The sequence below is a fragment of the Pseudomonas sp. lyk4-R2A-10 genome, from assembly GCF_030209075.1.
In the GTDB taxonomy this organism is placed as follows: Bacteria; Pseudomonadota; Gammaproteobacteria; order Pseudomonadales; family Pseudomonadaceae; genus Aquipseudomonas; species Aquipseudomonas glycinae.
On sequence record NZ_JARVSR010000004.1, the window covers coordinates 1 to 115,343 of the forward strand.

Below are 115,343 nucleotides of genomic sequence, written 5' to 3' on the forward strand. Positions count from 1 at the left end.
TGCATCGGGCGTTTTGAGGCTGAAACAGGTGTAAACCTATTTCAGGACTAGACAGTTCGCTGAATGCCGTTACGATTCAGGCCCCGACATGGAATAACCCGGCTTACTTGTTTTATTTCACCTGGCAAACCCCACAGGATGTACGGCATGGCAGAAGAGCTCGAAGACTTCGCCGGGGGCATCAGCAACAAATACCAGCAACCTCTTGCCTTTTAAGGTCAACCACCAAGAAAGCGAACCAGAGGTGCCAGGAAGCTCACCTTCGCTAGAGCACTTACAAGGCGCGCAAAGGCTTCTTCGCTGAGGATAAACGCGGGTATGAAGAAAACGCTCGAGACCAGGAGTATCAAAGATGCACTCATCCAGTCAGCCGTGAAAATAGCCACAACCGCTACTACCAGCATCAGAATCCACAGGGAAAAAGACAGCCTCCTACCCAGCTTTTGATTTGGATATTTGCTGAACATGATTCGTTGGCTCCGGCAGCTTTCAATCACGGTAGTTCCTGAATGGACGGCTGTCGATACAGATCCAACCAGGGCTTCTTCCTCCCTTGAATTTGATAGCCGCTATAGCGGTAAGGACCCCATATGCTCGATGCAAAAATTCACCATTCACTGAACACGCTCATGGCCAAGTTGCTGGTGATGCATCACGAAATCGATGCTTTCAGCTATAAGTACGAAAGCCTACGCACGCGCCAAATGGGTAATTGGTGAGCTGAAAGTTTTGTATGTTCGAATCATGGCCCGGAAGGCTGGGCACAAGGTCCGTTCGAAACGGCTGATCGTGTCGGAAGGTGGCACTCCGAGATGGAGGCGATTTTACGGAGGAGCTTTGATGTGGCCCGCGATGCCGCTGGAGTCGAAAAGGTCGAGTTCCAAATGCGTGACCTGCGCGCCAAGGCTGGCACTGACAAGGCGGAATCGAGTGGCGATATCATGCAGACCAAAGATCAATTTGGACAAACCACCGTTGTGGTGACCCGAGTAGTACATCCGGAATCGCAAGGGCAAGAAGTGATGCCAACGAAGCGAATTGCGGACCGCTGTCAAAATTGCGACCCGGAAACAAACAAGGGTTTGCATCAGCTTTCGCTCGCAAACCCTTGATTTTAGATGGTGCCCGAAGCCGGAATCGAACCGGCACGCCCTTACGAGCGGGGGATTTTAAGTCCCATGCGTCTACCAGTTTCGCCATTCGGGCGGTAGCGCGGTGTTGCTTGGCTCTGATGACGATTCGCAGTCCTGACAGGAACTGCATGTCGGCGGCAGAGGGGGAAATATATACATCACTTCCCGGTGAAGCAAGTTTGCAGTTGCCGTTTCAAAGACTAAATCTTTCCGTGCAACGCAAATAAAAAAGCTCCGTAAATCATGGATCTACGGAGCTTGTTTATAGTGGAGGCCGAGGTCGGAATCGAACCGGCGTAGGCGGATTTGCAATCCGCTGCATAACCATTTTGCTACTCGGCCTCAAAACATTTGCTGTCAGTAGCGCAACAACAAACGTTATACAAACTTGGAGCGGGAAACGAGACTCGAACTCGCGACCCCGACCTTGGCAAGGTCGTGCTCTACCAACTGAGCTATTCCCGCTTGGTGTGGCGCATTCTATAGATTCCAGATGCCCCGTCAACCCTTTGATTCAAAAAAGTTTTATTTCTTTTCAACATCGGTCTTCAGATGTGGCCAGGCAGCGCGGAGGTATTGAACCATCGACCACAGGGTCAGGCCTGCAGAGACCATCAGCAACGCATAACCGACCAGAACCCAAAAGCTGAAATCTTTTGGATTGGCCAGCAGGATCACCAGCGCGAGCATCTGTGCAGCAGTTTTCCACTTGCCCAGATTCGACACGGCCACATGGGCCCGTGCACCAAGCTCGGCCATCCACTCACGCAATGCCGAAACTACGATCTCGCGACCGATGATGACAGCCGCCGGAAGTGTGAGCCAAAGATTGCCGTGTTCTTGCACCAGTAGCACCAGGGCAACGGCAACCATCAGTTTGTCAGCGACGGGATCCAGAAACGCACCAAACGGCGTGCTTTGCTCCAGGCGTCGCGCGAGATAGCCGTCGAGCCAGTCCGTTGCCGCCGCAAAGGCGAATACCGAACTTGAGGCCAGATAGCTCCATTGGTAAGGCAGATAGAACAACAGAATGAAAATCGGGATGAGCAGGACGCGGAGAACGGTTATCAGATTAGGGATATTCATCGGCACAACTGGCTACGAGGTGAATGGGCATTCTACTCACTATGCAGGTTTGCATAAATCGACTCTGCTAGCTTTTTGCTGATCCCCGGTGCTTTGGCGATCTCTTCGATGCTTGCACGAGACAGCTCCTGCAATCCACCAAAATGTTTCAACAAGTCCCGACGCCGGGTCGGCCCGACGCCTGCCACACCTTCCAGCGTTGACGTGCGGCGGGTCTTGCCGCGTCGTGCACGGTGGCCTGTAATTGCAAAGCGGTGGGCTTCGTCACGAATCTGCTGGATCAGGTGCAGCGCCGGCGAATCCCCCCGCAAGGTGAACTCGTTTGCCGCATCATTTAGATACAAAGTCTCGAATCCCGCCTTGCGCGTGGCGCCTTTCGCGACCCCCAGCAAGATCAGATCCGGAACCGCCAGTTCGTTGAGCACATCACGCGCCATCGACAGCTGCCCCTTGCCGCCGTCCACCAACAGGATGTCCGGCAGTTTGCCCTCGCCTTCTTTCAGCTTGCTGAAGCGTCGGGTCAGGGCCTGATGCATGGCGGCGTAATCGTCGCCGGCGGTCACACCTTCGATGTTGTAACGACGGTAATCCGACTTGATCGCCCCTTCCGGGCCGAACACCACACAGGACGCAACCGTGGCTTCACCGCTGGAGTGACTGATGTCGTAACACTCCAGCCTTTGTGGCGGCTCATCGAGATTCAACACTTCAGCCAGTGCCTCGAAACGTGCTGCAACGTGTTGACGATTGGCCAACCTGGCGCCGAGTGCCTGTTCGGCATTGGTCACGGCCAGTTGCTGCCAGCGCGCCCGTGTTCCGCGCACCCGATGACTGATGCTCAATTCACGCCCGCGCAGCGCCTGAATGGCCTCGATCAGTGCAGGGAAGTCTTCGTGCACGACGTTGACGATCAGTTCGCTCGGCAAATCGCGCTCCGGGCTACTGATGAAATATTGCCCGAGGAAAGCGGCCATGACCTCGGCCACTTCCTCTTCAATCCCGACTTGCGGGAAGAAATTCTTGCTGCCAAGCACCCGCCCTCCCCGCACGCTGATCAGGTGGACACAGGCACCGCCCGGATTGACGAACGCAGCGATCACATCGATGTCGCCGGTACCGCCCTCCATGCTCTGTTGATCCTGCACCCGACGCAGCAAGGCAATCTGGTCGCGCAGTTCGGCGGCGCGTTCGAATTCGAGGTTGATTGCTGCCTCTTCCATCGCCGTCGACAGCTCATTGGTCAACGCATGACTGCGCCCTTCGAGGAACATCACCGAGTGACGCACGTCCTCGGCGTAAACCTCAGGCTCGACCAATCCGACGCAGGGCGCCTTGCAACGCTTGATCTGATATTGCAGGCACGGCCGGGTCCGGTTCTTGTAGTAACTGTCCTCGCACTGACGCACGAAGAACGTCTTCTGCAAAAGGCTGAGGCTTTCGCGGATCGCCCCGGCACTCGGGTAGGGACCGAAATACTTGCCCTTGCCCTTTTTAGCCCCGCGATGAATGCTCAGGCGCGGAAATTGCCCGTCAGACAAAAAGACATAGGGATAGGATTTATCGTCGCGCAACAGGATGTTGTACGGCGGCCGCCACTCCTTGATGAGAGTTTGCTCGAGCAGCAACGCCTCTGTCTCGTTGGACGTGATGGTGGTTTCGACCTGGGCGATACGCCCGACCAGTGCTGCGGTTTTCGGCGCAAGGCCGGTCTTGCGGAAGTAGCTGGCCAGACGTTTTTTGAGGTTCTTCGCCTTGCCGACGTACAGCAGACGCGCATCGCTATCGAACATGCGATACACGCCGGGACGCCCGCTGACGGTTGACAGAAAGGCGCCTGAATCGAAGGTTTCAGTCATGATCAGAGGCTGGCATCAACCATGCCGTGACGAACCGCAAGAAGCGTCAGTTCGACATCGCTGCTGATCGAGAGCTTCTCGAATATGCGGTAGCGGTAGGTGTTAACGGTTTTCGGCGACAGGCACAATTTGTCGGAAATGATCTGAACCTTCTGACAGCCGACAATCATCAGCGCAATCTGGATTTCCCGCTCGGACAACGCATCGAATGGTGAATCGTTGGTCGGCTGAAAGGATTTTATGGCGAGTTGCTGGGCAATTTGCGGACTGATATAGCGCTGGCCGGCAAACACCAGGCGTATGGCCTGAACCATTTCCGGCAGTCCGGCGCCCTTGGTCAGATAGCCCGCCGCACCGGCCTGCAGCAACCGTGTAGGAAACGGGTCTTCCTCACACACGGTGACCGCGACCACTTTGATGTCGGGATGGCTGCGCAACAGTTTGCGCGTGGCTTCCAGGCCGCCGATGCCCGGCATCTTGACGTCCATCAGCACCACGTCGGGCTTCAACTCACGAGCCTTGATGAGGGATTCTTCCCCGGACTCGGCCTGGCCCACTACCTGCAGGCCATCGATGTCGGCCAGCATACGTGTAATGCCTGTACGAACGAGATCATGGTCGTCGACCACTAGCACCCTAATCAAGCAGACACCTCGCGATATGGTCTTATTGGGATGCCGGACACCTTAGCAAAAAGTGCCGGGCAGACCTAGCGGCAAGCGACATATAAAAAGTTTCAATTCTTCATCGGGGGCTTGCCGGCCGTGGGTTTCAGAGCACAGGTGTACTCAAATCGAGCTGCATTCGCAGGAAACACTCGTCCTCGCCCTGCACCAACATTCCTTTTCTTCGATAAAGGTTTTGCGCCGGATTGTTTTTGAATACCGTCAGGCGCAGCGCCGGCCTGCGCTCCAGCCGGGCCATCGCACTAACCTGATCGATCGCCCAGGATCCCGCGCCCTGGCCTTGAGCGCTTTCGACGATCTGCAATTCGCGGATATACACGGCCCGAGCATCACGACTGAGACTGAAATACCCCGTCAATTCGCCTTCCTGAAGGATCAACCAGTTGTCGCGCCCGGCCCAGGCGACATCGAACGCCTCATCCTGCCACAGCAAGTCATAGTGAATGTAGTAGCGGAGCATGTTTCGGCAAGTCAGCTCTCGCACAAACGACAGGTCGGCGGCCGTTGCCTGGCGCAATTCAAAACTCATTCCCGCCTCGATACGCGTCAAAAGCAGAGTGTGGCACAACCAGGCGAGCGCTCAACCCATAAAGTCCTTCTTACTACTCCGATAGCATTTTCTGATTGCTGATGCGCAGCAGCCTCTAGTAAGCTCGGCGCATTCATCGGAGACAGCTCATGTTCAACGCCCTTTCACAGCCCCATACCAGCAGCGCCTCGCGCTCGGTTGCGGCTGCCCGGGTGAACGGTGCCTCGGCTCCAGCAAGCTTTTATTTTGGGTATTGGTTTAGCCACTGGCGCGCCTGATACCCAACCGGCGCCCATTTGAACGGGTCGCCTACCAGAGATTTCTCAACCCCCGGTCGGCCTCCCGACCGGGGGTTTTGTTTTTTCAGGCCCGAACTTTTTTCAGCAACACACCAGACACTTTGAGGATTCAACCAATGAACTACGCCACTTATTACCGTTACGACAGTTTTACCGCCTGGCGATTTACCAGCCTCCGCTCGGGACAGCCTGCCGCCTCCGATCGGTCACCCACAGGTGGCAAGCCAACACACGTAGCCAATCCGGCCAATTGTCGAACACCCCAGTAGGGCCGATTGAGCGGGAAGACCCCGCCCTCCGCCCTGGAAGACCGAATATGAACTCGTCCGTTTCTGCTCTGCCACTGTCCACCCTGAACCCTGCCAACGAAGCATTGACCCTGCGTCTGCCGAGTTCGCTGCAACTCAAACAGCAATTGCCCCTGAGCAATGCGCTGAACCAGCAAGTCGTTGCACACCGCCAGGCGGTCCGCGCGATTCTCGATGGCCATGACCCGCGTTTGCTGGTGATCGTCGGCCCCTGCTCGATACACGACCCTGAGTCCGCGCTTGAATACGCCAGCAAACTTTCGCATCTGGCCGAAGAAGTCCGTGATGACATGCTGCTGGTGATGCGTGCCTACGTCGAAAAACCTCGCACCACCGTCGGTTGGAAAGGCCTTGCCTATGACCCTCATCTGAATGGCAGCGACGACATGGCTGCAGGCCTCACCCTGTCGCGCGAACTGATGCTCGAAATGATCCGCGTCGGACTTCCGATTGCCACCGAACTGCTGCAGCCCATGGCCGCCGGGTACTTCGATGACTTGCTGAGCTGGGTCGCCATTGGCGCCCGTACTACCGAGTCCCAGATCCACCGGGAAATGGCCAGTGGACTGAGCATGCCGGTCGGCTTCAAGAACGGCACCGATGGCGGCGTGACCGTCGCCGTTGACGCGATGCGTTCGGCAGCACATCCCCATCGTCACTTCGGCGTCGACAGCCAGGGCCACCCGGCAATCATCCAGACCCCGGGCAACCAAGACACACATCTGGTGCTGCGCGGTGGCCACAAAGGGCCGAACTACGACCGCGAAAGCGTTTCCAGAATCAACGCCGAGTTGAACCGCCTGAAGATCCCGAAGCGGATGATGGTTGATTGCAGTCATGCCAACAGTGGCAAGGACCCACTCCGGCAGCCAGGCGTGTTCAACGATGTGCTGGAGCAACGCTTGAAGGGCGACCGCTCGCTGGTCGGCATGATGCTTGAGTCACACCTGTTTGAAGGATGCCAACCGTTGAGCGAGTCGCTTCGGTACGGAGTTTCGATTACCGATGCCTGCCTCGGGTTCGATTCCACCAGGCAGTTGCTGCTGGACGCAGCGCATCGCATGCGAAAACAGGCCTCAGCCTGACAGTGAACACCGCCCTCCGCTGCGCGTTCTCACGGAGGGCGGTGCAGTGTTCACAACAGATGATCACGCCTGCACTTGCAGCAACATCACCTCGGACTGCTGACTGACGTCGTCCAGCCGCTCGACCGAGTAGGATAGCCGCACGACGGTATTGACGTGCTCGCGCCAGAACCGATAAGGCACGATGAACACCAAAGACTGCATGGCCATCCCGCTGATGATTTCTCGGTCGTCACGGTGAAAAAACGACTCGCCATCGCACTTGAGATAAACCAGCTCGCCCTCCTCGACTCGCGCATCACTTATCAGCACGCTGACACCATCGATGGCATCCGTCACATTGAGCACTCCATCATCCGCTTCAAGCACCTGAGGAGCCGGCAGCTCACCTCGTACCAATGGAGCAATGCTGACTCGCGTAACACCTGACTCGTGTACGGCTCCGCTCTTCTGCTCGATACGGTAGCGAATCACCACCTCGCCCCCAAAATGCGGGGCGATGAATTCAGGAGCGATCCCGAACACCAGAGGCTGACCAACAGCAAAGAACTCAACGATAAGCGCGTCTCGAAACGATGCCTCCGGTGAAGGCCCCTGCCAGATCAACTGCACCCGATCGCCTGCACTCATGCCTGCATAAGGTTGAAGAATGGCAGTCGTTCCGTAGGGTACGCGAGCCGGATCGAGACTGCCTCCGACGGCATCCTCGACGATGGCTGGCAACAGACTGTAACGGATGTCCCCAACGTCCAGCTGTGTACGCAATGAAGTGACAGGCTCCGATCTCGTGACGCTGGTCAACGTCCAGTAGACTTCCAGAGTCCCCCCGTCCAGCGCAGCGATGTGAGCGTCCCGTACGATCAGAACGATATCCTTGCCCAATTGCCCTTCACTGACGGATCGCGAAATGTCGTGCCGATATGGCAAACCTTGTATATCGAGACCATGCCAACTCAAAACCACCCGGTCCCCGCACGCCATTCCAGGCCAGGGCGCAATCCTGACGACAACCCTGCTCAATGACGGATCAATGACCGCCCCTGTAATGGAATCCAGTGCGGGAGCCGGCAACGGCAGAGCCCGACCACCCTCCCGACACAACCCGGGCGACCGAATACCCTCACCGTCCATCCCTGTGTCCTTTTCTTGCAAAACCGTAGTTTCTGCATCTTTCATCAGTTGCCTCTCCACTCCCTGGAAATGACACGTCGCCTGAGCGCTGTGTCGAAGAGTCTCTATTTAAAGCGTGTCATCATTGACCCGATGTCAGCTCATCACGCTTCAAGCCAGAGCCGAATGCACCAAAGGAAGTAGGCAAAGAAAGGAAAAATACTTTCAACGAGGCGAAAGCTTTCTAAATGTTCCGAAGTGGATTTCATACAGAAGTGAAAATTCACACACACATTGATCGAGTTTCCGATGCATGACGGCGAATCTTCAGGCATCCCAAGCCTCACGACTGTTTTAGAGTGGCACGCAGAAAACATCGACGATCTTCTGCGATCAAGGACGAAAAATGCTACTAAATGCGACAACCAATCATCCCGTTCTACTGGTGCATGGCCTGTTCGGATTCGAGCGCATTGGCCCTTTCGAGCTGTTCCATGACGTCAGGCAGGCGCTCAAGGCGGTCGGCGTCCAGGTATTTGTGCCTCATCTGTCAGCAATCCATGACAATGAAGTTCGCGGGGAACAGCTGCTTTCGCAAATCGGCTCCGTGCTCAGGGGCACAGGCGCGAGCAAAGTCAACCTGATTGGTCACAGTCAGGGCGCACTCACAGCACGCTACGCTGCAGCGCTTGCCCCAGGCAGGGTTGCTTCTGTGACGTCGGTCAGCGGGCCCAACCACGGTTCGGAACTGGCCGACTTCCTGATCAAGGCGCTGAAACCAGGAAGACTGCCGGAAATCGTGGCCCAGAACGTGGCGACACGGTTTGCAGACTTCCTGTCCTTGCTCAGCGGGCGCACGCCGTTGCCACACAGCGCATTGGCGGCGCTGGGTGCGCTGACAACGGAAGGAGTCTGCAACTTTAATGACAAGTACCCGCAGGGCCTGCCACACGTCTGGGGCGGTCAAGGTGCCGAGTGTGTCAATGGCGTTCGCTATTACTCGTGGAGCGGGGTCGTGCCGGAGTTTGACGGGCCGACACTCGACCCCGTACAGGATATCTGCAGCGCCCTGTCCGAATACTTCATTACAGAACCCGCGCAGAACGACGGTTTTGTCGGTCGCTTCAGCTCTCACTTGGGTACGGTGATCCGTTCAGATTACCCACTCGACCATTTGCGCACTCTGCGACGAGCAGCCGGACAGCGCGCCGTGGCGAACGACTCGATCGAACTTTACGTGGAGCATGCTCTGCGTTTGCAAGCCGCTAATCTCTAGCGACCGGCATCAGACGAGCGAATGGAACTTTGCCGAGAAATCGGCCACTGAATCCGGTAGGCTCACCCCTTTACTGATTTGATTGGAGAGTTTCACCATGGCTAAAGCCACTGCCCGCCACATCCTGGTTTCCAGCGAAGCCAAGTGCAACGAACTCAAGGCCCAGATCGAAGGTGGCGCCGATTTCGCCGAAGTGGCCAAGGCCAACTCCACCTGCCCGTCCAGCCGTCAGGGTGGCGACCTGGGTTCGTTCGGTCCTGGCCAGATGGTCAAGGAATTCGACACCGTAGTGTTCAGCGCGCCGATCAACGTCGTACAAGGCCCGGTGAAGACCCAGTTCGGCTACCACCTGCTGGAAGTCACCAGCCGTCAGGACTGATTTTCAGCCCGACCTGCTGTGCAACGGCCCGCCTGATGGCGGGCCGTTTTGTTTTGGTTACACCACACCGCTGGCGAACGGCGCGCCGCTCGCGTACAAATTGCGCTTATCGATTACCCGGCTTTAAGGCTGACAATGCGACTGGCTTTCCCGACATTGATGTTCACTGCCGTAACCCTGCTGCTGGGGATCACCGGTGTGGACGCCGCACCGCAGCATGCAATGACCGTCTATGGCGAACCGGCAAAGTACCCGCCCGGGTTCAGTCACTTCGATTACACCAACGCCCGGGCGCCCAAGGGTGGGACGATGCGCCGCTCGGCCATCGAGATCGGCCACTTCGACCACGTCCTGCCGTATATCGACAAAGGTATCGGCGTCAGCCAGATCGACGGTCTGCTGTATTCCCCGCTGGCCCAGCGTTCGCTCGACGAGCCCTACACCGTATACGGCCTCGTGGCGCAGAAAATGGAACGCTCGGATGACGGCCTGTCGTTGCGTTTCTTTATCAATCCCAAGGCCCGCTTCGCCGATGGCAAGCCGATCACCGCCGAAGACGTGCGCTACACCTATGATTTGCTGATGACCCAGGGCAGCCTGCGTTATCGCACCCAGTTCGCCGACGTCAAAGGCGTCGAAGTCGAAGCCCCGCTCACCGTACGTTTCGATTTCAAGAGCAACGAAAACCGCACCCTGCCGCTGGACATCGCGACCCTGCCGGTATTTCCCGAGCATTGGTGGAAGACCCGTGATTTCGCCGGCGGTGGCGGCTATGAACCGCCGCTGGGCAGCGGCCCGTATCGGGTCGGCAAGGTCGACTCCGGGCGTAGCATCACCTTTGAACGCAATCCCGACTGGTGGGGCAAGGACCTGCCGGTCAGCCGTGGCCTGTACAACTTCGACCACTTCAGCATCGAGTACTTCGGCGACACCGACGTCGCCCGCCAGGTCTTGCGCGGTGGCGCCTATGACTACAACCGAGAATTCTCCGCCACCGGCTACTCCATCGGCTACGACAGCCCCGCTCTGAGCGACGGTCGCCTGCAAAAGGCTCATCTGGCCACCGAGGCGCCGCAGTCGGCCCAGGGTTTCGTGTTCAACCTGCAAAAGCCGATGTTCCAGGATCGTCGGGTACGCCAGGCGCTGGCCATGCTCTGGGATTTCGAATGGAGCAACCGGCAGATGATGCGCAATATGTACATCCGCCAGCAGAGTTACTTTTCCAACACAGATCTGGCCGCCCGGCAGTTGCCGGATGCCGCCGAGCTGAAGATTCTCGAACCCTTGCGCGGCCAGATTCCCGACGAGGTGTTTACCCGGGTCTTCGAAGCACCGAAGACCGATGGCAGCGGCATTATCCGCGACAAACAACTGCAAGCGCTGGAGCTGCTGGAACAGGCCGGCTGGAAACCCGATGGCGACCAGTTGGTCAACGAACGCGGCGAGCCGCTGAGTTTCACCTTTCTGGTCAGCCAGAACGGCATGGATCGCCTGCTGCTGCCCTACAAGCGCACGCTGAAACAGATCGGCATCAACCTCGACATCCGTCGCATCGATTCCTCGCAGTACGTCAACCGCCTGATGAGCCGCGACTACGACATGATCGTCACCGGCTACCCGGTCACCACCTCCCCCGGCGGCGAACTGTTGAACTACTTCGGTTCGGCATCGGCCAACGATCCCGGCGCCAACAACTACATGGTGCTGAAGAACCCGGCGGTCGACACCTTGATCAACGGCCTGATCCGCGCCTCGACCCAGCCTGAAATGCTGCGCTATGCCCATGCGCTGGATCGGGTGCTGCAATGGAACTACTACTGGATTCCCAACTATTACCCGCCGGGCACGTCCACCGTGTGGTGGAACCGTTTCGGCATTCCCACCGTGCAGGCGAGCAATGACGAAGCGATCGAGAGCTGGTGGGAAATCAGCAGCACGCCGCTGACCAATCAGCAGATGACGGCCGAGAAGATCAGCCGTGGCAGACCCGGAGGGCCGCACTGATGTGGGCTTACATACTGCGGCGCCTGCTGCTGATCATCCCGACGCTGGTGATCATTCTGCTGGTCAACTTCGTGATCATTCAGGCCGCACCGGGTGGTCCGGTGGAACAGGCCATCGCCCACCTGCAAGGCATCGGCGGCGCCAGCGTCGGCGGCGGTGCGAGCGAGACCATGAGCGGCACGTCCCGCGCCAGCCGCGGCCTCGATCCGCAGCTGATCAAGGACATCGAAAAACAGTACGGCTTCGACAAACCCGCCCATGAACGCCTGTGGCTGATGCTCAAGAATTACGCGCAACTGGATTTCGGCAAAAGCTTTTTCCGCGGCGCCACGGTCACCGACCTGATCCTGCAGAAAATGCCGGTGACCATTTCCCTTGGCCTGTGGGCGACGCTGATCACTTATCTGGTGTCGATCCCGCTGGGCATCCGCAAAGCCGTGCACCACGGCAGCCATTTCGATATCTGGAGCAGCACGGCGATCATCATCGGCTACGCCATGCCGGCATTCCTGTTCGCGATGTTCCTGATCGTGGTGTTCGCCGGCGGCACCTCGCTGAACTGGTTTCCGGTGCGCGGGCTGGTGTCCGACAACTTCGAATCCCTGTCGACGCTGGGCAAGATCACCGACTACTTCTGGCACTTGGTGTTGCCGGTCACGGCCTTGGTGATCGGCGGTTTCGCCACCCTGACCATCCTCACCAAGAACTCGTTCCTCAATGAAATCACCCGTCAATACGTGGTCACCGCGCGCGCCAAAGGCCTGAGCGAAAACCGGGTGCTCTACGGACACGTGTTCCGCAACGCGATGCTGCTGGTGGTGTCGGGCATTCCCCAGGCGTTCATCAGCGTATTCTTCGCCGGTTCGTTGCTGATCGAAGTGATCTTCTCTCTCGACGGTCTGGGGCGCATGAGTTACGAAGCGGCCGTGTCCCGTGATTATCCGGTGGTGTTCGGCTCGCTGTTCATCTTCACCCTGTTCGGCCTCCTGATAAAACTGATCGGCGACCTGTGCTACACGCTGGTCGACCCGCGCATCGACTTCGCCGCGAGGAACGCCTGATGTTCAAGCTCTCGCCTTTGGGCCGTCGCCGCTTCGAACGCTTCAAGAAAAACCGCCGGGGCTGGTGGTCGCTGTGGCTGTTTATCGGTCTGTTCCTGCTCAGCCTTGGCGGCGAACTGATTGCCAACGACAAGCCATTGGTCGTCAGTTATCAGGGCCAATGGTATTTCCCGGTATTCAAGCGCCACACCGAACAGGAGTTTGGCGGGCAACTGCCGTTCCAGGCCGACTACCGCAGCGATTACGTACAGAAGCTGATCCGCAAGGACGGTGGCTGGCTGTTGTTTCCGCCGATTCCGTTCAGTGACGACACCCCGAACTACGACCTCAACAAACCGGCACCGAGCCCGCCGACTTCTGTCAACTGGCTGGGCACCGACGACCAGGCGCGCGACGTACTGGCTCGGGTGATCTTCGGCGCTCGGGTATCGATCCTGTTCGCCTTGATGCTGACCTTCGTCAGCGCCCTGATCGGCATCGCGGCCGGCGCTCTGCAGGGGTATTACGGGGGCTGGGTAGATCTGCTCGGTCAGCGATTGCTGGAGGTCTGGTCGGGGTTACCGGTGCTTTACCTGCTGATCATCCTCTCGGGATTCGTCGAGCCGAACTTCTGGTGGCTGCTGGGGATCATGGCACTGTTTTCCTGGCTGGCGTTGGTGGACGTGGTACGCGCCGAGTTCCTGCGCGGTCGTAATCTGGAGTACGTCAAGGCTGCCCGGGCCTTGGGCTTGAGCGATCGCAAGGTGATTGTCCGGCATATCCTGCCCAACGCGATGAACGCGACCCTGAGCTACTTGCCCTTCATTCTGACCGGGGCGATTTCGACCCTGACCGCGCTGGATTTCCTCGGCTTCGGCATGCCCGCCGGCAGCGCTTCATTGGGTGAGCTGATCGGTCAGGGCAAGCAGAACCTGCAAGCGCCGTGGCTCGGCTTGACCGCGTTTTTCACCCTGGCGCTGATTCTTTCCCTGTTGGTATTCATCGGCGAAGCGCTGCGCGATGCCTTCGATCCGCGCTCATGAACGGACCCTTGATATGACTGACAACCTGATCGAAATCCGTGACCTCAGCGTCGCCTTCCATGGCCAGACCGTGGTGCGCAACCTGTGCCTGGACATTCGCCCCGGCGAGTGCCTGGCACTGGTCGGCGAATCGGGCTCGGGCAAATCGGTGACCGCCCATTCGATCCTGCAACTGCTCCCCGAATGCGATGCCCGGACCACCGGCAGCATCCGTTATCGTGGCCAGGAACTGGTCGGCGCTGATCCCAAGACCCTGCGCGACCTGCGAGGCAACCGCATCGCCATGATTTTCCAGGAGCCGATGACCTCGCTCAATCCGTTACACACGATTGAAAAGCAGATCGGCGAAACCCTGTTGCTGCACCGCGGCCTCGGCGGCAAAGAGGCTCAGGCGCGGATCCTCGAACTGCTGGAACTGGTGGGCATCCAGAAACCGAAAGAGCGACTGAAGGCCTATCCGCACCAGCTGTCCGGCGGGCAGCGCCAGCGGGTGATGATTGCGATGGCCCTGGCCTGCGAGCCGGAATTGCTGATCGCCGACGAACCAACCACCGCACTCGATGTGACCGTACAGCGCAAGATTCTGTTGCTGCTCAAATCCTTGCAACGGCGCCTGGGCATGTCGCTTCTGCTGATCAGTCACGACCTCAATCTGGTGCGCAGCATCGCCCAACGGGTGTGCGTGATGAAGGCCGGCGAGATCGTCGAGCAGGCGCCGTGCGAAACCCTGTTCACCGAGCCGAAACACCCTTACAGCTGCGTGTTGCTCAATGCCGAACCGGAAGGCGAAGCGCTCCCGCGGGACGAACGCGAAAACGTGCTCGAAGTCGATGACCTGCGGGTTGATTTCACGGTCGGCGGCGGGCTGTTCCAGCGCAAGCAATACCTGCGCGCGGTGGACGGCATCAGCCTGAACATCCAGCGCGGCAAGACGCTGGGCATCGTCGGCGAGTCCGGTTCGGGCAAGTCTACCCTCGGTCAGGCGATCCTGCGGCTGCTCGAATCCAAGGGCAGCATTCGCTTCCAGGGCACGGCACTCGACGGCCTCGACCAGAAGCAGATGCGCCCGTGGCGCCGACAAATGCAGGTGGTGTTCCAGGACCCGTTCGGCAGCCTCAGCCCGCGCATGTCGGTGGCGCAGATCATCAGCGAAGGGTTGGAGGTGCATTGCCAGTCCACCGCCGAGGAGTGCGACGATCAGGTGATCCGCGTGCTCAAGGAAGTGGGCCTCGACCCTGAAAGCCGTCACCGCTACCCCCATGAGTTTTCCGGCGGGCAGCGTCAGCGCATTGCCATTGCCCGGGCACTGGTGCTCAAACCGGCGCTGATCCTGCTCGATGAGCCGACTTCGGCGCTGGATCGCACCGTGCAGAAACAGGTGGTCGCCCTGCTCCGCCAGCTACAGGAAAAACACGGCCTGACGTATCTGTTCATCAGTCATGACCTGGCCGTAGTGCGGGCGCTGGCCCACGACATGATCGTGATCAAGGATGGCAAGGTGGTCGAAAGCGGCGCCAGCCATGACGTGTTCGATTCACCGCAGCATCCCTATACCAAAGAGCTGTTGGCCGCGGCGCATCCGGGATAGGCATAATCGCGCCACCTGACTTCCGCCAATGGACGCCGCCATGAACACCACCGAAAGCCTCAAGGATTACCAACGGGTTCGCACCCTGGCGATCCGTTCGTTGTTCGAGATCATCGAGCAATCCAGTGAAGGCACGGTGATTGTCGACCGCGACGCGAACATCGTCTGGATGAACGAGCGCTACGCTCGGCGCTTCGGGCTCGACTCCGCCGCCGGGGCCATCGGCAAGCCTTGCGAAAGCGTGATCCCCGGCAGCCTGTTGCGTGAAGTGGTGCGCACCGGGCGGCCGATTCTGCTGGACATGCAGGACACCCCGAAAGAACCGCTGGTGGTGATGCGCCTGCCGATCCATGACGACGCCGGAGCGGTGATCGGCGCCATCGGTTTTGCCCTGTTCGACGAACTGCGCACGCTGTCGCCGATGCTCAAGCGCTACCTGAGCATGCAGGAAGAACTGGCCTCGACCCGTTCGCTGCTGCGTGCAAGGCAGACCAAATACAACTTCGCCCACTTCATCGGCACCAGTGCTGCGAGCCTGGAAGTCAAACGCCGTGCCCGTCGCAGCGCCAGTGCCGAGTCGCCGGTGCTGTTGCTGGGCGAAACCGGCAGCGGCAAGGAGTTGCTGGCTCAAGCGATCCACGGCGCTTCACCTCGGGCACACAAGGCGTTCGTCAGCATCAACAGCGCGGCGATTCCTGAAGCACTGCTTGAAGCCGAGTTCTTCGGCACCGCGCCCGGCGCCTTCACCGGCGCCGACCGCAAGGGCCGCACCGGCAAGTTGCAGATTGCTCAGGGCGGGACGCTGTTTCTCGACGAGATCGGCGACATGCCGTTGCCGCTGCAAAGCAAATTGCTGCGGGTGCTGCAGGAAAAGGAATTCGAGCCTGTAGGCTCCAACGATGTGATCCAGAGCGATGTGCGGGTGATTGCGGCGACCTCGACGGATCTGGAGGCGGCGATCAAGCGTGGCGAATTCCGCGCCGACTTGTATTACCGCCTCAACGTATTGCCAATTCAGGTGCCGCCACTGCGTGAACGACTGGACGATCTGCCGGCCCTCAGTGAGGCGATTCTTGAAGAACTGCGCAGTCAACATGAACTGAACCGCGAAGCGCTGGAGCTGCTGGGTCAGCATGCCTGGCCAGGCAATATCCGCGAGCTGCGCAATGTACTGGAGCGGGCAGCGTTGCTCAGCGATGACTTGATGCTGACGGCGGATGACATTCGCTCTGCAATTGGAACGTTTACACCGGTTGAGCGAACGCTGGCACCCTTGCCTGAACCGGCAATCAACGAGACCTTCAGTCAAGCCCGGGAGCGTTTTGACCGGCAGTTGATTCAATCCACCCTCGCGCAATGCGGGGGCAAGGTGATTGAGGCGGCTGAGCGGTTGGGACTGGGCCGTTCGACGCTTTACAAGAAAATGATTGCGCTGGGGATCGCAGAGTCTCAATAAGGAGACAAAGTTCTCCAAATCAAGACAACATCAAAAGCATCGCGGGCAAGCCCGCCCCACAGGGGAATGCGTTCAACTGTGGGAGCGGACTTGCCCGCGAAAGCGTCCTCACAGCCATAGAAGTCTCCAAAAAGAGACAGAACTTCGAAAGCCATCACCAAAAATCAAACTAATACCTTTTATTTCAACAAGTTAACCATCTGGCACAGATCTCGCTATAGCCCTCCCCACACCCGTTCCACCCACAAAAATAACAATCGAAGGAGCACACCATGAGTGTGATCATCGCCTTGGCAGCCCTCGCGCTGCTGATGCTCGCGGCCTATCGTGGCTACAGCGTTATCCTTTTTGCCCCGATCGCCGCCCTCGGCGCCGTCCTGCTCACCGACCCGTCTGCCGTCGCCCCTGCTTTCACCGGGGTGTTCATGGAGAAAATGGTCGGCTTCATCAAACTCTACTTTCCCGTGTTCCTGCTCGGCGCCGTGTTCGGCAAGCTGATCGAGTTGTCGGGTTTCTCCCGCTCGATCGTCGCGGCAGCGATTCGCTTGCTCGGCACCCGCCAGGCGATGCTGGTGATCGTGCTGGTCTGCGCCCTGCTCACCTACGGCGGCGTTTCGCTGTTCGTCGTGGTGTTCGCGGTCTACCCGTTCGCAGCGGAAATGTTCCGCCAGAGCAACATCCCCAAGCGCCTGATCCCGGCGACCATCGCCCTCGGCGCGTTCTCGTTCACCATGGACGCCCTGCCCGGCACGCCGCAGATCCAGAACATCATCCCCAGCACCTTCTTCAACACCACCGCCTGGGCGGCGCCATGGCTGGGTGTGATCGGCACGATTTTCGTGTTCTGCGCCGGCATGCTGTTCCTGCAGCGCCAGCGCAACAAGGCGCAGCGTGCCGGTGAAGGCTACGGCACCGAACTGCGCAACGAACCGGAAACCGCCGAAGACCTGAAACTGCCCAACCCGTGGATTGCCCTGTCGCCGCTGCTGGCGGTGGGCATCATGAACCTGTTGTTCACCCAGTGGATTCCGCAGTGGTATGGCAAGACCCACAGCCTCGCGCTGCCGGGCATGGCCGCACCGGTCACCACCGAGATCGCCAAACTCACGGCGATCTGGGCGGTGCAGGCGGCCCTGTTGGTCGGCATCCTGATGGTGCTGGCATTCGGCTTTAAAGCGATCAAAAGCAAGCTTGCCGAGGGCAGCAAAAGCGCAGTCAGCGGTGCACTGCTGGCGGCGATGAATACCGCGTCGGAATACGGTTTCGGTGCGGTTATCGCCTCGCTGCCAGGTTTCCTGGTGCTGGCCGACTGGCTCAAGAGCATTCCCAATCCGCTGGTCAACGAAGCGATCACCGTGACCCTTCTGGCCGGTATCACCGGTTCCGCTTCGGGCGGCATGAGTATCGCGCTGGCAGCGATGTCCGAACAATTCATCAGCGCCGCCCACGCCGCCAACATTCCGCTGGAAGTGCTGCATCGGGTGGCCGCGATGGCCAGCGGCGGCATGGACACCCTGCCGCACAACGGCGCGGTGATCACCCTGCTCGCCGTCACTGGCCTGACTCACCGTGAGGCCTACAAGGACATTTTCTGTATTACGCTGATCAAGACCCTGGCGGTTTTCGTGGTGATCGGCACTTTCTACGCTACTGGCATTGTGTGAGGTATTGATGACGACTCTTTCTGGCAAGACCGCACTGGTTACCGGCTCCACCAGCGGAATCGGGCTGGGCATCGCCCTGACGCTGGCCAAGGCTGGCGCCAACCTGATCCTAAACGGCTTTGGCGACGCCTCCAAGGTGATCGCCGAAGTCGAGCAGTTCGGCGGCAAGGTCGGCCATCACCCGGCGGACGTCAGCGATCCCGCCCAGATCGCCGACATGATTGCCTACGCCGAACGCGAGTTCGGCGGCGTGGACATTCTGGTCAACAACGCCGGCATCCAGCACGTCGCGGCGGTGGAAGAATTTCCGGTGGAGCGCTGGGATTCGATCATCGCGATCAACCTGTCGTCGGTGTTTCACAGCACTCGCCTGAGTTTGCCGGGCATGCGCGCCAAGGGCTGGGGGCGAATCGTCAACATCGCCTCGGTGCATGGTCTGGTCGGTTCCACCGGCAAAGCCGCGTACGTGGCAGCCAAGCATGGGGTGATCGGCCTGACCAAAGTGGTCGGCCTGGAAACCGCCGCCAGCAACGTCACCTGCAACGCCATCTGCCCGGGCTGGGTGCTGACGCCGCTGGTGCAGAAGCAGATCGATGATCGCGCAGCCAAGGGCGTCGACCCGCAGCAGGCGCAACACGATCTGCTGGCCGAAAAGCAGCCGTCGTTGGAGTTCGTCACGCCGGCGCATCTGGGTGAACTGGTGCTGTTCCTGTGCAGCGAGGCCGGCAGTCAGGTGCGTGGCGCCGCGTGGAATATCGATGGCGGGTGGCTGGCGCAGTAAGCTTGCAAATGATCGCTCCCACGCTGTCGTGGGAGCCTTCTGACCAACAATAAGAGGCAAACCATGTCCGACATTCTCTGGCAGCCCGATGCGAAACGCATTGCCCGGTCCCGCATGGACGGCTTTCGGCGCTTCATCAATCAGCGCCACCACCTGAAGCTCGACGACTACCCGGCCCTGCATCAATGGTCCATCGACCAGCGCGAAGCGTTCTGGCAAGCGATCGTGGATTTCTTCGACATCAGTTTTCACACCCAACCGGACGCCGTTCTGCGCGGAGGTCTGAAAATGCCGGGTGCCGAGTGGTTTCCCGGCGCCACCCTGAACTTCGCCGAGCATCTGTTGAGCCGACGCGACGATGCCATCGCTGTCATCGCTATCGGGGAAAACGGCCAGCGTGAACTGCTGACCTGGGCCGAACTGGCCCAGCAGGTCGCCGGGTTCCAGGCCAGCCTGCAAGCGGCCGGCGTGGTGGTTGGCGACCGGGTTGCGGCCTGCATGCCCAATACCTGGCAAACCCTGGTGGCGATGCTCGCGACCACCAGTCTCGGGGCAATCTGGTCATGCTCCTCGCCGGACTTCGGCACCCACGGCGTGATCGACCGCTTCGGCCAGATCGAACCGAAGGTGCTGATCACCTGCGCCGGCTACCGTTACGCTGGCAAGGAGATCGACCAGACCGTCAAGGTCAATGAAATCCTCGAACAGCTGCCGTCACTGCAACAGCTGATCATCGTGCCCTACGCGCGACCTCAAGCCCATGCCACGGATTACCGGACACCCGCCAACGTCACGCTGTGGGACGACTTCTACGAACCGGGCGATGAGCCGCAATTCGTCCCGGTGCCGTTCGATCATCCGCTGTACGTGCTGTATTCCAGCGGCACCACCGGCGTGCCGAAGTGCATCGTGCACAGCACCGGCGGCGTGCTGCTGCAACACGTCAAGGAGCACGGGCTGCATGTTGACCTCGGACCCGGCGACCGTTTGTTCTACTACACCACCTGCGGCTGGATGATGTGGAACTGGCTGGTCTCGGCACTGGCGGTCGGCAGCGCGGTGGTGCTGTATGACGGTTCACCGTTTTATCCGGACAACGAGCGCTTGCTGGAGCTGCTGGACGACGAACAGGTCAGCGTGTTCGGCACCAGCCCGAAATTCCTCGCGACCCTGGAAAGCAGCGGCATCAAACCGCGCGAAAGCTACGACCTGAGCCACCTGAGAACCCTGCTTTGCACCGGCTCCGCACTGTCACCGCAGAGTTATGACTTCGTCTATCGCGACTTCAAACCGGATGTGTGCTTGTCCTCGATGTCCGGCGGTACGGACATCGTGTCCTGCTTCGTCAACGGCAACCCGATGTCAGCAGTCCGCCGGGGCGAAATCATGGGCAAGAGCCTGGCCATGGCGGTGGAAGTGTGGAACGACGCCGGGCAACCGGTCGTTGGCGAAAAAGGCGAACTGGTGTGTACCCGGTCATTTCCGGCGGTGCCTATCGGACTCTGGAACGATCCCGATGGCGAGAAACTGCGCAAATCCTATTTCAGCCAGTTCCCCGGCGTCTGGGCCCAGGGTGACTACGCCGAACAACTGCCCCACGGCGGGATGCTGATTCACGGCCGCTCCGACGCCGTGCTCAACCCCGGCGGCGTGCGCATCGGCACGGCGGAAATCTACCGTCAGGTGGAGAAAGTCCCGCAAGTGCTGGACAGCGTCGCCATCGGCCAACAGTGGCAGGACGATGTGCGCGTGGTGCTGTTCGTGCACCTCAAGGACGGCGTAACGCTGGATGACACGCTGCAACAGCAGATCCGCCAGGTGATCCGTGCCAACACCACACCGCGCCATGTGCCGGCGAAGATCGTCGCGGTCACCGACATTCCGCGCACCATCAGCGGCAAAGTGGTGGAGCTGGCCGTGCGCAATGTGGTGCACGGTGAACCGGTGAAAAACACCGATGCGCTGGCCAATCCGCAAGCGCTCGAGCAGTTTCGCGATCGACCGGAATTGAACAGCTGACAACAGCGCTCCTGTGCCAGGAGCGCCGTTCTGTAATGCAGACGGATTATTCAGGTCGGTTCAGGGTCAGCACCACCGGGTCGGCAATCGCACCGGTGCGACGGGTCGCGAGACAGGCTTCAAGCGTGTGGAAGTTGCGCTCGAATTCCGGTTTGTCGGTGTAGTACTGACCAAGCAACGAGATGACCAGGGCCAGTGAGTCGGCGTTTTCAACGGCCTTGGCTGCCGAGTGGTATTGCGTCGTGGCGCCGTCCTCATCCGTGGCAAGTCTGCCGCTGGCAAGATTGAGCAGCGACGCAACGTTCAGCATCTGGTCAGTGCCGCCACTCTTTGCAGTATCGCTGGCGTAGCTGACATCTTCAGTCTGCGCTGCACCGTGCAGCATCTCGTGAATCAGGTCATCCGCCACTACAGCGTGGTTGTAAGCGTGCCCGATGAAATGAGCGTTCAGATTGCGCGTATAGATTTCCATGAACATCACCTTGGGTCGCTCGTTGGCGCTGGCGGCGATCCATTGCCGGTACAACTGCGGATTGAAGGAGGCGATATTGCCGTTGTCCTTGTACGGGTCAAGGATCAGATTGCTCAGGGAAAAACCGGCGAAGTCCGTGCGGATCAGCTTCAGGTATTTCAACAACCGGTCCTTGGCATCCGAGGTATTGCTGCCTAGAAAGGCCTTGATGATGAAATCCCGTTCCTTGGTGAAATCATGATCGCCAAGGGCCTTGATCGCCTGTTCGATCTTCGCCTTGGCCTTCGGCAAGCTGTTCTCGATGACGGCCCGGGTGTAACTGATCGGCAGTGTTTTATGGAATTGGCTCACCCTGAAAGGGGAATCGATCGCGAAATGGCTCAGCTTTGGCCCCCAGGCCTTGCCCGTGCGATCAAGTGCGTACCAATGGAAGTCTTCGCGTGCAGCCAGGACGGTCAGGGTGTCGGCACTGACCGCTTTCGGGCGCCAGGTGCCTTGTCCGACGATCGCGTTGTGACGGGTACCGAGCAGTCGCCCGGATTTGTGAGTGCCTTTGATATGACTCATCTGTGATTTGGCCAGTGCAATGATTTCCTGAGTCTGCCGACTCAAACGCATCCCGCCCTTATAGACCAGCTTGCCCGTGCCGCGCACGACTGAAGGCAGGTCATCCAGCGGGTTGAAAATGGCAATCCCGGTGGCAATTGCCAGCTTGGCGAGGTGCCCCAGTCTGGTGGTCAGCGAGGAAGCCTTTGACACGATCGAAGCTGTTTTGCTGGCAACACCCGCAACGGTGCCCACTAGTGCAATGGCATCCATGGCGCAACCGTAGAGGCCGTCGACCACCAGATTGTGTTCGCCGGAACTGAGGTCCTGAATGCAGCGTTTGAATGGCACGGCGAGATCCACGATGTAGGTCGCCACCACTTCACCCTTTGCCCGCTCACGTTCGAGTTCCGTGGGCACAGTAGCGGCCGCCCGCAGTTGCTCAAAGGTCATCAACGGATGCCGCGACACGACAAGAGCCGAAATCTGCTCGATCCGCGGGTCAGAGAAATTCTGGTACTCGCTGTTTTTCGGTTTCGAAGGCGTTGTCGGTGCAGACAACACAATCAACTTGTCGATAATCGCTTCGCTGCGCGTGACTTTGAAATCATTCGCCACGCCTTCGATGTAGCACTTGATATTGATCGGCAACCGCTGTTTGGGAGTCGGTGCTACATGGGTCTTCAGATCGCCCTTGAAATCCACCCGGGCCGGGGCCTGGAGCTTGCCACTGCTGACGATCAGCCTGGCCAGTTCATCGTTACGGTGGATTTCACCTCGCAGGGTGAACACTTCGTAGCAACTCGTTTTGCCGCCATGGGTGGCACACATGACAACACCGAACCGTCCCGTCGCGGCATCCTTTCCGGCCTGGCTCTCGACGGGCTCTTCTCGGGTCAACGGCCCGCCTATTGGAGTGGTACGAGTGATGACGGCAGAGTCACGTACGGTCAGAAACGTCAATTCACCGCGCAGCACATCCTGCAGGTCGAAATAGGACATCCGCGACAGCGCCAGCTTGAGGGTTGTGGCCAGGGCTTCGTTCAACTGGTCCAGATGACTGCGCAGCTGACGGATGAATTCGACATTGTTATCTACCAACCGCAACAGTTGTGGATAGCGACGGTAAATGCTCACGACCGATGGATCGTGAAGTGCAGGTCTGCTGCCGGTGATCTGGGATAGCAGATCAGGCGCCTTGCTGTCTGGAAAGACAGGGCGAAAGTTCCACTGCTGTGTTGTGAGGTCGCCGGACATGTGCAGGTCGATCATCGACATGGTGGTCGGAGACGCCCCAAGTCCAGGACGCTGATTGAGCCGCGGCTTTTCCAGAAAGTCGCAACCCGGGGTGGCAGGCTCCAGCGCTGCCCTGGCGATGGCCCTGCGGTCAGGCAGTGGCGTGGAATAGGCAATGCTGACCTGAGAGAAATTCGCCACGTATTGCTGATAGGCGACGATGGCCCGCTGCGTTGTCGCCTGCTCGTCCTGCTTCAGCTCGGTTTCAGTGACGACTGCGTTGATCAACGCCCAGTCCACGATCGGATCGATCAATGCCAGCGTATGCACATCGGCCAGCGCCTGACTGACTGGCTCCAGCTGCGCATACGCCATGATCTGCGCATAAGTCATCACGCGCGCAGCGCCTTGAACGACTGCTTCGACCAAAGCGACACCCCGACAGAAAGCCACCCACTCGAGCGATCCGATCGTGATGGAGGTCGGAACCTGCCTGACAATGAATTCAGGGGCAACCTGTGCCAGACACAAATGAATCGCCAGCGGTGCCGAATCGTGCCTGACCCATTGATTGTTCACCATATGATCACGCAATCCCTCCAGGACAACCGATGCCGGCCTGCCGAGATAACGTGACGAGTACATCTCGTAACTGCCGATAGACTTTCTGTTCTGCGGCTTGCCGATAAATGGATTGATATCCAGCAACAGCGCGGTCACCAACAACTGGTCAAGTTGCGACTCGGACATCGTCTGCCCCGCCTGCGAGCCATACCAGCCCAACCGCTGCAGGCATGAGCGCGCCCAGTCCTGCGATATCGAATGGCCAATGACTTGTTTTAACAACACCGCGGCATTGTCATGCACTGCGACCCCGATCCGGGAACCCGACATCAAACTGTCCAGCAACCTGGATTGACTGGGTAATTGCTGAGACGTGACGTTTTTGATCGCCAGGCATTGTTCGGAAGACAACGTAATGAATGATTTATCGTCCACGACGAGTTGTCCGCTATAGTTCCCAAGTTCATCAACTTCCGGAAAATCGAACTCGAAGTAAGCAATCAGATTATTCAGCTGAGCGGCCGTAGTGGGCACATCATAGCCATGAAACCCCAGCCATTGTTCCACGGTAATTTCGTTGTCTGTCCATACATACCCACCCGATTCCTTGGCGATATCCGTTATCAGCGACAACACCGACTGATCAAATCCCAACCCTTCGCGATTCTTGTGATCCTTGAAATCAATCCAGCCATCTGGAGCGAATACTTCCATTTTTCCCGACTGAGCAACGCAAATCGGCGGCCGGTCCTGCTGCGTCAGGCCCAGCAACAGACTTTGCATGGCAACTGTTTGGGTCAAGCTACTCAAGAGCGCCTTGCCAGGCGCATGAATCAAATCCAGAGAAGAGTTCTTTTGCAATTCGATCTGGTAGTCCCATCCCAGAATTTTCTGGTCTGTCGCACTGTTCGCCAGACTCAACTTAAGTTCCGCCAATACCAGATTGCGCTCTAATGCATCAGCATCGAGGCGCTGTTGCGTGTCTATACCGGCTGCATACTTGAAAAATTTCTCGTTCGCTTTATAGCTCATAGTTCCCTCATGAATAACAATGTATGCCTGCTTGGCGGAGGCGATCCTACTTCCACCCAACAAACTTTCCAGTCGTTATTCATGAGACAACATTTCAATCAAACAAACCGAGGCTGAAATCAACCCCTTCAATCAGCCAGCCCCCATTCACCCGAACTTGAAGTGGGCGTCTCGCCTTGGCGCTCCAACTTCCACTTCAACTTCAACTTCAAATTATTGATTGAGTCCGCATGTTTAAGTGCCTCCTGCACACTTAAAACACCTTCAGCCACCAACTTGTAAAGTGCGTCATCGAAAGTCTGCATGCCCAGCTCTGTGGATTTTTCCATGATGACTTTCAACTCGCCCAGTTCATTGCGACGAATGAGGTCGGCAATGGTGGGCGACCCCAACATGACTTCCACTGCCGCCCGTCGCTGGCCATCAAGCGTGCGTACCAGACGTTGGGAAACGAAGGCCTTCAAATGATTGCCTAAACTGTGCAGCAATTGCGGGCGACGCTCTTCGGGAAAGAAATTGATGATCCGGTCCAGCGCCTGATTGGCGTTGTTGGCGTGCAATGTCGACAGCACCAGATGCCCGGTTTCGGCGAAGGCCAGCGCATGCTCCATGGTCTCGCGGTCACGGATCTCGCCGATCAGCACCACGTCCGGAGCCTGGCGCAGGGTGTTTTTCAGTGCAGCGTGAAAGCTGCGGGTATCGACCCCGACTTCGCGCTGGTTGATGATCGATTTCTTGTGGCGATGGATGTATTCCACCGGGTCTTCAATGGTGATGATGTGCCCGCTGCTATGGCGATTGCGATGATCGATCAATGCCGCCAGCGAGGTCGACTTGCCCGAGTCCGTAGCACCGACAAACAGGATCAGCCCCTGTTTGAGCATCACCGTTTCCAGCAATACCGCTGGCAATTTGAGGTCTTCGAATCGCGGAATGTCGAGTTTGACGTTACGGATCACGATTGACACATCGTTGCGCTGTTTGAATATATTGACCCGGAAGCGGCCGATGCCGGTGCGGGAAATCGCCAGGTCCATTTCCAGATCCCGGTCGAACTCCCGGCGCTGCTCGGCGTCCATCAGGGAGGTGGCGACAGTCGCCACTTCGCCGGGCTTGAAGGGCTGATCGTTCAAGGGCGTGAGCACCCCGTCGAACCGCGCACTCGGCGGTGCGCCCGTGGACAGGAACAGATCCGAACCGTGGCGGCTCGCCAGTTGTTTGAGCAATGCGTCGATTTCCATGGCCAAAAGCACCTGCGAAGCTTTCAATGGACTTAAGACCGTGCGTCGTGACGCGACGGGCCTTACAGCGTCTACCGCTCTAGCATAATAGACGCCGCCTCACCGACCGACGCCCAGGATTGATGTGATGAACGCTGTACCGAACACCAACGACGCCCAGACATTGATCGCCCGAACCGACTGGAGCCGCAGCCCGCTGGGCGCCGCCGGCACCTGGCCTCAGAGCCTGCGCACCGCGGTGGACATCGTGCTTCACTCGCCGATGCCGATGCTGCTGTTGTGGGGCCCGCAATTGACCCAGATCTACAACGACGGCTTCGCGCTGCTGGCCGGCAACAAGCATCCGCACGCTTTCGGACAACCAGCGCACCAGATATGGCCGGAACTTCGAGACTTTACCGACCCTATTTACAGCGCCGTCCTACAGGGCCAGGTGCGAACCTACAGCGAACGACGCTTCACCCTGCAACGGGACGGCCAGGAGTCCGACTTCTGGCTTGACCTGACCTACAGCCCGATCCGTGACGAAAGCGCGCAGGTGGCCGGAATTTTGGTCACCGCCATCGAAACCAACGAACGCCGACGCATTGCCCTGGAACTGCAACAGCGCTCCGAAAACAGCCTCAAGGCCCAGCGCGAAAGCGAAGAGCGCCTGCAACTGGCGCTGGCAGCCACCGATGCGGTCGGCACCTGGGATTGGGACATCGGCGAAGACCGCTTCATTGCCGACGCGCATTTCGCCCAGTTGCACGGTGTCGATCCGGCGCTGGCCGGTCAGTTGCCGATCAGCGAGTATCTGCACGGCGTGCACCCCGAAGACCGCGCAATGATCGCCCGCAGTATCAAGCATTGCATTACCCACGGCACCGAATACGCCGAGGAATACCGCCTGCTGCAGGCCAACGGCGAACTGCGCTGGGTGTTCGCCCGCGGGCGTTGCTACAAGGATCATCATGGTCGGCCGACGCGCTTTCTCGGCGCTGCGCTGGATCTGACCGAACGCAAGCACACCGAACAGGCATTGCGGCAAAGTCAGACCGAGCTGCAACTGATCATCAACGCCATGCCGATCCTGATCAGTTATGTCGACCACGAGGAACGCTTTCGCCTGAACAACGCCGCGTACCTCGACTGGTACGGGCTCACGCCGCAGGAGCTGTACGGTCGCACGATCCGCGAGGTGATCGGCGAAGAGGCCTATTTCCTGCGGGCACCTTACATCGCCGAAGCACTCGCCGGTCGCCCCTGCTCGTTCAGCCTGTACACGCCGCACCGCGACGGCAGCCAGCGGCATGCCTTGATGAATTACCTGCCGCGCCACGGTGCGGACGGTGCAGTGAACGGTTTCTACATCTTCGTGATCGACGAAACCGAACGCAAAAAGACCGAAGAAGCCCTGCGCAACCTCAATGAAACCCTTGAGGAGCGTGTGAGTGCGCGCACCGAACAACTGGCCCAGGCCAACCAGCGTTTGCAGAACGAAATGTTCGAACGCGAGCGCGCCGAAGACGCTCTGCGTCACGCACAGAAAATGGAAGCGGTCGGCCAGCTCACCGGCGGCATCGCCCACGACTTCAACAACATGCTGACCGGCATCATCGGCAGCCTCGACCTGATGCAACGCTACATCGCCAGTGGCCGCGCCGATGAGATCGGCCGTTTCACCGACGCGGCGGTGTCTTCGGCCAACCGCGCGGCGGCATTGACCCACCGTCTGCTGGCGTTCTCCCGGCGTCAGTCGCTGGATCGCAAGACTATCGACGTCAATGAACTGATCCACTCGCTGGAAGACCTGATCCGCCGCACTAAAGGTGATCCGATCGAGCTCAAGTTGCGCCTGGCCGACAATGTATGGCCGGTCAGCACCGATGTCAGCCAACTGGAAAACGCCCTGCTCAACCTGGTGATCAACGCCCGCGATGCCATGCCGGACGGCGGTGAACTACTGATCGAAACGGCCAACGTCTACCTCGACGGCAACGACATCACTACCCTCGAACCGGTCAAGGCCGGTGATTACCTGATGCTGGCGGTGAGCGACAACGGCACCGGCATGACGCCTTCAGTACGTTCCAAAGCGTTCGATCCGTTCTTTACGACCAAACCCATCGGGCAAGGCACCGGGCTCGGCTTGTCGATGATTTATGGCTTTGCCCAGCAATCGGGAGGGCACGTCAGCCTCGACAGCCTGCCGGGCCAGGGCACCTGCGTGCGCCTGTACTTGCCGCGTTTGTATGCACTGGAAGCGGAGCAGCCGGCAATCGAAGCGGTTGCCGAGGCTCCGGCTGTCGCCACTGGCGAAACCGTGGTGGTGGTCGAGGACGATCCGGCAGTGCGCATGCTGGTCATGGACCTGCTCAAGGAGCTGGGTTATCGCGCCCATGAGGCCGAAGACGCCAAGGGTGCCTTGCCGCTACTGGAATCCGACCTGCGGGTGGACTTGCTGGTGACCGACGTCGGCCTGCCGGGCATGAACGGCCGGCAAATGGCGGAGATCGCCCGCCAACATCGTCCGGGGCTCAAAGTGTTGTTCATGACCGGGTACGCGCAGAAAGCCGCCGAACGTCAGGGCTTCCTCGAGGACGGGATGGACATGGTCGCCAAGCCGTTTTCCATCGAACAACTGGCCGGCAAGATCCGCACGATGATCAGCCAAAACCCGTGACTTGAGGCATAATCCGCGCCCGCCGTCACCCCGCTACAGGTATTGCACGATGAAAGCCCAAGCCCGCCACATTCTGGTGAAAACCGCCGAAGAGGCTGAAAAACTCAAGCAACGCATCGCCAACGGTGAAGCGTTCGATGTGCTGGCGAAGAAATTTTCGACCTGCCCGTCCGGCAAGCGCGGCGGCGATCTGGGTGAAGTGCGGCCGGGGCAGATGGTCGGTGCGATCGATGCGGTGATCTTCAAAAAACCGCTGCGCACCGTGCATGGGCCGATCAAGAGCAAGTTCGGGTATCACCTGGTGCAGGTGTTTTACCGCGACTGATCCAGTGCCCTGAAGGCGCGGCTTTCGGCAGCGCCTTCAGGGATCGGCATCAATCCTTGGGGATCAACGCCCCAGGCACTTGAATGACCTGACTGGCCAAGCGATGCCCCGCCTCCGCCGCCCGCACAGGGCTTGCGCCGGACAAGCGACTCGCCAGATACGCCGCACTGAACGAATCCCCCGCCGCCGTGGTGTCCACCACTGTCTCGACCTTCTGCGCCGGGACTTCAAACGCTTCCCCGTCACAACGGATCAAGCACGCTTCGGCGCCACGCTTGAGCACCACTTCCGGCGTGCCGATCTGCGCGTACGCTGCAAACACCGCGTCACAGTCTTCGAAATGGAACAGCGCCTGTTCGTCGTCCACCGTCAGCAATGCCAGATCGACGTGAGGCAACACGCTGCGATACGCCGCTCGCGCCTCCTCCACTGAAGCCCACAGGCGTGGGCGGTAGTTGTTGTCGAAGACGATTCGCGCGTCACGCTGACGGGCTTCGATCAAGGTCTCGATCAGTTTTTCCCGACCCAGGGCTCCGAGTACCGCCAGCGTGATACCGCTGAAATACAGCACGTCGTAATCCGCCAGCGCCGCCAGAATCGGCGCGGACGCCGGCGTGGTGAAGCAGTCGCGCACAGCGGCTTCGTTGCGCCAGTAAAGGAAACGACGTTCGCCGGCAGCGTCCGTTTGAATGCAATACAGGCCCGGCAAACGACCGGGCAAGCGCTGGACCAGATCCAGACCAATGCCTTCGTCGGCCCAAATGCGGCACATCGCATCGCTGAAGCTGTCGTCGCCCAGCGCCGTGACGTAATCGACCTGCGCCTTGCCGCCCATCGCGCGGGACAGATAGACCGCCGTGTTCAGCGTGTCACCGCCAAAACTCTGTTGCAGGCTGCCGTCGGCACGTTGCTGGAGTTCGATCATGCATTCGCCGATCAGGGCGATGCGCGGGGTGTTCGGACTCAAAGGACTGAGCGCGCTCATCAGAAACAGGTTTCCATGGTTTCGATCACCGACAGTTGCTCGTCCACCAGCAGCCCCACGCGCCACTTGTCGAAGGTCAGGCATGGGTGCGAAGTGCCGAAGGAAATGATGTCGCCCACGCGCAACTCCACGCCCGGCGCCACGGTCATGAACGCGTGCTGGTCCATCACCGCCGTCACCTTGCAGGCGCCGACATCGTCGCCCACCGCCGGCAGCACGCCGGCCTTGTAACGCAGCAGCGGCACCGGCATCCCGGCATCGAACGCCACGTCACGCTTGCCCAGGGCAATCACCGCGAAGCCCGGCTCCGGCAGCGACTGCACGTGGGCCCAGACCTCCAGCGCCGGACGCAGCCCTTCGTGCAGGTCACTGCGACGATCGAGCACGCAGCACTGCGCCTCCTTATAGATGCCATGGTCGTGAGCCACGTAACTGCCGGGACGCAGCACGCTGAGGAAACGCCCGCCAGCGTTCTGCGCTTCGAACGATTCGGCAATCAGGTCGTACCACGCCGAACCCGACGCAGTGATGATCGGCTTGGCAATGGCGAATGCGCCGCTGTCCTGCAACTGCACGGCCAGGCGTACCAGCGAAGCCGCGAATTCACGGATGCCGCTGACGGCGTGATCGCCATGGATCACGCCTTCGTAACCTTCGATACCGGTCAAGGCCAGCGCCGGTTGCGTACCGATAGCCTTGGCCAGTTCAATGACTTCCTGCTCGCTGCGGCAACCGCAACGGCCGCCGACCACGCCGTATTCGATCATCACGTTCAGACGCACACCGCGCGATGCGAAATAAGCGCCCAGATCGGCGACGTTGTCCGGGTGATCGACCATGCAATAGAAATCGAAGCCGGAATCGGCCGCCAGCAGATCGGCAATCAGCGCCATGTTCGGCGTACCGACCAGTTGGTTGGCCATCAACACCCGGCGCACGCCGTGGGCGTAAGCAGCTCGGGTCTGGGTGGCGCTGGCCAGGGTGATGCCCCACGCGCCGGCGTCGAGCTGACGACGAAACAGCGCCGGGGTCATGCTGGTCTTGCCGTGGGGCGCGAGTTCGGCGCCGCTGTCGCTGACGAACTTCTGCATCCAGCGGATGTTGTGTTCCAGCGCTTCACGGTGCAGCACCAGCGCCGGCAGGCTGATGTCACGCACCAGTTGCGCGCCGAGGGCAGCATCGCCCTTTTCCACGGCAGCAGTGTTGTTGGCAGTCGTCATGGTCGAACTCCTCACAGTCGCGCCCGCAGGCAGGCGCGGTTATTCGTTGATTCGCCGGGCGAGGCTGTTGGCGCTCTCGATCAAGACCCGGCGATAGTCGTTGTAATTGTTCTTGGCATCGGCACGCGGGGCGACGATGCACAGGGTGCAGATGGCAACGCCTTGAGGGTCTTTCACCGGGGCGGCGAAGCAGTGGGTAAAGGTGTCGGCGACACTGTCGAAGGAGAAGAAACCGTCGATGCCGGCCTGACGGATTTCCGCCAGAAACGTCTCCATCGGCAGACGTTCGCCATCCGGCAGGATGAAGTCGTCGGGGTCGATCAAGTCGCTGATCTGCTGGTCACTCAAGTGCGCCAGCAGCAGGCGTCCCGAGGCGGTCCACGGGATCGGCGCGTTTTCGCCGATATCGGAAGAAATGCGGAAATGCCGCTCGCCCTCCTTCATCAGCGCCACCGTGTATTTGCGCCCGTTGAGCAGGCACATCTGCGCGGTTTCCCGGGTCTGGCTGACGATCTCCTGCAAGGCGTGATCGGCCTCGCGACTGAGGTCGAAATGCCGCAAGTGCGCCTGGCCGAGGAAGTACAGCTGACGACCGAGATAGACGTGACCGTCCTTGCCCACCGGCTCCAGAATCCGACGTTCGAGCAATGACGCCACCAGTTCGTAGACCGTGGATTTCGGGCTGCCGATACCGTTGGCGATATCGTTCGGGCGCAGTGGCTGGCCGATTTCCTTGAGGAAATCGAGGATATCGAACGCCCGGTCCAGACCGCGTGCCCGGCGCTTGATGGTGTCTTCGGTCATTTCAGTGGTTCCCTTAAAAGATGCCGGGATGGTAACTGCCCCTTGGCGTTGTGTCAGTTGGATCGCAGCCCTCACCCCCCGCCCTCCCGAAACGTCGGACCGCCCGGAGGGAGAGGGAGCCTGATCGCATCGATGCAAATGCCGTCGTCTGACACAACAATCTGCATCGATGGAAATCAGTCCCCTCTCCTGGGGGAGAGGGCCAGGGTGAGGGGGCTATGGGCTCAGCAACGCCACACCTCTCAAGCCTTCTTCTTGTACGCAATGCAGTCGATCTCGACCTTGCAGTCGACCATCATGCTCGCCTGTACGCAGGCTCGGGCCGGTGCGTGTTCAGGCTTGAAGTATTCGCCGAAGACCTTGTTGAAACTGCTGAAATCCCGCGGATCGTCCAGCCACACGCCGGCGCGCACTACATCTTCCAGGCCATAACCGGCCTCTTCGAGAATCGCGATCAGGTTCTTCATGGTCTGGTGCGTCTGCTCGACGATGCCGCCCACGATGATCTCGCCATCCACCGCCGGCACCTGCCCGGAAACGTGCAGCCAGCCATCGGCTTCAACGGCGCGGGCGAATGGACGAGGCTGGCCGCCAGCGGCGGTGCTGCCGGTGCCGTAACGAGTAATGCTCATGGGTATTTCTCCTGATTGAAAAAGTGAAAAGTCAGAACCGCGTGCTTTTGAGAAATTCCGCCAGCCGCGGCGATTGCGGACGCTCGAACAGTTCCTTGGGAGGCCCCTGCTCTTCGATGCGCCCCTGATTCATGAAAACGATCTTGTCCGAGACCTCGAAGGCAAAACGCATTTCGTGGGTCACCAGCAACATGGTCATGCCGTCCTCGGCCAGGCCTTTGATCACGTTCAGCACTTCGCCGACCAGTTCCGGATCGAGGGCCGAAGTGACTTCGTCGAACAGCATCAGGCTAGGGTTCATCGCAATCGCCCGGGCAATCGCCACGCGCTGTTGCTGACCGCCGGACAACTGACCGGGAAAGTGATTGCGCCGCTCCAGCAGGCCGACCCGTTCCAGCCATTTTTCGGCCAGGGCCACGGCTTCGTCCTTGTGCATCTTTTTGACTTTCAGCAGGCCGAGCGTGACGTTTTGCAACGCGGTGAGATGCGGGAACAGGTTGAATTGCTGAAACGCCATGCCGGTCATCGCGCGATGACGGGCGATGACTTTTTCCGGGTGACGCACGCGCTTGCCGTTGAGTTCGTCATAACCGATGGATTCACCATCGAGCAGGATCTGCCCGCCCTGGAATTCCTCGAGCATGTTCACGCAGCGCAGCAGCGTGGTCTTGCCCGAACCGCTGGAGCCGATCAGCGTCACCACGTTGCCGCGCTGCATGCTCAGGTCGACGCCTTTGAGCACTTCGACCGCGCCGTATTGCTTGTGCAGGCCACGGATGTCCAGCAAGGGCTGACCGTTCTGGACGTTGGAAACTTGAGCTTGAGTCATGGCAGGGCCACCCGCTTTTCAATGTGCCGGCCGAGTAATTCGATGCCGTAGTTGATGACGAAGAACAGAAAACCGGCGAACAGGTAAAACTCCAGGGTCATGAACGTCCGGGCGATGATTTGCTGGGTGCTGAGCAACAGCTCGGCCACGCCGATCACCGACAGCAAGGTCGAGGCCTTGACGATTTCCGTGGACGAGTTGACCCAGGTCGGCAGGATCTGCCGCAGCGCCTGAGGCAACAGCACGTAGCCGAGGGACTGATAGAACGTCAGGCCGATGGCCTTGCCGGCTTCCATCTGCCCGCGTGGCAACGCCTGCAACGCGCCGCGCACGATTTCGGCCACGTGGGAGCCGCAAAACAGCGTCAGACCCAATGCGCCGGCCTGAAATGCGCTGATCTGCCAACCAAGCGCCGGAGCCATGTAGAAGCACGCCAACACCAGCACGAACACCGGCGTACCGCGAATCAGGTCGACATAAAAGCGGAACGGTGCGCGCATCCAGAACTTGCCGTAGGTCAGCACCAGCCCGGCAAATACGCCGATGACCGTCCCGAACAAAATGGCCAGCGCCGACACCTGCACACTGGTCAGAAACCCTTGCCACAAGGCTTCGCGGGCAATCCACAACTCATGCAACCAACTGGGGGATTGGTACATCGCAGCCTCCTATCGGCGGATCGCCAGACGCTGCTCGAGGTAACGCAGCAGCATGGCAATGAGGTAACAGGCCGCGACATACAACGCCGTGGTCACCAGCCAGGTTTCGATCACCCGGTAGCTCTCGACGTTGATCTTGCGCGCGTAATAGGTCAGCTCCGGCACCGCGATTGCGGCGGCCAGCGAGGTGTCCTTGAACAGCGAAATGAAGTTGTTCGACAGCGCCGGCAGCACGTTGCGCAGCATCACCGGCACGGTGACATAAGCCTTCACCTGCCACTCGCCCAGACCAATGGCCAGCCCCGCTTCGCGCTGGCCCTTGGGGATGCTCAACAAGCCACCGCGGAACACTTCGGTCAGGTACGCCCCGGCATACAGCGACAGGGTGATGATGAACGACGGGATCTTGTCCAGCCGGATCCCCAGGCTCGGCAACGCAAAGTAGATCAACAGGATCAACACCAGAATCGGCGTGTTACGGATCACCGTCACATACACCGATGCCAGCACCCGCAAGGCGCGATGCCTGGACAGCAAGGCAAACGCCATCAGCAGGCCGATCACGCAGCCGATGGCGATCGACACCAGCGCCAGTTCGAGGCCCAGACCGAGCCCCGCCAGCAAGGTGTCGAAATCGCGCCACACGGCGGCAAAGTTCAACTGATAGTTCATGGTCGGCAGTACCTTGAGCGGGGCGCATCAGGGCGCCCCACTCTCACGGGATCATTTGAATTCGACAGGGAAACCGATGGCAGGCGATGGCAGATCCACGCCGAACCATTGCTTGAACGACGCGGCATAAGTCGGGAACTCGACGCCGGTCATGGCTTCATGCAGGGCGGTGTTGACGAAGTTCAGCCAGTCCTGATCGCCGCGTTTGACGGCGCAGGCGTAGGTCTGCGGGCTCCAGGCATACGTCGGGCTGCGATAGCGGCCAGGGTTCTGCACCATCAGGTATTTGACCGAAGACTGATCGGTCGCAGCGGCATCGGCGCGACCGGAGTTAACGGCCTGGTACATCAGATCGACGCTGTCGTACTGATCGACCTTGGCCTTGGGCAGCGCCTGATGCACCAGCTCTTCGGCGTACACGTTCTGCAGCACGGCTACGGTCACGCCGTCACCACCGGCCTGCAGGTCTTCGATTTCCTTGTACTTGCTGTTGTTCGGCAGCAACAGGCCGACGCCTTCGCGGTAGTACGGCAGGGTGAACGCCACTTGCTGCGCACGGCTGGCGGTGACGGTGATGAACTGACAGCTCATGTCGACTTTGTCAGTCAACAGATTGGGAATCCGCGCATCGGACGACTGCACTACGAACTCGACTTTGCTCGGGTCATTGAACAGACCTTTGGCCACCATCCGGGCAATGTCGATATCAAAGCCCTGCAACTTGCCGTCCGCGCCCTGGAAGTGCCACGGCGCATTGGTGCTGCCGGTCCCCACAATCAGTTTTCCACGGGCCAGGACGCTGTCGAGCTTGCTGTCAGCCGCCTGGGCGATACCCATGACAGCGGACGAAGCCGCGAGAACAAAAACACACGCTTTGAACAAGGAAGGTCGGCGATGCATGGCAAGCACTCCTGGAAGTTGTTTATTCCGCTATACCGGAATACGGTTTGTTACTACGGAATAGACAGCAGAAAGTGTGCCACAGGATTCATGGGGAATCTGCAAAGGATTGAATTTTGTTTTGAATCAAAGGGATGGAAGAAACCTGCGAAACGCTGCAACCAACATTGATTAATCACTTCGCTACTTTGCGCCACACAGGGCGGGTATCCAGGCCACATCCTGGTGCGCGATGCACGATTGGGCGCGGGCTGCACCTGTCAACTCTGACAGTTGCGGCAACGGCCGCGCGCGCCCTAACGTCGTACCACCCAGCACATCGAATAAAGGAGGCTCCGATGACGACGCCGACTCGATATTCAGCGTTGCCCCCCACATATCGGAAGGTCTTGAAAGCCAGGCGCCTTGTCGTCCTGTATTTTTTCAACAGGCGCTGCGGGGCCTGCGAATTTTCCGGCCCGGTCTTTCTTGAGATCGCCAAGCCCTTTCGGCCCTGGATGGATATCTTCATGCTCGATACCGCACAGTCGATTCGCCATCCGGATGTCAAGGGCACACCGACCGTGTTGTTCTACAAGGAAGGCGTTCTGGTCAAAAAACTGAAAGGCATTGGTTCGGAAGAATCCCTCCTGCAAGACTTCACCCAACTCCTCGGCAAAACCCGTCACCCCGCTGTACCGCGCAAATCGGCCCATGACCTGAACTGGCTGCGTGACACCCTCCGCACCCTTTGCACCGTCCACCGCGCAAAACGGCGGAACCTTTCCTGAAAGTGCCATCCAAGCACCATCAGGCAGTTGCACCTTCGCTCCTATTGATCTGTAACAACTAGCCTCGAAACCAGATTGGACAAGCTCCAATCCGGCTGCTTTTCTTTATTTCTCAGAAAGAGAAGAGTGCTGCCGGCCCTCGGGTCGCAGCCTTGCTACGTCCCAGGAGGGGTCAATGTCCTTTAAAGTCATGATGGTTTTCGGCACTCGCCCGGAGGCCATCAAAATGGCTCCGCTGGCCCGGATTCTGCGTCAGTGGCCCGACATCAAACTCAATATCTGCTCCACCGGCCAGCATCGCGAGATGCTCACTCAGGTGCTGGATGCGTTCGAACTGACGGTCGATGAAGACCTGCAAGTCATGACCCAGGGCCAGACCCTGAATGGTCTGTCGCAGCATCTGCTCACCCAGCTCGATCAGGCCTACGAGCGGGTCAAACCGGACATCGTGCTGGTCCACGGCGATACCACCACCAGCTTCATCGCCGCCCTCGCCGCCTTCAACCGCCAGTTGCCCATCGGTCACGTCGAGGCAGGCCTGCGTACCGGCAATCTGCGCGCGCCCTGGCCCGAGGAAGCGAATCGACGCCTGACCGGCGTGATTACCGACCTGCATTTCCCGCCGACCTCCAAGTCCGCCGCCAATCTGCTGCGCGAAGGCGTACCCGAAGACAACATTGAAATCACCGGCAACACCGTGATCGATGCCTTGCTGTGGATGCGCAAGCACCAGCAGGATATCGAATGGCATCCGCCTGCCGATTCACCTCTGGCGGCGCTGGATGACCAGCGCCGGATGATTCTGGTCACCAGCCATCGACGGGAAAATCTCGGCGACGGTTTCCGCAATATCTGCCAGGCGCTGGCCGAACTGGCAGAACAATACCCGGACGTGCAATTCGTCTATCCGGTGCACCTCAACCCGCTGGTGCAGGAGGTGGTGTACGGCATGCTGGCCGACAAACCGAACATCTATCTGGTGCCACCGCAGGACTATCCGAACTTCGTCTGGCTGATGGGCCGCGCGCACTTCATCCTGACCGACTCCGGCGGCGTCCAGGAGGAAGCCCCGGCAATTGGCAAACCGCTGTTGGTGCTGCGCGACGTCACCGAACGGCCTTCAGTGCTCGAGAGCGGCACCATGCTGCTGGTCGGCACCGACAAGGCGCGCATCGTCAAGGAAGCCCGCCAACTGCTGGACGACCCGTACACCTACGCCCGCATGAGCCGCGTGCACTTCCCCTATGGCGACGGTCACGCCAGCGAACTGATCGCCACCCGCCTCCACGCCTGGCTGAGCGCACGCTCGGCGGCGGGTAAAGGGGTATGAGTCTGGGTTGGGTCGATTTCTTCGCGTATGTGCTGTTCGGTCTCAAATATGTGGCGATTGCCCTCGCTCTGTTGATGTTCATCCTCGGCCTCGATGACCTGTTCATCGACCTCGTCTACTGGAGCCGCAAGTTCATCCGGCGCTGGCGGATCTACGAGAAATTCAAGCGTGCCGACGAGGAACGCCTGTATTCGATTCCCGAAAAGCCGTTGGCAATCATGGTGCCGGCGTGGAACGAGGTCGGCGTGGTCGGTGAAATGGCACGTCTGGCCGCCTCGACCATCGACTACGAGAACTATCAGATTTTCGTCGGCACCTACCCCAACGACGCCGAAACCCAGGCCGATGTCGATGCGGTCTGCCAGCACTACCCCAACGTGCACAAAGTGGTCTGCGCCCGACCCGGCCCGACCAGCAAGGCCGACTGCCTGAACAACATCATCGACGCCATCCTGCGCTTCGAGAGCGAGGCGAAAATCCAGTTCGCCGGGTTCATCCTGCACGACGCCGAAGACGTGATTTCGCCGATGGAATTGCGCCTCTACAACTATTTGTTGCCGAACAAGGATCTGATCCAGATTCCGGTCTACCCTTACGCGCCGGAGTGGAAAGGCTTCACCGCCGGTCATTACGTCGATGAATTCGCCGAGAACCACGGCAAGGACGTCATCGTCCGCGAAGCGCTCACCGGTCAGGTGCCCAGCGCCGGCGTCGGCACCTGCTTCAGCCGCAAGGCCATCAGCGCCCTGCTGGAAGACGGCGACGGTATTGCCTTCGATGTGCAGAGTCTTACCGAGGACTACGACATCGGTTTCCGACTCAAGCAGAAAGGCATGAAATGCATCTTCGCCCGTTATTCGGTCAGCGATCCGAAACTGGCGCTGGAGCAACCCTGGGTGTTCGGGATGAACCGCGAGTTCTCCCAGGTGATCTGCGTGCGCGAGCACTTTCCCCGCGACCTGCAACACGCGATCCGGCAGAAATCGCGATGGATTGTCGGCATCGTGTTCCAGGGCACCAAGAACCTCGGCTGGAGCCGCAAGGGTCTGCTCAACTACTTCCTGTGGCGCGACCGTCGCGGGCTGATCGCCTATTTGCTGAGCTTCCTGGTGAACCTGCTGTTTCTGGTGCTGCTGGCGATGTGGGCGGTGACGATCATCTCCCCGGACTCGTGGCGCTACCCCTCGATCCTCGCCGACAGTTCGCTGCTCTCGGTGCTGCTGTGGCTCAACGGCCTGATGCTGCTCAATCGCCTGTTCCAGCGCGGCTGGTTTGTCACTCGTTATTACGGTTTGGTTGAGGGTCTGCTGTCTGCGCCGCGCATGATGTGGAGCAACTTCGTCAACTTTTTCGCCAACCTGCGCGCCCTGCGTCAGGTCATGGAAATGGGCGATTCACGTCGCGTGGCCTGGGACAAGACCACCCACGAATTCCCGGCGCTGACCAAGGCGCAGCGCACGCCGCTCGGCCATCGCCTGGTGGAAAAAGGCCTGCTTACCGAGGAACAACTGGAGGCCGCGATCACCAGCCCCGTACGCCGTCGACTAGGCCGCGAACTGTTGCTGCGGGAGTACATCGACAGCACTCAACTGGTTCAAACACTCTCCGAGCAGCTGGATCTGGAATGGGCGCCACTCAATCCGTTCAAGCTCGACAAACACCTGATCGATGCCGTACCGCGCCGGGTCGCCTCTCACTACGGCATTTTGCCAGTGGCCGAAGAAGGCGACACGCTGATTCTGGCCTCTGAAGGCCCGGTCAGCCAAGTCTCGCTGGGCGCTATCAGCCGTCAATTGAAACGCCCGGTGCGCAGCCGTCTCGCACCTCAGGGCCGCGTCACATTGGGAATTCGTTACTGGTACGCCAGCCCCCGCCAGAGTGAGGAAGTGCGTCATATGCTCGAAGTGCTTGAGCGCCATCAGGACGATGAAGCCCTGCTTGAACGGGTCAGCCGCCATCAGGTGCTGCTCGGCAATCTGTTGCAGGTGCGCGGGATGGTGCCACCCACCCTGTTCAATCAGGCGCTGATCGACTTCGATGCCGAGAAGATGTCACTCGGCGAACATCTGATTTCCCGGGGCATAATTACCCAGGAAGTATTGGAACAGGCCCTGGCCGATCAGGCCAGCGAACAGCAAGCCGCCTACCGCATTGTCCGGGAGGTCGCATGAAGCCTGTGCATCGTCAAACCTTGCTGATGGGCAGCCTGTTGCTGGGCCTGAGCACCGCATATCCGTTACAGGCCGCGCCACTGAGCGATTTCGAACAGTTCCGCAGCTATCCCTACATGGACCGCAGCTATCGCGAGGCGAAAAAGGCCAACTGGAAAGAAGTCGAACGACTGATGCGCCACTTGCTGGAAAAGGTCCCGAAAAACGACGAGGCCCGGGCACTGTTGGTGGAATCCCTGGCCAAGCAACGCCGTTACAAGGAAGCGCTGCAAGCCTTGCCGGACGACAGCGATGCCCTGCTCGACCTGCGCCTGACCTGGATCGAACAGGACCCGCCGACCAGCACACAAGTTGAACGCTGGATGGCCACCAGCAATCTGAATGATCGCGTACGCCTCTGGCAGGCCTACAGCCTCAGCCTGGCCAAGTTCGGCGGCGCGGCCAAGGCCCATGACTGGCTGGCACAACTGGCGCCCAAGGGTGACGACAACATCTTGCGCCTGGCCCGCGCCAACTGGTCGGAGCAATTGCGCGACTGGAGCGGCACCATTGACCAACTGGCGCCACTGGCCGCGCGCAGACAACTGGACGCCGAAGGCTGGCAACGGCTGGCCAACGCCTACGTGCAGCGCCTTGATGAAAAGCCGCTGCAGCAACTGTTGCAACAGGCGCCAAGTCCCGAGGCCGCACGCAACATTCGCCTGGCAATGGTCGACCGCGCCATCGCCATGGGTCACGAGCAACAGGCCCAGCGCTGGATGCAGTCGCTGTCGGCCAGCGACCTCGCCGATCCGGCGCAACGTCAGCGACTGTGGGAACTGGCGCGCAAGACCGAAGACGTGCCCACCGTGCAGCGCCTGAGCAACGATCTGCAACGGCCTTGCCTGGAAACCGCCGAATGGCTGTCGCGCCAGGATCCGGAAGCCGCACTCAAGCAACTGCGCAGCTGTACGCCGACGGACGATCCGCAGACCTGGCTGGTACTCGCCCAGCGCCTGCAAGCCACGGATCTGCTGCAACGCACGCGTCTGCCGGAGCCTTGGGACAGCCGGCGGCAAACGCAGGTGCTCGACATCTGGCAGGAGCAAGGTCGCAGCGCCGAGGTCAATGCCTGGCTGGCCGGGCAGAAACAGACGCCCGATATCGTCAAGCGCCGAGCCGAACTGACGCAGCGCATGGGACGAATGATCGAAGCGGAGACGCTGTGGGAACTGCATTACCGGCAGACCGACAACCTGTCCTCGCTGAATCAGGCCACCTATCTGGCAGTGAATGCGGGTGATCGCGCGCATGCCCAACAGTTGCTGGAATCCGCGTTCGATCGTCATGGCGGGCGTCTGCCGGCGACGGCGTTGCAGCGTCTGGCCGGTTTGTATGCCGCAGCGCCATCCACGACACCCGAACAACAGCGGCGTATGGCGCTGCTGCTTAACCGGGTGGACGGCGCCACGCGCGGCCAACTGCTCGCGCAACTCGCGGAGACCGGCCAGTGCGACGCCGTGCAGCAAGCCATCGGCAGCCACCCGCAAGCGACTGGCGATTACCGCGCGCTCGGTCGCTGCGCCATGCCCGATCGCCCGGGCGAAGCCGTCGTTTATTACCAGCAGGCTGAAAAGCTCGGCAATCGAGACAGCCGCCTGCCGCTGGCCTATGCCCTGGAAGCGGCCGGTGATTCTGCCGGCGCGCTGGCCATCTGGCGCAGCTTCTCGACCGCCGAACTCAGCGACAACGCGCGTCTGACAGCCAGCCGCAGCGCACTGAATGTCGGCGACAGCCAGACCGCAGAAACCTACTGGCAACAAAGCACCACTCGCGGCGCCAATGAATGGGCCCTCGGCGCAGCCATCGCCGACGCACGGGGTGACCACGCTCAGGCACTGCAACGTCAGCGCCAGGCCCTGCAACAGGCACCGGATGCCGGGCACTTCTACGCCGCATCGGTCTCTGCGCAAAAGGCAGGCGATTTGCCGCAAAGCACCGCGTGGCTGGCCGAAGCGGTACACCGCGAGCCGAACAACCCGCGTTATCGCGCCGACTACGGCATGCGCTTGGCCGGTGCCGAAACCCGCGAAGAGCGCGCCACGGCGATTCCGTATCTGCAACAGGCCACCCGCGATTTCCCCGAGGATTACCGCCTCGGCGAAACCCTGGCCTGGCGCTACGACGAAGTCGAAGACAGCGCCTCCGCGCGCAAGGAACTGCACCGGGTGATCGATCTGGAGCAGAACCCGGTGGCGGCCGATGACGAAGACGGCAGCATGGAAGCCCGGCGTTACCGCCAGCGCCGTGCCCATGAAACCCTGTCTCGTCGCGACAGCCGAACGATTGCCAGCACCTGGTCGCCGGCCGGAATCTCGACTAACGACTTCGTGCGCCCGGACGACAGTAAAGGCTCGCGCCGTCGCTCGAATTCGCAAAATGTGCAACTGGCGATGTGGGACCACGCCCTGGGCGAAGAACCAAGCCGCGCCGGCAGCACGCTGTCGGTGTACGGACGCGTCTTGCTGGGCGGACAAGGTCGCTCAAGTTACGCCGAGTCCCTCGCCGCCGGGGTCGGCCTGCGCTACAAACCGTGGGGCACACAGAACATCAACTTCTATGGCGAGATCTACAAGCAAAGCCAGTTCGACGATAACGACAGCCACAGCCTGAGCCTCGGCCAGATGCTGGTGCCGGAAAAACTGTTCGATCAGGTCAACGATCACCGCAAGGACGGCCACACCACCACCGACTACCTGCTGCGCGCCACCGCCTCATTCCTCGATCAGGGCAAGTACCGCAACGACTGGCGGGTCGACGAAAACGACTGGGACGAGCGTTTCCTGTACCTCGACGCCGCGTGGTGGACGAAGACCGGCGATCACCAGTGGCTGTCGCGCTTCCAGCAAGGTCATGCATGGAAACTGCCGTTCAACGGAGCCCAGACGATCATGCCTTACGGCTTCCTCGAATTTGCCAGCCAGGACCCAAGCAACGACTGGCGCCAAGACCTGCGCACCGGTGTCGGCTTGCGTTGGCAATGGTGGTATGACGAGGATCGCTACAACGCCTACCGTTCGAAACTGACGGTTCGCACCGAATACCAACAATCGCTGGGCGGCAATCTGTATGAAGGCGGCAATGGTGTGCTGCTGGGCGTGGAGTGGAATTTCTGATGGCTCGATGGATGTTGTATTTGTGCCTGCTGATGAGCACCACTGTCGCCAAGGCCGATGAGCGGGTGTTCTATCAGCCGCTGAATGTCGATGCCGGGCTGACCCAGGCGCAGTGGCAGAAAGTCTGGCAAGACACCGCAAAGCAAGGCACGCGAACCGTGATCGTGCAGTGGACGGCTTATGGCGACTCGGACTTCGGCGGCGCCAATGGCTGGCTCGCCAACAGCCTGAAACTCGCTCAGCGACAAGGTCTGCAACTGGTGCTCGGCCTGGCGATGGACCCGGCTTACTACAAACGGATCGATGAACTGGATAGCGCCGGTCTCGGTGCCTACTGGCAGGCACAACTGGGCCAGTCGCTGGCCCAGCAGCAGAAACTGCGCCAGGACTGGAAACTGCCGGTCAGTGGCTGGTATCTGCCGCTGGAACTGGACGACTTGCACTTTCTGCCGGCAGATCGACGGGCCACGCTTGCGCGTCAGTTGAAGGACTTCGCCGCGAAACTCAATGCACCGCTACATGTCAGCGCCTTCAGTGCCGGCAAACTGGCCCCGGCGGTCAACGCTCAATGGCTGGGTGAGTTGACGGTGGCCGGGGCGCAGGTCTGGTGGCAGGACGGCGCGGGAACCGGTCGTTTGTCACCACTGGTGCGCAACAGTTACGCCAGTGCGCTGCCCTGCTCCGTGGGTATCGTGCGCGAAGCCTTCCGCCAGGTCAGCCGCGAGGGCGAGCCCTTCCGTGCCGAACCGGCCAGCCCGGATGCGACCTCGACCGGCTGTCATCATAACGCGGTGTTTTCCCTGCGCTATCGACCGTGGGGCTCGGTAATCCTCGACAACCAACGCAAGCATCCGGGCAGCAATGTACAAAACCATTGAAGACGAAGTCCTGAAGAAGAGCGCGCCCGCCGAACTGTGGAGCGAGTTTATACAGCATGAGTTCGAGCGGCTGCATTCGTTCTGCCTGTTGATCTACTTGGCGAGCATCGGCATCTGGCTGGCCTTCGACCTGATCGTCAGCTTCATCGGCAATCAGGGATTCACCTGGCGTTCGATGGTGTTCATTGCAGCCTTTGCGATTCTTGCTGTGGTGTTGATGTTCACCCGCAAGGCCCGACACTTCGACTGGCTGAACCTGACATTCGTGGTGATCATCACACTCGGCATCCGAATGGTGATCGACGGCCTGCCGCCAACCTTTCATGGCATCTGGCTGGTGCTCGCCGCAGCCACTACGTTGTACAGCGCCTCAGTACTGCCGCTCAGCCGCTGGTCGTTCTTCGGTGCCCAGGTCATCACCTGGCTGGTGCTCAATCCGTTCATGAACACCGGCATCGACCTGCTGGAACTCAAAGGCGTGATGACCATCGCCTACAGTGTTTTTCTCTGTGCATTGACGATCTATACGTTTCTGAAGCTGCGCGAGGCCAAGCTCTACAACTACATCATGTCCAAGCTGTTGCTGGACCAGGCCTACAACGACACGCTTACCGAAATCCCCAACCGCCGCTCGTTCATGACCCGCGCCGGAAAAACCCTGCAAGCCGTGCCGCGCGAGCATGACCATTACCTGGCGATGATCGACATCGACAACTTCAAGAAAGTGAATGATGTGTACGGCCACGACATCGGCGATGAGGTGCTCAAGCGCATCGCGGCGGACATCAAAACCGTGATGTCACGCTTCGAATATGCCCGACTGGGCGGTGAGGAGTTTGCGATCTATCTGGCCGGTGTGCGCCGCGAAGATGTCGAGGCGCTGGCCGGGGAATTGTGCCGGGTGGTGCGTGAGCAACCGACCCGGCACCCGGTGACCATCAGCATCGGTCTGGCCCGGGTCGAGGACAGCGACACCCTCAACCAGGCCCTGATCAAGGCTGACGAAGCGTTGTACGAGTCAAAGCATACCGGCAAGGACCGGTACACTTTTCATCAGTGAGGCCGTCAGGCCTCACGCACCAGCAACACCCGCGTCACGCGACGTTCTTCGACTGCCATTACGGTCATGCCCCAGCCTTCATGCTGCAGACGATCGCCCTTCATCGGCAGGCGATCCAGCAGGCTCATCACCAGCCCGGCCAGGGTCTGGTAATCCTCGGTCGGCTCGGCGCGAAAACCGGTGTGTTCGCGGATACGGGACAGGTTCAACGCACCGTTGACGATAAACCCGCCCTGCTCCTCGACCACGTCGGGGCCAGCGATTTCGCTGGCGTCCGGCAGTTCGCCGGCAATCGACTCGAGAATATCGGTCATGGTCAACACACCCACAAAGTCACCGAACTCGTTCACCACAAAGGCAATGTGGGTCGAGGCCGCACGCATTTGTTCCAGTGCGTTGAGGATCGAATAACTGTCCAGCAGATTGACGGTCTTGCGCGCCAAGTGTTCAAGGTTCGGCTCGTTGCCGGCCAGGTATTCCTTGAGCAGTTCCTTCTTGTGCACGAAGCCCAGCGGCTCATCCACTGCGCCGTTACGAATCAACGGCAAGCGCGAATAGGACGAATGCATCAACCGTGTACGAATAGCCTCGGCGTCGTCGGCCAGATCAATGTGATCGACATCGGCGCGCACCGTCATCAAGGCACGAATCGGTCGCTCGGCCAATTGCAGCACACCGCTGATCATCACCCGCTCGCGACGGTCGAACAACTCCGTGCTCGGCGCTTCACCGTTGTCCAGCAAGTCGGAGATTTCCTCGCCGACTTCTTCCACCGCCAGTTTGCGACCACCCAACAGACGCATCACCGCGTGAGCCGTGCGCTCACGCATCGGTCGCAAGCCCTGCATCGAGCGCTTGCGACGAGCGCGGGCGATCTGGTTGAAGATCTCGATCAGGATCGAGAAACCAATGGCCGCGTACAGATAACCTTTCGGAATGTGGAAGCCCAGGCCTTCGGCCGTCAGGGCAAAACCGATCATCATCAGGAAGCCCAGACACAGCATGATCACCGTCGGGTGGGCATTGACGAAGCGGGTCAGCGGCTTGCTGGCAACGATCATCACACCGATGGACACGATCACCGCAATCATCATCACCGCCAGTTCATCGACCATGCCAACGGCCGTAATCACCGCGTCCAGGGAGAACACGGCGTCGAGCACGACGATCTGCGCCACGATCGGCCAGAACAGCGCATAAGCGGTGTTGGTCGAGCGCTCACCGATGTGGCCTTCCAGCCGTTCGTGCAATTCCATGGTCGCCTTGAACAACAGGAACACACCACCGAACAGCATGATCAGGTCACGGCCGGAGAAGCTCTTGCCGAACACCTCGAACAACGGTGCCGTGAGGGTGACCAGCCAGGAAATACTCGCCAGCAGGCCAAGACGCATGATCAGCGCCAGGCTCAAACCGATGATGCGTGCGCGGTCGCGCTGATGCGGCGGCAGTTTGTCCGCCAGGATCGCGATGAACACCAGGTTGTCGATACCCAGTACCAGTTCCAGCACGATCAGTGTCAACAAGCCCAGCCATGCCGTGGGATCCGCTAACCATTCCATAATCTGTCTCTATCTCTCGTCAGTGAATTCAGGCTGCCGGACACGGCAAAGTGCGGCGCGAAAGCTCGAAGGCTGCGCCTACAACGATAGTCGGTAGTCGGAAGACCGGATGTTGCGAGTGCGTCAAGACCGCGCCATGGCGCGAGGGGAACGGGGTTCCTGGAATAGAACTGGGAGGCTCCGAGAGGGTGTTCATGCAAATCCTGAATGAAAAAAGGCCTTGAAGCGTACAGGCTCAGATGACTTTTCCTACAGCTGGAAATCATTTCAAAATCTGTACGCCGCCAGCTTATCGCCGTCCCCGTCAGCATCGGCAACCAACGGATGTTAAGGGCTAACGCCCGGCAAACCTGAGGCGAGACAACCGGCGCAGGTCGCCCTCGACGTAGTAATCGTTGGTCCAGCTGTCATCCGCCGCCAACGGCTGCACCTGCTTCAACGCCAGTTTTTTCGCGAAGTAGCGAAAACGGTAATGCTCGTAGAACCGCAGCAGCTCCAGGCCATAGCGGTCCGCCAGATCGGTGTCGCCGCGAATGATCAGGTAGTTCTCGTCATTGCCGTTGCTGGCGGAAGTGCTGAGGTTGTGGCTGCCGCTGATGATGGTCGGGCTGTCGCTGGTGAAATCAGTGACCACGGCTTTGGTGTGCACCAGCAGGTTGCCTTTCTGGCCTTTCATGTTTTCCCGCAGCCAGCCTTCCAGCCCGGTGTTGAGCAACGCGGTGGCGGCAAACTCGGCAGTTCGGTCAGCATGGAACCCGGTGATGCGGCTGACGGTGTTTTGCAGGCCGTAACGCAGGATGTCGTCCTGGGGCTGGCCGAGCAACGCGTTGAGAATCGCGTCGGGCAAGGTGAATGCGGTAACGAACAGCAGGTCTTTCTTCGCCCCCTCGATGATCTCGACGAACTCCCGCAAGTCGGCGCCGCCGGTGCGCGGGGAGAACCCGGCGAACAGGGGTTGCGCCGGGTTCATCGGGTTGTGTTGGCTGATCCAGTCGCGGGTGGCGCCGACATCCGCCGGCTCGGCCCAGATCTGCTCGAAGGTTTTCAGGTAACTCGCGCTGACCGGCGAATCGTCCAGCACATGCACCACGTTGGCCTGGCGGTACACGCCGTTGGCGGTGAAGTTGGTGCTGCCGCACAGCACCGCTTGCGGCTGACGTTCGCCGCCTGCGTCGAGGCGGCTGAGGACGATGAATTTGTTATGGAAAATATTGTGGGTGACCCGCCCGCGCTTGCTGCTCGCCGGCAGTCTCGCAAGGCTCGCTTCATTGATCGTGGTGTCTTCGTCATCGGGCCGGGCGTGATACAGCACGCGCACGTGAACACCTCGATCGAACGCCGCGTTCACCGTGTCGATGATGGCTTGCAACTGGTATTCGTAGATCGCGATGTCCAGCGCCCACTGGCCGTCCACCGCACGCTCGATAAAACCTTGCAGACGCCCGAGCAGGCCGTTCTCCAGCCATTGCCGTGCAGCGTCGGGCCAGGCTTCGATGGGCATGTTCTTGTTGGCGCTGATCTGTGCGTCGAGATCGGGAAACTTGCGCTGAAACGCCTGACTGGCGGCCACGGCGCGGTTGAAGATCACGCCCTGATTGGCGGGATGACCGTCGTCGGAGCAGATTGTCAGTTCCAGCGCCTCACCGAGTTGCGGCGCATCCGGCGAGCCATACGCCAAGTGCACGCGATAGTGAATCGTCATGCCCGGATTGACCGCGTAATCGGCCCAGCGAAATTTCTGCAACGGCGCCTTGTCGCTCGGCGTGGCGTGGAACTGCGCGAAGGTATGGGCCCTGCCGGGAAAGGTCAGGCTGTTGAACAGGAACAGCCACGGTTTGTCGCCCTGCTGCTTTTCGATGGCAAACCCCAGCAAGCCTTTGCGGCGGGGTTCGGCGAGGTCCATGGCGAGCAGCACGCCGTTGGTGCCGGCGTACGCCTTGACGCGAAAATCGTCCTGCGGATTGGCGACCAGTACGCGCATGATTCACTCCCTGTGATTTGGCCTTACTGCAGCATAGCTCTCAGACCGACAACAACTCGTCGATATGCCGGTAATCGGCGTCCAGTGCTGTCGCCAATTGTTTCGCGCGGCCCAGGCGAATCGGCCCGCGCTCGATATCGATCAGCAGGCTGGGACACGCGAGCGCGGGCAGTTCCGGACAGTTTTTCAAACGGCCATCGGTGATCACCAGCAACCGCTGTTGTTCCGCGGCAAAACGCTTGCGCCGCACCGCCAGCCAATGCCCGGCCTCCGTCAGCGCTGCCAACAGAGGCGTGCCGCCTCCCGCGCCCAATCCATCGAGCCACGCGCGCAACCCGTTGGAGGCCTTCAGCCCTTGCACCTGCCATTTCGGCGCCGCGCCGCTCGCGGTCAACAACGCAAGACGCGCGCGCTGCCGATAAGCGTCGTCGAACAGTTGCGCGAGAACGCCCTTGGCATCGCTCAAGGCTTGATGGCGACGGGTCGAGGCCGAGGCGTCGACGATCACCAGCCACAGTTCATGGGGCGTGCGGGTGCGCAGTTGAAACAGCAGATCCGCCCGGGTTTTCGGACGGCCATTGAGCAAGGTTCCGGGCCAGTTCACCGAGCCACTGCAAGCCTCGTGACGCTTGCCCTGGCGACCGTTATCGAGGCGTCCGGCGCGGGGTCTGGCATTCGCCCCCGCGTCGGACCGGGGGCGAATGCCTAAAGCTTTTTTGGCCAGGTCGGAACTTCACGGCGTGCGCCGGTAACCAATGCCGGTGCCGGCATTTCACCCCATTGCCCCTGCCCTTCGCTCGGTTCGGCGTGAGTACCGGACGGCGATTGCGCCGGTGGCTGTGCAGGGGATGAAGACTGTTCGCGGCGACGATGGCGCAATGCAAGCTCAGCCACGGCATCAATGTCTTGCTCGGCAATGGTTTCAGCCCCGCGCCACGCCGCATGAGCCCGCGCCGCACGCAGCCAGACCAGATCGGCGCGCAAACCGTCGACGCCTGCCGCAAAGCAGCGCTCGGTGATCTGTGCCAGCGCTTCATCGTCGAGGGGAATATTCGCCAAGGCATGGCGGGCGCTTTCACAACGCTCACGCAGAGCTTGCTGATCAGCCTCCCACTGCGCACAAAACACCTGCGGGTCGCTGTCGAAATCCAGCCGACGACGAATGATCTGCCCCCGCTCGGCCGGCGCCGTATGACCGCTCAGCGCGACGTTAAGGCCGAAACGATCCAGCAATTGCGGACGCAATTCCCCCTCTTCCGGGTTCATCGTGCCGATCAATACGAACTTCGCCGAATGTCGATGGGAAATGCCGTCGCGCTCGATCAGGTTGGTGCCGCTGGCAGCCACATCAAGCAGCAGATCCACCAGATGATCCGGCAACAGATTCACCTCATCGACGTACAACACGCCGCCGTCCGCCTTCGCCAGCACACCCGGAGAAAACTGCGCACGACCGTCGCTCAACGCCGCGTCCAGATCCAGCGTGCCGACCAATCGCTCTTCAGTAGCACCCAACGGCAAGGTAACGAACTGACCACTGGCCAACAGATCCGCCAGCCCCCGGGCGAGCGTCGACTTGGCCATGCCACGCGGGCCTTCGATCAGCACGCCGCCGATTTTCGGGTCAATGGCCGTCAGGTACAGCGCCAGTTTCAAATCATCGGCGCCGACCACGGCGGAGAGCGGGAAATGCGGGGTGTCGGTCATGTTCAGTCTCAGCTCTCTTCTTCTATGTCCAGCAGCAGGTTTTCCAGGGCTTCTTTGTAGGCGCCCGGCTCCTGCCACATCCCGCGCTGCTGCGCTTCGAGCATGCGTTCGGTCATGTCGCGCAGTGCGTGGGGATTATGCTCGCGCACGAACTCGCGGGTCGCCGGGTCCAGCAGATAGGCATCCGCCAGCAATGCGTATTGGTGATCGTCGATCAGTTGCGTGGTGGCATCGAAGGCAAACAGGTTGTCGACCGTCGCCGCCAGTTCGAACGCGCCTTTATAGCCGTGGCGCTTGACCCCGTCGATCCATTTCGGATTCGCCGCCCGGGAGCGGATGACCCGGTTCAGCTCTTCTTTCAAGGTGCGAATTTTCGGCAGGTCCGGCTGACTGTGATCGCCGTGATAACTGGCCGCTGCTTCGCCGCGCAGGCTTTCCACGGCGGCGAGCATGCCGCCCTGGAACTGGTAATAGTCGTTGGAATCGAGCAGGTCATGCTCGCGATTGTCCTGGTTCTGCAGCACCGCCTGCACCTGGCTCAGGCGCTGGACGAATTGCTCGCGGGCGGCGGTGCCCTCGTCGGAACCGCCGTAAGCGTAGGCGCCCCAGTTCAGGTAGACCTCGGCCAGATCCTCGCGGGTTTGCCAGAGGCGTCCGTCGATGGCGCCCTGCACGCCCGCACCGTATGCGCCGGGTTTGGCACCGAAGATTCGCCAGCCGGCCTGACGCCGGGCAGCCTCGTCATCCAGCCCCGACTGACGCAACGCCTCACGTTCGGCACGCACCTTGGCGGCCAGCGGGTTGAGGTCGTCCGGCTCGTCCAGTTCGGCCACGGCTTGTACGGCGGCGTCGAACAGGCGAATCAGGTTGGCGAACGCATCGCGGAAAAATCCGGAGACCCGCAGCGTGACATCGACCCGAGGACGGTCGAGCAGGCTCAGCGGCAGAATCTCGAAATCATCGACCCGCTGACTGCCGGTGGCCCACACCGGACGCACGCCCATCAACGCCATGGCCTGAGCGATGTCATCGCCGCCGGTGCGCATGGTCGCGGTGCCCCAGACCGACAGGCCGAGTTGGCGCAGGTGATCGCCGTGGTCCTGCAAGTGTCGTTCGAGAATCAGGGTCGCGGACTGGAAACCGATCCGCCACGCCGTGGTGGTCGGCAGATTGCGCACGTCCACCGAATAGAAATTGCGCCCGGTGGGTAGCACGTCGAGGCGACCTCGACTTGGCGCACCACTTGGGCCAGCGGGGACGAATCGGCCGCTCAACGCGTCGAGCAAGCCGCGCATTTCGGCCGGGCCGCAGGCGTCGAGGCGTGGGGCGATCACTTCGCGCAGGGCGTGGATGATCGCCTGCACATCTGACCAGCCTGAAGCATCCAGTTGCGCCACATCACCCACCAGCGACTGCTCGATCAAATGCGCCGCGAACAGCTCAAGGCGTTCACGGGTATCCCCCGCCGTACGCCAGACTTCATCGCTCAACGATTGCAGTTCCATTGGGCGCAGGCCAGTCCAGGGTTCGGCAAGTGCACAATCCAGCGGATCGAACCCCAACTGAAACGCCTTGGCCAGCGCCCGCAACAGACTCGACTGAGCCCCTTTGCCATCGCCGCGCGGAATCCGCAGCAACGCCAGCAAGGTGTCGATGCGCAAACGCCCGGTCGGCGACTCACCGAAAATATGCAGGCCATCGCGGATCTGCGATTCCTTCAAGTCACACAAATAAGTGTCCAGACGCGGCAGCCAGATCGCCGCATCGGCGTCGCTGTCGAGGGCGGCATCCAGCTGCAATTCGCGATCAATCTGCGTGTCACGCACTAACTGGAGGATGTCGCGCTGCAACTCGCGGGCGCGGCGCGGATCGAGCAACTGAGCTTCGTAATACTCGTCCGCCAACAATTCCAGATTGCGCAGCGGACCGTAGGTCTCGGCGCGGGTCAGCGGCGGCATCAAGTGGTCGATGATCACTGCCTGAGTGCGACGTTTGGCCTGAGCACCCTCGCCCGGATCGTTGACGATAAACGGGTAGATATTCGGCAGCGGCCCGAGCAATGCGTCCGGCCAGCAGTTTTCCGACAGGCCCACGCCTTTGCCGGGCAACCATTCAAGGTTGCCGTGCTTGCCGACGTGAATCACGCCATGAGCGCCGTAGGTCTGGCGCAGCCAGAAATAGAACGCGAGGTACGCGTGCGGCGGCACCAGATCGGGATCGTGATACACCGCGCTCGGATCAACCTGATAACCCCGCGCCGGTTGAATGCCGACGAAAGTCAGGCCAAAGCGCAGGCCGGCGATCATCATGCGCCCGTCCCGGCACATCGGATCGTTTTGCGGCAAGCCCCAGCGCTCCAGCACCGCCGCGCGATTGGCTTCTGGCAGCGCATTGAACATCTTCAGGTAATCGTCCATCGCCAGGCTTTGCTGGCACGGGCGCTGATCGAGCGTATCGAGATCGTTGCTGACACCGCCGAGCAATTGTCGGATCAGTTCGGTGCCGCTGTCCGGCAGTTCGGCCGGCAGCGGATAACCTTCGGCCTGCAACGCCCGCAGGATATTCAACCCGGCGGCGGGCGTGTCGAGGCCGACGCCATTGCCGATGCGTCCGTCTCGGGTCGGGTAATTGGCGAGGATCAGCGCGATGCGCTTTTCAGCGTTCGGCACCCGCGCCAGATCGACCCAGCGGCGCGCCAGTTCGGCGACGAAATCCATGCGCTCGGGTTGGGCCCGATAACACACCACGTCGGACTGACTGCGCTCGCTGCGCCAGGCCAGATCCTTGAAGCTGATCGGTCGGCTGATGATCCTCCCGTCCAGCTCCGGCAACGCGATGTGCATCGCCAGATCCCGCGGGCCGAGGCCCTGCTCGCTCTCGCGCCAGCCGGGCTCGTTGTCCTGGGCGCAGATCGCCTGAATCACCGGAATGTTGCGACGGAATGGCCGCAGATGCGGCGCTTCCGGGCTGGACTGAGCGAAACCGGTGGTGTTCAGAATCACCGAGGCTCCGGCCTCATCAAGCCAGTCCTCGACCACCGACAGGCAGCCGGGCTCTTTCAAACTGGCCACGGCGATCGGCAGCGGATTGAGTCCGGCAACCTGCAGCCGTTGGCAGAACACGTCGATAAACGCCGTGTTCGCCGCTTGCAAATGCGAGCGATAAAACAACACCGCCGCGACCGGTTGACCGGGCCGCCAATCGGCTTGCCAGTCACTCAGTGCGGCGGTGTTTTTATTCGGGTGATAAATCGCCGTGCGCGGCAGCGCTTGCGGCTCGCCCCACACGTAATCCCGCGCCAGCCAGCGATTGGCCAGGCAGTGGAAAAAGTCCAGCGCATTGCCAAGGCCACCCTGGCGCAGGAACTGCCAGAGACGGTCGCGATCCTCGGCGCCCACGGTGCTCAGGTCGCTGAGTTCCGGGTCGGGACGGTCATCGCCCGGCACCAGAATCACCTGCACGCCACGCTCGGACAATTCGACCAGCCGCTCGACGCCATAACGCCAATAAGCGATGCCGCCGTGCAGCGAAATCAGAATCACCTTGGCGTGGCGCAGCACTTCATCGACGTACAGGTCGACCGACGCATGGTTCTGCACCTGCATGGGGTTGGCCAGCCGCACGCTCGGGTAATCCTCGGGCAGTTGCTGCGCCGCTTCGGCGAGCAGCGCGAGGCTGGAATCGCCGCTGCACAGGATCACCAGCTCGGCGGGGGTTTGTCCAAGGTCGGCAATGTTGTCGTCCGACACGAATCCGCCGGGCTGGGTCCTGAGCAGGTGCATGGCTTAAACGCTGAGCGCGGCGCGCAGTTGCGCTTCGAGCTGGGCAGCGTCCAGTGCCTGACCGATCAACACCAGACGCGTCACGCGTACCTCGTCGGCGCCCCACTGACGATCGAAGTGCTTGTCGAAACGCGTGCCCACGCCCTGGATCAGCAGGCGCATCGGCTTGTTCGGGATCGCCGCGAAGCCTTTGACCCGCAGGATGCCGTGCTGAACCACCAGTTGCGTCAGCGCGTCGAGCAGCAGGCTTTCGTCAGCTTGCGGCAGTTCGATGGAGATCGAATCGAAGGCGTCGTGATCGTGGTCGTCGTGATCGTCATCGCCTTCACCGTGGTGGTGATCGTGATGGCTGTGGCGGCCGTCGATGTGTTCTTCGGAACCGGCACCGAGGCCGATCAGCACGTCCAGCGGCAGGCGACCGTTGCTTGCTTCGATGATTTTCACGGCTGGCGGCAGCTCTTCGGCGACTTCCAGGCGGACACGCGCGAGGTCTTCAGGGCTGGTCTGGTCGGCCTTGTTGAGGATCACCAGATCGGCGCTGGCCAGTTGGTCAGCGAACAGTTCGTGCAGCGGAGATTCGTGATCCAGGTTCGGATCGAGCTTGCGCTGGGCATCAACCTGATCCGGGAACGCGGCGAAGGTGCCAGCGGCCACAGCCGGGCTGTCGACCACCGTGATCACCGCGTCGACGGTGCAGGCACTGCGGATTTCCGGCCACTGGAAGGCTTGCACCAGCGGCTTTGGCAGGGCCAGGCCCGAGGTTTCGATCAGGATGTGGTCGAGGTCGCCGCGACGGGCCACCAGTTCGCGCATCACCGGGAAGAACTCTTCCTGAACCGTGCAGCACAGGCAGCCGTTGGCCAGTTCGTAGACGCGGCCGGTGGCTTCTTCTTCGGTGCAGCCGATGGTGCATTGCTTGAGGATTTCACCGTCGATGCCCAACTCGCCAAACTCGTTGACGATCACCGCGATACGGCGGCCCTGGGCGTTGTCGAGCATGTGCCGCAGCAAGGTGGTTTTGCCCGAGCCGAGGAAGCCAGTGACGATGGTGACGGGAAGTTTGGCCAGTGTTTTCATCGGATGCCCTTTGGCAAGGTGGCGGGCATACGGGACGAGACCGGCAACGCGGGTGCGTGCCTGGAGAGTTCGCCACCGGATCACCCCGCCCGGTTGAAAGTGAGAATCTGTGACGAGGCAGGTCTCCTGGCTGACGGTGTTCGGGCCTTGGCCCGGTATTCGCTGCGCCTTCCCGCTGGCTCTGGATTGAGTTGGCAGTGGCGTGGCAGCGAACAGCACCGTTCACAGTTGCGGGGGCAGCCGCGGCTTGGACCGCGTTCCCTTCTTAGCTTCGGCGTGGGCCGAAGAACCTCGAAAGCGCAAGGCTACGCAGGGTGTGGGGATGGGTCAATGGTTGGTGGATTTTGGGATTTGGGGCATATCCGTTGCTTCGGGTGCTGCCGCTGGCGGTTTCGCTCTTACAGCGAGTCCCTTTTTCAAACGCCAAAAAGGAACCAAAAGGCTTTTGCCCCGGCGTACGGCACTTCGCTTAGGCGCAGTGTTCCCTCGCTACGGTGTCCATCAGGGGGCATCGCCTACGGTTTGCTTCGCTGCACCTCCTCTCGATGTATGCGGCTTCGCCGCACGGCGCTGCGCGCCTACCCCCTGATGGACACCTCCGCTCGGCCTGCCGAAGGGGCTAAAGATCAAAAGCAGATCAAGAGCCCCTCACCCTAGCCCTCCCGAAACGTCGGACCGCCCGTAGGGAGAGGGAACCGACCGAGTTGATTGGGAGAGTTGCGCCGACATGAAATACCGAGTCGAACTCAGACTTTGAAAAGCCCACAAATCGGCTCCCTCTCCTCGGGGAGAGGGGTAAACCCACCAAAAAACCAAAGCCGAACACCCGCCCCTCACCACTCAACACGATGAGCGTTAGCTCGAGTACCGCTTTTGATCGCAGGGCCCGTCGGCAGGCTGAGTGGAGGGATTGATCCGGGGGTGGGAGCGCAGCGACCGTGCGGCGCAGCCGCATGCATCGAGAGGAGGTGCAGCGAAGCAAACCGTAGGCGATGCCCCCGGATCAATCCCGGAGCGAAGGAACCCCGAGCCTCAGCGAGGGGCCGTACGTCAGGGTGCAGCCTTTTTGGTTACTTTTTCGGCGTTTGGAAAAAGTGACCCGCCGTAAGGGCGGAACCCTAAGCAGCCATAACCGCAGCAACGGATCTGCCCCCAATCCCAATCCCAATCCCAATCCCAATTGACTCAAATCCCCCGCCCATGGTCTCCTACACAACTTGTTACGGGTGCCCCTCACAGGGTGAAACGGGAAACCGGTGAATCATGTGCTTTACTCTAAAGCCATGTCAGTCCGGTGCTGCCCCCGCAACGGTAAGCGAGCGAAGCGTCAGATCCACTGTGCCCACGGGCATGGGAAGGTGACGCTTGCAGGTCGGCAGACAGCCACCCCTCGTGAGCCCGGAGACCGGCCCGCAACACACAGTGCGCATCTTGCGTTACTGAACATAACAAACCCGCGGTGGGCGGGCGCTGTTCGAACCTCTGCGCGCCCGGCCGCAGGGGTTTTCATGCGCTCTATTCACCCGCTGACACTTCAGAGGGAAGCGCCATGTCGATCATCAGCAGCACCGGCAGCAATTCGGACAAGATCTCCAGCACCACCACCCTGAGCCAACGCCTGACCGCCGCCGTCTGCGCGTCGATCCTCGGTGCGTGCCTGGTGTACTTCGCCGGTTTCTCGCACATCGAAGCGGTGCACAACGCCGCGCACGATACCCGCCACAGCGCCGCGTTCCCGTGCCACTGAGACCTGCCGACATGATCAAGCGTATTGCGCAGACCGCAGGTTTCACCGGCCTTCTGGCCGCCCTGCTCCTGACGTTGCTGCAAAGCTTCTGGGTTTCGCCGCTGATTTTGCAGGCCGAGACCTTCGAGAAAGCCGAACCGGTGGCCGAAGTTCACGAACACGCCGCCGGCACCGCCGCCCACACCCACGATGCCGAAGCCTGGGAGCCGGAAGACGGCTGGCAGCGCGTGGTGTCCACCACCGGCGGCAATCTGGTGGTTGCCGTGGGTTTCGCCCTGATGCTGGCGGGCCTGTACACCCTGCGTGCGCCGACCAAAACTTCGCAAGGCCTGCTCTGGGGTCTGGCCGGTTATGCGACCTTCGTACTCGCGCCGACCATGGGCCTGCCACCTGAGCTGCCGGGCACCGCCGCCGCGGATCTGGCCTCGCGGCAGATGTGGTGGATCGGCACTGCGGCCTCCACCGCTGTCGGCCTGGCCTTGATAGCGTTCAGCCGCCACTGGCTGATGAAGACCCTCGGCGTGGCGATCCTTGCCGTGCCGCACGTGATCGGCGCGCCGCAACCGGAAGTGCATTCGATGCTCGCCCCGGAAGCCCTCGAAGCCCAGTTCAAAATCGCTTCGCAGCTGACCAACGTCGCGTTCTGGCTAGCCCTGGGCCTGATCAGCGCCTGGTTGTTCCGCCGCAAAAGCGAAGGTCAGTACCACGCATGACCGATGACAGCGCAGCGCCGACCTTCGTGGTCGGCCTGGGCTGCCAGCGCGGCTGCCCGGCCAGTACGCTGCGTGCATTACTTGATCAGGCATTGCAGGCTCATCGGATTGATCTTGAGAAGGTCAAGGCACTGGCCAGCATCGACCTGAAACGCGACGAACCCGGTTTGCAGGAACTCGCCGCCCAACTGGCGCTGCCGTTGCTGTATTTCAGCAGCGAGGAACTGGCCAGTTATCAGCAACGCTTGAGTCACCATTCACAAATCGCCTTCGAACGCACCGGCTGTTATGGCGTAGCGGAAAGTGCCGCGCTGGCGCTCGCCGAACAATTGATCAGCGGCCCGGCAAAACTGCTGATTTCCCGGCAAAAGTACGCCCAGGCAACTCTGGCATTGGCCGGCGCGGCGTAAATTCCCGATAATCCCCGCTTTCGATCATGAGCATTCTTCATCTGAAGGGCTGGTGAAGCACCGCCCTGCCCCTTTTCTACAGGATCCAACGATGACCGTTTACTTCATCGGCGCCGGCCCCGGCGACCCGGAATTGATCACTGTCAAAGGCCAGCGGCTGATCCGCCGTTGTCCGGTGATCATCTACGCAGGTTCGCTGGTGCCGACGGCAGTGCTGGAAGGTCATTGCGCTGAAACCGTGGTCAACAGCGCCGAACTGCACCTGGAACAGATCATCGACCTGATCAAGACCGCCCACGCCAAGGGCCAGGATGTGGCGCGGGTACATTCCGGGGATCCGAGTCTGTATGGCGCCATTGGTGAGCAGATTCGTTATCTGCGTGAGCTGGATATTCCGTTCGAGATCATTCCCGGTGTGACCGCCACCGCCGCGTGCGCCGCGCTGCTGGGCGCCGAACTGACCCTGCCGGACATCTCGCAAAGCGTGATCCTGACCCGTTATGCGGACAAGACTGCAATGCCTGCCGGCGAAGAGCTCGACAACCTGGCGCAGCACGGGGCGACCATGGCGATTCATCTGGGGGTCAATCATCTGGAGAAGATCGTCGCCGAGCTGCTGCCGCATTACGGCGCGGATTGCCCGATCGCGGTGATTCATAGGGCGACATGGCCGGATCAGGACTGGGTGACGGGGACGCTGGAAGATATTGCCGAGAAGGTGGCGGCGAAGGGCTTTCGGCGTACGGCGTTGATTCTGGTCGGGCGGGTGTTGGGCAGCGATCATTTCAGCGAGTCTTCGCTGTATCGCGCCGGGCATGCGCATTTGTACCGGCCATAAAAAAACGGCGCTCACGGGGCGCCGTTTTTCATGCCGCAGCGAACACCTTAGTAGTAGGCGTTTTCTTTCTGCGTGTGGTCGGTCACGTCGCGCACGCCCTTGAGCTCCGGAATGCGCTCAAGCAGGGTGCGCTCGATGCCTTCCTTCAGGGTCACGTCCGCCTGGCCGCAGCCCTGGCAACCGCCGCCGAACTGCAATACGGCAATGCCGTCTTCAACCACATCGATCAGGCTGACCTGACCGCCGTGGCTGGCCAGTCCCGGGTTGATTTCGGTTTGCAGGTAGTAGTTGATGCGCTCGTTGATCGGGCTGTCGGCGTTGACCATCGGGACTTTGGCGTTTGGCGCCTTGATGGTCAGCTGGCCGCCCATGCGGTCGGTGGCGTAGTCGACGACGGCATCATCGAGGAACGCTTCGCTGAACGAGTCGATGTAAGCGGTGAAGCTTTTCAGCCCCAGCGCCGTGTCTTCAGGTTTCTCTTCGCCCGGCTTGCAGTAGGCAATGCAGGTTTCGGCGTACTGGGTGCCAGGCTGGGTGATGAAAACGCGGATGCCGATGCCCGGGGTGTTCTGCTTGGAGAGCAGATCGGCCAGGTAATCATGGGCGGCGTCGGTAATGGTAATAGCGGTCATGGAGACTCCTCGCAGGCTTGAGGCGGAGTTTACGCCAATCGGCGCGCGGCACAAAGTCCTACTATTTACGTAGGAATAGTTCGCAAATCGGCTAAGCGCCAGGTTCGCCGTCAATCCGTGCCCTAAGCCATTGATAACTGCGTTTTTCCACCCATTCGTAGCTCAGCCAAGAACCGATAGCAATGGCCAGCGCACAGACGATAAACATCAAATACGGGTTGATTCCGTAGCGCCGGGCCAGATAACCACCGGCCGACAGCACCAGCACATGCATCAGATACACCGAGTACGAACAGTCGCCCAGCAGCTTGAGCAGCCTGTTGCGTTCGACATGCCGCTCCAGCGCCATGCTGGCCATGACCAGCACCGCACTGGGCACGCCCCAATTCAGCAATCGAGGTTCCGGCGGCAGATGATAGATCGCCACTAATGCCGCACCGATCCCCAGTAATGGCAGCCAGAGCGCCGGCCGGATCCATCCCCGACGGTAAAGCATGCCGATGCCGATCCCCAGCAGGAATTCATAAACGATGTCCGAGCGATAAAACGCGCTGACCCAGCCAAACCCGGTCCAGGCCTGGCACACCGCAAACAGCAGCGCCGCGACCACCAGCAAACGCACTTGCAGCCGGAACAACAACGCCCAGGCGAACAGTACGTAGAACAGCATTTCGTAATTCAGGGTCCAGCCGACATTCAGAGTCGGATAGATCCCGTAGCCGCCGGGGTTCTCGGTCGGAATGAACAGCAACGACAGGAGCAAATGCCCCCAATCCACCGTCTGGTCCGGCAACAGCGGCCGGGCGAACACCACCAGCAACGCCATCAGCACCGTGTAGAGCCAGTACGCCGGGACAATCCGAAACAGTCGATACAGCAGAAACCGCGTCGGCGGCAATGCCTTGCCTTCAGTGGACAGGAAAATCACCAGCCCGCTGATCACGAAAAATATATCGACGCCCACGGCGCCCTTGTCGATGAACAACTGACCGATCGGCCCACGCGCCTCGAAGTCGAAGAAAATCTGCATGAAGTGATGGCAGACCACCGCCCACGCGGCGAGCGCTCGCAGGGCCTGCACTGAAATCAACATCGATGGCGCTCCCGATTCCGTACATCACAGGATTGGGACAACCGCCATCGTTCAAACGATCAAAGATTCTCGTACCGGTTCATATCCAGCACGCCCTCTTCCACCGGCTCGGTCTCGTGGATGTACTGGCTCAGGTCGTGGAAATAGAACCAGAACTGCGGATGACTGCGGCGGATGCCCCAACGTTCGACGATCTTCTCGAATTGCGGCGCATCCTTCGCGTTTTCCATGGCATCGACAAACGCAGGCACCTGATCCGCCGGGACGTTGAACATGAAATTCGGGTAGCTGCTGAGCACGCCTGGATAGATCGTCAGCGTGTCCAGGCCCGGCTGATAACGCAGCGATTCACCGAGCAGGAACGCCACGTTGCTGTGGGCACGATTGCGCAGCAGGCTGTAGACCTCACGTTTGCCGCTACGGGTTTCAACCCGCAGCATGGTGGCTTCCGGCAATTGATCGATCACTTTCAGCCCCGCCGCCGGGCGCGAAGTCAGGCGACTCAGCGCCTGCTCGGCATTTTGCAGCGCCGGGTCGATGTTCGGGCGCGAGCAATAGGCGTCTTCGCAACGGTTGATCGGATCCGGACGCGCGTTGAGATCGCCGTAGCGCGCCAGCAATTGCATGGCGAAATCGTGTTTCGGGTCTTTCTCGTCGAGTTTCAGTGCGGTCGGCTTGTCGTCGTCGATGGCTTCGTAATCGAGCCACATCTTGAACTGGCCGCTGCTCTGGTACCAATCGTCAAGGTAACCCTCGCGGGAATCGGCAGGCATCAGGCGCAGGAAGTTCTGCTCGGCGCCGTTGCGGATCAGGTCGAAATACAGGCGTGTTTGCGCCTGATGAGAGACGTTGCCGAACACATCGAAATTCACCGCCAGCTGGTAATAGGTGCGCTCCAGCAGCGGATAGTCGAACAGCCACATCGTCTGCGGCACCTCGCCGATCAGGCCCTTGGTCACCGAAGCGCTGTCGAAGTGACGGAAGATGCTGAGCAAGGCGTTGTCGTTGCCGGCCCACAGGGTCGACCAGCTCGGTGCCGGCAGGTCGGCGTAGCTGTCACGGCGCAGGGCTTCGTATTGGTTTCGCTTGTTGCGGTAGTTGTGCCACAGGCTCAGGACACTGCCGACATCGTCGTTCTGCCCCGGCATGGCCAGCAACGGCGTGGCCTGGCCGCGATAGTTCGGGTCGGTGATGTACAGGTCGTGTTCCGGCGCCTGGAACAGCGCCCAGAAGTTGTCGCGGATCACGTCGGTCGCGATCTGCCCACGGCACACTGGGCCGCGAATGAAGGTGCGCACGAAGTATTCGGCGTTATCGAGCATGAACTGGTAACGCGCCTGCGCCGGGATCGCCTCGAAGGTCGCGAACGGGTTGGCTCGACTCTGCGGCCCGTAGCCCGGCAAAGCGTTGACCTGCCAGTTGCCGTTGTAGAACAGGCTTTTGACCCGCGCCATCTTCGCCGCGCTCAGCGGATAGGTGATGTGGGTCTTGTGCACGATCACGCCCTGCACCGGCCACAAGCGATAGTAAACCTGGGTGCCCGGATCGTCGTTCGGGCGACGCGTGGCGATCAGATCGATCGGCTGGCCGGTCGGTGTGCGCGAACGCACCCACTGGAAGTAATGCCCCGGCTCGCCGTCCTTGAAATAGATGTGCGCCAAAAACCAGTGTTCGAACAACCAGCGCCCGACCAGACTTTCCCGCGCGCCAGGCTGGTTGAGCAGGTTTTCCCACTGGACGATCTGCATCGCCTCCTTAGCGCTTGGCGCCAGGCCTTGCTCGTCGATCGGCGCACCGGAAGCGAGCCAGCGTTGCAGCGTCTGATATTGCTGATCGGTCAGCCCGGTCACCGCCAGCGGCATGCCCTCTTTCGGATGGGCGCCCGCATAGCCGTCGAACTCCGCAGGCATCGCGCACAGGTTCTCGCGATTGAGCCCCAGCACGATGTCTTCCGGCAATTTGGCGTTGGGGGTCAGTGGCGTTTTGTGCCCCAGCTCCAGCATGCGCGCCATCAGCGCCGCCTGACTGCCCTGGGCGTCGAGCACCGAGTAGAAATCTTTCTGCTGCCAGGCGCGTTTGCCGAAGGCGTCATAGAACAGCCGCGTGGTCGGTGCCGCCTGGGTGCGTTCGCCATCGTAGACGGGCATCTTGCTCGCGCCACGGGCCGCGCCCTCGCCGCTGCCCAGATTAAGCTGGCAAGCAGAGTCGTAACACGCATGGCAGGCCACGCACTTCTCGGTGAAGATCGGCTGGATGTCCCGGGTGTAGGAGATAGAAGAAGAAACAGCGGGACTCTGCGCCGCCGCGCCAAAGCTTAAAAACAGCAATGCAATGCTGATGACGCGGTACGACATGTCCCTGATCCTGATCCTGAAGAAAAAACGCCGCGATTCTACCGTTATGACGCCCGTACCAACATGAGCGATATTCATGCAAAAGCGCCACATGCTCTAAATCCGCACAGGTTTGTTATGATCCCGCTCCTTCGTCATGGTCTTTTCGAGTAGTCCCAATGTCCGATCGCAGCGTCCGCCTTCAAGCTCTCAAGCAAGCTCTCAAAGAGCGCATCCTGATTCTCGACGGCGGCATGGGCACGATGATCCAGAGCTACAAGCTCGAAGAGCAGGATTATCGCGGCAAACGCTTCGCCGACTGGCCGAGCGACGTCAAGGGCAACAACGACCTGTTGGTGCTGACCCGCCCGGACGTGATCGGCGGCATCGAGAAAGCCTATCTGGATGCCGGTGCCGACATCCTCGAGACCAACACCTTCAACGCCACGCAGATTTCCATGGCCGACTACGGCATGGAAGAACTGGTCTACGAACTCAACGTAGAAGGCGCCCGTCTGGCACGCAAGGTCGCCGACGCGAAAACCCTCGAGACCCCCGACAAGCCGCGCTTCGTCGCCGGCGTTCTCGGCCCGACCAGCCGCACCTGCTCGCTGTCGCCGGACGTCAACAACCCGGGCTATCGCAACGTCACCTTCGATGAGCTGGTCGAAAACTACACCGAGGCCACCAAAGGCCTGATCGAGGGCGGCGCGGATCTGATCCTGATCGAAACCATCTTCGACACCCTCAACGCCAAAGCCGCGATCTTCGCCGTGCAAGGCGTGTTCGAAGAACTGGGCTTCGAATTGCCGATCATGATCTCCGGCACCATCACCGACGCCTCCGGCCGTACCCTGTCGGGCCAGACCACCGAAGCGTTTTGGAACTCCGTGGCTCACGCCAAACCGATTTCCGTCGGCCTTAACTGCGCCCTCGGCGCCCGCGAACTGCGTCCGTACCTGGAAGAGCTGTCGGACAAGGCCAGCACCCACGTTTCGGCGCACCCGAACGCCGGCCTGCCGAACGAATTCGGCGAGTACGACGAACTGCCGGTGGACACCGCCAAGGTCATCGAAGAATTCGCCCAGAGCGGTTTCCTCAACATCGTCGGCGGTTGCTGCGGCACCACGCCGGGCCACATCGAAGCGATCGCCAAAGCCGTTGCCGGTTACGCGCCACGGCAGATTCCGGACATTCCCAAGGCCTGCCGCCTGTCGGGTCTGGAACCGTTCACCATTGATCGCAGCTCGCTGTTCGTCAACGTCGGCGAGCGGACCAACATCACCGGGTCCGCGAAATTTGCCCGGCTGATCCGTGAAGACAACTACACCGAAGCCCTGGAAGTCGCCCTGCAGCAGGTCGAGGCCGGCGCCCAGGTGATCGACATCAACATGGACGAAGGGATGCTCGATTCGAAGAAGGCCATGGTGACCTTCCTCAATCTGATTGCCGGCGAACCGGACATCTCCCGCGTACCGATCATGATCGACTCCTCGAAATGGGACGTGATCGAAGCCGGCCTCAAGTGCATTCAGGGCAAGGGCATCGTCAACTCGATCAGCATGAAAGAAGGCGTCGAGCAGTTCATCCACCACGCCAAACTGTGCAAGCGCTATGGCGCCGCCGTGGTGGTGATGGCGTTCGACGAAGCCGGCCAGGCTGACACCGAAGCGCGCAAGAAAGAGATCTGCAAACGCTCCTACGACATTCTGGTCAACGAAGTCGGCTTCCCGCCGGAAGACATCATTTTCGACCCGAACATCTTCGCCGTGGCCACCGGCATCGAAGAACACAACAACTACGCTGTGGACTTCATCAACGCCTGTGCCTACATCCGCGACGAGCTGCCGTATGCCCTGAGCTCCGGCGGCGTGTCCAACGTGTCGTTCTCGTTCCGCGGCAACAACCCGGTGCGCGAGGCGATCCACTCGGTGTTCCTGCTGTACGCGATCCGCGCCGGCCTGACCATGGGTATCGTCAACGCCGGTCAGCTGGAGATCTACGACCAGATCCCGCAGGAACTGCGCGACGCCGTTGAAGACGTGATCCTCAACCGCACGCCGGAAGGCACCGACGCCCTCCTCGCCATCGCCGACAAGTACAAGGGCGACGGCAGCGTCAAGGAAGCCGAGACCGAAGAATGGCGCGGCTGGGACGTCAACAAACGTCTGGAACATGCGCTGGTCAAGGGCATCACCACCCACATCGTCGAAGACACCGAAGAATCCCGTCAGTCCTTCGCCCGCCCGATCGAAGTGATCGAAGGCCCGCTGATGTCCGGCATGAACATCGTCGGCGACCTGTTCGGCGCCGGCAAAATGTTCCTGCCGCAAGTGGTGAAATCCGCCCGCGTGATGAAGCAGGCCGTGGCGCACCTGATTCCGTTCATCGAACTGGAAAAAGGCGACAAGCCGGAAGCCAAGGGCAAGATCCTGATGGCCACGGTCAAAGGCGACGTGCACGACATCGGCAAGAACATCGTCGGCGTGGTGCTGGGTTGCAACGGCTACGACATCGTCGACCTCGGCGTGATGGTGCCGGCGGAGAAGATCCTGCAGGTGGCCAAGGAGCAGAAGTGCGACATCATCGGCCTGTCCGGTCTGATCACCCCGTCGCTGGATGAGATGGTCCATGTGGCCCGCGAGATGCAGCGCCAGGACTTCCACCTGCCGCTGATGATCGGCGGCGCGACCACCTCCAAGGCGCACACGGCGGTGAAGATCGAGCCCAAGTACAGCAACGACGCAGTGGTCTACGTGACCGACGCCTCCCGCGCCGTGGGCGTGGCGACGCAGTTGCTGTCCAAGGAACTGAAAGCCGGTTTCGTCCAGAAGACCCGCGAAGAGTACATCGACGTCCGCGAGCGCACCGCCAACCGCAGCGCCCGCACCGAACGCCTGAGCTACGCCGCCGCGATCGCCAAGAAGCCGCAGTTCGACTGGGCCACTTACACCCCGGTCAAACCGACCTTCACCGGCACCCGCGTGCTGGACAACATCGACCTCAACGTTCTCGCCGAGTACATCGACTGGACGCCGTTCTTCATCTCCTGGGACCTGGCCGGCAAGTTCCCGCGCATCCTCGAAGACGAAGTGGTCGGCGAAGCGGCGACCGCGCTGTACAAGGACGCTCGCGAGATGCTGACCAAGCTGATCGACGAGAAACTGATCAGCGCCCGTGCGGTGTTCGGCTTCTGGCCGGCCAATCAGGTGCACGACGACGATATCGAGCTGTACGGCGATGACGGCAAGCCAATGGCGCGCCTGCATCACCTGCGCCAGCAGATCATCAAGACCGACGGCAAACCGAACTTCTCCCTCGCCGACTTCGTCGCGCCGAAGGACAGCGAAGTGACCGACTACGTTGGTGGTTTCATCACCACCGCCGGGATCGGCGCCGAAGAAGTGGCCAAGGCCTATCAGGACGCTGGCGACGATTACAACTCGATCATGGTCAAGGCCCTGGCCGACCGTCTGGCCGAGGCGTGCGCCGAGTGGCTGCACCAGCAGGTGCGCAAAGAGCACTGGGGTTACGCCAAGGATGAAGCCCTCGATAACGAGGCGCTGATCAAAGAGCAGTATTCCGGCATCCGCCCTGCCCCCGGCTACCCGGCGTGCCCGGATCACACCGAGAAGGCCACCCTGTTCGCCCTGCTCGACCCTGAAGCACAGGAAATGCGCGCCGGCCGCAGCGGTGTGTTCCTCACCGAGCACTACGCGATGTTCCCGGCGGCAGCCGTCAGCGGCTGGTACTTCGCCCATCCGCAGGCGCAGTACTTCGCCGTGGGCAAGGTCGACAAGGATCAGGTGCAGAGCTACACCTCGCGCAAAGGCCAGGAATTGAGCCTGACCGAGCGCTGGCTGGCACCCAATCTGGGCTACGACAACTGAGCCATCAGATTCGGTCCGAGTCGTCGGAAGAGGAGGAACCCTCCGGTTCCTCCCACTCGCGATCAGCCAGCCATTGTTCAAGTGTCTCCCGGGATATTCCCAGCACCGACTGAGCGCCCGTTCGCTCAGCATGGTCACGGATCCGTTGCAGACTGTCTGTCGACAATGATCGCAAGTGTCCCGATAAATGTGTTCCGGCAAGCAGTTCATCATGGCGGCCGTCAAACGCCTGTGCCGGAATATCCCTGATCGGATTGCCGAACAGCTTCAGCGTATGCAGACGCTCGGCGTGCAGCACCCCGGCCGGCCATTCCTTCAGGTCATTGCCGTTCAAATGCAGCCGCTCCAGCCAGGGCGGGATCGCTGCGTTGAAATCCTTGAGTCGGTTGTGATTCAGTTCCAGCAGCTCCAGCGCCTCCAGAGACGCGGCGTTGAAGGATTTGAAACGGTTGTAGTTCAGACTCAGGCGCCTGAGGTGCTGCAGCGACTCCAGCCGCTGTACGACAGTGCGCCCGTCCTGCAAGCGATTGGCGGACAGATCCAGTTGCTCAAGCCGCTGCATGTCGCCGATGGCTTGCGGCAGGTTCTCCAGTGCATTGGCAGCCAGGTCCAGGGTTTCAACTTGCGTGAACGACAGGAGGAAATCGTTGAGGCCCTGCTCGCTCAGTTCCAGCCCTCGCAGATTCAAGCCCGCCACATGGGTAAAGGCTTCCGGCAGCCTGGGCAATGCTCCCACACCGAGAGTGCCTTCCAGATCCAGCACATAATCGGCCTCGCCAGCCTCACCGAGCAGACCCAGTCGCCAGCACTCGATGATTTTTTGTGCCGCGTCCCCGCGACCTTCCGATGAAATTCGCGGATGCCTGAAACGCTGTTCTGAACTGCGCCGGACGAGGATCCAGCCATTCAACTCCCGGGTCATCACGTCGAACCGCCGGTTCCACTCAGCGAGCCGCGCACTGACTTGTTCGTCGCTGGCGCCAATGCGCAGGTACTCGACTGCTTCAATGGCCTCCTGCTCCGACAGCTCGGGAATGATTCGCTGCAGGCGACCGATGAACGAACCTGGATGCTCTTCAGCGGGCAATGCCGGTGGCAGCGGCAACAACCGCGAGGCCACGCGCGACCCCGTCTCGATGGGGTGCGGGTAAGGGTCGGGTATCGGTTCAAGGGCAAACCTTGCCAACGTCCCCTCCGGCAGCCCCAGGGTCGACTCGACCCGTTGTTGTGCCGCCCGCAGGCGGACTTGCGTTTCGTCTGTAAGGGGAGCACCGGTCAGATTGGTATTGATCAACAGTTCGTCACGGGCAAGCATTTGCGGCGCCAGCGTGGTGATGCGGGTGTTGCGCAGATCCAGCCAGCGCAGCGCCCGAAGCTCTTCGGCTGCCCGCGGCCATTGTTGCAGTTGCGTCCCTTGAAGGTTCAGGACCTTCAGGTTCGGCATGTTCGAGACGTCCAGCCGATACAGCGGATTGCCGGACAGGTTGAGCTCCACCAGTTTCACGCGGGTATCGGTGGGGACGGGATTGGTGGTCAGCGCACATTCACTGAGATCGAGATGGCGAATCTCGGGGAATGCGCGCAGGAATCCACGCATTTGTGCAGCATCTGAACGGCGTGATTGCAGACGCAGGGATTTCACATGAGGAAAAGTCCCCGGCATGGGTGGCAGCGGGTCGTCGCAGACCCATTCGAGGTGACTGTAACCCGGGGTTTCGGCAGCAAGTGGTGCATTGCGCCAGCATTGCTTCAACTGACGCACAGCTCGCAAGCGCTCTTCGACATGCGCACCGGGAACCGCCCATTGAGCGAGCGTTGATTCAAGGCGCTCCCACTCAAGCGCGCGTTCGACCAGCCCTTGCATGATCTGCGCGTCGCTTTGGCCTTCTCTCATCGCTCTGAGGATGACCCCGTTGGCCTGTCGCAAATCCAGATTCGGATAGACGTCGAGCAATCGGATCACCAGCGAAGGATTGACACCCGAACGCCCTACTGCGCCCTCCCCACTGGCGAAATACCCCAGTCGACGACCTTCGAGACGCACTGGCGCTGTGAACGCACGGACGCCCTGGCCGGGTGGAACCACGAAGGCGCGAACCTGCTCCGGGTGAGCGGTGGCGTAATCGATGATCGCACGTTGTAGCCTGGCGCCGTCCGTCATCCCGAATATCCCCAGCGCCTCTGTTGATTGCCGTGGCAAAGCGCGCATGAGCGCGGGGAAAAACCGATCGAGCCGAGCGCTCGATGCCTGCTCGCTGAATGCCTGGAACAACGGCCCCTGTTTCACCAGATACACACGGTGTGCCGCCGATTCGCTGCCAATCGCCTCAAGCAGCCCGCCCTGTCGATGCCGATCGCGAAACTCCAGCCGCACATCGCCCGGCCAGCCCGGCAGTTTCTCGAGCAACTGCAATGCCAGACGCCCACTGTCGGCTGGAGGATGCTCCAGGTACAAACCGGCATACGCGCGACTCGCCCGCCCCTGACTTGCATGCCAGCGCGCCTCCTCCAGCAGGCGGCGAGGGACTGGCCTGGAGGTTTGCAAGATCGCCAGCGAGTCGGCATCGGCATGGGTCAGCACCTCCCTGGCGGCGGCATCGCCGAGTCCCGGACACGCCGTTTGCAGCTTGATGATTCGCGCGTCCGGCGCGGCTGTGCCGCGAGGCGCTTCAAACAATTGCAACGCATCGGCCAGTTCGGGCGGCGGCGGCAGGTTATCCAGATGCATTTTGCGCAAAGCGTTGTCACTGACACCGCCGATATCGGCGATGGCCAGCAATTGCGTGTCTGAAAGCCTGTCGGTTCGATGCCCGATGCGGCGCAGCAGCGTCAGCCGGTCCCAGGACAACGGACGCTCCAGCGTATGGCGCCAGGCACCGACGCCGTTGTGGCTGAGCGGCGGCTGGTAGGCGCGGGGATCGCGGGGATGCCGCACTCGCCAGCGTTTGATTGTCCTGTCCCAGTGCTTCTCGTACGCCCTGCCCTCGATCCGGATCCAGGTTTTCTCCCCTTCGGTGAATTGCCCCAGGGCATTGGGTTCGTGTTGGTGAAGATGCCAATCGGGGCTTTCATAGGCCGTCAGATCCGGACGCCACAGCCGGGTTTCGCCGCTGGCCAATGTGACCGGATGCAGTTTTTCCATCACGGGTGCAGCCGTTGCAGGTCTGACACCGTCCAGGCTTTTTCCGGCCCCGGCGAGCACGCCGAACAGCACCAGATTTTCCGCGACATCGATCAAGTGCGCCTTGGCGGCCTGGCGATCCCCTTCGCTCCAGTCAATGACGCCTTCAATGGACTCTTCCAGCAACTGACCGACCATGACGCCAGTCATGATCTCGCCCAGCACAGGTACAAACCCTGCTGCCGTGGTCAGCACCAGCATGCCGATGTTCAGCAGTGCCGCGAGCTTCTCACTGCGCACTTTCGCATCGACATCAGCCGTGGGTACGGCGTGACTGCGGGCATCGGCAGTGAGCCGGTCGCGGTGTTGCTCGAAAAGATAGTTCCACAGGTCAACGTTTTCGGATGCGGGGTCATCGCCCTCGCGGGGAATGACTGCCGGGGCCAGATAAGGGTCGTCCTCCGGGAGCGGTTGCTGGCGCAGGGGGGGCCATTCATGGACGGATGTGAAGCCGGTGAAGGGATTGAGCATTGTAAGGAGCTTGAGAACAACACGCCCGGCGGCCGATGCGTCCGAGGCATCGCGAGTGAACTGACTGAAATAGTCCGCGCGATCGGCATAAGCCACGAAACGGCTGAAAAACCGCTGATACGCCGTCGGCACAACCTCTGCCGACGAGCCGCTGTCGCGTTCGCTGAAGCGCTTCCTGAACATGTCCCACAGTTGCTTGCGCGTATAACGCTTCAACGGGTGCCGGGGATCATGGGGGATATAGAGCAGCAAATCGTCTGTATAGCGATCATTCTCGCTGATCGAGAAACAGACACATCCAGTCATACGATGCTTCATCAGGCTCAGTTCGTGAAACCAGACGCTCTTGTTGCCCAGGCGAGGATGCCGGTTGCCATCGATGACCGACAGGATCATCGGGTAGTCGGCAGGCTCGATGTCGTTGCACAGCAGCGCCTGCTCGGCGGCAGCGCGCAGATCAGCCTTGGCGGCGCCGATGAAATTGTCCCGCAGGGTCGCTTGCACCTCTTCGGCGTGGAGATAGCCCCTGAGGTAAGCCTGATACTTGGCGCCGATGTCCAGCGAACGGCATAGCGTGATGAACCCGGGAACGGTCAACGTGGTTTGCAGGGGAAGGAGCACACCGGATGTCCACCATTCGATCAAGAAACCGGAAGAATCGTGGAATGCCTCAGGCTCACATTCCGAGGCTGCAAAGTTATGCAGCGCCGCCTGCAGCAGCGGCAGTTTGATGAACTCGAACACACCCACTTCTATCGAAAGGATCCCCATTTGAACCGGTTTGTTCAGGCACAGATAAATCACATCGACATCTATCTCCACGCCAAATTGCTCCTGCAGTGCCTTGGTCAGCAAAGGCCTGGCAAAGGTGTCGATGTTTTGCAGGGTTGACAGTTGTCGGTCCAGCCGGGACTGGGCGACGAAACTGGCGACAACGGCGTCGTTCAACGCACGACGCTGCTGCGCGGTGGCCTGGCGATAACCGGGCGTCAGTGCCGCGTTGGCGCTGCCCAGCTCCGCACGTCGCTGCGCCGTGGCGTCCGTCAGCCAATCGGGAATGGCCTGTTCAAGAAACGGACCGTGGATGCTCTGTGAGGCCGCGGGTCTCATATCAGCGGCGGGAATCGGTGGCATGGCGCCTCTCCTGTGGGATGAGGCGTCAGCACACCATTTCGCGGGCGACCGTTCGCAGTAGATAGTTATGCCGGCGCCACCAAGGCATTACCAACGGTTTCGCGCGCTGTCGGCCGATTGACTATGCTCAACAGGCACACTTTGAGACGAGGGATGTATGGACGATCCAGTCGACAACAAACCACCGACCTTCTGGCAGATGCTGCACAGCGTCATGGCGGCGGCGTTCGGGGTGCAAAGCGGCAAGAACCGGGCGAGGGATTTCACCCACGGCAAGCCGAGTCATTTCATCTTTCTGGGCATTGCGTTCACGGCAGTGTTCGCCCTGACGCTGTTCGGCATCGTTCAACTGGTGGTGCATCTGGCCGGCGTCTGACTCGCTCAGTGCATCAGTGTCTGCAGATTGAACGGATAGCGGTAGGAAACCGGACGGCCTTTCGCCGAGAGCTTGCGAAAGTGCACGCCATAGTCCGGTGAGGCGCCCATGGCAAGGATTCGGCGGGCATGATCCCGATCGATCAGTTGCAGCAACGGAATCTGTCGGTCACGACCGCCGTACTGATTCAGATCGACACCCTGCGCGTGATCATGCAGCTCGACCAGTGCCCAGCCACCGAGGGTGAAATGGCCGCCCAGCAACGCGCTCAGCCGCCCGTCAACCAACGCCTGCAACGCTTCTGGCGAGGTATTGACCGCGCTGAACAGCACGTCTTTGCCCGGCACCTTGCCGGCTTCCGAAACGGCACGCATCGCGCCGAAGGCCATTTCATCATTGGCCGCCCACACCAATGACACCTTGGGATAGCGGACCAGCAATTGCCTGGCCTGCTCGTAGGCACGCTGTTGCGTCCAGCCGCCGTAGACCAGTTGCCGCAGGTGCACCTGAGGATGCTCGGCGAGTGCCCGTTGCATGCCTTTTTCTCGCAGTTGGGCCGAGGGCGTGATCTTCAGACCGGAAAAGGCCAGCAGGTCGATGCTTTCACCGGGCGCGACAGCCGGATGCAGACGAATCAGCTCCTTCATCATCAAGTAGCCGCCCTCTTCATCGTTGGGCACCAGACTGCCGATGCGATCAGCACGATCGGCCATCATCGCCTTCTGGTTGGGCGTCAGTGCCGAGTTGACGATAAAGAGCTTCACGCCGCTGCCATTGGCCATACGCAGGATCTGCGGCGCCACGTACTGTTCATTGACGAACACCAGATAGTCCGGGCGCTCAGGCCCCTGCAGGGCCAGTCGCGCCTGAGCCAGGGTCAGTTCCGGCTGGCGCTGGGCATAGAGGATGCGCAAGTCGATGCCCAGGTCCCGGGCGGCGGCCTGCATGAATTGCGAGTAGCTGACCCAAAACGCTTCCTGGGTCGAGCCCGGATTCAGGAACAGCACCGACTCTGCACGCGCGCACGTACCGAAAACCGCGCCGAACAGCAGCAGGCTGAGGTGGAGAAACTTGAACATGAATCATCCGGGCCCAAGGAAAAATGGCCGCGCATTATAGCCATTGATCACCTGGCCTTTGGCGCTTGATCCCGCCTTTTGTCCGACAATCGTCGCAAGCGGGGCCCGGACGAGTCGTTTTACTGATGGCTGACCCAGAACACCGCCGTTCCAACGACCAGAATGATCAGGAACAGAATGGCCCATGCATCGACGCTGCTATCGCTTTTCCTTGCCTTGGTTGGGTTGCTCATTGCATCGCCTCTTGTCGGTTTTATCGGTGATTGCAGAAAGACTCGACCACAGTTAAGACGATGATTGACCGCACGACAAATGTGGGTTAGTTGAAAGTGATTCTCGTTAGGCGATTTGGTTCTTTCCATATACTCAAACATCACTTTTGCGCATAACTGCAAACGGGTATATTGCCCCGGCTCCTTCAGGGAGTGCGCGGCCGTGCGCGCCGAATTGCAGAGGAACCATCGGACTCCAGCAAGCGAAAACGCAGCGTTTTCCGAGTGGCCAAAGCCTGAGAACAGGACTTATATGTACGTATACGACGAGTACGATCAGCGGATCATCGAGGACCGCGTCAAGCAGTTCCGTGATCAGACCCGACGCTATCTGGCAGGTGAGCTGAGCGAAGAAGAATTCCGCCCCCTGCGCCTGCAAAATGGCCTGTATATCCAGCGTTTCGCGCCGATGCTGCGCGTGGCGGTGCCTTACGGCCAGCTGACCTCGCGCCAGGTGCGCATGATGGCGAAAATCGCCCGCGACTATGACAAGGGCTACGCCCACATCAGCACGCGCCAGAACGTGCAGTTCAACTGGCCGGCGGTGGAAGACATCCCGGACATCCTCGCGGAACTGGCCACCGTGCAGATGCACGCCATCCAGACCAGCGGCAACTGCCTGCGCAACGTCACCACCGACCAGTTCGCCGGTGTCGCAGCCGACGAGTTGATCGACCCGCGTCCGTGGTGCGAAATCGTTCGTCAGTGGACGACCTTCCACCCGGAATTCGCCTACCTGCCGCGTAAATTCAAGATCGCCGTCAACGGTTCGACCTCCGACCGTGCGGCCATCGAAGTCCACGACATCGGCCTTGAGCCGGTCCACAACGCTGCCGGTGAACTCGGTTTCCGCGTGCTGGTCGGCGGTGGTCTGGGTCGTACTCCGGTGGTCGGCGCGTTCATCAACGAATTCCTGCCATGGCAGGACCTGTTGAGCTACCTCGACGCGATCCTGCGGGTCTACAACCGCTATGGCCGTCGTGACAACAAATACAAGGCGCGGATCAAGATCCTCGTCAAAGCGCTGACTCCAGAAGTCTTCGCCCAGAAAGTCGATGCCGAAATGGAACACCTGCGCGGCGGGCAGACCACCCTGACCGAAGCCGAAGTCCATCGCGTCGCCAAACACTTCGTCGACCCGGACTACAAGGCGCTGAGCAATCAAGACGCCGAACTGGCCGCCCTCGACAAAGAGCATCCGGGCTTCGCCCGCTGGCGCACGCGCAACACCCTGGCGCACAAGAAGCCGGGCTATGTGGCCGTGACCCTGTCCCTGAAGCCAACCGGCGTTGCACCGGGCGACATCACCGACAAGCAGCTCGACGCCGTCGCCGACCTGGCCGAGCGCTACAGCTTCGGTCAACTGCGCACGTCCCACGAGCAGAACATCATTCTGGCCGACGTCGAGCAAAGCCAGTTGTTCACCCTGTGGGGCGAGCTGCGTGAAGCTGGCTTCGCCACGCCGAACATCGGCCTGCTGACCGACATCATCTGCTGCCCTGGCGGTGATTTCTGCTCCCTGGCCAACGCCAAGTCGATCCCGATCGCCGAATCGATCCAGCGCCGTTTCGACGACCTGGACTACCTGTTCGACATCGGTGAACTGGACCTGAACATCTCCGGCTGCATGAACGCCTGCGGTCACCACCACGTCGGCCACATCGGCATTCTGGGCGTGGACAAGAAAGGTGAAGAGTTCTACCAGGTCTCGCTCGGTGGCAGCGCCAGCCGTGACGCCAGCCTGGGCAAGATCCTCGGCCCGTCTTTCGCTCAGGAAGACATGCCGGACGTGATCTCCAAACTGATCGACGTGTACGTGGAACAGCGAACCGAAGACGAGCGTTTTATCGACACCTACCAGCGTATTGGCATCGACCTCTTCAAGGAACGCGTCTATGCAGCGAATCATTAAGAACAACGAGGTCGTCGACGAAACCTGGCACCTGCTGCCCAAGGATTTCAACATCGACGAAATCAGCAACTGCGACGACCTGATCGTCCCGTTGCAACTGTGGCGTGAACACGCCCGCATGCTCAAGGCCCGCGATGGCGGCCTGGGTGTGTGGCTGGACGCCGACGAAGAAGCCGAGGAAATCGGTGACGACGTGAATGAGTTCCAGGTAATTGCCCTGAACTTCCCGGCGTTCACCGATGGCCGCAACTACTCCAACGCCCGCCTGCTGCGTGACCGTTACGGTTTCAAGGGTGAATTGCGAGCAATTGGCGACGTGCTGCGTGACCAACTGTTCTACATGCGCCGTTGCGGCTTCGATGCCTTCGCCCTGCGCGCGGACAAAGACCCGTACGACGCCCTTGAAAGCCTGAAGGACTTTTCGGTGACCTATCAGGCCGCCACCGATGAACCGCTGCCGCTGTTCCGTCGTCGATAAAACCCTGAGTCAAACACAAAAAAACGCCGGTCATTCGACCGGCGTTTTTTTATGCCCGATTCACCAGAATCGTTGCTGGGTCAGCCGGCTCCACCAGCTCAACAACACGCGATCCACCGAACCGCTGGCGGCCATGCCGATACGTTCCTGGAGGCTTTTGCGTTCGGCATAGTGCAGGTGATAGACCTCGGACTGTTTGGCACGCTCGGCCAGGTATTCGTCGCTGGTCTTGAGCTCATCGACCAGTTGCTTGTCCAGCGCCGCGATGCCGAGCCAGACCTCACCGGTGGCGACTTCGTCGATCGCCAGTTGCGGGCGATAGCGGGCAACGAAGTTCTTGAACAGCTGGTGGGTGATGTCCAGGTCTTCCTGAAACTTTTCCCGACCCTTCTCGGTGTTTTCGCCAAATACGGTCAGGGTGCGTTTGTATTCGCCAGCGGTCAGCACTTCGAAATCGATGTCGTGCTTTTTCAGCAGGCGGTTGACGTTGGGCAACTGCGCCACCACACCGATGGAGCCGAGAATCGCAAACGGCGCGCTGATGATCTTCTCGCCGATGCACGCCATCATGTAGCCGCCGCTCGCCGCGACCTTGTCGATGCACACGGTCAACGGCACGCCAGCTTCCCGGATGCGCGCCAGTTGCGACGAGGCCAGACCATAGCTGTGAACCATGCCGCCGCCGCTCTCCAGACGCAGGACCACCTCGTCCTTCGGTGTGGCCAGGGTCAGTAGCGCGGTGATCTCGTGGCGCAGGCTTTCAGTCGCCGAGGCCTTGATGTCGCCGTCGAAGTCCAGCACGAATACCCGCGGTTTGGCGTCGGGTTTCTTCTTCTGTTTCTTTTCGGACTTGGCCTGGCCCTTGCGCAAGGCCTTGAGCTGATCCTTGTCGAGCAGGGTCTGCTCCAGCCGCTCACGCAGGCCTTTATAGAAATCGTTGAGCTTGCTGACCTGCAACTGGCCGGCAGATTTGCGCCGGCCCTTGCTGCGCAACGCAGCAAAACTCGCCAGCACCACCAGAATGGCGATGACCAGCGTTACGGTCTTGGCCAGGAAACTGGCGTATTCAGTCAAAAACTCCACAGTGACTCCTTCAAACGATGCGCGGTCGTGAAACACACGCGGGAATTGGCTCCAGCATACCCATGCACCGGCCCGTCGGCCAGCCGTGAAACCTCTGGCAACAAGGCTGGAACGGGCATTTCAAACAAGCGTATGTTTTTTCATTGACAGCTCACCGTCATCCCCATAACCTCGCCACAACCTTCAACGTACCGGGATGACGCGGACGTGGGCAGCATCTACTTGATTCGACATGGCCAGGCCTCCTTCGGTGCAGACGACTATGACGTCCTGTCGCCGACCGGTGTACGCCAGGCAGAAATCCTCGGCCGTCACCTCGCCGAACTCGGAATCAGCTTCGACCGCTGCCTGTCGGGCGACCTGCGCCGCCAGCAACACACGGCCAACAGCGCGCTGGAACAGTTCGCCGCCGTCGGTTTGCCGGTTCCGGCTCTGGAAATCGATTCGGCCTTCAACGAATTCGATGCCGACGCCGTGATCCGCGCCCTGCTCCCGGCCATGTTGCCGGAAGAGCCCGAAGCCCTGGAAATCCTGCGTAACGCCGCGCAAAACCGTGGCGAGTTCCAGCGCATCTTCGCCCTGATCATCGAACGCTGGCTCGCCGGCACCTACGACACACCGGGCCTGGAAAGCTGGCTGGGTTTCGTCGAGCGGGTCCAGGCAGGGCTGCAGCGGATTCTCGAACAGGCTGACAACGCCCAGAAAATCGCGGTGTTCACCTCCGGTGGCACGATCACCGCCCTGCTTCACCTGATCACTCAAATGCCTGCCCGGCAGGCCTTTGAACTGAACTGGCAAATCGTCAACACCTCGCTCAACCAGCTGAAGTTCCGCGGTCGCGAGGTGGCTCTGGCTTCCTTCAACAGTCATGCACACCTGCAACTGCTGAAGGCCCCGGAACTCATCACGTTTCGCTGAGTCCGGATTACTGTGACCCTGCTGCAATCAACCAAAAAGGATCGAACCATGACCTCCGTAGCTGATGCCGTAAAAGCAATGCAAGCCAAGTTCAACCCAGCCGCCGCTGCCGGTCTGGATCTGGTCTTCGGTTTCAACATCACTGACGAAGACAAGCAATACGCCCTGATCGTCAAAGACGGCACCTGCGACATCCAGGAAGGCGAAAACCCGGACGCCAACTGCACGCTGGTGCTGGACAGCGAAACCCTCAAAGGCATCGTCAGCGGCGAAACCGACGGCATGCAGGCGTTCATGGGCGGCAAGCTGCGCGTTGAAGGCGACATGATGCTGTCGATGAAACTGTCCGAGCTGTTCCCCGCGTAAGACCGCAGCCAGTCTGCAAACAAATCCCGCCCCTGTGGCGGGATTTGTCGTTTCAGGCGTTCACACCGGCAAACGATGCCGCCAGCAATTCCCGTGTGTACGGGTGCCGGGCCGAATCAAACAACCCGGCCGTTTCGCCACGCTCCACCACTTCGCCATCCTTCATCACGATCAGATCGTGAGCCAGCGCACGCACCACCGCCAGGTCATGACTGATGAACAGATAAGTCAGCCCGTGCTCCTCCTGCAACCGGCGCAACAGCGCGACGATCTGTTTCTGCACCGTGCGATCCAGGGCCGACGTCGGCTCATCGAGCAGGATCAGATCCGGCTTGAGCACCAGCGCCCGAGCGATGGCGATGCGTTGCCGTTGCCCGCCGGAAAACTCGTGGGGATAGCGATGGCGCGTCGCCGGATCGAGTCCGACTTCCTTCAGTACATCGATCACCGCCTGCTCGCGCGCCTGCGCATTCAAATCACTGTGCACCTGCAAACCTTCGGCAATGATCTGCTCCACGCACAAGCGCGGGCTGAGGCTGCCGAACGGATCCTGAAACACCACTTGCAGGCGTTTGCGCAACGGACGCAATTGTTTGCCGCTCAGTTGCTCAAGCGCCTCGCCGTTGAAGCGGATGCTGCCGTCGGCATCGATCAGGCGCAGGATCGCCTGACCCAGCGTGGATTTACCCGAGCCCGACTCACCAACAATGCCCAAAGTCTTGCCCCGCTGCAGGTCCAGATCGATGCCATTGACCGCGTGCAGATACGACTTGGCCCGCAGCCAGCCGCCTCCCAGCGGAAAACGCACATGCAGATCGCGAACTTCGAGCAAATCCTCCGCCGCATCCCGGCACAGCGCCGCGCCGCCGGGTTCGGCGTTGAGCAACTCGATGCTGTAGGGATGCTGCGGCGCACGGAACAACTGCTCGCAGCTCGCCTGTTCGACGATTTCGCCCGCGCGCATCACCGCCACCCGCTGGGCGATGGTGCGCACCAGATTCAAGTCATGGCTGATAATCAGCAGCGCCATGCCCAGACGTTGTTGCAGTTCCTTGAGCAGCAACAGAATCTTGCGTTGCACGGTGACATCGAGGGCCGTGGTCGGCTCATCGGCAATCAACAATTGCGGTTCGCACGCCAGCGCCATGGCGATCATCACCCGCTGCCGCTGCCCGCCGGAGAGCTGATGCGGATACGCTTTCAGCCGCTCGCGCGGTCGTTGAATGCCCACCAGCTCCAACAGCTCCAGAATCCGATTGCGCGCCGCCGCGCCCGCCAGGCCCTTGTGCAGCGCCAGGCTTTCGCCGAGTTGCCGCTCGATGCTGTGCAACGGATTTAGAGAACTCATCGGCTCCTGAAAAATCATCGCGATGCGGTTGCCGCGCAGTTGCCGCAGATAGCGCTCGTGCACACCCAGCAACTCTTCGCCGCCGTAGCGGATGCTGCCGTCGATCCGGGTGATGTTCGGGTCCAGCAGTTGCAGGATGCTGTGGGCCGTCACCGACTTGCCGGAACCCGACTCGCCCACCAGCGCCAGGCATTCGCCCGGGCAAATGTCGAAGTTGATGCCGTGCACCACTTCCTGCCCTTTGAACGCCACCCGCAGGTCGCGTATTTCGATCAGATGTTCACGCATATCAAGTCCTGGGGTCGAAGGCATCTCGGCAGGCTTCGCCGATGAATACGAGTAGAGAAAGAATCAGCGCCAGGGCAAAAAATGCCGTCAGGCCCAACCACGGTGCTTGCAGATTGTTCTTGCCCTGGCCGATCAACTCGCCCAGCGAAGCGCTGCCGGCAGGCATGCCGAAGCCGAGAAAATCCAGCGCCGACAACGTGGCAATTGCCCCGGTCAGGATGAACGGCAGGTACGTCAAGGTCGCACTCATGGCATTGGGCAGAATGTGCCGCACGATCACCTGTGCATCGCCGACACCCAGCGCCCGCGCCGCTTTCACGTACTCGACCCCCCGGCTGCGCAGGAACTCGGCGCGCACCACGTCCACCAGACTTAGCCAGGAAAACAGCGCCATGATCCCCAGCAACCACCAGAAATTCGGCTCGACGAAGCCCGACAGAATGATCAGCAGATAGAGCACCGGCAGCCCCGACCAGACCTCCAGCAGACGCTGCCCGAGCAAGTCGACCCAACCGCCGTAATACCCCTGCAAGGCACCGGCGGCGATACCGATCAACGCGCTCACCGCCGTCAACGCCAGGGCGAACAACAGCGAGACCCGCGTGCCGAATATCACCCGCGCCAGCACGTCCCGCGCCTGATCGTCGGTGCCCAGCCAGTTTTCGGCGGTGGGCGGGCTCGGGGCCGGTTCAGTGAGGTCGTAGTTAGCCGTGTCGTAGCCGAACGGGATCGGCGCAAACCACATCCGTCCGCCCTGCCCCTCGATCAATTCACGCACCTGGGCGCTGCGGTAGTCGGGCTGGAACGGCAGCTCGCCGCCGAAGTCCTGCTCGGTGTAGCGCTTGAACGCCGGGAAAAACCATTCGCCCTGATACGTCACCAGCAACGGCTTGTCATTGGCGACCAGTTCGCCGCCCAGGCTCAGGCCGAACAGCGCGAGAAACAGCCATAACGACCACCAGCCGCGCCGATGGGCCTTGAACCGCGCCCAGCGGCGCTGTCCGATGGGAGAAAGCGTCGGCATCAGGCAGTCCTCGCGGTGAAGTCGATGCGCGGATCGACCAGCGTGTAACACAGGTCGCCCAACAGTTTTATCAAGAGCCCGAACAGGGTGAAGATGAACAGCGAACCGAACACCACCGGGTAATCCCGCGACACCGCCGCTTCGTAGCTCAGGCGGCCGAGACCGTCGAGGGAGAAGATCACTTCGATCAACAATGAACCGCCGAAAAACACCGTGACCAACGCCTGAGGCAATCCGGCCACCACCAGCAGCATCGCGTTGCGAAACACATGCCCGTACAACACCTGTCGTTCGCTCAGGCCTTTAGCGCGGGCCGTGACCACGTACAGCCGCGAGATCTCGTTGAGGAAGCTGTTCTTGGTCAGGATCGTCAGCGTTGCAAACCCACCGATCACCAACGCGCTGACCGGCAACACCAAATGCCAGAAGTAGTCAGCAACCTTGCCCCACAGCGACAGCTCGACGAAGTTGTCCGAGACCAGCCCTCGCACCGGGAACCAGTCCAGCGCCGTACCGCCGGCGAACACCACGATCAGCAGCAGCGCAAACAGAAATCCCGGCATCGCGTAGCCGATGATGATCGTCGCGCTGCTCCATACATCGAACGCCGAACCGTTGTGCACCGCCTTGCGAATGCCCAGCGGAATCGATACCAGATAAGTGATCAGCGTCGCCCACAATCCCAACGACAAGGTCACCGGCAGCTTCTGCCAGATCAGCTCGGTCACCGACGCACCCCGGAAGAAACTCTTGCCGAAATCCAGTTGCGCATAGCTCTTGAGCATCAGCCACAAGCGCTCGCCGGTGCTTTTATCGAAGCCGTACTGGCGCTCGATCTCGGCCACCAGTTTCGGGTCCAGCCCACGGGTCGCGCGGGACTCGCCGCCAATGCTTTCGACATGACTGGCACCCACCGCCGCACCGACACCGATCCCCTGCAATCGGGCGATGGCTTGTTCGACCGGGCCACCGGGCGCGGCCTGCACGATCACGAAGTTCACCAGCAGAATCGCCAGCAAGGTTGGCACGATCAGCAGCAGACGCCGCAGGCTATAACCCCACATGGGCGGCGTACTCCTTTTGCTGTTGCTGCATTTGCGTCGAGGTCAGCGCGGTCGGACTGATTTCCCACCAGGTGTCGAGGCCGGCGTCGTAAAGCGGCGCAATCGCCGGGCGACCGAAACGGTTCCACCACACCGTGGAAATCCCTGGCGGGTAATAGTTGGGAATCCAGTAATAGCCCCACTGCAACACCCGATCCAGCGCATGGGCGTGGCGCAGAAGGCTCTCGCGATTGTCGGCCTGCACCACGCCTTCAAGCAGCGCATCCACCGCCGGGTCGCGCAGCACCATGTAGTTGTTGGAGCCGGGATCATCAGCGCCGTCGGAGCCGAAATAGTTGAACAGCTCGCGCCCCGGTGCCTGACTCACCGGGTAACCGACCACGATCATGTCGTAGTCGCGGCTGCGTACGCGGTTGGTGTATTGCGCGGTGTCGACCTGACGAATATCGAAGCCGATGCCGATCTGCGCCAGGTTGCGTTTGAACGGCAGCAGCAGACGCTCGAACCCCTTCTGGCCGTTGAGAAAGGTGAATCGCAGCGGATCGCCGGCGGCATTCACCAGTTGATCGCCTCGGGGTTTCCAGCCGGCGGCCTCCAACAGTTTCAGCGCCTGCAACTGTTGCGCGCGGACGTTGCCGCTGCCGTCGGTGCGCGGCGCCTCGAACACTTGACTGAAGACTTCATCGGGAATCTTGCCGCGCCACGGTTCGAGGATTTTCAGCTCTTCGGCATCCGGCAGTTCGGTGGCCGACAACGCACTGTGGGAAAAGAAGCTGCGCTGACGCAGGTACATACTGCGCATCATCTGCCGGTTGCTCCATTCGAAATCCCAGAGCATGGCGATCGCCTGCCGCACCCGGCGATCCTGAAACACCGGCTTCTGCAAGTTGAACGCAAATCCCTGGGCACCTTGCGCGGCGCCGGGTGCGAGGTGTTCGCGCAGCAACTTGCCCTGCTCCAGCGCCGCCCCGGCGTAACCGATGGTGTAACTGGTGGCGGAGAACTCGCGGTTGTAATCGAAGCCACCGGCCTTGAGCACTTGTCGCGACACGTCCGTGTCGGCAAAGAACTCCACGCTCAATTGATCGAAGTTGTAGAGCCCGCGAGTGATCGGCAGATCCCTGCCCCACCAATCCTTGATCCGCTGAAATTTCACGCTGCGCCCGGCGTCCACCGCGCTGACCTTGTACGGCCCGCTGCCCGGCGGAATTTCGAAACCTGCGCCATCGGCGAAATTGCGTGTACGCCACCAGTGCTCGGGCAGCACCGGCAACGTCGCCAGATCCAGCGGCAAGGTCCGACTCTCGTTGTTCTTGAACACGAAACGCACCTGGGTCGGCGACTCGACCTGCACCTCGGCGACATCGCGAAACTGTTGGCGATATTTGAGGCTGCCCTGAGTGGTGAACAGCTCGAAGGTGTAGCGCACGTCTTCAGCGGTGATCGGCGTGCCGTCCTCGAACCGAGCCTTGGGGTTCAGGTAAAAGCGCAGCCAGCGCCGGTCCGCGTCCAGCTCCATCCGGTGGGCGACCAGACCGTAGACACTGTAAGGCTCGTCCTTGCTGCGATAGGCCAGCGGCGCGTAGAGCCAGCCGTCTATGTCGGCAACGCCGGTGCCTTTGTCGATGTAGGGAATCAGGTGATCGAACGGGCCGCTCTCCAGCGAAGAGCGGCGCAAGGTTCCACCCTTGGGGGAGTCGGGGTTGGCGTAGGCCAGGTGCTGGAAGTCCGGGGCGTATTTCGGGGCTTCGCCGTAGACCGTGAGGGCGTGTTGGGGCGCCGCGAACAGCACCGGGCTCAGCGACAGACCGACGCTGAACAGAATGACTCTGGAAAACATGGGCAGATCCTTTCACCACGTGCCTGCCTGATGGTGAAGTGCAACAGGCCGGGCCTTTTTATAGGGCGGGGGTTAGAACGATGTGTTACTAAAACCCGCCCCGACCTATCTTTCTCAGAACTTGTAATTGATCCGCGTGTACAGCGTGCGGCCAAACGGGTCGCCGTATTTCGGGTCGTAGCCGCTCTGGAACGTGTAGGTCTGGTTGCTGAATGGCGGCTCGCGGTCGAACAGGTTTTTCACCCCGAGGGTCACCGCCAGGGTCTTACGCCAGGTGTAGGTGCCGGCCACGTCCCAGACGTTGTACGAGCCGACGTAATCGTGAGTCTCGCGATCCGAGTCGTGGTAACCGCTGGTGTAGCGGTTGGTCAGGCTGGCACCGAACGGACCGTAGTTCCAGCTGCCGGTCAGGCTGTGACGCCAACGGGCCACGGCGCCGGCCGAGGCAAAGTCGCCGCCACGAAAATCGCCGAGCTTGTCGATGTAGTCGCCCTTGAGCTGCTGCTGATAGTCGTAACGGGTGACGTAAGTGCCTTGCAGACCGATGCCGAAATCGCCGTACGGTGTGCTCGGCAGGCGATAGTCGAAGCTCACGTCGACGCCGTTGGTCTTGATCTTGCCGAGGTTGGCCAGGCCGGTGACGATGTGATCGATGGAGCCATCAGGCTTGCGGATCAGGCGCTCCGGGTACAGCTCCGGGTTCTCGAACACCGCCGATTCGGGGAATTCGGCGATCTGGTTGGCGATGTCAATCCACCAGAAATCCAGCCCGGTGGTCAGTCGATCAAACGGCTGATAAACGAAACCGAGGGTGACGTTGCGTGCGGTTTCCGGGCTCAGGTCGGTGTTGCCGCCGGAGGTGCGATTGAACTGCTGGGCGCAGTCGCGGTTGGCGATCCCGCCGTTGCTCGGGTTGCCACCGGCGCACAGGCGCGGGTCGTTGTAGTTGGCATTGGTGAACGAGGTAAACGTCGGGTTGTACAACTCATAAAGCGACGGCGCACGGAAGCCTTCACTGTAGGCACCACGCACCACCAGCTCCTTGAACGGCTGGAAGCGGAACGAGTATTTCGGGTTGGTGGTGCTGCCAAAGTCGCTGTATTTGTCGTGGCGCACGGCGGCGGATAATTCAAGGCTGTCGAACACCGGCACGTTGACCTCGGCGTACTGGGCCGAGACGCTGCGATCCCCTTTTACGCTGCCATTGGGATCAACACCCAGGCTCTGCACGTCGCCGGCAAACGCGGCGAAATCCTGGTGGAAATCTTCCTTGCGGTATTCACCGCCCAGCGCCAGCGCCGAAGGCCCTGCACCGAACCAGTCGCCGATCTCGCGGCTGATGCGCCCGTCAATCGCCTTGACCCGGCCCACTGCCGTTGCGTAATCGCCGTCTACCTCATTGTCCGCTAACAATGCTGAACCGGCAGCCGTCTGCGGACCGAACGGGTTGATCACACCGTTGGCGATGCCCTGGCTGACGGCACGGTCGTTCACGTAACCGCTGCGAATCGTGTTGACCACCTTGTTCTGGTTGTACGACGCGCCGAGGTTGTAATCCCACCCCACCAGCGTGCCATCGAAGCTCAACAGCAGGCGCTGACCCGTGTTGTCATCTTCATGCTGCCGGGCACCGACGGCAGTTTCACGCCAATTCACGTCCACCGGTTGCGTCGGGTCGAGGGCGAAACCGCTCGGGCCGGGCGTAATGCCGTTACCCGGATAGAACGCCGTGCCAGGATTGACCTGATTGCCCATCAAAGTGCCGGGGCCGATCTGCGTCCGGTTTTCGTTGCGCGCCCAGAAGTATTCGAGGCTGACGTTGTGATCATCCGACAGCTTGCCGGTGGCCTTGGCGAACGCGGAGGTCTTTTCGGTTTCCGGCACCAGATCCAGGTAATTCCACAGGCTCTGGCGGCAGATGCCGTTGCGTGACAACAGCCCCGGCGCATTGCAACCGGAACCGGCCAGCGGGTTGGTGGCGTTACTGCCCTGGCTCCAGTTGGCGGGCGATGCCGTGCCGGAGGTGTAATCGAGTCCGCGTCCCGGCTGGTAGTTATAGGTGTAGCCGCGATCGTCGGCCGCCAGGCGATTCTGCTTGTCGTAGCTCACCACGCCGAAAACGTTGAAGCGATCGTCCTGCAAATCACCAAAACCCCAGCTGCCGCTGAAGTTGCGGCTTTCACCGCCACCGGAATGGGTCGGCGTATCGTAATTGGTGCTGATCTGGCCTTCGGTGAGGCTGGTCTTGGTGATGAAGTTGATCACCCCACCGATGGCATCGGTGCCATACAACGCCGAGGCGCCGTCGCGCAGCACCTCCACCCGGTCGATGGCGGCGAACGGGATGGTGTTGAGGTCGACGCCAGAGCCATTGATCGCATTGGTCGCGTTGTTGCTCAGACGCCGACCGTTGAGCAGCACCAAAGTCTTGTTCGGGCCGATGCCACGCAAGTCCGCATAAGACGCGCCGCCGCTGGAAGAACCCACCGAACGCCCGGAGCCTACGGACGACTGGTTGGCAGAGATACGGCTGACCAGCTCTTCAGTCGTTGTCACACCTTGCTTCTGCAGTTCTTCCACCCGAAGGATGGTCACCGGCACTGCCGTTTCGGCATCGACCCGGCGAATCGCGGTGCCGGTGACTTCGATCCGTTGCAACTGGGTGGTCGGTTCTGTCGCACTGCTGTCGGCAGCAATCGCCGGCAATGTGTTGATCGCCAGCAGCAAGGCCAGGCTCAAAGGGGATTTAACGGGTGAAAAATGGATCATGAACAGCCATCCCTGCGTTTTGGTTTATGCAGGGATGTGCGATGGCGGATGACGATTTATAGGGCGCGATTTAGACCGTTGGGTGCTGAGGTTATGCAAAATGCGGCATGACGCTTCATCAGACTAACGCCATTTCCGCGAGTAAGCGGGTATCGAGGCCGAACCGCTCCTGCGAGACCATCCTGAACTGCCCTTCTGCCAGGTCGCAGCTCACCAGCAAGTTCCACGAATGGCGGGTTGCCGCCGACGGAATCAATACAAACGGGTGCTCGGCCAGCAACGCGTCGGCGAACAATTGCTGATTGGGTGAAGGCTGTGCAGGGCTCAGCCAGTAAGGGTTCGGCACCTCTTCGGGCTGCACGATTTTCACCTTCGCGTCGCTGATGACCTCAAAGCACGTCAATACATAAGGTTCGCGGTCCAGGGCATCAAAACTGCGGTTGGCTGCCACCTCCAGAATGGCCGAGGAAGGATCGACTGAGGCGTAGACGACGCGTCGTCCGGGTATATTCCAGCGACCGCCTTTCAACTTCGATCCAATCCCGCTGTCCCACGTGCCTCCGTAAACCTCGGGATCCAGCCGCCAGGCATACCAATGCTTGTCCCACGGCAAGGGGTTCATGGGTAAACCCCGTAGATAAGCTGCTGCAAATACTGCTCGACCATCTGAAAACCCAATGGATGCAGGGTCAACTCCAGCGGCACATGACCGTGAAAATAGGTAGAGGGTTTCTGCAGCCAATCCTCCGCCCGTGGTTGCCCCCCGAAGGCCCGAATGGCCAACTCCAGCACCAACGCATATTGGTAGGCGATGACACTCTGCTGCGGGTCAAGTCGTACCGGTTTTCCTTCCTTCAGCAGCCGCCGAACCGTTCTGACCGACTTGCCAGTGATGAGTTTGACCACGTCGCCTTGCTGGTAAAGCTCGGAGGTTGAAAGCATGTCGACGACGTCGTTCAACTCGAAACCTTCATCGGTAAGGTGAACAATCAGCAGGGCGTCATCACCGATGTTCCGGCCATGCACGAGCAATTCGACAGGTTTGCCCTCAACCTTCTTCAAGCCCGCCAACCGGGTTACTTTTGCGCTGGGCAACGCGACATCCTCCATGGGGCACCTGGCACGGTCATCGCGCCACTGTTGGCGTGCGGAATAAGCCGGCGTTTCGTATTCGAGGTGTGCAGTTCGCATGATCAATCCATTATCAGAGGCCTGAGTAATCAGGCCGTTAACGACTTCAATGTCATCGCCGATGCTATAGATCACGCTTCCGACGACCAACCTGAAAAAGTCGTCGGAAATATCCCTGCTTTCACATGAAACCCGGCAACTTCCGTAGGACGTTGTCGGGCGTCATTACGTATTCAACTCCCGAAGTGATAACTCACATCCAGCCACCACTGGCGCCCGTACGGGTCGTAGTTACCGGTCGGGTAATAAGGCCACCCCGCCGAGTCGTCATGCTTGACCTGGTTGAGCACGTTGTTCACGGTCAGCCCGACGCTTGCCCGGTCGTTGAGCTTGTAGCGTGCACTGGCGTTGAACACCGTCCACGGCGACAGACGCCCGTCGCCCGCGCCGTTGGTGACCGAGCCGTAGCGAATCCCCATCAATGTTGCCGTGGCCTTCTGGTAATCCCAGGTCAGGCTGGCGTTGACCTTGCTGCGCCAGTCGTAGTTGGTACGCGAGGTGCGCCAGTCCTGGGTCGGGGCTTCGTCCGATTCCTTGTAGTAATGCGAGAGCACCAGGGTGTAGCCCAGCGCCGAACTGAACGCACCGTACTGCCCGGCGCCCCAGCGGATGTTGCTCTTGAAGTCCAGGCCACTGACCCGCTCGCTGGCGGCGTTGATCGCATTCACCCGCACCCGCTGCAACTGATTGGGATCGACGGCCGCATTGCCGGGATTGCGATCGACCCGCGCCAGGGTCGACTGGCAGTTGGCCGAGTTGATGTCCTGGGTGCCATTGCGGCATTCGTTCTCTTGCTGCAGCAGACGGTTTTCGTCGACGGTGGTCAGAAGGTCATCGATCTCGACTCGCCAGAAATCCGTCGAGAAGTCAAAGTTGCGCGACGGTGACCAGACGAAACCGTAGGTCCAGGATTTGCCGCGTTCGGATTCCAGATCCGCCGTGCCGCTCTGGGTGTAATCGACCCGCCCGCGATCACAGGCGCCCTCCACGCCCTGGCTGCAACCGTAATAGTCGATCTGCGCCGGGTAGTAGCCGTTGCTGTCGGACTGATAGATGTAGTTCAGGTCCGGGGCGCGGAAACTGGTGCCGTAGCTGCCGCGCACCAACAGGCTGGTTACCGGCCGCCATTCCAGGCCAAGGTTGTAGGTCTTCTGCTGCTCGGTGCGGCCGCTGAATTTGTATTGGTCCCAGCGCCCTGCCGCTGTCGCCAGCACCGTGTCGGTGACCGGAATGCTGAACTCGCCACCGGCCGCATAACGCTTGCGCGAGCCGCCGGAGCTTTGCGCAGGCGTCACGCCATAGAAACTGCCGTCGTTGAGGCTGTCATCCGGGTCGATACGATATTCCTGCTTGCCCGCCTCCAGCACGCCGGCGAATCCCACCGGACCGGCGGGCAGGTCAAACAACTCGCCGTTGACCGACGCGTTGTAACTGGTGGAAACCGACTTGCTGTTCTGCGTCAGGTTGCCGCGAAACTGCTCCCACTCCAGGGTTGTCAGTGGCCGGTCGAGGCGCGAAGCATCCGGCGCGAACACCGGATAACCGTCGCGGGTGCCCAGCTGCGGGCCGAGGTAGAAATCCTGGATCGACGAAAGCGGCGTGTAACGCGTGGTGCGCACGCTTTTATATTCAGACCGGTTGGCTGCCAGTTCATAGTTCCACCCGGTGTCGGCGATCTTGTCCGAGAGGCCCAAGGTGCCGGTCCATGAGGTATCGCGCCACTTGCTGTTGTTGCTGGTGCGTCCGCCGATTTCCTCTTCGCCGAAGCGGCGGTACCAGCGCTCCAGATTGCCGCTGTTCTGGTTGATGAAGTCCGGCGAGGTGAAGCTCGGGCCGCGTGTGTTGTTCTGGATGTGATCGAGGCCGTACATCAGGTCGGCGAAGACCTGACCACTGTCGCTGAAATGCCAGGTGCCACGGGTGTAGCCGTCGTAGTTTTCCTTTTGCGTCTGCACCGTCCAGTAATCGTTGTACATCTGGTCGGTGCGGCAACGTCCGCCGCTGTTGAACAGTTTGTTGTCGAACGTGCCCTGATAGGCGCCGCAGCCGGGTCCCAGATAGCGGTTGTTGGTCAGGTCGCGCCGGTAGCCGACATCCGCCAGGGGCCCGCTCTGCATGAAGCCGCGATCATCGGCCCAGATCGGATCGCGGTGGGTCAGTTCGAGTCCGAACAAACCGTCGAAGTCGCCCCAACTGCCGCCGCCGCTGATCTGCAAGCGCTGGTTGTCACCGCCGCCGCGCTCGCTGGTGCCGCCCTTGAGATTGACGTCGACGCCATTCATTTTGTCTTTGAGGATGATGTTCACTACCCCGGCAATCGCGTCAGAACCGTAGATCGCCGAGGCGCCGCTGCTGAGCACTTCGATGCGCTCGATGATCGCCGATGGAATGTTCGCCAGGTTGGTGAAGTTGACCTTGCCGTCATACGGCGTCGGGTAATCGGCGACCCGCCGGCCGTTGATCAGCACCAGCGTGTGATTGGGACCGAGGCCGCGCAGGTTGAGTGCGCTGGCGGCCGGTTGCCAGGTGTTGCCGTAGTCTTCGCCCTGGGTCATGCCGGTGTTCTGGGTTTGCGTGGCGAGGGCGTCGTAGACGTTCTTGTAGCCGCGCGCTTCCATTTCTTCGTGGGTGATGACATTGACCGGGGTCGCACCATCGCTCTGGGCGCGGGCGATGCGCGAGCCGGTGACGGTGACTTTTTCCATGCGGTAATCGGCGCTGCTGGCGGGCGCCACAGCGGCGGCTTTCACGGGCGCGGCGTTCGGCGCATCGGCCTGACGAATGCTCAGACCCTGAGTGCCCTGCTCGACTTGCAGACCACTGCCGAGCAAGGCCTTCTCCACCGCCTGGCGGCCACCCAATGCGCCGCGCACCGCACTGCTGCGCTTGCCCTGAACCAGATTCTGACTGAAGGAAATCGGCACGCCAGTCTGGCGCGAGATGTCCAGCAGCACCTCGTCCAGGGCCCCGGCGGCAATGTCGAAGGTAAACACCTGTGTGGCGGCGTCTTGTGCCAGAACGGAGGCCGGGACAATGCCCGTCGCCAACAAGATGGCCAGTGTCAGGCGGGATAATTGTTGTTTGAATGAGAACATCGAGGGGCTTCCCTGTTGAAGGCGTCTGCAGGGAATGAGCAGCGGGCCGGCGCTTTTTATAGGGGGACGGATAGACCGGGAAGTTATGGATTTATAACCGCGCTTCAATGCTGACCCAGTACGGGTTGTGCCAGGTGACACGGATCGGCAGCGAACGCTCCAGCAGTTGCAGGGTGCGGTCGCTATCGTCCAGTGGATAGAGACCGCTGAGACGCAGACCGGCAACCTCCGGGCTCAAGTGCAGGATGCCTCGACGGTAGCTGCGCAGGCTGTCGATGACTTCGCTCAAGGGGCGATCGCGCACTTCAAGCCGCCCTTGGACCCAGGCACTTTCCTGCCCGTTGCCGGGTTCCAGCGCGAGGATTTCCTGAGCGTTGAACAGCAGACTTTCGCCCGCCTCCACCACTTGCCGCGCGCCGCTGGCGGTGACCACTTCGACTTGCGAATGCAACATCACCAGCCGAGTCGAATCCTCACCGCGCTGCACCAGGAATTTGGTCCCGAGCGCACGCATCCGCCCATGCTCGGTTTCGACCACAAACGGCCGGGCAAGATTTTTCGCCACATCGATCAGCAGTTCACCGCTGCGCAAGTCCAGCAAACGCTCGATGTTGTTGAAGCGTGGTACCACACGGCTGCGGGCATTGAGGGTCAGAGCGCTGCCATCCGCCAGCGTGAATTCCCGACGCTCGCCGGTACCGGTCGACAACTCGCCGGCCTCGGGCAACCAGCCATAACGTCGACCGAGCAAACCGGCCAGCACCGCGATACCGAGAACGCTCAAACTGCCGCTGAGGAATCGACGGCGACTGGACGGCGCATTCAGGCTGTGCAACACACTCTCACGCGGCAAGCCGCGCAGGTTCGCATGACGCAACAGGTTCAGCCCGCCACCCATTTGTTCGATGATCTGCTGATGCCGTGAATCCGCCGTGCGCCAGGCGTCGAAGGCGGCGCGCTCCTGCAGGCTGACGTGCCCCGATTGCAGCAGCGCCATCCATTGCGCCGCTTCGTCGATCAGCGTTTCGTCCGGCCTCATGCCTGCATCGCCTGATAGCAACGCTTGAACGCCTCGACCATGTATTGCTGCACGCGGCTGGTGGACACGCCGAGGCGTTCGCCGATTTCGCTGTAGGTCAGGCCGTCGAGTTGGTGGTAGAGAAACGCCGCCTTGGCCTTGGCCGACAGGCCGTTGAGCAAGCGATCCACCGCCAGCAGCGTTTCGATCACCAATTCCCGTTCCTCGGGCGACGGATGCACCGGTTCCGGCGCCAGCGCCAGGCTTTGCAGATAAGCGCGCTCCAGATCCTGCCGGCGCCAGCCTTCATAGACCAGCCGCCGGGCAATCGTGGTCAACAGCGCGCGGGGTTCGCGGATTGCCAGCGGATCGGGCAGCGCCAATACCCGAAGAAAGGTTTCCGAAGCAATGTCCTGTGCGCTGTGCGGGCAACCGAGCGTACGGCTGACCGCCGCGCACAGCCATCGGTAGTCCTTTTGGAACATCTGCCCGATGACCTGGTAATGCGGGTTGTGACTCCCCATGCGTTACTCCCTGAAAACGGGTTCCACCCGCTGCGAAAATCCATGGATACGCCGGGATCTTCCGGCGGTGATCAGGGATGCGACTGTGCAATAGCGCCTGAGACATTTGAAGTAATAAAAAATCAGGATCAGCAAACCTTTGAGAATAAGGCACGTCGTCGCCACGGCAATATTGGCTGACACAACGTTGATCTCGATCAGTGGCGCGAGCCACGCCAGTCACTAACCTTGCGCCTCCATCGATAGCCACGGACGGCTCACAGGGAGCCTGCGGCTGACCTTTCAAGGAAGAACAATCATGCGATCACTCAACATCATTCTTTTGTCGTCGGCGTTCAACGGCCTGACTCAGCGTGCATGGCTGGACCTGCGCCAGGCCGGGCACTCGCCGAGCGTGGTGCTGTTCACCGACGAAGCCGCCGTGTGCGAACAGATTGAAAACAGCGGTGCCGACCTGGTGATCTGCCCGTTCCTCAAGGACCGTGTGCCCCACGCACTGTGGAGCAATCCGCAGCGCCCGGTCGTCATCATCCACCCCGGCATCGTCGGCGATCGCGGTGCCAGCGCACTGGATTGGGCGATCATGTGCGAGCTGCCGTCCTGGGGCGTGACCGCCCTGCAAGCGGTGGAAGAAATGGATGCCGGCCCGGTCTGGGCCACCTGCGAATTCAACCTGCCAACGGGGCTGCGCAAATCCGAGCTGTACAACGGCCGGGTCAGCGACGCGGCGATCTGTTGCATCCGTGAAGTGGTGGAGAAATTCATCGACGGCTTCGTGCCGGTGGCGCTGGACTACAGCGATCCAAAGGTCCGCGGGCGTTTGCAGCCGAACATGAAACAGGACGACCGCACCTTCAGCTGGCATGACTGCTCGCGCTTCATCAAGCGCTGCATCGATGCGGCGGACGGCCAGCCCGGTGTGCTCGCCAGTCTTGCCGGCGGGCAGTACTACGTATACGACGCGCACCTCGATCAGCGCACCGGCATGCCCGGCGAAATTCTGGCGGTACACGACGACGCGGTGCTGGTGGCGACCGGTGATCACAGCCTGTGGATCGGCTCGCTGCGACGCAAACCGCAACCGGGCGAGGAAACCTTCAAGCGTCCGGCGCGGCATGTACTGGCCGGGCAACTGGCGCACGTGCCGGTGCTGGACTGGTCGATTGCCAACGCGCCGTTCAGCGACGAGCCGTATCAGCCGATCCGCTATCGCGAGTCCGGCCAGGTCGGCGAGCTGACGCTGGAGTTCTACAACGGCGCCATGAGCACCGAACAATGCCGGCGCATGGTCGAGGCGTTGCGCTGGGCCAAGTCCCGCGACACGCACGTACTGTTGATCAAGGGCGGGCGCGGCAGTTTTTCCAACGGCGTGCACCTGAACGTGATTCAGGCTGCAGAAGATCCAGGCGCCGAAGCCTGGGCCAATATCCAGGCCATCGATGATGTGTGCGAAGAATTGCTCAGCGCGCGGCAACTGGTGGTCAGCGGCGTTACCGGCAATGCCGGGGCCGGTGGCGTGATGCTCGCTCTGGCGGCTGACATCGTGTTTGCCCGCGCCGATATCGTGCTCAATCCGCACTACAAGAGCATGGGGCTGTACGGCTCGGAATACTGGACTTACAGCCTGCCCCGCGCCGTCGGCCCGGCCATGGCGGAACAACTGACTCAAGCCTGTCTGCCGGTCAGCGCTGCGCAGGCGCTGCAACTGGGCATGGTCCAGGAAATCGGCCCGCGCTGCCCGGACGAGTTCTCGCTGTGGCTGCTGCAACGTGCCAACAGTGTGCTGAGCGATCCCACTTATGCGGCGGTGCGGGAGCGCAAGTTGCGGGTCGATCATGTGTTGATTCGTCAGTGCCGCGAGGCGGAGTTGCAGGAGATGCAGGAAGACATGCTGTACAACCGCAATCAGTTTGCCGAGAAGTGCCGGAGTTTTGTTTACAAGCGCAAGACTTGCTGCACGCCGGCGCGGTTGGTGGAGGATTGGGCTCGGGTGCGTGAAGTCGAAGTGGCTGACTGAACAATGACGCGGTCCCGGGGCTGCCCGTACAATGCGGGCACCTCAACCACCGGCCCGCCCATGGACATCGACCTCGCCCGCACCTTTCTGGAAATCGTCCGTCACGGCAGCCTCGCCGCGGCGGCGGAAAAGCTGTTCGTCACGCAAACGGCAATCACCGCCCGCGTCCAGAAACTCGAAAGCCAGTTGGGCAGCACGCTGTTCGTGCGCAACCGTGCCGGTGCGCGGCTGACCGCCAATGGCGAGGCTTTCGTGGTCTACGCCAATCAGCTGGTGCAGACCTGGGAAGCGGCGCGCCGCGACCTGCCCTTGCCCGAGGGCTATCACAACGTGCTGCACATCGGCGGCGAGGTCAGTCTGTGCAACCCGCTGATGCTCAGTTGGGCCGCTGAGCTGCGGGAGAAAATCCCCGGCCACGCTTTGCGCATGGACATCCGCGACGGCGAAAACCTGCTGCGCCAGCTCGAATTGGGGGTGCTCGATGCGGCGCTGGTCTATCAACCGGAATATTGGCCGGGACTGCAGGTCGAGCAGGTGCTGGAGGAGAAACTGATTCTGGTGACCACGCCCGGCCGCCCTGCCCCCTACGTGTACATCGACTGGGGTCCGGACTTCCGTCGCCAGCACGACGCCGCCCTGCCGGAAAAAGCCAAGGCTGCCCTGAGCTTCAACCTCGGCCCGCTGGCCCTGCAATACATTCTGGAGAACGGCGGCAGCGGCTATTTCCGGACCCGGGTCGTGCGCACCTACTTGGAAAGCGGCGCGCTGGAACCGGTGACCAAAGCCCCGGAATTCGGCTATCCGACCTACCTCGTCTACTCCCGCGACCGCGACTCGGCGATCCTGCAACAGGCGTTCGATCTGCTGCGCGAAGTGATCAAGGCCGATGACGACTGGTCGCAGCGCTGGAACCCGTTGAGCTGACGGCCGCTATACACCGGAGCATGGCACTTGTGACCTGAAGGTTGCCCCTGCACAAACGGCGGGATCGGCTACGCTGCCGGGATAACGACAATATCCGCAGGTGAGCGCAGTGAGGCAGACCACCGAGGCATTTCGCAGCCGCTACCGGGCGGCGATCCATCCCCGCTACAACCCGTGGCTGCACGGCGCGTTCGTGCTGCTGTTCGGCGTGCTGGCCATCGGCGCGTTCTGGAGCAGCGTGCACCAGGTGCGGCCGCTGGAATGGCTGACCGTGCCGCTGACCCTGCTGTTCTTCAATTTCGGCGTGTACATGGTGCACCGCCACCTCGGCCACCACAAAAAGCGCTTCGCGCGGATGTTCTACGCCCGGCATGCCGGCGATCATCACAGCTTTTTCACCCCCGGCCACATGACCTACGACGGCCCCCGCGACTGGCGGGTGATCCTGTTCCCGGCCTGGCTGATCGTGCTGCACACGCTGGCGATCACCCTGCCCCTGTGGTGGCTGTTCGCGCAGGTCAACAGCAACGTCGCCGGGCTGTTTGGCGGCTGCATGGTGTTCGGTTACCTGACCTATGAAGTGTTTCATGCCTGCGAGCATCTGCCGCCGCAGAACCCGCTGACCCGCCTGCCGTGGATCCGCCAGATGCGCCGTCTGCACGAATTGCATCACCGTCGCGAGCACATGCAGGAGCGTAATTTCAATATCGTTTTTCCGCTGATGGACTACCTGTTCGGCACCCTCTACCGGGAGCCGGAAACCGCCCCTTTGACCGATTCGAGAACGCCCATGACCCGCATGCAGCACACAGTCGATATCGCCGGCGATCCGATCGCCGTCCTCGCCTACGCCGCCACCGTCAGTCGCTGGCCGGAGTGGCATCCGTCTTCGCTGAAGATCGACGGCCCGAGCGGTGCGTTGCATGCCGGTGCGCGATTCGACGAGGACATCCACGCCGGCGGCCGCGAGGGGCATTTGCGCTGGGAGGTCACCGAATACCTGCCCGGTCGGCGCTGGTGCGCGCGGGCCCAGGGTGATCAGGGTCTTTCGTTGCTGCTGACCTATGAATGCTCGGCGCAAAACGATGCCACGCGCTTCGTGCGCACCCTCGATTACCAGTTCGAGGGCATTGGCCTGCGCATTGCCAACCACCTGCTGCTCAAGCGGCGCATCGATCGCGAATCGGCGGCTTCGATGCTGGCCCTTCGTGACATGGCGACCCGGCACCTGGCACTCGCGGGAGCCCACGTGTGAGATGGCGTTATCTGGTGTTGCTGCTGATTATCGGGGTTCTGGCCTTTCTGCTGTTGATGCCGACCAAGGTCAAGCCCGTGGCCTGGACGCCGCAACCGGCGCCCTCGCTGACCGAAGGCCAATACGCTGACAATCAGCGACTCAAGGGCGCGGCGCAAGTCGGCCCGAGCGACATCGAAGGCCCGGAAGCGCTGTTGCTGGAAAACGACTTTCTGATCACCGGCCTGCACGACGGACGCCTGCTGCGCACCAGCCTCGACGGCCAGCAGCGCAAGGTGCTGGCGGATACCGGCGGCCGGCCGCTGGGACTGGCGCGGCATCCCAACGGTTTGCTGGTGATCGCCGACGGGGTCAAGGGTTTGCTGTCCCTCGACGCGCAGGGTCGGCTGGTGGCGCTGACCACCGAAGCCAATGGTCTGCCGTTCGGCTTCACGGATGACGTGGCGATCGACAAGTCCGGACACTACGCCTACTTCAGCGACGCCTCGAGTCGCTGGGGTTACGGTCACGATGGCGAAGCGATCATCGAACATGGCGGCGACGGCCGCCTGCTGCGTTACGACTTCCAGACCGGAAAAACCAGCCTGTTGCTGGACAAGCTGGAGTTCGCCAACGGCGTAACCCTCGGCCCGGAAGACGCTTATGTGCTGGTCAACGAAACCGGCGCCTACCGCATCAGTCGCTACTGGCTGACCGGCCCCAGGGCCGGCACTCACGATTTGTTCATCGATAACCTGCCGGGGCTGCCGGACAACCTCGCCTTCAATGGCCGGGACCGGTTCTGGGTGGCGCTCTATACCCCGCGCAATCCGCTGCTGGATAGCACGGCCGGGCATCCGTTCGTGCGCAAGATGATCGTGCGGGCGATGACTGTCCTGCCCAAACCGGTGGAGAAACGCGGGTTCGTGCTGGGACTGGATCTGGAGGGCAAGGTGATTGCCAATCTGCAGGATGCCAGCGCCGGCAATTACTCGCCGATTACGACGGCGCGCGAGTATGGCCAGTGGTTGTATTTCGGTTCGCTGAAGGCCACGCACATGGCACGGATGCCGTTGGAGGCAGCCTTGAAGTGAGGCTTTGAGATTTGTGATGAATCGGCTGACGCCATCGCTGCGATGCGGCGGGCCGACAAGCCAGCTCCCACAGTTACTGTGTTGGTCGCGGAATCTGTAGACGACGCAAAACCTGTGGGAGCTGCGGTGCGACGATTCGACTTGCCAGCGATGGCGGACTGTCAGTTACTGGATCGATCAAACTTGTCCGGATCCTCGTCCTCCGGCACTGCCTCGCTCTTGCGTTTCTCTTCAGGATTACGAACGGTGTGCGCCGGACTGTTGGGCTCGGGATGGGTAGGAACCGGGTCGAATGCACCCTGCTCTTCACTGGGGAATTTTGGATCTTTCATAAGGCACCTCGTTGAGAGTCGCAATGTGAAGACTCTGAACATTCGAGGTGCCGGTCGGGGCTGTCGTTCCAGTCGTTTCACCAGCGAGGGCCGGTGGCGCGACTGACGGTCAGGTTCGAGCCTGCAACTGCTCGACGATCTTGTCTTTGACCTGCAAGCGTTTCTCTTTGAGTTTCTTCAGGGTGTCGTCGCTCGGCGCATCCGAAGTCGCCGTCTCGGCCTTGACGACGTCGGCGTCCGCCTGGGAATACTTGTTGATCAGTGCATCCAGATGTGGATCCGCGGTGCGTCGTTGCTGGATCTCTTCCTTTGTCAGTTTCAAGTCCTGTAACAAATCATGGGTCACCGGCATGGAACACCTCCGTCAGTTGATCGGCAGCCAACGCGACCGATTGCGCTGGCCAAGTATCAGAATGGCCTCGGTTGACCGGTTCTGTCGACCACCTGTCAGACCAGCGGTGCCCGTTCGTCGCCCTTTCTCAAATGCGATAAAACCTTTGGTCGGCGAAATCCCTCCATTGGTTAACGCTCACAAAAACCTGCGTGGAGAAACACCAATGGACGGATTCAAACTGCGTCATCTTTTTCTGGCCGTTGCGTTGAGCACCGGCATGGGCTCGGCCTTCGCCGCCACCGACAATGACTTCGTCGACAACGCCGCTGCCGGCGGCATCGCCGAAATCGAAACCAGTCGCCTGGCGCTGGAGAAGAGTCAGTCGGCCGACATCAAGGCCTTCGCCAACATGATGATCATCGACCACGGCAAAGCCAACGATGAACTGGCGACGATTGCCAAGGCCAACGACATCGAAGTGCCGGACACTACGACCCTGGTCAAACAGGCCAAGGAAAAAATCCTCGATATGCGCGATGAGTCGTTCGATGCCGCCTATGCCAACAATCAGGTCAAGGCGCACGAAGAAACCATCGAGCTGTTCAAGAAACAAGCCAACACCGTGACCGACGACAAGGTCAAAGGCGCCACCGAACTCAAAGCCTTTGCGCAGAAAATGCTGCCCGGTCTGGAAAAACACCTGGCCGCCGCCAAAGAGCTACAGGCCAAACACCCCAGCAAGTAACCGCCAGGTACGAAAAGAGGCCGCCTCCATTGGACGCGGCCTCTTTGCGTTGGGGCCTTGTTGCAGGCAAAAGATCAGCATTTCCGGCCACGCCGACTAGAGTTACCGGTGCATTGCTTGCGGCAGATCAAAAATATCCTCGCGGGAACGAACAACTATTTCGAACGGCCAGGGTCATTCACTTCGCGCCGGTCATTTTCCGAAGAACCGGCCCCCAATTCGCAATGGAGCAACAGGCACATGGCAGCACTGCAGAACAGCACACTCGATGCGATTAAAAACAATCAGGTTCAACTGCTGGGCGAATGGATCAAGGGACTGCAAGACAGCGGCGCCAGCCGCAACCTCAAAGAACATGATTTACAACAACAGACCCGCGAATTCCTGCAACTGGTGGTCAGCGGCCTGGAAAACGACAGCGGCACCAACATCACCGCGCCGGGCTGGGAAGGCATGCGCCAGTTCCTCGAAAAACTCTCCCACAGCCGCGCCCAGCTCGGTCAGGATTCCCAGCAGACCGCCAGCTTCATTTTCTCGCTCAAGGGCCCGCTGTTCGCCCTGCTGCAAAACCATTATCAGGACCAGCCTGCCCTGCTCGCCGAACAGCTTTGGGAAATCTCCGAACTGTTCGATGCATTCGGCCTGTACACCATTCGCACGTTCCAGAAATCCCGTGAAGCGGTGATCAAGCGCCAGCAGGAAGAACTGCTGGAGTTGTCGACCCCGGTGGTCAAACTGTGGGATGGCGTGCTCGCCCTGCCGATGATCGGCACCCTCGATTCACAACGCACCCAAGTGGTGATGGAATCGCTGCTGCAACGCATCGTCGACACCGGCTCGGAAATCGCCATCATCGACATCACTGGCGTGCCAACCGTCGACACACTGGTCGCCCAACACCTGCTCAAGACCGTGACCGCGATCCGTCTGATGGGCGCCGACTGCATCATCAGCGGCGTGCGTCCGCAGATTGCCCAGACCATCGTCCATCTGGGCCTGGATCTGCAGGGTGTGGTCACCAAAGCCAATCTGGCCGACGCACTGAAGCTGGCCCTGACCCGTCTGGGCATCACCCTCACCAAGACGGTCTGAACAATGGAACGTATCCCGATTCTTCAGATGGGTGACTTCCTGCTGGTGACCATCCAGGTCGACATGCATGACCAACTCGCCCTCACCCTGCAAGACGACCTGTCCGAGCGCATCAGCAAGACCTCCGCGCGCGGCGTGCTGATCGACATCTCGGCGCTGGACATGGTCGATTCGTTCATCGGCCGTATGATCGGCACCATTTCCGGCCTGTCGAAAATCATGGACGCTGAAACCATGCTGGTCGGTATGCAACCGGCAGTAGCGATCACGCTGGTGGAGCTCGGCCTGTACCTGCCGGGCGTCAGCACCGCGCTGAACGTCGAGCGCGGAATGAAACTGCTGCAGGAACGAGTACGCCAGCAATGACCGTGCGCAGCAGCGGTACCCAACCGATCAACATCGAGCAGGATGTGGTGCTGGCGCGGCAAACGGCGCGCAAGCTGGCCACCGAGTGCGGCATGCGCCTGATCGACCTGACCAAACTGGTGACCGCCGTCAGTGAACTGGCGCGCAACACCATGGTGTATGGCGGGGGCGGAGACATGGACTGGCAGATCCTCGATGACAACCACAAGGTCGGCCTGCGCCTGACCTTTCGCGATGAAGGCCCGGGTATTCCCGACATCAAACTGGCGATGACCGACGGCTGGACCTCCGGCAGCGGTCTGGGTCTGGGCCTGACCGGGGCCAAGCGACTGGTAGATGAATTCGAACTGGACACCGAGCCCGGCAAAGGCACTCGCATAACGATCACCCGATGGACATGAACATCAGCGGGACATTGACCCAGGTGTTGGTGATCGAGGACAGCAGCCAGATCGGCCATGCCCGGCGTACGGCCCAGCGTCTGGCCGAGCAACACGGTTTTGGCGAAAGCGATGCCGGCCGCGTCGCGCTGGTGGCCACGGAGCTGGCGAGCAATGTGCTCAAGCATGCCGGGCACGGCGAACTTCACTTGCGTCTGTTGCCGCGTCAGGGTGACGACGGCATCGAAATGATTGCAGTCGACCGGGCCCAGGGCTTTGATCTGGATGCGTGCATGGCCGATGGTTTTTCCACCGGCGGTACTCAGGGCATCGGCCTGGGCGCCGTAGCCCGCCAGGCGGATGTCTTTGATGTTTTTGCCGACCATCGCGGCGCAGTGCTGCTGGCTCGTTTATACCCGCGCAGCGACCGGCAGGTGGATATGCCGTATGGTGTCAGCCAACACTCGCTGCACGACGATCCGGCCTGCGGCGATGTCTGGCATCTGGCGACGCATGGCGCCGATGTCAGCGCTCTGATAGTCGACGGACTGGGCCATGGCGAGGACGCCGAGCGTGCGGCCCGTGCCGGAGAAAAGGCCTTTGCCCTGAATCCGTTCGGGGCGCCGACGCTGCTGATGGAAGACATGCATCGCGAGATGATCGGGAGTCGGGGCGGCGCGGTGGCATTCGCGCAGTTTCATGCCGACCGCGCCAGTCTTTCGTTCACCGGTGTCGGCAACATCGGTGCCAGCCTGATCGCTTCCGACAAGTCGCGCGGACTGGCCTCGCATCCGGGCATCGTCGGTGGCCAATACAGAAAAGCTCAGCCTTTTGACTATGCTCACGTGAACGGACATCTATTGATCATGTATAGCGACGGCTTGCAGTCCCGCTGGAACCTTCAGGATTACCCCGGTCTGGTGCATCGCCATCCCGCCGTGATTGCCACCGTCCTGCACCGCGACTTCTGCCGCGGGCGCGACGATGTCACCGTGCTGGTGGTTGCCCTGGAGTCCGCCCATGACTGAGTCCCCGACCTTGAACAACGCCGAACAGGCTGCGTTGATCGCCCAGTTGCAGAGCGAAACCGCTGCGTTGCGCGAAGAGCTCGACGAAACCAATCAGGGCGTGCTGGCCCTGTACGCCGAACTCGACACTCAGGCCGAACAACTGCGCCAGGCATCCGACCTGAAAAGCCGCTTCCTGTCGTACATGAGTCACGAGTTCCGCACGCCGCTGGGCTCGATCCTGAGCATCAACAGCCTGCTCGCCGACGAACTCGACGGCCCCCTCAGCCCCGAGCAACACAAGCAGGTGGCGTTTGTCAGCACCGCCGCCCGGGAACTCAGCGACATGGTCGACGACCTGCTCGATCTGGCGAAGATCGAGGCCGGACGCATCAGCATTTCTGCGGCGTGGTTCGACATGTTCGACCTGTTCGCCGCACTGCGGGGGATGTTCCGGCCGATTGTCGATGCCACGGCCGTAGACCTGATTTTCGAAGAGCCGGTAGGCCTCCCGCGTCTTTACACCGACGACAAGAAGCTGGCGCAGATCCTGCGCAACTTCATTTCCAACTCGCTGAAGTTCACCACCCGTGGCGAGGTCCGGATCTCGGCGCGTCTTGAGGGTGAGGGCAAGGTGCGGTTCGCCGTCAGCGACACCGGCATCGGTATCGCTGCGGAGCTGCACGGCACCTTGTTTGAAGACTTTTCCCAGGTCGACTCACCGCTGCAAAAACGCCTGCGCGGCACCGGGCTCGGCCTGTCGCTGTGCAAACGCTTCGCTGAATTGCTCGGTGGTGAGGTTGGTGTCGAAAGTACGCCGGGCGTGGGCTCAAGCTTTTTCGTGATCATTCCGCTGGCACTTGCCCAGGAGAACGTCGATGAAACATGACATCCGTCTGTTGATCGTCGATGACAACGTCGCCACTCGCTATGCCTTGCGCCGACGACTGGAGCGCCACGGTTACGAAGTGCTCGAGGCCGGCACCGGCGGCGAGGGGCTGGCCCTGATCGCCAGTCAGTCGCTCGATGCGCTGATCCTCGACGTCAACCTGCCGGACATGAGCGGGTTCGACATCGTGCGTAAACTGCGCGCCGACCCGGGCACCGCCCTGCTTCCGGTGATCCACGTGTCCGCCGCGTCGATCCAGACCGGCGACATCATCACCGGCCTCGATGCCGGGGCCGATGCCTACCTGATTCATCCGGTCGATCCCGACGTGCTGCTGGCAACGTTGCGCACCCTGCTGCGGGTGCGTGACACGGAGAACGCGTTGCGCGAAAGCGAGGCGCGTTTCCGCGAGATCTTCGTCAACGTCTCCGCACCCATCGCGGTGCTCGATGCCGATCTGAAAGTCCATGAGTGCAATCACGCCTTTTCCCAGCTGATCCAGGACAACCGCGACCCGCAGACCCTCAGCGAATGCTTTGCCGAGGATCAGAGCGCGATCCTCGACGAACTGCGCCTGCGACTGGTGGACGGCGAGCGCTGGAAGGGCACGCTGAACATGCGCGTGCAGGGTGAGGTTCGCGAGACCGAATGGCAGATTTCGCCCTACCGGACTCCGAAGCTGAGCCTGGTGTTCGTCGAAGACGTCACCGAACACCGTCATCGCGAGCGCTCGCACCTGGCGCAGCTGGACGACACCACCACGCAACTGGCCAAGGAAGTCGCCGACCGGGTACGCGCCGAATCGCAACTGCTGCAAGTACAGAAAATGGATGCGCTGGGCAAGCTCACCGGCGGCATCGCCCATGACTTCAACAACCTGCTGACCGGGATCATCACCAGCCTCGAACTGATCCAGAAACGTGTTGCCGATGGCCGAACGGACAAGGTCCAGTTCTACGCCGAAGCGGCTCTGAACTCGGCGAGGAGCGCGGCCTCGCTCACCCATCGCCTGTTGGCGTTTGCCCGTCAGCAACCACTCGACACCCGTCCGGTCGACATCAACAGACACGTCCGCTCGCTCGAAGAATTGCTGGTGCGCACCATCGGCGAACGCATCGCCCTCAAGCTCGAATTGACCACCAAACCTGCCATCGCGCTGGTCGATCCGATTCAGCTCGAAAGTGCGGTGCTCAATCTGGTGATCAATGCCCGGGACGCATTGCCACGGGGCGGCAATATCTGGGTCAGCACTTACGCGGCGTACTCCCACGGCGACCCGAACCTCGCCGATGGATCCTACGTGGCGCTATCGGTGCGCGATGACGGTACCGGCATCGAGCACAACGTGATCGACAAGGTGTTCGAGCCGTTCTTCACCACCAAGCCGCTGGGCCAGGGCACCGGGCTGGGGCTGTCGACGATCTACGGTTTTGCCCGTCAGTCCGGTGGCGATGCGCACATCCGCAGCGTCGCGCGACGCGGCACCGAAGTGACGATCATGCTGCCGGCCACCAGCGATCCGACCGCTGTCGATGTGGCCCCGGTGACGATTGATCCGCAAGGCTCGGGCGAACATGTGTTGATCGTCGAAGACATGCCGGCGGTACGCCTGTTCGTCACCGAAGTGCTGGAAGACGCCGGTTACCGCTGCACCCAGGCCGGCGATATCGAAACGGCGCTGGAACGCTTGCAGAACGACGCGTCGATCGACCTGCTGCTGACTGACGTTGGTCTGCCACGCATGACCGGCCGTGAACTGGCCGACGTTGCCCGGGGCTGGCGTGAGGGGTTGCCGATCCTGTTCATGACCGGTTATGCGGAAACCGCGATCAACCGCCAGGTGTTCCTCGGGGCGGGTATGGACATGCTGGTCAAACCGTTTCAGATCAGCGCATTGCTGGACAAGGTGCGTCGCACGCTCGACGGTGCCTGATACACCTAGCGGCTGAGGGCGCGGGCGAGAAACGGCGCAGTCCGGCTCTTCTTGCTCGCCGCCACTTTCTGCGGCGTTCCGGCCACGACGATCTTGCCGCCCTGATCCCCCGCACCCAGGCCGATGTCGATTACCCAATCGCTCTGCGCCACCACGCGCATTTCATGCTCGACCACGATCACCGTGTGTCCTGCGCTCACCAGATTGTCCAGTTGTTCCAACAAGCGGTCGACGTCTCGCGGATGCAAACCGGTGGTAGGCTCATCGAGCACATACAACGTCGCGCCGCGCTGATTGCGTTGCAGCTCGGTGGCCAGTTTGATCCGCTGGGCTTCGCCGCCGGACAACTCGGTCGCCGGTTGCCCGAGGCGCAGGTAACCGAGGCCGATGTCGCGCAGCACTTCCAGTGAACGACGGATCGCCGGTTGCTCGGCAAATACCGCCACCGCTTCATCCACGGTCAATTGCAGCACCTGCGCAATGCTCAAGCCCTGCCAGAGGATGGCCAGGGTCTCGGGGTTGTAACGCGCGCCGTGACAGGTCGGGCACGGCGCATAAACGCTGGGCATGAACAGCAACTCGACACTGACAAACCCCTCGCCTTCGCAGGTCGGGCAGCGACCCTTGGCGACGTTGAAGGAAAACTGCCCGGCGTCGTAGCCCGCCACTTTCGCCTCATCGGTCGCGGCAAACAGCTTGCGCACGTTGTCGAACAGCCCGGTGTAGGTCGCCAGATTCGAACGAGGGGTGCGGCCGATGGGTTTCTGATCGACCTGAACCAGACGCTTGATCGACTCCAGCCCTGCGCTGACCTGGCCGGTGCTGGCAGACGGGGTATCGTCTTCCAGATTGAGTTCTTCCGGTTCGGCGTCACTGACGCTGCGCCCGAGCTGCGCGCCGACCAGTTCCAGTAGCACCTGGCTGACCAGGCTCGATTTGCCGGACCCGGAAACACCGGTGACCGAGGTGAAACAGCCCAATGGAAATTCGGCGCTGAGATTGTCGAGATTGTTGCGGGTAACGCCGTCGAGCTTCAGCCAGCCCGACGGTTTGCGCGCAGTGCGTGTGGAGCGTTGCTGTTCGGCGAACAGATAGGCGCGGGTCTGTGAGTCCTCGATCGCGGCCAGCCCCGGCGGCGGGCCGCTGTAGAGAATCTGCCCGCCCTTTTCGCCCGCCGCCGGGCCGACGTCGATCAGCCAGTCGGCCCGGCGCATGGTGTCCAGATCGTGCTCGACCACAAACACGCTGTTGCCGTCGGCCTTCAGACGCTGCAACGCCGCGAACAGCGCTTCGCCGTCAGCCGGGTGCAGGCCGGCGGAAGGTTCGTCGAGCACGTAGATCACGCCAAACAATTGCGAACCCAGTTGGGTGGCCAGTCGCAGGCGTTGCAATTCGCCGGACGACAGGGTCGGCGTGCTCCGTTCCAGGGCCAGATAACCGAGGCCGAGATCGGTCAGGGTGCTCACCCGTTCCAGCAGATCCTCGGCAATGCGCTGCGCGGCCAGGCGTTTTTCCAGCGACAGGTTCGGCGTATGGCGCACGTCCGGCGCGTTGGCGTGGCCGCTGGCGCCATGGGCCACGCGCTGCTGCCGGGCTTCGCGGGTCTGGCTGTGGGTCAGGGTTTCACCGGTTTCATCGGCGTGTTCCAGCCAGCTCGCGTCCGCGACCGGCCGCAAAACCTCGGCGACTTGCAACAGAGACATCCGCGACAACTCGCCGATGTCATGCCCGGCAAACGTTACCGACAGCGCCTCGCGCTTGAGGCGCTTGCCATCGCACAACGGACACAGGCTGCCGAGCATGAACTGCGACACGCGCTTCTTCATCAGCGCACTTTGCGAATGGGTGAAGGTGTGCAGGATGTAGCGCCGGGCGCCAGTGAAGGTGCCTTGATAACTGGGCTCCATGTTGCGCTTGAGGGCGACGCGGGTTTCTTCCGGCGTCAGCCCGGCGTACACCGGAACGGTTGGTGTTTCCTCGGTGAAGAGGATCCAGTCACGCTGTTTTTTCGGCAGCTTGCGCCACGGGATATCGACATCGATGCCCATGGTCACCAGGATGTCGCGCAGGTTCTGCCCCTGCCAGGCCAGCGGCCATGACGCTACGGCGCGCTGGCGGATGGTCAGATTCGGATCCGGCACCATCAACGCCTCGGTGACCTCGTAGACCCGGCCCAGTCCATGGCATTGCGGGCACGCGCCTTGCGGCGTGTTCGGTGAAAAATCTTCGGCATACAGCATCGGCTGACCCGGTGGGTAGCTGCCGGCGCGCGAGTACAGCATGCGGATCAGGCTCGACAACGTGGTGACGCTGCCCACCGACGAACGCGTGCTCGGCGTGCCGCGCTGTTGCTGCAGGGCCACGGCCGGCGGCAGGCCTTCGATGGAGTCGACGTCCGGCACGCCAACCTGATCGATCAGCCTTCGCGCATAGGGCGCCACCGATTCGAAATAGCGTCGCTGGGCTTCGGCATACAGCGTCGAAAACGCCAGCGACGACTTGCCTGACCCCGACACCCCGGTGAACACCACCAGTGCATCGCGAGGAATGTCGACGTCCACGTTCTTCAGATTGTGCTCACGGGCACCGCGCACGCGAACCATGCCGGCGGCAGAACTGGAATTGCGTCTGGAAGTCATCGGCCAGCCTTGGTCAGGGGATTGGAGCTCAGGTGCTGAGCACGGAACGGATCATCTGCAGCAATGCTTCGGGTCCATAGGGCTTGCCGAGCAAATGGGTGTCGGGACTGAGCTGGTGGTTGCGCGAGATGATGTCGCGGGTGTGGCCCGAGGTGAACAGCACGGCCACCGGCGGCATTTGCACCTTGGCCCACGCCGCCAGATCGGAGCTCTTGATCAGACCGGGCATGACCACGTCGGTGAAGATCAGGTCGACCCGAGCGCCTTCCATCAACATCTGCATGGCTGCGTCACCATTACCGGCGGTCAGCACGCGATAACCTTCCTCGCGCAGTAGTTCAACTGCCGAGGTGCGCACCGCTTCGTTGTCCTCGACCACCAGGATTGTCTCGTGGCCGCCCGTGAGGGGGGTCTCCACGCTTGGCGCCGCTTGACCCACCGCTCGCAGGCTGCGCGGAAAGTACAACTGCACGCGCGTGCCCTGGCCCACCTGGCTGTCGATCTCGACATGCCCGCCGCTCTGTTTGACGAAGCCGAACACCATGCTCAAGCCGAGGCCCGTGCCCTGGCCGTCGGCCTTGGTGGTGAAGAACGGTTCGAACACCTGCTCGAGCATGTGCGGGGCGATGCCGACGCCGCTGTCACTGACCGAAACCCGGACGAAATCCCCCGGCACGATCCCCTTGCCCGAACAGAACGCCCGATCCAGTGAAAGGTTGGAGGCGCCGAGCACAATCGTGCCCTCGCCTTTCATGGCGTCCCGGGCATTGATCGCCAGATTGAGAATGGCGTTTTCCAGTTGATTGCGATCAACGTTGATGTGCCACGGTTCGTCCGGCAGTTGCACGTCGATCTGAATGGTTTCGCCCAGCGCCCGTTGCAGCAACTCACCGACGCCTTCGAAGATCTGCCGGGGATTGCACACCGCCGGCGACAGCGGCTGGCGACGGGCAAACGCCAGCAGTTGCGAGGACAGCTTGGCGCCCCGCTCCACCGCCGCCAGCGAGGCGCTGACCCGACGCTGGACGTTGGCATTGTCCGGTTCATGCCGCGCCAGCAGATGCAGGTTGCCGGCGATCACTTGCAGCAGGTTGTTGAAGTCATGGGCCACGCCGCCCGTAAGGCCGCCGATGGCCTCGAGCTTCTGCGACTGACGCAATTGCTCTTCCGCGGCGAGGCGCGCCTCGACTTCATCCGCTACCCGCTGTTCGAGGTTGCGGGTGAACTTGAGCAGCGATTCTTCGGCGATCTTGCGCTCGTGAATATCGATCAGCACACCGGGGAAACGGAACGGCCGGCCCTGCTCGTCGAATTCGCAAGCGCCGCTGGCGAGCACCCACAGACAACTGCCATCGGCACGCACCACCCGGTACTCGGCGTTGTAGGGCTCGCCGGTACGCACCGAATTCTCCACGCACTCCTGTACCCAATTACGGTCGTCCGGATGAATGTGCGTCTCGGCGATATGCTGAGGCAGGTTGCTCAGGTCTTGATCAGGCGGGTAGGAAAATGTCCGGGCAAAACGCTCGTCGGCCGACAGCACATTGTTTCTGACGTCCCAGACAAACGAGCCAAGCAGTGCCCCGGCATTCAGTGCCAGTCGCACCCGCTCGTTATCGGCGCGATAAGCGTCTTCGGCGGCCTGACGCAAGCGTTCGGACAACACCAGTTCAGTGGTTTCCACCACCATCGCCATGACGCCCGAAGGCACACCGGCATCGTTGGCCACCGGGCTGTAATACAAATCGAGCCAGACATCCTCGGGTACGCCGTCGCGCAGCAACACCAGGACCTTGTTGCGATATTCCAGGGTGCCGCCGGCCAGACAGGTGTCGACCACATGCCGGTTGAAATCGGCCACCTCCGGCCAGCCCAGTTCCACCGGCGATCCGAGCAGGTAGGGATGTCGTCCGCCGGCGAATCGTGAGTAAGCGTCGTTGTAGATCATGTAACCGGCATGGCCCCAGAGCATGACCATCGGCAGCGGCGATGCCAGCATCAGTTGCACTGTGCTGCACAGGCTGGCCGGCCAGGTTTCGAGCGGGCCCAGATCGGTCCTGCTCCAGTCGAACGCACGGATTCGCCCGGCCATCTCGCCTTGCCAGCCGTCACACCCATGGCTATCGGATAAAAACTGCATCAGCTGCTTCAACGCCTTGTGGTTGATCCGGATCTATCGCTGCGCGGTCAAACGTCGCGCCCGTCTGTTTCGAGCGCATCGGGCAACGATGGTTTCATTAGAGGTATAGCCGATTTCAGTGGCAGCCGACGCTCAGACTTCGATCAGATGTTTGAGCGGATGGTAGCCGGTCTTGAGCTTCGCAGCGACGTCGAGAATCGCCTTCTGGATGCCGTCCAGGTGTATGCAGGTCAGCTCGATGGCGGCGCTCTGATTGCCAGCCTCGATGTACTCGATCAGCCGCAGGTGTTCGTCGTCGCGACAGGCTTCGTGGCTGTCGTCATCCAGCGCCGCGGCGTACAGCGAGGCGCGGGAAATCAACTTCTGGAACCAGTCGAGCAGCACCGGGTTATTCAGGCTGCGGGCGAGCTTGATGTGGAACTCGCCGAGCAGGTGAATCAGCCGCTCGTGATCGCCGGCTTGGTGGGCTTCGTCTTCCAGCAGCAAGTGATCGCGCAGGTCCTGCATCGCCGCAGAGTCTTTGCGTCGGCACAGTTCGGTGACGATGCCGATCTCGACCAGACGTCGGGTTTCGAACAGCGAACGGATCTCTTCATCACTGGGCAGCGATACCGATGCACCTTTATTGGGCTCGGTGGTGACCAGTCCATCGGCCTCCAGTTGCTTGAGCGCGGCACGAACCGACGTGCGGCTGACATTGAACAATTCTGCCAGCGACGCCTCGCCCAGCTTCATCCCAGGACGCAGCGAACGTTTGCTGATCGCCTCGTAAACCCCTTGGTAGACGCGGTCGACCGTGGTTTCCGGTTTTTTCTCGGTCATCTGAAAACTCCTTCAATGCTGGCAGCGCTGCCTGACGAGCGACTCAGTCAGGGAAATGGGGGGTTGCGCCAGCAGATTAATCCGGGTATTTCTAAATTGCATTCAGATATTGCATACAATAATTAGAGGATTGCACCATTATGGGTCAACCAATAGCCATTGAAGTGCGTAATGTATCCAAGCGGTATTCTGATGACCCTGGCCTCGCGCCTGCCCTCGACAACGTCTCGGTGAACATCGCCGACAACGAGTTTTTCACCCTCCTCGGCCCCTCGGGCTGCGGCAAGACCACCCTGCTGCGCGCCATCGCCGGTTTCGAACACGTCAGCGACGGCGAGATCCGTCTGGCGGGCGAAACGGTCAATCACCTGCCGCCGTTCAAGCGTCGGGTCAACACGGTGTTCCAGAGTTACGCGCTGTTTCCGCACATGAGTGTCGCGCAGAATATCGCCTTCGGCCTCGAGATGCAGGGTCTTGATCGCAAGACGATTCCCGGACGGGTCGACGAAATGCTCGCGCTGGTGCAGATGGAGCACCTGGCCGGGCGCAAACCGGCGCAATTATCCGGCGGCCAGCAGCAGCGCGTGGCTCTGGCCCGGGCCCTGGCGCCGAAGCCGAAGGTGCTGTTGCTCGACGAGCCGCTGTCGGCGCTGGACCTGAAGCTGCGCAAGGAAATGCAGGTCGAACTCAAGCGCGTGCAGCAGGAAGCCGGCATCACCTTCATCTTCGTCACCCACGATCAGGAAGAAGCGCTGACCCTGTCCGACCGGATCGCGGTGATGTCCGCCGGCAAGATCCTGCAGATCGGCACCCCGATCGACATCTATGAACGTCCGCAGCACCGCTTCGTCGCCCAGTTTATCGGCGACATCAATTTCCTTCCCGGCCAACTCAAACGCGGGGAACACAACGAAAACATCTTCGTACCGAACGGCATGCCGGTGGAAATCCCCTGCCCGCCGCAAGGCGTCAATGGCAGCAGCGTGCAGCTGGCATTCCGGCCCGAGCGCTCGCAACTGGTTGCAGCGAATCAGCCGCATCATCTGCGCGGTGTGATCGAAGCGGTGCTGTATGTCGGCACCGCGACGCTGTACCAGTGCCGCTTGAACAACGACATCAAAGTCATGCTGCGGGAAAACAACGAAGGCCTGAACCGTGGTCGCGCAGTCGGTGAGCCCGTGGCGGTGCACCTGCCGCCCCAGGCCTGCCTGTTGATGGAGGCCTGAGATGAGCGTCAGCAGCACTTCTCCCTCCCTCAATCGCGCGCTGTTGCTCAGCCCGGTGGTGTTGACCCTGCTCGCCCTGATCGCCATTCCGCTGGGGATCATGGGTTACATCAGCCTGTTGCCGCGCAACACCTACGGCGGCGTCGACTGGCAGGCTCAATGGCAACTGCAGAGTTATGTGCAGCTGTTCTTCCAGGAAGGCTTCGACGGCGAACTGGAGCTGAACTGGGTCTACGCCCAGGCGCTGTTGCGCTCGGTGTTCCAGGCCAGTGGCACCACGGTGTTGTGCTTCCTGTTCGGCTTTCCGGTGGCGCTGTGGATGTCGAGCCTGACCCCGCGCCGGCGCAATTTGATGGTGTTGCTCATCACCATCCCGTTCTGGACCAACCTGCTGATCCGTAACTACGCGTGGCTGATCATCCTGCGCGAACAGGGCTGGGTCGCCCAGAGCCTCAACGCGCTCTTCCCGAGTGCCGGCGGCATCACCCTGCTCTACAACGACTTCGCCGTGAGCGTGGGTCTGGTCTACAGCTTCCTGCCGTTCATGATTTTGCCGATCTACTCGACCCTGGAAAAACTCGACTGGCGTCTGGTGGAAGCCGCCTATGACCTGGGCGCCAACCGCTGGCACGCCCTGCGCCGGATCATCCTGCCGCTGTCGATGCCCGGCGTGATTGCCGGCGCGTTGCTGGTGTTCGTGCCGAGCCTTGGCGCCTTCATCACCCCGGCGATCCTCGGCGGCGGCAAGACCCTGATGATCGGCAACCTGATCCAGCAGCAATTCGGCACCGCGCGCAACTGGCCGCTGGGCAGTTCGCTGTCGTTCCTGTTGCTGGGGATTCTGCTGTTGTCCCTGGTGCTCTACGCCCTCTACAGCCGCAGCGCGATGAAAAACCTGAACCGGGGAGCGAAAGCATGATCTCTTTGCACCTGAAAAAACTCCCGGCGACCCGGGAAATCAGCCTGCTGATCCTCGCTTATCTGTACGTGCCGATCCTGGTGTTGATCGCCTACAGCTTCAACGCCAACCGCTCGGCGACGGTGTGGACCGAGTTTTCGTTCGCCTGGTACGGACGGATCCTGGCCAACCCTTCGATCCAGACGGCGGCGCTGAACTCGATCATCGTCGCGACCATCGCCACGGTGTGCGCCACGGCGATTGCACTGCTCGCGGCGCTGGCGACTTACCGGCCGTTCTACGGACAGAAAATGGTCGAGGGCGGGATCAACCTGCCGCTGATCCTGCCGGAGATCGTCACCGCCGTGGCCACCCTGCTGCTGTTCATGGCCCTGGGCATCAAGCTTGGGCTGATGACGGTGATCGTCGCGCACATTGGCTTCTGCATTCCGTTCGCCTACCTGCCGATCCGCGCACGGCTCAACGATCTGGACAAGAGCCTGCTGGAGGCCGCCAACGATCTGTACGCCAACCCGTGGCAAGTGTTCCGCCGCGTGACCTTGCCGCTGTTGTGGCCGGCGGTGCTGTCCGGTTCGGTGCTGGCGTTCGTGGTCAGCCTCGACGATTTCATCATGACCTTCTTCGTCGCCGGGCCCGGTTCGACCACGTTGCCGGTGTACATCTTCTCGGCGATCAAGGCCGGCGTAACGCCCGAGATCAACGCGATTTCGACCCTGATGCTGGTGATTTCCATCGTGCTGGTGGTGCTGGCCTTCTGGCTTGGCCAACGCGGCAAACAACAATAAACCTGGAGCGCTCTGTTCATGAAAACCAAAAGCATGCGTTTGGCAATTTCCGGTCTGGCCCTGAGTTGTTTCACCGCGTTCAGCGCCCACGCCGCCGAGCCCAAGCAATTGTTCTTCTACAACTGGACCGATTACTACCCGGTGGACCTGCTGGCCAAGTTCGAAAAGGAGACCGGGATCAAGGTCACCATGGACGGCTACGACAGCAACGAAACCCTGCTCGCCAAATTGCAGGCCGGCGGCGCGGCGTATGACGTGATCGTGCCGTCGCAGTCGATCATGCAGACGCTGATCAAGCAGGACCTGCTGCTGGAAATCGACGCTCCGACCCTGAACAACTTCCAGTACGTCAAAGGGCCGTTCCGCGACCCGAGCTTCGACCCGGGCCGCAAGTTTTCGGCGCCGTACCTGTGGGGCACCACCGGGTTTTCCTATGACAGCGCACGGGTGCCGGGCGGCAAGCTCGACGATTCGTGGAAAGAATTCTTCGAACCGCGCAAGGAACTGCAAGGCCAGCTCGCCGCCCTCGACACTTCCAGCAGCGTGATCAACGCCGCCAGTCATTACCTGAACGTCGACGAATGCACGGAAAACCCGCAGGAGGCCAAACGCATCCTCGAACTGCTGCAAAAGCAAAAGCCGTTTTTGAAGATGTACAGCTCCGACAACACCGTCGACCGCATGGCCTCGGGCGAAGTGATCATGATGCAGAACTGGAACGGCTCGACGGCCCGCGCCACGTTGCAGAAGAGCACGATCAAATACGTGTACCCGAAAGAAGGCCTGGCAATGTTCCAGGACAACTTCGCCGTACCGAAAAGCGCGCCGCATCCGGGCAACGCGAAGATCTTCATCGACTGGATGATGAAGCCCGAGAACGCGGCGGCCGTGTCCAACGCGATTGCCTATGCCAACGGGATTCAGAGCGATCAGTTGCTGGATGCGAAATGGAAGGTCATGGACGCGATCAACATGCCCGAGGAATACGCCTCGCGCCTGCGGCCGGAGAAGGAATGCAGCAACAAGGCGCGGGAGCTGCAGGATCGGATCTGGTCGAAGCTCAAGGGTTGATTCGGGATCGCTGGTTGATCTGAACGCCGACCACCCAGTTCGACCTGGAGAAGCCCCTCACCCTAGCCCTCTCCCAGAGGGAGAGGGGACTGACCGCATTGTCTCGAGAGATACGCCGACCTGAGAAATCGAGTTGATTACGGATTCACAGCCAATCGTTCAGGTCGGCGTAGCTCTTCAATATCCCCCATTCGGTCCCCTCTCCCTCCGGGAGAGGGCTAGGGTGAGGGAAAAAATTTCAAAGAACACCGAGGTTCCCATGTCCCACCCCCGCTGGCTCAGAAACATCCGCCCCTACGGCGCCCCCGCCGAAGACCTGCTGATCGAAAACGGCAAGTTCAGCCAACGCCGCCCGGCCTCCAATGCTCCACTGACCGCCACCGACATCGACGGCCAGAACCAGCTCCTGACCGCTCCGCTGGTGGAAAGCCACGTCCACCTCGACAAGACCCTGTACGGCCAGCCCTGGCGCCCGAACAGCGCCGGCCCGACGCTCAAGGACTACATCAGCAACGAGCGCCGTGTGCTGCGTGAAGTCAAGGCGCCGATCGCCGAACGCGCCGGCGCGCTGCTGGAAAACTGCATCGCCCGGGGTTCGCTGACGATGCGTTGCCACGTCGACATCGACCCGGAATTCGGCCTGCGCCACGTCGAGGCCATGCAACACCTGCGCGAAACCTACAGCGACCTGATCGACCTGCAACTGGTGG

At 60.9% G+C, this 115,343-nt stretch carries 90 protein-coding genes, 3 tRNA genes and 2 riboswitches (1 of these 95 running past the window's edge); of the genes, 47 read left to right on the forward strand and 46 right to left on the reverse strand.

All coding sequences use genetic code 11. The features are described 5' to 3' along the window. Positions 1-218 precede the first annotated feature (218 nt). Positions 219-467: a hypothetical protein gene (locus QRN46_RS07600; protein WP_285354463.1), complete on the reverse strand. Its 249-nt coding sequence runs from the start codon at positions 465-467 to the stop codon at positions 219-221. 123 nt (positions 468-590) lie between these two features. Here QRN46_RS07600 and QRN46_RS07605 point away from each other — a divergent pair, with 123 nt between their 5' ends. Together QRN46_RS07605 and QRN46_RS07610 are read left to right on the forward strand one after the other, a co-directional pair. Further along, the gene (locus QRN46_RS07605) at positions 591-719 is read left to right on the forward strand and encodes a hypothetical protein (RefSeq protein ID WP_269117473.1); all 129 of its coding nucleotides are present in this window, start codon (positions 591-593) and stop codon (positions 717-719) included. A gap of 123 nt (positions 720-842) precedes the next feature. Next, positions 843-1,112: a hypothetical protein gene (locus QRN46_RS07610; RefSeq protein ID WP_285354464.1), complete on the forward strand. Its 270-nt coding sequence runs from the start codon at positions 843-845 to the stop codon at positions 1,110-1,112. A 7-nt stretch (positions 1,113-1,119) separates the two neighbouring features. On the opposite strand, the gene QRN46_RS07615 is transcribed toward QRN46_RS07610, so the two are convergent. The 7 genes from QRN46_RS07615 to QRN46_RS07645 all read right to left on the reverse strand — a co-directional run bounded on the left by QRN46_RS07615 (position 1,120) and on the right by QRN46_RS07645 (position 5,290). Beyond that, positions 1,120-1,206, reverse strand: a tRNA-Leu gene (locus tag QRN46_RS07615). Positions 1,207-1,401: 195 nt separating this feature from the next. Then, positions 1,402-1,475 (reverse strand) — tRNA-Cys (locus QRN46_RS07620). A gap of 47 nt (positions 1,476-1,522) precedes the next feature. Further along, positions 1,523-1,598, reverse strand: a tRNA-Gly gene (locus QRN46_RS07625). 60 nt (positions 1,599-1,658) lie between these two features. Beyond that, on the reverse strand, positions 1,659-2,219 hold the full coding sequence (gene pgsA, locus QRN46_RS07630) for a CDP-diacylglycerol--glycerol-3-phosphate 3-phosphatidyltransferase (protein ID WP_085745522.1): 561 nt from the start codon (positions 2,217-2,219) through the stop codon (positions 1,659-1,661). Positions 2,220-2,251: 32 nt separating this feature from the next. Next, positions 2,252-4,075, reverse strand: a complete 1,824-nt coding sequence (gene uvrC / locus QRN46_RS07635) for an excinuclease ABC subunit UvrC (RefSeq protein WP_285354465.1) — start codon at positions 4,073-4,075, stop codon at positions 2,252-2,254. A 2-nt stretch (positions 4,076-4,077) separates the two neighbouring features. After that, a complete protein-coding gene (gacA, locus tag QRN46_RS07640; protein WP_032829778.1) occupies positions 4,078-4,719 on the reverse strand; it encodes a response regulator transcription factor GacA in 642 nt (213 codons plus the stop codon). A gap of 127 nt (positions 4,720-4,846) precedes the next feature. Continuing rightward, positions 4,847-5,290 carry a GNAT family N-acetyltransferase gene (locus QRN46_RS07645; RefSeq protein ID WP_201818441.1) on the reverse strand — a complete coding sequence of 148 codons (444 nt, stop codon included), beginning with the start codon at positions 5,288-5,290 and terminating at the stop codon, positions 4,847-4,849. 615 nt (positions 5,291-5,905) lie between these two features. Here QRN46_RS07645 and QRN46_RS07650 point away from each other — a divergent pair. Then, positions 5,906-6,982, forward strand: a complete 1,077-nt coding sequence (locus QRN46_RS07650) for a 3-deoxy-7-phosphoheptulonate synthase (protein WP_285354466.1) — start codon at positions 5,906-5,908, stop codon at positions 6,980-6,982. 63 nt (positions 6,983-7,045) lie between these two features. Here QRN46_RS07650 and QRN46_RS07655 read toward each other — a convergent pair whose 3' ends face one another. Further along, entirely contained in the window at positions 7,046-8,158 is a 1,113-nt protein-coding gene (locus QRN46_RS07655; protein ID WP_285354467.1) for a hypothetical protein, read from the reverse strand. A 340-nt stretch (positions 8,159-8,498) separates the two neighbouring features. On the opposite strand from QRN46_RS07655, the gene QRN46_RS07660 reads away from it, so the two are divergent. The 10 genes from QRN46_RS07660 (at position 8,499) to QRN46_RS07705 (ending at position 21,342) form a co-directional block, all read left to right on the forward strand. Continuing rightward, on the forward strand, positions 8,499-9,368 hold the full coding sequence (locus QRN46_RS07660; RefSeq protein ID WP_285354468.1) for an esterase/lipase family protein: 870 nt from the start codon (positions 8,499-8,501) through the stop codon (positions 9,366-9,368). A gap of 97 nt (positions 9,369-9,465) precedes the next feature. After that, a complete protein-coding gene (locus QRN46_RS07665; protein WP_007952068.1) occupies positions 9,466-9,747 on the forward strand; it encodes a peptidylprolyl isomerase in 282 nt (93 codons plus the stop codon). 135 nt (positions 9,748-9,882) lie between these two features. Then, positions 9,883-11,751, forward strand: a complete 1,869-nt coding sequence (locus tag QRN46_RS07670) for an extracellular solute-binding protein (protein ID WP_285354469.1) — start codon at positions 9,883-9,885, stop codon at positions 11,749-11,751. Next, positions 11,751-12,812: a microcin C ABC transporter permease YejB gene (locus QRN46_RS07675; RefSeq protein ID WP_007952064.1), complete on the forward strand. Its 1,062-nt coding sequence runs from the start codon at positions 11,751-11,753 to the stop codon at positions 12,810-12,812. Before QRN46_RS07670 ends, QRN46_RS07675 begins: the two co-directional genes overlap by 1 nt. Further along, positions 12,812-13,834 (forward strand): ABC transporter permease, encoded by a 1,023-nt coding sequence (locus tag QRN46_RS07680; RefSeq protein ID WP_007952058.1) that lies wholly within the window; start codon positions 12,812-12,814, stop codon positions 13,832-13,834. Before QRN46_RS07675 ends, QRN46_RS07680 begins: the two co-directional genes overlap by 1 nt. A 13-nt stretch (positions 13,835-13,847) precedes the next feature. Then, positions 13,848-15,422: an ABC transporter ATP-binding protein gene (locus QRN46_RS07685; RefSeq protein WP_285354470.1), complete on the forward strand. Its 1,575-nt coding sequence runs from the start codon at positions 13,848-13,850 to the stop codon at positions 15,420-15,422. A 40-nt stretch (positions 15,423-15,462) separates the two neighbouring features. After that, a complete protein-coding gene (locus QRN46_RS07690; protein WP_285354471.1) occupies positions 15,463-16,878 on the forward strand; it encodes a sigma-54 interaction domain-containing protein in 1,416 nt (471 codons plus the stop codon). Between the two features lie 272 nt (positions 16,879-17,150). Then, positions 17,151-18,542, forward strand: coding sequence for a GntP family permease (locus QRN46_RS07695; protein ID WP_007952055.1), 1,392 nt, complete (start codon positions 17,151-17,153; stop codon positions 18,540-18,542). A 7-nt stretch (positions 18,543-18,549) separates the two neighbouring features. Next, entirely contained in the window at positions 18,550-19,323 is a 774-nt protein-coding gene (gene hbdH, locus QRN46_RS07700; protein ID WP_007952053.1) for a 3-hydroxybutyrate dehydrogenase, read from the forward strand. A 63-nt stretch (positions 19,324-19,386) separates the two neighbouring features. Next, a complete protein-coding gene (locus tag QRN46_RS07705; RefSeq protein WP_285354472.1) occupies positions 19,387-21,342 on the forward strand; it encodes an acetoacetate--CoA ligase in 1,956 nt (651 codons plus the stop codon). Between the two features lie 46 nt (positions 21,343-21,388). Here QRN46_RS07705 and QRN46_RS07710 read toward each other — a convergent pair whose 3' ends face one another. Next, positions 21,389-25,192, reverse strand: a complete 3,804-nt coding sequence (locus tag QRN46_RS07710; RefSeq protein WP_285354473.1) for a hypothetical protein — start codon at positions 25,190-25,192, stop codon at positions 21,389-21,391. A 128-nt stretch (positions 25,193-25,320) separates the two neighbouring features. After that, positions 25,321-26,433: a PilT/PilU family type 4a pilus ATPase gene (locus QRN46_RS07715; protein WP_285354474.1), complete on the reverse strand. Its 1,113-nt coding sequence runs from the start codon at positions 26,431-26,433 to the stop codon at positions 25,321-25,323. 127 nt (positions 26,434-26,560) lie between these two features. Between QRN46_RS07715 and QRN46_RS07720 the strand changes: the two genes are divergently transcribed. Together QRN46_RS07720 and QRN46_RS07725 are read left to right on the forward strand one after the other, a co-directional pair. Then, the gene (locus tag QRN46_RS07720; RefSeq protein WP_011334476.1) at positions 26,561-29,098 is read left to right on the forward strand and encodes a PAS domain-containing hybrid sensor histidine kinase/response regulator; all 2,538 of its coding nucleotides are present in this window, start codon (positions 26,561-26,563) and stop codon (positions 29,096-29,098) included. Between the two features lie 49 nt (positions 29,099-29,147). Continuing rightward, a complete protein-coding gene (locus tag QRN46_RS07725) occupies positions 29,148-29,423 on the forward strand; it encodes a peptidylprolyl isomerase (RefSeq protein ID WP_007952044.1) in 276 nt (91 codons plus the stop codon). A gap of 49 nt (positions 29,424-29,472) precedes the next feature. Here QRN46_RS07725 and QRN46_RS07730 read toward each other — a convergent pair whose 3' ends face one another. From QRN46_RS07730 to QRN46_RS07765, 8 genes are all read right to left on the reverse strand, one after another. Continuing rightward, positions 29,473-30,408 (reverse strand): sugar kinase, encoded by a 936-nt coding sequence (locus QRN46_RS07730; RefSeq protein WP_011334477.1) that lies wholly within the window; start codon positions 30,406-30,408, stop codon positions 29,473-29,475. Then, on the reverse strand, positions 30,408-31,628 hold the full coding sequence (locus tag QRN46_RS07735; RefSeq protein WP_011334478.1) for an amino acid deaminase: 1,221 nt from the start codon (positions 31,626-31,628) through the stop codon (positions 30,408-30,410). Before QRN46_RS07735 ends, QRN46_RS07730 begins: the two co-directional genes overlap by 1 nt. 39 nt (positions 31,629-31,667) lie before the next feature. Beyond that, the gene (locus QRN46_RS07740; RefSeq protein WP_011334479.1) at positions 31,668-32,432 is read right to left on the reverse strand and encodes an IclR family transcriptional regulator; all 765 of its coding nucleotides are present in this window, start codon (positions 32,430-32,432) and stop codon (positions 31,668-31,670) included. Between the two features lie 242 nt (positions 32,433-32,674). After that, entirely contained in the window at positions 32,675-33,064 is a 390-nt protein-coding gene (locus QRN46_RS07745) for a RidA family protein (protein WP_007912330.1), read from the reverse strand. A 31-nt stretch (positions 33,065-33,095) separates the two neighbouring features. Then, entirely contained in the window at positions 33,096-33,893 is a 798-nt protein-coding gene (locus tag QRN46_RS07750) for an amino acid ABC transporter ATP-binding protein (protein ID WP_011334480.1), read from the reverse strand. Beyond that, complete coding sequence (locus QRN46_RS07755) at positions 33,890-34,552, reverse strand: amino acid ABC transporter permease (RefSeq protein ID WP_011334481.1); 663 nt, start codon at positions 34,550-34,552, stop codon at positions 33,890-33,892. The genes QRN46_RS07750 and QRN46_RS07755 overlap by 4 nt, the downstream gene beginning before the upstream one ends. Before the next feature lie 9 nt (positions 34,553-34,561). Next, positions 34,562-35,224, reverse strand: a complete 663-nt coding sequence (locus QRN46_RS07760) for an amino acid ABC transporter permease (protein ID WP_007960243.1) — start codon at positions 35,222-35,224, stop codon at positions 34,562-34,564. Positions 35,225-35,275: 51 nt separating this feature from the next. Beyond that, positions 35,276-36,124 carry a transporter substrate-binding protein gene (locus QRN46_RS07765; RefSeq protein WP_011334482.1) on the reverse strand — a complete coding sequence of 283 codons (849 nt, stop codon included), beginning with the start codon at positions 36,122-36,124 and terminating at the stop codon, positions 35,276-35,278. Positions 36,125-36,462: 338 nt separating this feature from the next. Here QRN46_RS07765 and QRN46_RS07770 point away from each other — a divergent pair, with 338 nt between their 5' ends. The 6 genes from QRN46_RS07770 to QRN46_RS07795 all read left to right on the forward strand — a co-directional run bounded on the left by QRN46_RS07770 (position 36,463) and on the right by QRN46_RS07795 (position 45,488). Beyond that, entirely contained in the window at positions 36,463-36,894 is a 432-nt protein-coding gene (locus tag QRN46_RS07770) for a thioredoxin family protein (RefSeq protein ID WP_285354475.1), read from the forward strand. A 175-nt stretch (positions 36,895-37,069) separates the two neighbouring features. Beyond that, positions 37,070-38,224 (forward strand): non-hydrolyzing UDP-N-acetylglucosamine 2-epimerase, encoded by a 1,155-nt coding sequence (gene wecB / locus QRN46_RS07775; RefSeq protein ID WP_201818414.1) that lies wholly within the window; start codon positions 37,070-37,072, stop codon positions 38,222-38,224. Continuing rightward, a complete protein-coding gene (gene nfrB / locus QRN46_RS07780; protein WP_285354476.1) occupies positions 38,221-40,395 on the forward strand; it encodes a cyclic di-3',5'-guanylate-activated glycosyltransferase NfrB in 2,175 nt (724 codons plus the stop codon). The genes wecB and nfrB overlap by 4 nt, the downstream gene beginning before the upstream one ends. Next, positions 40,392-43,550, forward strand: a complete 3,159-nt coding sequence (locus QRN46_RS07785) for an NfrA family protein (RefSeq protein ID WP_285354477.1) — start codon at positions 40,392-40,394, stop codon at positions 43,548-43,550. The genes nfrB and QRN46_RS07785 overlap by 4 nt, the downstream gene beginning before the upstream one ends. After that, complete coding sequence (locus tag QRN46_RS07790; protein ID WP_285354478.1) at positions 43,550-44,428, forward strand: DUF4434 family protein; 879 nt, start codon at positions 43,550-43,552, stop codon at positions 44,426-44,428. Before QRN46_RS07785 ends, QRN46_RS07790 begins: the two co-directional genes overlap by 1 nt. Further along, positions 44,412-45,488 carry a GGDEF domain-containing protein gene (locus tag QRN46_RS07795; RefSeq protein WP_201818406.1) on the forward strand — a complete coding sequence of 359 codons (1,077 nt, stop codon included), beginning with the start codon at positions 44,412-44,414 and terminating at the stop codon, positions 45,486-45,488. Before QRN46_RS07790 ends, QRN46_RS07795 begins: the two co-directional genes overlap by 17 nt. Before the next feature lie 5 nt (positions 45,489-45,493). On the opposite strand, the gene QRN46_RS07800 is transcribed toward QRN46_RS07795, so the two are convergent. From QRN46_RS07800 to cobW, 6 genes are all read right to left on the reverse strand, one after another. Beyond that, the gene (locus tag QRN46_RS07800; RefSeq protein ID WP_285354479.1) at positions 45,494-47,050 is read right to left on the reverse strand and encodes a TerC family protein; all 1,557 of its coding nucleotides are present in this window, start codon (positions 47,048-47,050) and stop codon (positions 45,494-45,496) included. A 334-nt stretch (positions 47,051-47,384) separates the two neighbouring features. Then, positions 47,385-49,031 (reverse strand): phospholipase D-like domain-containing protein, encoded by a 1,647-nt coding sequence (locus QRN46_RS07805; protein WP_285354480.1) that lies wholly within the window; start codon positions 49,029-49,031, stop codon positions 47,385-47,387. 40 nt (positions 49,032-49,071) lie between these two features. Continuing rightward, complete coding sequence (locus tag QRN46_RS07810) at positions 49,072-49,734, reverse strand: vWA domain-containing protein (RefSeq protein ID WP_285354531.1); 663 nt, start codon at positions 49,732-49,734, stop codon at positions 49,072-49,074. 2 nt (positions 49,735-49,736) lie between these two features. Then, a complete protein-coding gene (locus tag QRN46_RS07815) occupies positions 49,737-50,738 on the reverse strand; it encodes a magnesium chelatase ATPase subunit I (protein ID WP_011334487.1) in 1,002 nt (333 codons plus the stop codon). 8 nt (positions 50,739-50,746) lie between these two features. Further along, positions 50,747-54,520, reverse strand: a complete 3,774-nt coding sequence (cobN, locus tag QRN46_RS07820; RefSeq protein WP_011334488.1) for a cobaltochelatase subunit CobN — start codon at positions 54,518-54,520, stop codon at positions 50,747-50,749. 3 nt (positions 54,521-54,523) lie between these two features. After that, positions 54,524-55,597 carry a cobalamin biosynthesis protein CobW gene (gene cobW / locus QRN46_RS07825; protein ID WP_011334489.1) on the reverse strand — a complete coding sequence of 358 codons (1,074 nt, stop codon included), beginning with the start codon at positions 55,595-55,597 and terminating at the stop codon, positions 54,524-54,526. Positions 55,598-55,696: 99 nt separating this feature from the next. Further along, positions 55,697-55,906: riboswitch (cobalamin riboswitch) on the reverse strand. 898 nt (positions 55,907-56,804) lie between these two features. Continuing rightward, positions 56,805-57,025: riboswitch (cobalamin riboswitch) on the forward strand. 121 nt (positions 57,026-57,146) lie between these two features. Here cobW and QRN46_RS07830 point away from each other — a divergent pair. From QRN46_RS07830 to cobM, 4 genes are all read left to right on the forward strand, one after another. Further along, positions 57,147-57,344, forward strand: coding sequence for a CbtB domain-containing protein (locus QRN46_RS07830; RefSeq protein ID WP_007959524.1), 198 nt, complete (start codon positions 57,147-57,149; stop codon positions 57,342-57,344). Between the two features lie 11 nt (positions 57,345-57,355). Beyond that, positions 57,356-58,057, forward strand: coding sequence for a CbtA family protein (locus QRN46_RS07835; protein ID WP_011334490.1), 702 nt, complete (start codon positions 57,356-57,358; stop codon positions 58,055-58,057). After that, complete coding sequence (locus tag QRN46_RS07840) at positions 58,054-58,467, forward strand: cobalamin biosynthesis protein (protein ID WP_011334491.1); 414 nt, start codon at positions 58,054-58,056, stop codon at positions 58,465-58,467. The genes QRN46_RS07835 and QRN46_RS07840 overlap by 4 nt, the downstream gene beginning before the upstream one ends. 91 nt (positions 58,468-58,558) lie before the next feature. Then, positions 58,559-59,305 (forward strand): precorrin-4 C(11)-methyltransferase, encoded by a 747-nt coding sequence (gene cobM, locus QRN46_RS07845; protein ID WP_011334492.1) that lies wholly within the window; start codon positions 58,559-58,561, stop codon positions 59,303-59,305. Positions 59,306-59,352: 47 nt separating this feature from the next. Here cobM and nfuA read toward each other — a convergent pair whose 3' ends face one another. The 3 genes from nfuA to QRN46_RS07860 all read right to left on the reverse strand — a co-directional run bounded on the left by nfuA (position 59,353) and on the right by QRN46_RS07860 (position 63,384). After that, entirely contained in the window at positions 59,353-59,937 is a 585-nt protein-coding gene (gene nfuA, locus QRN46_RS07850) for a Fe-S biogenesis protein NfuA (protein ID WP_007959519.1), read from the reverse strand. A 91-nt stretch (positions 59,938-60,028) separates the two neighbouring features. Further along, positions 60,029-61,030 carry an acyltransferase family protein gene (locus tag QRN46_RS07855; protein ID WP_011334493.1) on the reverse strand — a complete coding sequence of 334 codons (1,002 nt, stop codon included), beginning with the start codon at positions 61,028-61,030 and terminating at the stop codon, positions 60,029-60,031. 59 nt (positions 61,031-61,089) lie between these two features. After that, positions 61,090-63,384: a fatty acid cis/trans isomerase gene (locus tag QRN46_RS07860; protein ID WP_011334494.1), complete on the reverse strand. Its 2,295-nt coding sequence runs from the start codon at positions 63,382-63,384 to the stop codon at positions 61,090-61,092. Positions 63,385-63,542: 158 nt separating this feature from the next. Here QRN46_RS07860 and metH point away from each other — a divergent pair, with 158 nt between their 5' ends. Beyond that, positions 63,543-67,253: a methionine synthase gene (gene metH, locus QRN46_RS07865; protein ID WP_011334495.1), complete on the forward strand. Its 3,711-nt coding sequence runs from the start codon at positions 63,543-63,545 to the stop codon at positions 67,251-67,253. Positions 67,254-67,257: 4 nt separating this feature from the next. On the opposite strand, the gene QRN46_RS07870 is transcribed toward metH, so the two are convergent. Beyond that, complete coding sequence (locus tag QRN46_RS07870; protein ID WP_285354481.1) at positions 67,258-72,039, reverse strand: dermonecrotic toxin domain-containing protein; 4,782 nt, start codon at positions 72,037-72,039, stop codon at positions 67,258-67,260. Positions 72,040-72,196: 157 nt separating this feature from the next. Between QRN46_RS07870 and QRN46_RS07875 the strand changes: the two genes are divergently transcribed. Beyond that, positions 72,197-72,415, forward strand: coding sequence for a DUF2970 domain-containing protein (locus QRN46_RS07875; protein ID WP_007959515.1), 219 nt, complete (start codon positions 72,197-72,199; stop codon positions 72,413-72,415). A 5-nt stretch (positions 72,416-72,420) separates the two neighbouring features. Here QRN46_RS07875 and QRN46_RS07880 read toward each other — a convergent pair whose 3' ends face one another. Beyond that, positions 72,421-73,494, reverse strand: a complete 1,074-nt coding sequence (locus tag QRN46_RS07880; RefSeq protein ID WP_011334497.1) for an ABC transporter substrate-binding protein — start codon at positions 73,492-73,494, stop codon at positions 72,421-72,423. 525 nt (positions 73,495-74,019) lie between these two features. On the opposite strand from QRN46_RS07880, the gene QRN46_RS07885 reads away from it, so the two are divergent. Beyond that, a complete protein-coding gene (locus QRN46_RS07885; RefSeq protein WP_011334498.1) occupies positions 74,020-75,678 on the forward strand; it encodes a nitrite/sulfite reductase in 1,659 nt (552 codons plus the stop codon). Further along, a complete protein-coding gene (locus tag QRN46_RS07890) occupies positions 75,662-76,156 on the forward strand; it encodes a DUF934 domain-containing protein (protein WP_007959510.1) in 495 nt (164 codons plus the stop codon). Before QRN46_RS07885 ends, QRN46_RS07890 begins: the two co-directional genes overlap by 17 nt. A gap of 60 nt (positions 76,157-76,216) precedes the next feature. On the opposite strand, the gene sohB is transcribed toward QRN46_RS07890, so the two are convergent. Continuing rightward, positions 76,217-77,239, reverse strand: coding sequence for a protease SohB (gene sohB / locus QRN46_RS07895; protein WP_064381309.1), 1,023 nt, complete (start codon positions 77,237-77,239; stop codon positions 76,217-76,219). A 207-nt stretch (positions 77,240-77,446) separates the two neighbouring features. On the opposite strand from sohB, the gene QRN46_RS07900 reads away from it, so the two are divergent. Together QRN46_RS07900 and QRN46_RS07905 are read left to right on the forward strand one after the other, a co-directional pair. After that, entirely contained in the window at positions 77,447-78,157 is a 711-nt protein-coding gene (locus QRN46_RS07900; RefSeq protein WP_011334500.1) for a histidine phosphatase family protein, read from the forward strand. Between the two features lie 48 nt (positions 78,158-78,205). Then, positions 78,206-78,523, forward strand: a complete 318-nt coding sequence (locus tag QRN46_RS07905; protein WP_007959502.1) for an SCP2 sterol-binding domain-containing protein — start codon at positions 78,206-78,208, stop codon at positions 78,521-78,523. Between the two features lie 52 nt (positions 78,524-78,575). On the opposite strand, the gene QRN46_RS07910 is transcribed toward QRN46_RS07905, so the two are convergent. The 10 genes from QRN46_RS07910 to QRN46_RS07955 all read right to left on the reverse strand — a co-directional run bounded on the left by QRN46_RS07910 (position 78,576) and on the right by QRN46_RS07955 (position 92,684). Beyond that, entirely contained in the window at positions 78,576-80,159 is a 1,584-nt protein-coding gene (locus QRN46_RS07910) for an ABC transporter ATP-binding protein (protein ID WP_221614555.1), read from the reverse strand. 1 nt (position 80,160) lies between these two features. Further along, positions 80,161-81,183, reverse strand: coding sequence for an ABC transporter permease (locus tag QRN46_RS07915; protein ID WP_285354482.1), 1,023 nt, complete (start codon positions 81,181-81,183; stop codon positions 80,161-80,163). After that, on the reverse strand, positions 81,183-82,247 hold the full coding sequence (locus tag QRN46_RS07920) for a microcin C ABC transporter permease YejB (RefSeq protein ID WP_011334503.1): 1,065 nt from the start codon (positions 82,245-82,247) through the stop codon (positions 81,183-81,185). Before QRN46_RS07920 ends, QRN46_RS07915 begins: the two co-directional genes overlap by 1 nt. Next, on the reverse strand, positions 82,234-84,087 hold the full coding sequence (locus tag QRN46_RS07925) for an extracellular solute-binding protein (RefSeq protein WP_011334504.1): 1,854 nt from the start codon (positions 84,085-84,087) through the stop codon (positions 82,234-82,236). Before QRN46_RS07925 ends, QRN46_RS07920 begins: the two co-directional genes overlap by 14 nt. A gap of 114 nt (positions 84,088-84,201) precedes the next feature. Then, positions 84,202-86,856 carry a TonB-dependent receptor gene (locus tag QRN46_RS07930; RefSeq protein ID WP_011334505.1) on the reverse strand — a complete coding sequence of 885 codons (2,655 nt, stop codon included), beginning with the start codon at positions 86,854-86,856 and terminating at the stop codon, positions 84,202-84,204. A 118-nt stretch (positions 86,857-86,974) separates the two neighbouring features. Continuing rightward, positions 86,975-87,478 carry an RES family NAD+ phosphorylase gene (locus QRN46_RS07935; RefSeq protein WP_011334506.1) on the reverse strand — a complete coding sequence of 168 codons (504 nt, stop codon included), beginning with the start codon at positions 87,476-87,478 and terminating at the stop codon, positions 86,975-86,977. Then, entirely contained in the window at positions 87,475-87,966 is a 492-nt protein-coding gene (locus tag QRN46_RS07940; RefSeq protein ID WP_011334507.1) for an antitoxin Xre/MbcA/ParS toxin-binding domain-containing protein, read from the reverse strand. The genes QRN46_RS07935 and QRN46_RS07940 overlap by 4 nt, the downstream gene beginning before the upstream one ends. Before the next feature lie 254 nt (positions 87,967-88,220). Then, positions 88,221-91,142: a TonB-dependent receptor gene (locus QRN46_RS07945; protein ID WP_011334508.1), complete on the reverse strand. Its 2,922-nt coding sequence runs from the start codon at positions 91,140-91,142 to the stop codon at positions 88,221-88,223. Positions 91,143-91,233: 91 nt separating this feature from the next. Then, the gene (locus QRN46_RS07950; protein WP_011334509.1) at positions 91,234-92,181 is read right to left on the reverse strand and encodes a FecR domain-containing protein; all 948 of its coding nucleotides are present in this window, start codon (positions 92,179-92,181) and stop codon (positions 91,234-91,236) included. Further along, positions 92,178-92,684, reverse strand: coding sequence for a sigma-70 family RNA polymerase sigma factor (locus QRN46_RS07955; protein WP_011334510.1), 507 nt, complete (start codon positions 92,682-92,684; stop codon positions 92,178-92,180). The genes QRN46_RS07950 and QRN46_RS07955 overlap by 4 nt, the downstream gene beginning before the upstream one ends. Positions 92,685-92,982: 298 nt before the next feature. Here QRN46_RS07955 and QRN46_RS07960 point away from each other — a divergent pair, with 298 nt between their 5' ends. The 4 genes from QRN46_RS07960 to QRN46_RS07975 all read left to right on the forward strand — a co-directional run bounded on the left by QRN46_RS07960 (position 92,983) and on the right by QRN46_RS07975 (position 97,953). Beyond that, positions 92,983-94,701, forward strand: coding sequence for a hydrogenase maturation protein (locus QRN46_RS07960; protein WP_285354483.1), 1,719 nt, complete (start codon positions 92,983-92,985; stop codon positions 94,699-94,701). 60 nt (positions 94,702-94,761) lie between these two features. Then, entirely contained in the window at positions 94,762-95,625 is an 864-nt protein-coding gene (locus tag QRN46_RS07965) for a LysR family transcriptional regulator (RefSeq protein WP_041475306.1), read from the forward strand. 109 nt (positions 95,626-95,734) lie between these two features. Beyond that, positions 95,735-96,880, forward strand: a complete 1,146-nt coding sequence (locus QRN46_RS07970; protein WP_011334513.1) for an SRPBCC family protein — start codon at positions 95,735-95,737, stop codon at positions 96,878-96,880. A 56-nt stretch (positions 96,881-96,936) separates the two neighbouring features. Next, entirely contained in the window at positions 96,937-97,953 is a 1,017-nt protein-coding gene (locus QRN46_RS07975) for an SMP-30/gluconolactonase/LRE family protein (protein ID WP_285354532.1), read from the forward strand. A gap of 161 nt (positions 97,954-98,114) precedes the next feature. On the opposite strand, the gene QRN46_RS07980 is transcribed toward QRN46_RS07975, so the two are convergent. Further along, entirely contained in the window at positions 98,115-98,285 is a 171-nt protein-coding gene (locus QRN46_RS07980; RefSeq protein ID WP_181457875.1) for a hypothetical protein, read from the reverse strand. A 109-nt stretch (positions 98,286-98,394) separates the two neighbouring features. Continuing rightward, a complete protein-coding gene (locus QRN46_RS07985; RefSeq protein ID WP_011334515.1) occupies positions 98,395-98,637 on the reverse strand; it encodes an HP1242/YdcH family protein in 243 nt (80 codons plus the stop codon). 205 nt (positions 98,638-98,842) lie between these two features. Here QRN46_RS07985 and QRN46_RS07990 point away from each other — a divergent pair, with 205 nt between their 5' ends. The 7 genes from QRN46_RS07990 to QRN46_RS08020 all read left to right on the forward strand — a co-directional run bounded on the left by QRN46_RS07990 (position 98,843) and on the right by QRN46_RS08020 (position 105,031). Beyond that, complete coding sequence (locus QRN46_RS07990; RefSeq protein ID WP_011334516.1) at positions 98,843-99,364, forward strand: DUF4142 domain-containing protein; 522 nt, start codon at positions 98,843-98,845, stop codon at positions 99,362-99,364. Between the two features lie 240 nt (positions 99,365-99,604). Beyond that, positions 99,605-100,456: an STAS domain-containing protein gene (locus QRN46_RS07995; RefSeq protein WP_011334517.1), complete on the forward strand. Its 852-nt coding sequence runs from the start codon at positions 99,605-99,607 to the stop codon at positions 100,454-100,456. Positions 100,457-100,459: 3 nt separating this feature from the next. After that, the gene (locus QRN46_RS08000; RefSeq protein WP_011334518.1) at positions 100,460-100,822 is read left to right on the forward strand and encodes an STAS domain-containing protein; all 363 of its coding nucleotides are present in this window, start codon (positions 100,460-100,462) and stop codon (positions 100,820-100,822) included. After that, on the forward strand, positions 100,819-101,223 hold the full coding sequence (locus QRN46_RS08005; protein WP_011334519.1) for an anti-sigma regulatory factor: 405 nt from the start codon (positions 100,819-100,821) through the stop codon (positions 101,221-101,223). The genes QRN46_RS08000 and QRN46_RS08005 overlap by 4 nt, the downstream gene beginning before the upstream one ends. Beyond that, positions 101,220-102,230, forward strand: a complete 1,011-nt coding sequence (locus QRN46_RS08010; protein WP_041475569.1) for an ATP-binding protein — start codon at positions 101,220-101,222, stop codon at positions 102,228-102,230. Before QRN46_RS08005 ends, QRN46_RS08010 begins: the two co-directional genes overlap by 4 nt. Beyond that, positions 102,223-103,098 carry a sensor histidine kinase gene (locus QRN46_RS08015; protein ID WP_011334521.1) on the forward strand — a complete coding sequence of 292 codons (876 nt, stop codon included), beginning with the start codon at positions 102,223-102,225 and terminating at the stop codon, positions 103,096-103,098. The genes QRN46_RS08010 and QRN46_RS08015 overlap by 8 nt, the downstream gene beginning before the upstream one ends. Further along, the gene (locus tag QRN46_RS08020) at positions 103,088-105,031 is read left to right on the forward strand and encodes a PAS domain-containing hybrid sensor histidine kinase/response regulator (protein ID WP_011334522.1); all 1,944 of its coding nucleotides are present in this window, start codon (positions 103,088-103,090) and stop codon (positions 105,029-105,031) included. Before QRN46_RS08015 ends, QRN46_RS08020 begins: the two co-directional genes overlap by 11 nt. A 5-nt stretch (positions 105,032-105,036) precedes the next feature. Here the strand turns inward: QRN46_RS08020 and QRN46_RS08025 are convergent, their stop codons facing one another. The 3 genes from QRN46_RS08025 to QRN46_RS08035 all read right to left on the reverse strand — a co-directional run bounded on the left by QRN46_RS08025 (position 105,037) and on the right by QRN46_RS08035 (position 110,632). After that, positions 105,037-107,670 carry an excinuclease ABC subunit UvrA gene (locus QRN46_RS08025; protein WP_285354484.1) on the reverse strand — a complete coding sequence of 878 codons (2,634 nt, stop codon included), beginning with the start codon at positions 107,668-107,670 and terminating at the stop codon, positions 105,037-105,039. Positions 107,671-107,698: 28 nt separating this feature from the next. Next, positions 107,699-109,810, reverse strand: coding sequence for a hybrid sensor histidine kinase/response regulator (locus QRN46_RS08030; RefSeq protein ID WP_285354485.1), 2,112 nt, complete (start codon positions 109,808-109,810; stop codon positions 107,699-107,701). Between the two features lie 132 nt (positions 109,811-109,942). Continuing rightward, complete coding sequence (locus tag QRN46_RS08035) at positions 109,943-110,632, reverse strand: GntR family transcriptional regulator (RefSeq protein ID WP_285354486.1); 690 nt, start codon at positions 110,630-110,632, stop codon at positions 109,943-109,945. Positions 110,633-110,772: 140 nt separating this feature from the next. Here QRN46_RS08035 and QRN46_RS08040 point away from each other — a divergent pair, with 140 nt between their 5' ends. The 5 genes from QRN46_RS08040 to QRN46_RS08060 form a co-directional block, all read left to right on the forward strand. Then, entirely contained in the window at positions 110,773-111,858 is a 1,086-nt protein-coding gene (locus tag QRN46_RS08040; RefSeq protein ID WP_285354487.1) for an ABC transporter ATP-binding protein, read from the forward strand. Between the two features lies 1 nt (position 111,859). Beyond that, the gene (locus tag QRN46_RS08045) at positions 111,860-112,777 is read left to right on the forward strand and encodes an ABC transporter permease (protein ID WP_285354488.1); all 918 of its coding nucleotides are present in this window, start codon (positions 111,860-111,862) and stop codon (positions 112,775-112,777) included. Beyond that, entirely contained in the window at positions 112,774-113,562 is a 789-nt protein-coding gene (locus QRN46_RS08050) for an ABC transporter permease (RefSeq protein WP_064597101.1), read from the forward strand. Before QRN46_RS08045 ends, QRN46_RS08050 begins: the two co-directional genes overlap by 4 nt. A gap of 18 nt (positions 113,563-113,580) precedes the next feature. Beyond that, positions 113,581-114,633, forward strand: coding sequence for an extracellular solute-binding protein (locus QRN46_RS08055; protein WP_285354489.1), 1,053 nt, complete (start codon positions 113,581-113,583; stop codon positions 114,631-114,633). Between the two features lie 259 nt (positions 114,634-114,892). Next, positions 114,893-115,343, forward strand: the start of a protein-coding gene (locus QRN46_RS08060) for an amidohydrolase family protein (protein ID WP_221614544.1). It continues 746 nt past the right edge of the window; only the first 451 of its 1,197 coding nucleotides appear in the window; the start codon lies at positions 114,893-114,895; its stop codon lies off the right edge, out of view.

Coding starts and splice junctions, on each gene's coding strand:
- QRN46_RS07720 (WP_011334476.1), top strand. CDS start 26,561: ATGAACGCTGTACCGAACACCAACGACGCCCAGACATTGATCGCCCGA.
- QRN46_RS07925 (WP_011334504.1), bottom strand. CDS start 84,087: ATGTTTTCCAGAGTCATTCTGTTCAGCGTCGGTCTGTCGCTGAGCCCG.
- QRN46_RS07870 (WP_285354481.1), bottom strand. CDS start 72,039: ATGCCACCGATTCCCGCCGCTGATATGAGACCCGCGGCCTCACAGAGC.
- QRN46_RS07770 (WP_285354475.1), top strand. CDS start 36,463: ATGACGACGCCGACTCGATATTCAGCGTTGCCCCCCACATATCGGAAG.
- QRN46_RS08050 (WP_064597101.1), top strand. CDS start 112,774: ATGATCTCTTTGCACCTGAAAAAACTCCCGGCGACCCGGGAAATCAGC.
- QRN46_RS07915 (WP_285354482.1), bottom strand. CDS start 81,183: ATGCCGACGCTTTCTCCCATCGGACAGCGCCGCTGGGCGCGGTTCAAG.
- QRN46_RS07960 (WP_285354483.1), top strand. CDS start 92,983: ATGCGATCACTCAACATCATTCTTTTGTCGTCGGCGTTCAACGGCCTG.
- QRN46_RS07890 (WP_007959510.1), top strand. CDS start 75,662: ATGCAGCGAATCATTAAGAACAACGAGGTCGTCGACGAAACCTGGCAC.
- QRN46_RS07710 (WP_285354473.1), bottom strand. CDS start 25,192: ATGAGCTATAAAGCGAACGAGAAATTTTTCAAGTATGCAGCCGGTATA.
- QRN46_RS07685 (WP_285354470.1), top strand. CDS start 13,848: ATGACTGACAACCTGATCGAAATCCGTGACCTCAGCGTCGCCTTCCAT.
- QRN46_RS07725 (WP_007952044.1), top strand. CDS start 29,148: ATGAAAGCCCAAGCCCGCCACATTCTGGTGAAAACCGCCGAAGAGGCT.
- QRN46_RS07605 (WP_269117473.1), top strand. CDS start 591: ATGCTCGATGCAAAAATTCACCATTCACTGAACACGCTCATGGCCAAG.
- QRN46_RS07680 (WP_007952058.1), top strand. CDS start 12,812: ATGTTCAAGCTCTCGCCTTTGGGCCGTCGCCGCTTCGAACGCTTCAAG.
- wecB (WP_201818414.1), top strand. CDS start 37,070: ATGTCCTTTAAAGTCATGATGGTTTTCGGCACTCGCCCGGAGGCCATC.
- QRN46_RS07715 (WP_285354474.1), bottom strand. CDS start 26,433: ATGGAAATCGACGCATTGCTCAAACAACTGGCGAGCCGCCACGGTTCG.
- nfrB (WP_285354476.1), top strand. CDS start 38,221: ATGAGTCTGGGTTGGGTCGATTTCTTCGCGTATGTGCTGTTCGGTCTC.
- QRN46_RS07965 (WP_041475306.1), top strand. CDS start 94,762: ATGGACATCGACCTCGCCCGCACCTTTCTGGAAATCGTCCGTCACGGC.
- QRN46_RS08040 (WP_285354487.1), top strand. CDS start 110,773: ATGGGTCAACCAATAGCCATTGAAGTGCGTAATGTATCCAAGCGGTAT.
- QRN46_RS07880 (WP_011334497.1), bottom strand. CDS start 73,494: ATGTTCAAGTTTCTCCACCTCAGCCTGCTGCTGTTCGGCGCGGTTTTC.
- QRN46_RS07975 (WP_285354532.1), top strand. CDS start 96,937: ATGCCGACCAAGGTCAAGCCCGTGGCCTGGACGCCGCAACCGGCGCCC.
- QRN46_RS07750 (WP_011334480.1), bottom strand. CDS start 33,893: ATGACTCAAGCTCAAGTTTCCAACGTCCAGAACGGTCAGCCCTTGCTG.
- QRN46_RS07980 (WP_181457875.1), bottom strand. CDS start 98,285: ATGAAAGATCCAAAATTCCCCAGTGAAGAGCAGGGTGCATTCGACCCG.
- QRN46_RS07990 (WP_011334516.1), top strand. CDS start 98,843: ATGGACGGATTCAAACTGCGTCATCTTTTTCTGGCCGTTGCGTTGAGC.
- QRN46_RS07690 (WP_285354471.1), top strand. CDS start 15,463: ATGAACACCACCGAAAGCCTCAAGGATTACCAACGGGTTCGCACCCTG.
- QRN46_RS08020 (WP_011334522.1), top strand. CDS start 103,088: ATGAAACATGACATCCGTCTGTTGATCGTCGATGACAACGTCGCCACT.
- QRN46_RS08015 (WP_011334521.1), top strand. CDS start 102,223: ATGACTGAGTCCCCGACCTTGAACAACGCCGAACAGGCTGCGTTGATC.
- uvrC (WP_285354465.1), bottom strand. CDS start 4,075: ATGACTGAAACCTTCGATTCAGGCGCCTTTCTGTCAACCGTCAGCGGG.
- QRN46_RS07660 (WP_285354468.1), top strand. CDS start 8,499: ATGCTACTAAATGCGACAACCAATCATCCCGTTCTACTGGTGCATGGC.
- cobM (WP_011334492.1), top strand. CDS start 58,559: ATGACCGTTTACTTCATCGGCGCCGGCCCCGGCGACCCGGAATTGATC.
- QRN46_RS07940 (WP_011334507.1), bottom strand. CDS start 87,966: ATGGAGGATGTCGCGTTGCCCAGCGCAAAAGTAACCCGGTTGGCGGGC.
- QRN46_RS08005 (WP_011334519.1), top strand. CDS start 100,819: ATGACCGTGCGCAGCAGCGGTACCCAACCGATCAACATCGAGCAGGAT.
- QRN46_RS07745 (WP_007912330.1), bottom strand. CDS start 33,064: ATGAGCATTACTCGTTACGGCACCGGCAGCACCGCCGCTGGCGGCCAG.
- QRN46_RS07665 (WP_007952068.1), top strand. CDS start 9,466: ATGGCTAAAGCCACTGCCCGCCACATCCTGGTTTCCAGCGAAGCCAAG.
- QRN46_RS07600 (WP_285354463.1), bottom strand. CDS start 467: ATGTTCAGCAAATATCCAAATCAAAAGCTGGGTAGGAGGCTGTCTTTT.
- QRN46_RS07655 (WP_285354467.1), bottom strand. CDS start 8,158: ATGAAAGATGCAGAAACTACGGTTTTGCAAGAAAAGGACACAGGGATG.
- QRN46_RS08010 (WP_041475569.1), top strand. CDS start 101,220: ATGAACATCAGCGGGACATTGACCCAGGTGTTGGTGATCGAGGACAGC.
- QRN46_RS07675 (WP_007952064.1), top strand. CDS start 11,751: ATGTGGGCTTACATACTGCGGCGCCTGCTGCTGATCATCCCGACGCTG.
- QRN46_RS08000 (WP_011334518.1), top strand. CDS start 100,460: ATGGAACGTATCCCGATTCTTCAGATGGGTGACTTCCTGCTGGTGACC.
- QRN46_RS07760 (WP_007960243.1), bottom strand. CDS start 35,224: ATGAACTATCAGTTGAACTTTGCCGCCGTGTGGCGCGATTTCGACACC.
- QRN46_RS07885 (WP_011334498.1), top strand. CDS start 74,020: ATGTACGTATACGACGAGTACGATCAGCGGATCATCGAGGACCGCGTC.
- QRN46_RS07830 (WP_007959524.1), top strand. CDS start 57,147: ATGTCGATCATCAGCAGCACCGGCAGCAATTCGGACAAGATCTCCAGC.
- cobW (WP_011334489.1), bottom strand. CDS start 55,597: ATGAAAACACTGGCCAAACTTCCCGTCACCATCGTCACTGGCTTCCTC.
- metH (WP_011334495.1), top strand. CDS start 63,543: ATGTCCGATCGCAGCGTCCGCCTTCAAGCTCTCAAGCAAGCTCTCAAA.
- QRN46_RS07840 (WP_011334491.1), top strand. CDS start 58,054: ATGACCGATGACAGCGCAGCGCCGACCTTCGTGGTCGGCCTGGGCTGC.
- QRN46_RS07905 (WP_007959502.1), top strand. CDS start 78,206: ATGACCTCCGTAGCTGATGCCGTAAAAGCAATGCAAGCCAAGTTCAAC.
- pgsA (WP_085745522.1), bottom strand. CDS start 2,219: ATGAATATCCCTAATCTGATAACCGTTCTCCGCGTCCTGCTCATCCCG.
- QRN46_RS08035 (WP_285354486.1), bottom strand. CDS start 110,632: ATGACCGAGAAAAAACCGGAAACCACGGTCGACCGCGTCTACCAAGGG.
- QRN46_RS07805 (WP_285354480.1), bottom strand. CDS start 49,031: ATGCGCGTACTGGTCGCCAATCCGCAGGACGATTTTCGCGTCAAGGCG.
- QRN46_RS07985 (WP_011334515.1), bottom strand. CDS start 98,637: ATGCCGGTGACCCATGATTTGTTACAGGACTTGAAACTGACAAAGGAA.
- QRN46_RS07650 (WP_285354466.1), top strand. CDS start 5,906: ATGAACTCGTCCGTTTCTGCTCTGCCACTGTCCACCCTGAACCCTGCC.
- QRN46_RS07950 (WP_011334509.1), bottom strand. CDS start 92,181: ATGAGGCCGGACGAAACGCTGATCGACGAAGCGGCGCAATGGATGGCG.
- QRN46_RS07920 (WP_011334503.1), bottom strand. CDS start 82,247: ATGTGGGGTTATAGCCTGCGGCGTCTGCTGCTGATCGTGCCAACCTTG.
- QRN46_RS07740 (WP_011334479.1), bottom strand. CDS start 32,432: ATGACCGAAGACACCATCAAGCGCCGGGCACGCGGTCTGGACCGGGCG.
- QRN46_RS08025 (WP_285354484.1), bottom strand. CDS start 107,670: ATGACTTCCAGACGCAATTCCAGTTCTGCCGCCGGCATGGTTCGCGTG.
- QRN46_RS07790 (WP_285354478.1), top strand. CDS start 43,550: ATGGCTCGATGGATGTTGTATTTGTGCCTGCTGATGAGCACCACTGTC.
- QRN46_RS07765 (WP_011334482.1), bottom strand. CDS start 36,124: ATGCATCGCCGACCTTCCTTGTTCAAAGCGTGTGTTTTTGTTCTCGCG.
- QRN46_RS08055 (WP_285354489.1), top strand. CDS start 113,581: ATGAAAACCAAAAGCATGCGTTTGGCAATTTCCGGTCTGGCCCTGAGT.
- QRN46_RS07875 (WP_007959515.1), top strand. CDS start 72,197: ATGGACGATCCAGTCGACAACAAACCACCGACCTTCTGGCAGATGCTG.
- QRN46_RS07835 (WP_011334490.1), top strand. CDS start 57,356: ATGATCAAGCGTATTGCGCAGACCGCAGGTTTCACCGGCCTTCTGGCC.
- QRN46_RS07910 (WP_221614555.1), bottom strand. CDS start 80,159: ATGCGTGAACATCTGATCGAAATACGCGACCTGCGGGTGGCGTTCAAA.
- QRN46_RS07955 (WP_011334510.1), bottom strand. CDS start 92,684: ATGGGGAGTCACAACCCGCATTACCAGGTCATCGGGCAGATGTTCCAA.
- QRN46_RS07800 (WP_285354479.1), bottom strand. CDS start 47,050: ATGGAATGGTTAGCGGATCCCACGGCATGGCTGGGCTTGTTGACACTG.
- QRN46_RS07860 (WP_011334494.1), bottom strand. CDS start 63,384: ATGTCGTACCGCGTCATCAGCATTGCATTGCTGTTTTTAAGCTTTGGC.
- QRN46_RS07930 (WP_011334505.1), bottom strand. CDS start 86,856: ATGATCCATTTTTCACCCGTTAAATCCCCTTTGAGCCTGGCCTTGCTG.
- QRN46_RS07995 (WP_011334517.1), top strand. CDS start 99,605: ATGGCAGCACTGCAGAACAGCACACTCGATGCGATTAAAAACAATCAG.
- QRN46_RS07785 (WP_285354477.1), top strand. CDS start 40,392: ATGAAGCCTGTGCATCGTCAAACCTTGCTGATGGGCAGCCTGTTGCTG.
- QRN46_RS07645 (WP_201818441.1), bottom strand. CDS start 5,290: ATGAGTTTTGAATTGCGCCAGGCAACGGCCGCCGACCTGTCGTTTGTG.
- QRN46_RS07735 (WP_011334478.1), bottom strand. CDS start 31,628: ATGACGACTGCCAACAACACTGCTGCCGTGGAAAAGGGCGATGCTGCC.
- hbdH (WP_007952053.1), top strand. CDS start 18,550: ATGACGACTCTTTCTGGCAAGACCGCACTGGTTACCGGCTCCACCAGC.
- QRN46_RS07755 (WP_011334481.1), bottom strand. CDS start 34,552: ATGTACCAATCCCCCAGTTGGTTGCATGAGTTGTGGATTGCCCGCGAA.
- cobN (WP_011334488.1), bottom strand. CDS start 54,520: ATGCACCTGCTCAGGACCCAGCCCGGCGGATTCGTGTCGGACGACAAC.
- QRN46_RS07705 (WP_285354472.1), top strand. CDS start 19,387: ATGTCCGACATTCTCTGGCAGCCCGATGCGAAACGCATTGCCCGGTCC.
- QRN46_RS07815 (WP_011334487.1), bottom strand. CDS start 50,738: ATGACCGACACCCCGCATTTCCCGCTCTCCGCCGTGGTCGGCGCCGAT.
- QRN46_RS07730 (WP_011334477.1), bottom strand. CDS start 30,408: ATGAGCGCGCTCAGTCCTTTGAGTCCGAACACCCCGCGCATCGCCCTG.
- QRN46_RS07945 (WP_011334508.1), bottom strand. CDS start 91,142: ATGTTCTCATTCAAACAACAATTATCCCGCCTGACACTGGCCATCTTG.
- QRN46_RS07695 (WP_007952055.1), top strand. CDS start 17,151: ATGAGTGTGATCATCGCCTTGGCAGCCCTCGCGCTGCTGATGCTCGCG.
- nfuA (WP_007959519.1), bottom strand. CDS start 59,937: ATGACCGCTATTACCATTACCGACGCCGCCCATGATTACCTGGCCGAT.
- QRN46_RS08045 (WP_285354488.1), top strand. CDS start 111,860: ATGAGCGTCAGCAGCACTTCTCCCTCCCTCAATCGCGCGCTGTTGCTC.
- QRN46_RS07935 (WP_011334506.1), bottom strand. CDS start 87,478: ATGAACCCCTTGCCGTGGGACAAGCATTGGTATGCCTGGCGGCTGGAT.
- QRN46_RS07795 (WP_201818406.1), top strand. CDS start 44,412: ATGTACAAAACCATTGAAGACGAAGTCCTGAAGAAGAGCGCGCCCGCC.
- QRN46_RS07855 (WP_011334493.1), bottom strand. CDS start 61,030: ATGTTGATTTCAGTGCAGGCCCTGCGAGCGCTCGCCGCGTGGGCGGTG.
- QRN46_RS07670 (WP_285354469.1), top strand. CDS start 9,883: ATGCGACTGGCTTTCCCGACATTGATGTTCACTGCCGTAACCCTGCTG.
- QRN46_RS08030 (WP_285354485.1), bottom strand. CDS start 109,810: ATGCAGTTTTTATCCGATAGCCATGGGTGTGACGGCTGGCAAGGCGAG.